Origin of the sequence: Pseudobacteriovorax antillogorgiicola, assembly GCF_900177345.1 — a bacterium.
In the GTDB taxonomy this organism is placed as follows: domain Bacteria; phylum Bdellovibrionota_B; class Oligoflexia; order Oligoflexales; family Oligoflexaceae; genus Pseudobacteriovorax; species Pseudobacteriovorax antillogorgiicola.
The window spans coordinates 57,672-173,014 of the sequence record NZ_FWZT01000002.1 but is presented as its reverse complement, the minus strand read 5'-3'; the positions used below and the strand labels follow the sequence as shown (position 1 = coordinate 173,014).

At 46.0% G+C, this 115,343-nt stretch carries 99 protein-coding genes and 1 pseudogene (2 of these 100 cut by a window edge); 47 read left to right on the top strand and 53 right to left on the bottom strand.

Translation table 11 applies throughout. The annotated features are described in order from the left end of the window. On the bottom strand, positions 1 to 317 hold the 5' end (the start) of the coding sequence (locus B9N89_RS03130) for a bile acid:sodium symporter family protein (protein ID WP_132315464.1). It extends 553 nt beyond the left edge of the window; 317 of the gene's 870 nt are visible here — the first part of the coding sequence; its start codon is at positions 315 to 317; its stop codon lies off the left edge, out of view. A 343-nt stretch (positions 318 to 660) separates the two neighbouring features. Here B9N89_RS03130 and B9N89_RS03125 point away from each other — a divergent pair, with 343 nt between their 5' ends. From B9N89_RS03125 to B9N89_RS03115, 3 genes are all read left to right on the top strand, one after another. Next, positions 661 to 4,173: an amino acid adenylation domain-containing protein gene (locus tag B9N89_RS03125; protein WP_132315466.1), complete on the top strand. Its 3,513-nt coding sequence runs from the start codon at positions 661 to 663 to the stop codon at positions 4,171 to 4,173. A gap of 243 nt (positions 4,174 to 4,416) precedes the next feature. Beyond that, complete coding sequence (locus B9N89_RS03120; protein WP_132315468.1) at positions 4,417 to 5,958, top strand: anthrax toxin-like adenylyl cyclase domain-containing protein; 1,542 nt, start codon at positions 4,417 to 4,419, stop codon at positions 5,956 to 5,958. A gap of 17 nt (positions 5,959 to 5,975) precedes the next feature. Further along, a complete protein-coding gene (locus tag B9N89_RS03115) occupies positions 5,976 to 11,102 on the top strand; it encodes a fascin domain-containing protein (protein ID WP_132315470.1) in 5,127 nt (1,708 codons plus the stop codon). Positions 11,103 to 11,214: 112 nt separating this feature from the next. Here the strand turns inward: B9N89_RS03115 and B9N89_RS32570 are convergent. The 3 genes and pseudogenes from B9N89_RS32570 to B9N89_RS03105 form a co-directional block, all read right to left on the bottom strand. After that, positions 11,215 to 11,367: pseudogene (locus B9N89_RS32570) on the bottom strand (IS6 family transposase); the annotation flags it as partial. An 87-nt stretch (positions 11,368 to 11,454) separates the two neighbouring features. Further along, positions 11,455 to 11,724, bottom strand: coding sequence for a helix-turn-helix domain-containing protein (locus tag B9N89_RS03110; RefSeq protein ID WP_132315472.1), 270 nt, complete (start codon positions 11,722 to 11,724; stop codon positions 11,455 to 11,457). A 3-nt stretch (positions 11,725 to 11,727) separates the two neighbouring features. Beyond that, the gene (locus tag B9N89_RS03105; RefSeq protein WP_143478101.1) at positions 11,728 to 12,294 is read right to left on the bottom strand and encodes a HipA domain-containing protein; all 567 of its coding nucleotides are present in this window, start codon (positions 12,292 to 12,294) and stop codon (positions 11,728 to 11,730) included. Positions 12,295 to 12,338: 44 nt separating this feature from the next. Between B9N89_RS03105 and B9N89_RS31805 the strand changes: the two genes are divergently transcribed. The 4 genes from B9N89_RS31805 to B9N89_RS03085 all read left to right on the top strand — a co-directional run bounded on the left by B9N89_RS31805 (position 12,339) and on the right by B9N89_RS03085 (position 16,303). After that, a complete protein-coding gene (locus B9N89_RS31805) occupies positions 12,339 to 12,632 on the top strand; it encodes a hypothetical protein (RefSeq protein ID WP_132315476.1) in 294 nt (97 codons plus the stop codon). A gap of 104 nt (positions 12,633 to 12,736) precedes the next feature. Beyond that, on the top strand, positions 12,737 to 13,567 hold the full coding sequence (locus tag B9N89_RS03095) for a hypothetical protein (RefSeq protein ID WP_143478100.1): 831 nt from the start codon (positions 12,737 to 12,739) through the stop codon (positions 13,565 to 13,567). After that, a complete protein-coding gene (locus B9N89_RS03090; RefSeq protein ID WP_132315480.1) occupies positions 13,564 to 15,489 on the top strand; it encodes an AAA family ATPase in 1,926 nt (641 codons plus the stop codon). Before B9N89_RS03095 ends, B9N89_RS03090 begins: the two co-directional genes overlap by 4 nt. Then, positions 15,476 to 16,303, top strand: a complete 828-nt coding sequence (locus B9N89_RS03085) for a mechanosensitive ion channel family protein (RefSeq protein ID WP_132315482.1) — start codon at positions 15,476 to 15,478, stop codon at positions 16,301 to 16,303. The genes B9N89_RS03090 and B9N89_RS03085 overlap by 14 nt, the downstream gene beginning before the upstream one ends. A 32-nt stretch (positions 16,304 to 16,335) precedes the next feature. Here B9N89_RS03085 and B9N89_RS31200 read toward each other — a convergent pair whose 3' ends face one another. From B9N89_RS31200 to B9N89_RS03065, 5 genes are all read right to left on the bottom strand, one after another. After that, the gene (locus B9N89_RS31200; RefSeq protein ID WP_159455102.1) at positions 16,336 to 16,500 is read right to left on the bottom strand and encodes a hypothetical protein; all 165 of its coding nucleotides are present in this window, start codon (positions 16,498 to 16,500) and stop codon (positions 16,336 to 16,338) included. Continuing rightward, positions 16,493 to 17,632 carry a hypothetical protein gene (locus B9N89_RS03080; RefSeq protein WP_132315486.1) on the bottom strand — a complete coding sequence of 380 codons (1,140 nt, stop codon included), beginning with the start codon at positions 17,630 to 17,632 and terminating at the stop codon, positions 16,493 to 16,495. Before B9N89_RS03080 ends, B9N89_RS31200 begins: the two co-directional genes overlap by 8 nt. Before the next feature lie 255 nt (positions 17,633 to 17,887). Beyond that, positions 17,888 to 19,903, bottom strand: a complete 2,016-nt coding sequence (locus B9N89_RS03075) for a PP2C family protein-serine/threonine phosphatase (protein WP_132315488.1) — start codon at positions 19,901 to 19,903, stop codon at positions 17,888 to 17,890. Positions 19,904 to 19,968: 65 nt separating this feature from the next. Then, the gene (locus tag B9N89_RS03070; protein ID WP_132315490.1) at positions 19,969 to 22,734 is read right to left on the bottom strand and encodes a 7TM diverse intracellular signaling domain-containing protein; all 2,766 of its coding nucleotides are present in this window, start codon (positions 22,732 to 22,734) and stop codon (positions 19,969 to 19,971) included. Positions 22,735 to 22,869: 135 nt separating this feature from the next. Further along, positions 22,870 to 23,436 carry a gamma carbonic anhydrase family protein gene (locus B9N89_RS03065; RefSeq protein ID WP_200820655.1) on the bottom strand — a complete coding sequence of 189 codons (567 nt, stop codon included), beginning with the start codon at positions 23,434 to 23,436 and terminating at the stop codon, positions 22,870 to 22,872. Between the two features lie 250 nt (positions 23,437 to 23,686). Between B9N89_RS03065 and B9N89_RS03060 the strand changes: the two genes are divergently transcribed. The 3 genes from B9N89_RS03060 (at position 23,687) to B9N89_RS03050 (ending at position 27,996) form a co-directional block, all read left to right on the top strand. Next, positions 23,687 to 24,148: a tellurite resistance TerB family protein gene (locus B9N89_RS03060; protein WP_159455101.1), complete on the top strand. Its 462-nt coding sequence runs from the start codon at positions 23,687 to 23,689 to the stop codon at positions 24,146 to 24,148. 121 nt (positions 24,149 to 24,269) lie between these two features. Next, positions 24,270 to 25,049 (top strand): lysophospholipid acyltransferase family protein, encoded by a 780-nt coding sequence (locus tag B9N89_RS03055; protein WP_132315494.1) that lies wholly within the window; start codon positions 24,270 to 24,272, stop codon positions 25,047 to 25,049. A gap of 325 nt (positions 25,050 to 25,374) precedes the next feature. After that, on the top strand, positions 25,375 to 27,996 hold the full coding sequence (locus B9N89_RS03050; protein WP_132315496.1) for a 7TM diverse intracellular signaling domain-containing protein: 2,622 nt from the start codon (positions 25,375 to 25,377) through the stop codon (positions 27,994 to 27,996). Here the strand turns inward: B9N89_RS03050 and B9N89_RS03045 are convergent. Further along, complete coding sequence (locus B9N89_RS03045) at positions 27,976 to 28,476, bottom strand: thermonuclease family protein (RefSeq protein WP_132315498.1); 501 nt, start codon at positions 28,474 to 28,476, stop codon at positions 27,976 to 27,978. The two genes, B9N89_RS03050 and B9N89_RS03045, sit on opposite strands and share 21 nt — an antisense overlap. Before the next feature lie 264 nt (positions 28,477 to 28,740). Here B9N89_RS03045 and B9N89_RS03040 point away from each other — a divergent pair, with 264 nt between their 5' ends. The 5 genes from B9N89_RS03040 to B9N89_RS03020 all read left to right on the top strand — a co-directional run bounded on the left by B9N89_RS03040 (position 28,741) and on the right by B9N89_RS03020 (position 31,925). Then, positions 28,741 to 29,079, top strand: coding sequence for a hypothetical protein (locus tag B9N89_RS03040; RefSeq protein ID WP_132315500.1), 339 nt, complete (start codon positions 28,741 to 28,743; stop codon positions 29,077 to 29,079). Between the two features lie 152 nt (positions 29,080 to 29,231). After that, entirely contained in the window at positions 29,232 to 30,023 is a 792-nt protein-coding gene (locus B9N89_RS03035) for a hypothetical protein (RefSeq protein ID WP_132315502.1), read from the top strand. Next, the gene (locus B9N89_RS03030) at positions 29,975 to 30,262 is read left to right on the top strand and encodes a hypothetical protein (RefSeq protein WP_132315504.1); all 288 of its coding nucleotides are present in this window, start codon (positions 29,975 to 29,977) and stop codon (positions 30,260 to 30,262) included. The genes B9N89_RS03035 and B9N89_RS03030 overlap by 49 nt, the downstream gene beginning before the upstream one ends. A gap of 75 nt (positions 30,263 to 30,337) precedes the next feature. Next, positions 30,338 to 30,625, top strand: coding sequence for a hypothetical protein (locus B9N89_RS03025; protein ID WP_132315506.1), 288 nt, complete (start codon positions 30,338 to 30,340; stop codon positions 30,623 to 30,625). A gap of 13 nt (positions 30,626 to 30,638) precedes the next feature. Continuing rightward, positions 30,639 to 31,925, top strand: coding sequence for a class I SAM-dependent RNA methyltransferase (locus B9N89_RS03020; protein WP_132315508.1), 1,287 nt, complete (start codon positions 30,639 to 30,641; stop codon positions 31,923 to 31,925). Positions 31,926 to 31,933: 8 nt separating this feature from the next. Here the strand turns inward: B9N89_RS03020 and argH are convergent, their stop codons facing one another. From argH to B9N89_RS03005, 3 genes are read right to left on the bottom strand one after another with little or no spacing between them, the layout of a single operon-like run. Then, positions 31,934 to 33,313: an argininosuccinate lyase gene (gene argH / locus B9N89_RS03015; protein ID WP_132315510.1), complete on the bottom strand. Its 1,380-nt coding sequence runs from the start codon at positions 33,311 to 33,313 to the stop codon at positions 31,934 to 31,936. Positions 33,314 to 33,338: 25 nt separating this feature from the next. Beyond that, complete coding sequence (locus tag B9N89_RS03010) at positions 33,339 to 34,538, bottom strand: argininosuccinate synthase (RefSeq protein WP_132315512.1); 1,200 nt, start codon at positions 34,536 to 34,538, stop codon at positions 33,339 to 33,341. Between the two features lie 8 nt (positions 34,539 to 34,546). Then, on the bottom strand, positions 34,547 to 34,966 hold the full coding sequence (locus B9N89_RS03005; RefSeq protein WP_132315514.1) for an arginine repressor: 420 nt from the start codon (positions 34,964 to 34,966) through the stop codon (positions 34,547 to 34,549). A 170-nt stretch (positions 34,967 to 35,136) separates the two neighbouring features. On the opposite strand from B9N89_RS03005, the gene B9N89_RS03000 reads away from it, so the two are divergent. After that, positions 35,137 to 35,871 (top strand): DUF445 domain-containing protein, encoded by a 735-nt coding sequence (locus B9N89_RS03000; RefSeq protein ID WP_200820654.1) that lies wholly within the window; start codon positions 35,137 to 35,139, stop codon positions 35,869 to 35,871. A gap of 22 nt (positions 35,872 to 35,893) precedes the next feature. Here the strand turns inward: B9N89_RS03000 and B9N89_RS02995 are convergent, their stop codons facing one another. The 4 genes from B9N89_RS02995 to B9N89_RS02980 form a co-directional block, all read right to left on the bottom strand. Beyond that, positions 35,894 to 37,012 (bottom strand): chemotaxis protein CheX, encoded by a 1,119-nt coding sequence (locus B9N89_RS02995; protein WP_132315516.1) that lies wholly within the window; start codon positions 37,010 to 37,012, stop codon positions 35,894 to 35,896. A gap of 163 nt (positions 37,013 to 37,175) precedes the next feature. Further along, positions 37,176 to 38,057: a hypothetical protein gene (locus B9N89_RS02990; RefSeq protein WP_132315518.1), complete on the bottom strand. Its 882-nt coding sequence runs from the start codon at positions 38,055 to 38,057 to the stop codon at positions 37,176 to 37,178. Between the two features lie 125 nt (positions 38,058 to 38,182). Next, the gene (locus B9N89_RS02985; RefSeq protein WP_132315520.1) at positions 38,183 to 38,785 is read right to left on the bottom strand and encodes a hypothetical protein; all 603 of its coding nucleotides are present in this window, start codon (positions 38,783 to 38,785) and stop codon (positions 38,183 to 38,185) included. 66 nt (positions 38,786 to 38,851) lie between these two features. Further along, positions 38,852 to 39,169: a hypothetical protein gene (locus B9N89_RS02980; RefSeq protein ID WP_132315522.1), complete on the bottom strand. Its 318-nt coding sequence runs from the start codon at positions 39,167 to 39,169 to the stop codon at positions 38,852 to 38,854. 141 nt (positions 39,170 to 39,310) lie between these two features. On the opposite strand from B9N89_RS02980, the gene cysS reads away from it, so the two are divergent. Beyond that, a complete protein-coding gene (cysS, locus tag B9N89_RS02975; protein WP_200820653.1) occupies positions 39,311 to 40,768 on the top strand; it encodes a cysteine--tRNA ligase in 1,458 nt (485 codons plus the stop codon). A gap of 1 nt (position 40,769) precedes the next feature. Continuing rightward, positions 40,770 to 42,020 (top strand): imidazolonepropionase, encoded by a 1,251-nt coding sequence (gene hutI, locus B9N89_RS02970; RefSeq protein ID WP_132315524.1) that lies wholly within the window; start codon positions 40,770 to 40,772, stop codon positions 42,018 to 42,020. Between the two features lie 117 nt (positions 42,021 to 42,137). On the opposite strand, the gene greA is transcribed toward hutI, so the two are convergent. The 5 genes from greA to tyrS form a co-directional block, all read right to left on the bottom strand. After that, complete coding sequence (gene greA, locus B9N89_RS02965; protein ID WP_132315526.1) at positions 42,138 to 42,611, bottom strand: transcription elongation factor GreA; 474 nt, start codon at positions 42,609 to 42,611, stop codon at positions 42,138 to 42,140. 8 nt (positions 42,612 to 42,619) lie between these two features. Then, positions 42,620 to 43,876: a hypothetical protein gene (locus B9N89_RS02960; protein ID WP_132315528.1), complete on the bottom strand. Its 1,257-nt coding sequence runs from the start codon at positions 43,874 to 43,876 to the stop codon at positions 42,620 to 42,622. 12 nt (positions 43,877 to 43,888) lie between these two features. After that, the gene (locus B9N89_RS02955) at positions 43,889 to 44,887 is read right to left on the bottom strand and encodes a M48 family metalloprotease (protein WP_132315530.1); all 999 of its coding nucleotides are present in this window, start codon (positions 44,885 to 44,887) and stop codon (positions 43,889 to 43,891) included. A 239-nt stretch (positions 44,888 to 45,126) separates the two neighbouring features. Then, on the bottom strand, positions 45,127 to 45,642 hold the full coding sequence (locus tag B9N89_RS02950) for an SH3 domain-containing protein (protein WP_132315532.1): 516 nt from the start codon (positions 45,640 to 45,642) through the stop codon (positions 45,127 to 45,129). Between the two features lie 108 nt (positions 45,643 to 45,750). Beyond that, complete coding sequence (gene tyrS / locus B9N89_RS02945; RefSeq protein WP_132315534.1) at positions 45,751 to 46,980, bottom strand: tyrosine--tRNA ligase; 1,230 nt, start codon at positions 46,978 to 46,980, stop codon at positions 45,751 to 45,753. 92 nt (positions 46,981 to 47,072) lie between these two features. Between tyrS and B9N89_RS02940 the strand changes: the two genes are divergently transcribed. Further along, positions 47,073 to 47,681, top strand: coding sequence for a bifunctional adenosylcobinamide kinase/adenosylcobinamide-phosphate guanylyltransferase (locus B9N89_RS02940; protein ID WP_132315536.1), 609 nt, complete (start codon positions 47,073 to 47,075; stop codon positions 47,679 to 47,681). On the opposite strand, the gene B9N89_RS02935 is transcribed toward B9N89_RS02940, so the two are convergent. The 3 genes from B9N89_RS02935 to mutL form a co-directional block, all read right to left on the bottom strand. Next, positions 47,674 to 49,020: a PASTA domain-containing protein gene (locus tag B9N89_RS02935; RefSeq protein ID WP_159455100.1), complete on the bottom strand. Its 1,347-nt coding sequence runs from the start codon at positions 49,018 to 49,020 to the stop codon at positions 47,674 to 47,676. The genes B9N89_RS02940 and B9N89_RS02935 overlap by 8 nt on opposite strands. 190 nt (positions 49,021 to 49,210) lie before the next feature. Beyond that, entirely contained in the window at positions 49,211 to 50,110 is a 900-nt protein-coding gene (gene miaA / locus B9N89_RS02930; protein ID WP_159455099.1) for a tRNA (adenosine(37)-N6)-dimethylallyltransferase MiaA, read from the bottom strand. Continuing rightward, positions 50,107 to 52,140 (bottom strand): DNA mismatch repair endonuclease MutL, encoded by a 2,034-nt coding sequence (gene mutL, locus B9N89_RS02925; protein ID WP_132315542.1) that lies wholly within the window; start codon positions 52,138 to 52,140, stop codon positions 50,107 to 50,109. The genes miaA and mutL overlap by 4 nt, the downstream gene beginning before the upstream one ends. Positions 52,141 to 52,169: 29 nt before the next feature. Between mutL and yihA the strand changes: the two genes are divergently transcribed. Beyond that, on the top strand, positions 52,170 to 52,766 hold the full coding sequence (yihA, locus tag B9N89_RS02920; protein WP_132315544.1) for a ribosome biogenesis GTP-binding protein YihA/YsxC: 597 nt from the start codon (positions 52,170 to 52,172) through the stop codon (positions 52,764 to 52,766). A 1-nt stretch (position 52,767) separates the two neighbouring features. Here yihA and B9N89_RS02915 read toward each other — a convergent pair whose 3' ends face one another. Continuing rightward, positions 52,768 to 53,019: a hypothetical protein gene (locus B9N89_RS02915; protein WP_132315546.1), complete on the bottom strand. Its 252-nt coding sequence runs from the start codon at positions 53,017 to 53,019 to the stop codon at positions 52,768 to 52,770. A 163-nt stretch (positions 53,020 to 53,182) separates the two neighbouring features. Between B9N89_RS02915 and lpdA the strand changes: the two genes are divergently transcribed. From lpdA to hemC, 5 genes are all read left to right on the top strand, one after another. Next, positions 53,183 to 54,574: a dihydrolipoyl dehydrogenase gene (gene lpdA / locus B9N89_RS02910; RefSeq protein ID WP_132315548.1), complete on the top strand. Its 1,392-nt coding sequence runs from the start codon at positions 53,183 to 53,185 to the stop codon at positions 54,572 to 54,574. A gap of 60 nt (positions 54,575 to 54,634) precedes the next feature. Then, entirely contained in the window at positions 54,635 to 55,951 is a 1,317-nt protein-coding gene (locus tag B9N89_RS02905) for a dihydrolipoamide acetyltransferase family protein (protein ID WP_132315550.1), read from the top strand. 98 nt (positions 55,952 to 56,049) lie between these two features. Next, positions 56,050 to 56,835: a cytochrome c biogenesis protein CcsA gene (gene ccsA / locus B9N89_RS02900; RefSeq protein ID WP_132315552.1), complete on the top strand. Its 786-nt coding sequence runs from the start codon at positions 56,050 to 56,052 to the stop codon at positions 56,833 to 56,835. Between the two features lie 11 nt (positions 56,836 to 56,846). Continuing rightward, positions 56,847 to 58,172, top strand: coding sequence for a glutamyl-tRNA reductase (gene hemA / locus B9N89_RS02895; protein WP_132315554.1), 1,326 nt, complete (start codon positions 56,847 to 56,849; stop codon positions 58,170 to 58,172). Then, positions 58,169 to 59,158 (top strand): hydroxymethylbilane synthase, encoded by a 990-nt coding sequence (hemC, locus tag B9N89_RS02890; RefSeq protein WP_132315556.1) that lies wholly within the window; start codon positions 58,169 to 58,171, stop codon positions 59,156 to 59,158. Before hemA ends, hemC begins: the two co-directional genes overlap by 4 nt. A gap of 10 nt (positions 59,159 to 59,168) precedes the next feature. Here the strand turns inward: hemC and B9N89_RS02885 are convergent, their stop codons facing one another. Next, positions 59,169 to 60,254, bottom strand: a complete 1,086-nt coding sequence (locus B9N89_RS02885; protein WP_132315558.1) for a hypothetical protein — start codon at positions 60,252 to 60,254, stop codon at positions 59,169 to 59,171. 323 nt (positions 60,255 to 60,577) lie between these two features. Between B9N89_RS02885 and rlmN the strand changes: the two genes are divergently transcribed. Together rlmN and B9N89_RS02875 are read left to right on the top strand one after the other, a co-directional pair. Further along, positions 60,578 to 61,657 (top strand): dual-specificity RNA methyltransferase RlmN, encoded by a 1,080-nt coding sequence (rlmN, locus tag B9N89_RS02880; RefSeq protein WP_132315560.1) that lies wholly within the window; start codon positions 60,578 to 60,580, stop codon positions 61,655 to 61,657. Next, positions 61,654 to 62,940: a hypothetical protein gene (locus B9N89_RS02875; protein WP_132315562.1), complete on the top strand. Its 1,287-nt coding sequence runs from the start codon at positions 61,654 to 61,656 to the stop codon at positions 62,938 to 62,940. Before rlmN ends, B9N89_RS02875 begins: the two co-directional genes overlap by 4 nt. 41 nt (positions 62,941 to 62,981) lie before the next feature. On the opposite strand, the gene B9N89_RS02870 is transcribed toward B9N89_RS02875, so the two are convergent. The 3 genes from B9N89_RS02870 to B9N89_RS02860 all read right to left on the bottom strand — a co-directional run bounded on the left by B9N89_RS02870 (position 62,982) and on the right by B9N89_RS02860 (position 66,336). Next, positions 62,982 to 64,541, bottom strand: coding sequence for a cation:proton antiporter (locus B9N89_RS02870; protein WP_132315564.1), 1,560 nt, complete (start codon positions 64,539 to 64,541; stop codon positions 62,982 to 62,984). Positions 64,542 to 64,570: 29 nt separating this feature from the next. Further along, positions 64,571 to 65,053, bottom strand: a complete 483-nt coding sequence (locus B9N89_RS02865) for a hypothetical protein (protein ID WP_132315566.1) — start codon at positions 65,051 to 65,053, stop codon at positions 64,571 to 64,573. Between the two features lie 467 nt (positions 65,054 to 65,520). Then, positions 65,521 to 66,336, bottom strand: coding sequence for a hypothetical protein (locus tag B9N89_RS02860; protein WP_132315568.1), 816 nt, complete (start codon positions 66,334 to 66,336; stop codon positions 65,521 to 65,523). A 426-nt stretch (positions 66,337 to 66,762) separates the two neighbouring features. Between B9N89_RS02860 and B9N89_RS02855 the strand changes: the two genes are divergently transcribed. Both B9N89_RS02855 and B9N89_RS02850 read left to right on the top strand, forming a co-directional pair. Then, positions 66,763 to 67,962: a hypothetical protein gene (locus tag B9N89_RS02855; RefSeq protein ID WP_132315570.1), complete on the top strand. Its 1,200-nt coding sequence runs from the start codon at positions 66,763 to 66,765 to the stop codon at positions 67,960 to 67,962. A gap of 517 nt (positions 67,963 to 68,479) precedes the next feature. Next, positions 68,480 to 69,439 (top strand): hypothetical protein, encoded by a 960-nt coding sequence (locus tag B9N89_RS02850; protein WP_132315572.1) that lies wholly within the window; start codon positions 68,480 to 68,482, stop codon positions 69,437 to 69,439. Between the two features lie 80 nt (positions 69,440 to 69,519). Here the strand turns inward: B9N89_RS02850 and B9N89_RS02845 are convergent, their stop codons facing one another. The 7 genes from B9N89_RS02845 to B9N89_RS02820 all read right to left on the bottom strand — a co-directional run bounded on the left by B9N89_RS02845 (position 69,520) and on the right by B9N89_RS02820 (position 77,184). Beyond that, the gene (locus tag B9N89_RS02845) at positions 69,520 to 71,421 is read right to left on the bottom strand and encodes a collagenase (protein WP_268808657.1); all 1,902 of its coding nucleotides are present in this window, start codon (positions 71,419 to 71,421) and stop codon (positions 69,520 to 69,522) included. Positions 71,422 to 71,861: 440 nt separating this feature from the next. After that, a complete protein-coding gene (locus B9N89_RS02840; protein ID WP_132315575.1) occupies positions 71,862 to 72,515 on the bottom strand; it encodes a hypothetical protein in 654 nt (217 codons plus the stop codon). 402 nt (positions 72,516 to 72,917) lie between these two features. Further along, complete coding sequence (locus B9N89_RS02835) at positions 72,918 to 74,003, bottom strand: hypothetical protein (RefSeq protein ID WP_132315577.1); 1,086 nt, start codon at positions 74,001 to 74,003, stop codon at positions 72,918 to 72,920. Between the two features lie 192 nt (positions 74,004 to 74,195). Continuing rightward, a complete protein-coding gene (locus B9N89_RS02830) occupies positions 74,196 to 75,164 on the bottom strand; it encodes a hypothetical protein (RefSeq protein ID WP_132315579.1) in 969 nt (322 codons plus the stop codon). Between the two features lie 165 nt (positions 75,165 to 75,329). Then, positions 75,330 to 75,569 (bottom strand): hypothetical protein, encoded by a 240-nt coding sequence (locus B9N89_RS31195; protein ID WP_132315581.1) that lies wholly within the window; start codon positions 75,567 to 75,569, stop codon positions 75,330 to 75,332. 123 nt (positions 75,570 to 75,692) lie between these two features. Continuing rightward, positions 75,693 to 76,241, bottom strand: coding sequence for a hypothetical protein (locus tag B9N89_RS02825; protein WP_132315583.1), 549 nt, complete (start codon positions 76,239 to 76,241; stop codon positions 75,693 to 75,695). A 40-nt stretch (positions 76,242 to 76,281) separates the two neighbouring features. Continuing rightward, complete coding sequence (locus tag B9N89_RS02820; RefSeq protein WP_132315585.1) at positions 76,282 to 77,184, bottom strand: hypothetical protein; 903 nt, start codon at positions 77,182 to 77,184, stop codon at positions 76,282 to 76,284. Positions 77,185 to 78,027: 843 nt separating this feature from the next. Between B9N89_RS02820 and B9N89_RS02815 the strand changes: the two genes are divergently transcribed. The 3 genes from B9N89_RS02815 (at position 78,028) to B9N89_RS02805 (ending at position 81,573) form a co-directional block, all read left to right on the top strand. After that, positions 78,028 to 78,462 carry a hypothetical protein gene (locus tag B9N89_RS02815; protein ID WP_132315587.1) on the top strand — a complete coding sequence of 145 codons (435 nt, stop codon included), beginning with the start codon at positions 78,028 to 78,030 and terminating at the stop codon, positions 78,460 to 78,462. A gap of 1,032 nt (positions 78,463 to 79,494) precedes the next feature. Further along, entirely contained in the window at positions 79,495 to 80,322 is an 828-nt protein-coding gene (locus B9N89_RS02810) for a hypothetical protein (RefSeq protein WP_132315589.1), read from the top strand. Between the two features lie 309 nt (positions 80,323 to 80,631). Then, complete coding sequence (locus B9N89_RS02805; protein WP_132315591.1) at positions 80,632 to 81,573, top strand: hypothetical protein; 942 nt, start codon at positions 80,632 to 80,634, stop codon at positions 81,571 to 81,573. Between the two features lie 44 nt (positions 81,574 to 81,617). On the opposite strand, the gene B9N89_RS02800 is transcribed toward B9N89_RS02805, so the two are convergent. Next, the gene (locus B9N89_RS02800; RefSeq protein ID WP_200820652.1) at positions 81,618 to 83,537 is read right to left on the bottom strand and encodes a putative Na+/H+ antiporter; all 1,920 of its coding nucleotides are present in this window, start codon (positions 83,535 to 83,537) and stop codon (positions 81,618 to 81,620) included. A 646-nt stretch (positions 83,538 to 84,183) separates the two neighbouring features. Between B9N89_RS02800 and B9N89_RS02795 the strand changes: the two genes are divergently transcribed. Together B9N89_RS02795 and B9N89_RS31190 are read left to right on the top strand one after the other, a co-directional pair. Next, positions 84,184 to 84,783 (top strand): hypothetical protein, encoded by a 600-nt coding sequence (locus tag B9N89_RS02795; protein WP_132315593.1) that lies wholly within the window; start codon positions 84,184 to 84,186, stop codon positions 84,781 to 84,783. A 176-nt stretch (positions 84,784 to 84,959) separates the two neighbouring features. Then, positions 84,960 to 85,097 (top strand): hypothetical protein, encoded by a 138-nt coding sequence (locus B9N89_RS31190; RefSeq protein ID WP_159455097.1) that lies wholly within the window; start codon positions 84,960 to 84,962, stop codon positions 85,095 to 85,097. Here B9N89_RS31190 and B9N89_RS02790 read toward each other — a convergent pair whose 3' ends face one another. After that, on the bottom strand, positions 85,098 to 85,982 hold the full coding sequence (locus B9N89_RS02790) for a LysR family transcriptional regulator (RefSeq protein WP_132315595.1): 885 nt from the start codon (positions 85,980 to 85,982) through the stop codon (positions 85,098 to 85,100). It abuts the gene before it with no gap. 179 nt (positions 85,983 to 86,161) lie between these two features. Here B9N89_RS02790 and B9N89_RS02785 point away from each other — a divergent pair, with 179 nt between their 5' ends. Both B9N89_RS02785 and B9N89_RS02780 read left to right on the top strand, forming a co-directional pair. Continuing rightward, the gene (locus tag B9N89_RS02785) at positions 86,162 to 87,055 is read left to right on the top strand and encodes a pirin family protein (RefSeq protein ID WP_132315764.1); all 894 of its coding nucleotides are present in this window, start codon (positions 86,162 to 86,164) and stop codon (positions 87,053 to 87,055) included. Between the two features lies 1 nt (position 87,056). Then, on the top strand, positions 87,057 to 87,989 hold the full coding sequence (locus B9N89_RS02780) for a glutathione S-transferase family protein (RefSeq protein ID WP_132315597.1): 933 nt from the start codon (positions 87,057 to 87,059) through the stop codon (positions 87,987 to 87,989). A 22-nt stretch (positions 87,990 to 88,011) separates the two neighbouring features. Here the strand turns inward: B9N89_RS02780 and B9N89_RS02775 are convergent, their stop codons facing one another. Genes B9N89_RS02775 through tmk form a run of 4 tightly spaced genes read right to left on the bottom strand, consistent with a single transcriptional unit; the run spans position 88,012 to position 91,620 of the window. Continuing rightward, on the bottom strand, positions 88,012 to 88,629 hold the full coding sequence (locus B9N89_RS02775) for a thymidine kinase (protein WP_132315599.1): 618 nt from the start codon (positions 88,627 to 88,629) through the stop codon (positions 88,012 to 88,014). A gap of 15 nt (positions 88,630 to 88,644) precedes the next feature. Then, a complete protein-coding gene (locus tag B9N89_RS02770) occupies positions 88,645 to 89,868 on the bottom strand; it encodes a PSP1 domain-containing protein (RefSeq protein WP_132315601.1) in 1,224 nt (407 codons plus the stop codon). A gap of 16 nt (positions 89,869 to 89,884) precedes the next feature. Next, on the bottom strand, positions 89,885 to 90,895 hold the full coding sequence (locus B9N89_RS02765; protein WP_159455096.1) for an AAA family ATPase: 1,011 nt from the start codon (positions 90,893 to 90,895) through the stop codon (positions 89,885 to 89,887). Then, positions 90,892 to 91,620, bottom strand: a complete 729-nt coding sequence (gene tmk / locus B9N89_RS02760) for a dTMP kinase (protein ID WP_165931687.1) — start codon at positions 91,618 to 91,620, stop codon at positions 90,892 to 90,894. Before tmk ends, B9N89_RS02765 begins: the two co-directional genes overlap by 4 nt. 206 nt (positions 91,621 to 91,826) lie before the next feature. On the opposite strand from tmk, the gene B9N89_RS02755 reads away from it, so the two are divergent. Beyond that, complete coding sequence (locus B9N89_RS02755) at positions 91,827 to 93,620, top strand: serine/threonine-protein kinase (RefSeq protein WP_132315607.1); 1,794 nt, start codon at positions 91,827 to 91,829, stop codon at positions 93,618 to 93,620. Here the strand turns inward: B9N89_RS02755 and B9N89_RS02750 are convergent. After that, the gene (locus B9N89_RS02750) at positions 93,617 to 94,057 is read right to left on the bottom strand and encodes a hypothetical protein (RefSeq protein ID WP_132315609.1); all 441 of its coding nucleotides are present in this window, start codon (positions 94,055 to 94,057) and stop codon (positions 93,617 to 93,619) included. The two genes, B9N89_RS02755 and B9N89_RS02750, sit on opposite strands and share 4 nt — an antisense overlap. A 98-nt stretch (positions 94,058 to 94,155) precedes the next feature. Continuing rightward, entirely contained in the window at positions 94,156 to 94,788 is a 633-nt protein-coding gene (locus B9N89_RS02745; RefSeq protein WP_132315611.1) for a hypothetical protein, read from the bottom strand. Between the two features lie 162 nt (positions 94,789 to 94,950). Here B9N89_RS02745 and B9N89_RS02740 point away from each other — a divergent pair, with 162 nt between their 5' ends. Next, the gene (locus B9N89_RS02740) at positions 94,951 to 96,276 is read left to right on the top strand and encodes an MFS transporter (protein ID WP_159455094.1); all 1,326 of its coding nucleotides are present in this window, start codon (positions 94,951 to 94,953) and stop codon (positions 96,274 to 96,276) included. Here the strand turns inward: B9N89_RS02740 and B9N89_RS02735 are convergent. From B9N89_RS02735 to B9N89_RS02710, 6 genes are all read right to left on the bottom strand, one after another. After that, positions 96,273 to 96,638, bottom strand: coding sequence for a response regulator (locus B9N89_RS02735; RefSeq protein WP_132315615.1), 366 nt, complete (start codon positions 96,636 to 96,638; stop codon positions 96,273 to 96,275). The two genes, B9N89_RS02740 and B9N89_RS02735, sit on opposite strands and share 4 nt — an antisense overlap. A gap of 9 nt (positions 96,639 to 96,647) precedes the next feature. After that, a complete protein-coding gene (locus B9N89_RS02730) occupies positions 96,648 to 96,818 on the bottom strand; it encodes a hypothetical protein (RefSeq protein ID WP_159455093.1) in 171 nt (56 codons plus the stop codon). 54 nt (positions 96,819 to 96,872) lie between these two features. Beyond that, positions 96,873 to 97,172: a hypothetical protein gene (locus B9N89_RS02725; RefSeq protein WP_132315617.1), complete on the bottom strand. Its 300-nt coding sequence runs from the start codon at positions 97,170 to 97,172 to the stop codon at positions 96,873 to 96,875. 25 nt (positions 97,173 to 97,197) lie between these two features. Continuing rightward, positions 97,198 to 98,214 (bottom strand): glycosyltransferase family 9 protein, encoded by a 1,017-nt coding sequence (locus B9N89_RS02720; RefSeq protein WP_132315619.1) that lies wholly within the window; start codon positions 98,212 to 98,214, stop codon positions 97,198 to 97,200. Positions 98,215 to 98,284: 70 nt separating this feature from the next. Next, the gene (locus tag B9N89_RS02715) at positions 98,285 to 99,130 is read right to left on the bottom strand and encodes a hypothetical protein (protein WP_132315621.1); all 846 of its coding nucleotides are present in this window, start codon (positions 99,128 to 99,130) and stop codon (positions 98,285 to 98,287) included. 11 nt (positions 99,131 to 99,141) lie between these two features. Beyond that, entirely contained in the window at positions 99,142 to 99,621 is a 480-nt protein-coding gene (locus B9N89_RS02710) for a sigma factor-like helix-turn-helix DNA-binding protein (RefSeq protein WP_132315623.1), read from the bottom strand. A 175-nt stretch (positions 99,622 to 99,796) separates the two neighbouring features. Here B9N89_RS02710 and kdsB point away from each other — a divergent pair, with 175 nt between their 5' ends. Genes kdsB through B9N89_RS02680 form a run of 6 tightly spaced genes read left to right on the top strand, consistent with a single transcriptional unit; the run spans position 99,797 to position 107,931 of the window. Then, positions 99,797 to 100,528 carry a 3-deoxy-manno-octulosonate cytidylyltransferase gene (kdsB, locus tag B9N89_RS02705; RefSeq protein ID WP_132315625.1) on the top strand — a complete coding sequence of 244 codons (732 nt, stop codon included), beginning with the start codon at positions 99,797 to 99,799 and terminating at the stop codon, positions 100,526 to 100,528. Beyond that, the gene (locus tag B9N89_RS02700; protein ID WP_132315627.1) at positions 100,515 to 103,550 is read left to right on the top strand and encodes a hypothetical protein; all 3,036 of its coding nucleotides are present in this window, start codon (positions 100,515 to 100,517) and stop codon (positions 103,548 to 103,550) included. The genes kdsB and B9N89_RS02700 overlap by 14 nt, the downstream gene beginning before the upstream one ends. A gap of 21 nt (positions 103,551 to 103,571) precedes the next feature. Next, positions 103,572 to 104,681 (top strand): chorismate synthase, encoded by a 1,110-nt coding sequence (gene aroC / locus B9N89_RS02695; protein WP_132315629.1) that lies wholly within the window; start codon positions 103,572 to 103,574, stop codon positions 104,679 to 104,681. A gap of 17 nt (positions 104,682 to 104,698) precedes the next feature. Then, positions 104,699 to 106,882, top strand: coding sequence for an amino acid permease (locus B9N89_RS02690; RefSeq protein ID WP_132315631.1), 2,184 nt, complete (start codon positions 104,699 to 104,701; stop codon positions 106,880 to 106,882). Positions 106,883 to 106,891: 9 nt separating this feature from the next. Next, positions 106,892 to 107,068, top strand: coding sequence for a CPXCG motif-containing cysteine-rich protein (locus B9N89_RS32365; protein ID WP_132315633.1), 177 nt, complete (start codon positions 106,892 to 106,894; stop codon positions 107,066 to 107,068). A 20-nt stretch (positions 107,069 to 107,088) separates the two neighbouring features. Next, positions 107,089 to 107,931 carry a Rossmann-fold NAD(P)-binding domain-containing protein gene (locus tag B9N89_RS02680; RefSeq protein WP_132315635.1) on the top strand — a complete coding sequence of 281 codons (843 nt, stop codon included), beginning with the start codon at positions 107,089 to 107,091 and terminating at the stop codon, positions 107,929 to 107,931. Here the strand turns inward: B9N89_RS02680 and ribD are convergent. Beyond that, complete coding sequence (gene ribD, locus B9N89_RS02675) at positions 107,902 to 109,200, bottom strand: bifunctional diaminohydroxyphosphoribosylaminopyrimidine deaminase/5-amino-6-(5-phosphoribosylamino)uracil reductase RibD (RefSeq protein ID WP_132315637.1); 1,299 nt, start codon at positions 109,198 to 109,200, stop codon at positions 107,902 to 107,904. The genes B9N89_RS02680 and ribD overlap by 30 nt on opposite strands. A 45-nt stretch (positions 109,201 to 109,245) precedes the next feature. Between ribD and B9N89_RS02670 the strand changes: the two genes are divergently transcribed. The 3 genes from B9N89_RS02670 to B9N89_RS02660 all read left to right on the top strand — a co-directional run bounded on the left by B9N89_RS02670 (position 109,246) and on the right by B9N89_RS02660 (position 114,025). Then, positions 109,246 to 109,944, top strand: a complete 699-nt coding sequence (locus tag B9N89_RS02670; protein ID WP_132315639.1) for a hypothetical protein — start codon at positions 109,246 to 109,248, stop codon at positions 109,942 to 109,944. A 124-nt stretch (positions 109,945 to 110,068) separates the two neighbouring features. Then, a complete protein-coding gene (locus tag B9N89_RS02665) occupies positions 110,069 to 111,532 on the top strand; it encodes a Do family serine endopeptidase (RefSeq protein ID WP_132315641.1) in 1,464 nt (487 codons plus the stop codon). Between the two features lie 117 nt (positions 111,533 to 111,649). Beyond that, positions 111,650 to 114,025, top strand: coding sequence for a tetratricopeptide repeat protein (locus tag B9N89_RS02660; protein WP_132315643.1), 2,376 nt, complete (start codon positions 111,650 to 111,652; stop codon positions 114,023 to 114,025). Here the strand turns inward: B9N89_RS02660 and B9N89_RS02655 are convergent. Then, on the bottom strand, positions 114,020 to 115,343 hold the 3' portion of the coding sequence (locus B9N89_RS02655) for an amino acid permease (RefSeq protein ID WP_132315645.1). 836 nt of this gene lie beyond the right edge of the window; the window shows 1,324 of its 2,160 coding nt (coding positions 837–2,160); the start codon falls outside the window, past its right edge — the gene reads right to left on this strand; it ends in the stop codon at positions 114,020 to 114,022. The genes B9N89_RS02660 and B9N89_RS02655 overlap by 6 nt on opposite strands.

Sequence of the window (115,343 nt, the reverse complement as noted above, 5' to 3'; positions counted from 1 at the left end):
ACGACTGCAGTTAGGGTGATTGATAGAGCCACATTGCCTTTTGCCAAATAGCAAAATAGGTTGGATGTCACACCTCCAGGGCAAAGGCATAAAATAAGTAGCCCAGCAGAAAGAAGTGGCGACATTCCCAAGGATACTGCTGTCACGATACCCAGAGCTGGCAACATCAACATCTGGCAGGAGAGACCAACCAAGATACCCTTGGGATTCGTTCCCACCCTTTTGAAATCTGTCACTGCTAGGGATAAGCCCATACCTAACATCACAACAAATAAGGCTACCGGCAAGACAACCTTGGTGAGCATGCTTCCTTCCATCGAGTCCCCTTTGTCTTGTTCGTTTGGGTTTCATTGACGGCCAATGACTGATAATTGAGTTCAAAAAAACGTAACTTAAATCTTAGGGAGAGTTTATCATCGATTCTAAACTTATTCGACAAGAGCTCAAAAACTCTCATTCTCACCACTAACATTATTGGCATAGGCAAAGTTCCCTGACACTGCTTGTTCGCCTCTGGTGTGCACAAACTACAAAACTAGTCATTTACTATTCGACCCAATGATAGTCCTGTAGTTCTCTTGCCTCAGGATAATCCCTACATGGCTTCATAAGCCCTGCTCTCCACCAGAAAAGTAATTTGACTACAAGTGAGGAAACTGGATGCAAGAGACCATATCCCAAAAGACAACTATCTGTAATCTCATGGAACATCAAGCTAGTCGGACACCAGAGCTCATTGCAATTATTGATGGCGAGCTGGAAATATCTTACCACCAGCTACTGCAACGATCCCGTAGCATCGCGAATGAAATCAGAGATCAAGGCATCGAGCCGGGATCACTGGTTGGATTATGCATGAATCGCGGGTGGGAGATGGCAGCCGCAATGATTGGCATATTGCAAGCTGGATCTGCCTATGTCCCACTTGACCCGAAGTACCCCCGAGAACGAGTTCGTTTTATGCTCGAACACTCCAAGGCATCGGCAGTGATCGTTGATCGGAAAGTCTCATCTGATCTCTGCCAGGGTGTCCCTTGCATCATTTATACAACCGATATCAAGCAACTCGATCCGGTAACACAATTACCGCCAACTCAAACCGATGATCTTGCATATGTAATCTACACCTCAGGATCTACCGGGCATCCTAAAGGTGTAGCCGTAGAGCATCGAAGCCTTGTCGCCTTAAGTCAAGCGATGTCTGAGACATTATCAAGCTATGAACTTGGGGGTGTACTAGCCTCAACCTCCATTTGCTTCGATCCTTCGGTTATGGAAATTCTAGGAACTCTCTCGTTAGGTGGAACCGTCGTTATTGTTGAAAACATACTCGACTTACTTGAATACCCGGGAAAACATCAAATAAAGACATGTGTCGCGGTCCCATCTGCTGTTCAGGCTGTACTTCAATCTAACCATTCTTTACCTTCTATAGCCTGCTATGTACTAGGTGGAGAAGCCTTGAAACCGTCCCTTGTGAAGCAACTTCAGAGCCTTAGCGATCACGTTCGGATCATCAATGTCTACGGCCCCACAGAAGACACTGTATTTTCTACTGTTAAAGAAATTAAGTCTCACAAAGACGAAATAACCATCGGTACCTCTGTTGCAAATAGCTGCGCCTATATCCTTGATAAATCTCTTGAGCCGGTGGCAAAAGGTCAAGAAGGCGAGCTATACCTTGCTGGGGATAAGCTTGCCCGAGGTTATTTATATGATGACTCAAAAACTAGAGAGCGATTCATCGAGGTCAATGTCAACGAGACGTTCAAACACAGTCGTCTCTATAGAAGCGGCGACTTATGCCGCTGGAACAGCAACGATGAATTGGTTTTCTTAGGCAGAATCGACCAACAAGTCAAAGTACGGGGTTTTAGGATCGAGATAGAAGAAGTAGAATCGTGCCTTGAATCCATAGAGGGTGTCGCACGAGCTGCGGTCACAATTGCAGAAAACCCAGGAGGACAAAGCTCACTGACTGCCTATATTGTACCGAAACATGAGGCTCTCGGCTTGGATGAGATACGGAATTATCTAAAAGAACGCTTGCCTCACTATATGGTGCCACATCGCATATCAGCTGTGCAAAGTATTCCTGTTATGCCTAACGGTAAACTAGACAGAAATGGTATAGCTGAAATGGAATCTGGTAAAGATAATGATCCGCAAATCTTGGAAGTGATTCCTTCTTCCGCGCCTGTAAATAGTGATGCAATGATGAGACTTGTTAGAAATAATCTGGAATCACTTATTGGGGCTCAACGAAACAGATTTTCACCCGATCACACCTTTGATGACCTAGGGTTGGACTCGCTCACTCGCCTAGAATTCTTGAATCGAATTTCGCACAGTATAGGAAGAGTGGTTTCACTATCAGAGATTTCAGCACACAACACACCTTCTACATTTAGCAACTTTCTTTCCAATACTGTTCAAAGTACAGATGAAGGCGATCCACGCTTTTCAAAGCCTATACTTGAAACATTGACCTCATTTCAAATCCAGGTTCAAGCTAGCTATCCTACATTTCAAATCGCAAAATCAAACTCCTGGTCCGCTTCGGACAAGGCTAAACTTATATGCGAATATCAAGACATGATGAAACGCCATGGTGAAGGTTCTTATAGCAGAGTATTAAAAACGGGTAGTGGTACCAAGGGTGTGGTGGTTGATAAACAAACAGGTAAGGAACAGGAATCCATCATATGGTCGACCAACTTATATCTAGGTTTGAATCGTGATCCTGAAATCATTGCCAGTGCTTGTTCGGCCATTGATACTTATGGTTCTGGCATGGGAACTTCGGCAGCTGCTTCAGGAGTCACTGACATCCACCTTGAGTTTGAAACCGCTTTTGCAGAGCTTGTTGGTAAAGAAAGTGCATGCCTATTCCCCACCGGCTATACAGCCAATGTTGGGGTTGTAGCTGGACTTCTCGGTGAAAATGATGTGGTTGTGATCGATCAACTTAGCCATGCCTCCATCGTAGATGGAGCAAGGCTCTGTGGAGCAGAGGTTCGTACATTCAAGCATAACAGTGCCCAAGACCTAGCTTCTGTCTTAAAGGCGGTGGTTTCTCCCTATCGCACTGTTTTAGTCGTCATAGAAGGCGTCTATAGCATGGGTGAAGGAGCAGCTCCAGTCGCAGAAATCGTTCAGACAGCGAAACAGCACGGAGCCCTTGTTCTTGTCGACGAGGCTCACTCATTTGGTTTCTATGGAGACAAAGGTGCGGGTATCTGCGCAGCTCAGGGCATCAGCCACGAAGCCGATTTTATCATGACAACCCTAAGCAAGGCCATGGGTAGTCTAGGGGGAGTGGTCGCCTGTAGCAGAGAACACGCTGAACTATTGAAAGCATCCGCTAGAGCCTATATTTTCCAAGCATCCGTAAGTCCTGCAGATATTGCTGCAGCCTTAGCTGCCCTTCGCAGGTTAAGCCATGACGCGGACCTCCGACAACGACTATGGGACACGACCCGATATATGCGCCGGCGATTCCAAGATGCAGGCTATGACTTAGGCACTGGCGATGGCCCCATCGTCACTCCACATTTTAAGGATAAGGATAAGCTCTTTACAATCGTTGATGAGTTGTTCAAACAAGGAATTCAGACCTCTGCAGTGACTTATCCAATTGTTGAAAGTGGCAGAGGCCGTCTGCGATTCATCTGTTCCGCAGCTCACACCCGTGAGGACGTAGACAAAACATTAGAAGCTCTTATAGAAGCAGAGAAGCTGGCCGATCTTAAAATGTATGAGACAGACAATAGAGTTAAATTTCTTTCAGATCACCCCACTGTCTTGCAGAAGTTTAGACTGTGGCTCCCTAGATTCGCTGAACACGTCATTGCTCTCAATACAGAACACCAAAAAGGACTAGATCTTGATTTACGGTTCATAATCCCAGATTGTGAACCAATTGGTCTCTGCTTTCGTCAAGGTACCTATTCTCTGGAAGTTAATGGAGATGCCACCATTCCCTGCTGTGCTATATCCTTCGACCATATTCGCTACCTTGAAACTCTTTACACTCATGATATAAGCGAATTTCTTTTCGGCATTAGCAAAGGAAACTGCTTACTTAAGGGACAGACTGAGGCCTTTGTATGGCTGGTCGGAAGACTTGCTGAGTTTCGCAAAAATTCGCATAACTCGCAAAGTAGCGAATAATAGCCAGGGGCTGTTGAGGTTTGAAACCGATGTCAACAGCCCCTTGATCAGCATTTCACTGCTCCTTTCGTTCGATGTCATCCATACGACTCAACCCAGATTCATCGGCAAACTTTACCCTCTTCTACTCTTAAACCATCCCACGAAACTTCGATGAACAACCTGTACCCTCCATCGGCATACTAGCCTTATGGAGCAAAGACTATATTAGGCACCCGATTCATTCTCCAGGAGTCCCAACCAATGGTTTCTTATGGCTCAACAGCAAGGCATAAAGCTGGTATCGACGACGTTAACCATACTCGCATCAAACAGGTTGCTGATAACTTTCATTCTGTGATCATGATCCGCTGCGTAAGCCCCGACAACGCGAGTTTGAACCACGCAAACTACGAAACCAAGGGATTTCATATAAAAGCCAAATCCTGTAATTTCGGCCCTATGAGAGAGTTCATCTGTAGCGACCCTCTATTGAGTAAGCAAGCTTTTAAGGCAGATGGCTGGAAGAAGCAAAAGAAGTACCTCAAGCTTGCCAAAGATGATGGAGCGGAAGAGATCGGCCTCACGCTACAGTGGCGCCGCATCAAAGAGTTAAGAGACGATCTTCACGTCATCAGCGAAGATAAGATATCACCCATTCCTAAACAGCTCAAAAAATCCGCAAACAACCCCAACCGACACACCATAGCTTGTAAGGCAACTTTCAAACTGAGCCCTGGAAAACCCCAACTTGACCCCAAGGTTCGAGACATCAAAGACTATGTATATTTCCTTAGTACTGATGCTAAAGATCCAGAAGCGCTAGATGCCCTATACAAGGTGTACTACGTACCAAATTTTCTTCTACCCAATCATGCTGAGCGACTGATGGTACTAGCCAACCCAACAGTTATGCGTGACTACAAAACTCAGCAGTCCATTGTGGGTTTAGAAGATGACAGCACTCTTTTAGGCCGTGATTTTCAAGAAAGCACGGACTACCTAAGAGCCGTGATCGCTGACTACGACCTATTTGGAGTGTGGACAAACTTTGAGGACGACTATGAAAGTCATTATCTTCACAGCCTTAGGTTTGATCAGTATCTCCTTCGTTTCCGTCGCTGTGTTCCGGGGCGAGATGCTATCTATAACCTAAGAAATATCGATAGCTTTGTAAAATTTGAAGATACCGAGATGGGAAATCTCTCTGCCAATCTCACGAAAATTATTCGAGCTATCAATGGCAGTGACAAAGTAGATGGTCGCAGTAATCAAAACTACACAGATCAAACTGATGCCAATGCAGATCATCGTCGCCGCAAGTTCCTCCATCATAGTGACGAAACCGGTCGCCCGTGCCTCGATGCCGTGGACCTACCCATATATATCGTTGTCCCAGATAAATATAGCGACCTTGCGAACTATCACACCGAAGTATTTATTGATAAGATCGACGAATTCGTCGATTTTGCAGCTAGATTTTGTAGCCGAGACGATTTTCTTGTTGAGTTTAATCCTGGCTGGGAAGGCGACTTAAAGACAAAACTTGCAGCCAAGGATATCACATTCTCTAACTTTCTACCCATCCCTGGAGCGGTTAACAATAGCGAAACTTTTGGTCGTGACAATCGCCTAGGTGTGGATCGCATCCGACGTATCGTGAGCAATGACTACGTCGGACACCGACTCCCGGATAGTCGAACCCAAATCGCTCAACCTTTATACACTCAAAACAATAACTACTACGGACCGAATAAAACACCTAGGTTAGCGGAGCTAAGAAAAGGAACCCTGCAACCAGACTAGAAATGGGGAGACAATTGATGGGAAATACTGCAAAGAAGCTTGGTATTGCTATTCGTGATAGCTTCTTAGAAAAATTCAATGATGGCGAGATCTGCATCGATACATCATTTTCATCTGGCATTCTGGATGAATTTTTGAAGACGAACTATTTTCAAGAAGGCGAGGTGCTAAAGATCGCCCAGGGAACTATTACTACGAACGGCGAGCAGGAAGTCACTATTGAAGGTCTCTCAGACTTTATGAACATTCCTCGTTTACCAATAAAATCGACCATAGTTTTTTGGGATAATGGTAGTATGTCTGTGAAAACAGAATATACTCTGATTCAGAGTGGTCAAGCTACTGACTATTGGCAGTTTAAGAAATCGTTTCCGATGATGCCCCGCCACCCCTCATCCGACTCTCCGTTTCAAGGAAAAGGTAGCTACCCTTATGCCGATGAATTTCAATATCGTGAGGCAAAGGTAGTGGTTAGCAGTCATGAAACATTCGATGAAGACTACCAAAGAGATCTTGTGGTTGGGATCAATTTTCTGGCTCGTGTTAATCTCTATAGTTCCCTCGGTGTGATTCAACATCTGCTGGATCAATCCCGAGAAACCATAGTACACGGAGTGATTATCAGGCCAAGCCTCCAAACCAATCTATTTGCTGAAAGTATGCCAGCTAAAAAAACTTCCGCTCACAACGAACGAGCATTCCCCTGGGATTATGCTGCCACACTTCCAGGGGTTCACCTTGAAGCAAGCATAGGTCATGATATAGAATTGAAGGGCTTTCGACTCGGCGAAACAAAATTAAAAATTTACTGTCCATTGGATGACTGGAATGCATACGACTCGATATATAAACCTCAAAAAGCTATCACGGGTACCTTGGAGCTACCTGATGCAGATATCAAAGTTGAAGGTATAGCAAGCCAGGTAGGGGACGATGCACTTACTGTCTACACACGATTCGAAGGTCTTTCCATCAAGAATCTTTCCTCATTAGTCAGCCCTCATTCAGGAACCAACCTCAATGAGCACCTTCCAAGCCCAATTCAAAGTGCCATAAAGGAGTTGGGAGAGCTAGAGATACTCGACCTAGGCTTCACACTTCGCGCCTATACCAACAGCGATAACAAGAAAGCAGGTCTGTCTCTTACGTATACAACGGTCAAAGTCGGGTTTCGAAATTTAAACTGGAATATATGGGACGATCATATTGTAGTCGATAATCTATCGTTCCGATTTGAATTGATAGGTGGTATCCGGTCTTCGATCAAAGCTTCATTCACATCTGGAACAATTTTTTCTGATATTCCAATTACCATTACCGGAACGAAATGGGGAAGCCAGTATCTGCTCGATGTAAGTCTCGACGATCAGGTTAGACTTCCATTCAGGGATTTTTTAAAAAAGTTTGCTCCCGATCTACCAGCTCCCTGCGACCTAACCATCAATCAACTTAGCATCGAGATTTGTGTTGGCTCCTACATCTCTATCAGCGGCAGCCTTGCAAACGAACCGGACCCTTGGTCTGTAGATCTAGGGCCCACAAGTGTCGAAGTAGAGAATATATCATTTGAACTGAACCGCCTGACGGCAAGAACACCAAGCAGCTCACAACGAATGCAAGGGTTTATCACTGGCACCATTGCAGTAGATGGATTTACAATGCAAGTGAACTATCAGCTTCCAAACAATCTTAGTATGAATGCCTACATTCCCAGGATTCAGCTTTCCCACTTGCAGAAACAACTATCTGGAGGCAAGGGTTCATCGCCTATTGATTTTGAACTTATCAATACTCGACTGATCGCAAAGGCCGAGCAGACTGGATTTCTTTTCAAGGCCATGAGCACAGTTTCTGGCCTTGGCATGCTTGCCTTTCAAGTTGGTAAAACCAACGATGGTTGGGGCGCAGCATCAGGTATCTACCTCCCTGATCCCAGACTTTCAAAAATCAAGGGCCTCGAATTCCTTTCTCCTATCGATAAGATGATTCATCTGAAAGATCTTACTTTGGTCCTATCATCAATGGATCATGCACAGTTCCAATTTCCCACAGGATCTGAATTTGGAGGGCAACACGCGCTCAATTCCTCTGGCCTTCAACTACCCCAGGTATCTTCAGGAGTCATGCAAGGTCTTAACGCCTATGGTTTGTGGGTGCTTAATCCAAAGGATAAGATTCACAAACTCTTAAAAGATACCTTTAAGCTTGATGATGGTCTGCCTGTCACCATCCAGATCAGTTCACCCAAAGGTCGTCCACCTTCGATTCACCTATTCTCCTCTGTAACAGGAGAATTTGAAAAAGCACCATTCGGATTGCAAGTGGGGATTCGAATGCAGTCTGGAGCAAAGCTCGAATATTATGTCACTGGCCGTGGTGAGATTAGTGTCTCGAAGCAGAAGATGCTGATGGATCTCGGAGTGAGCGTCACTTTATCCGGCTTTGCAATGTCGGGATCTCTACAAGGTACAATCGATCTTCATGGCCTAAAGATCAGCGACTTGGCGGTTATGGGTTCCATAAACTGGGCTGGAATCCCCGGTTTTGGTTTTGCTGGTCGGATCAATACTAAGGCATTTCAAAGCTCTGTGGTAATGCTGCTAGATTCGGCCAACATGGGGATGGTATTGGCTGGCTCCATCAGCGAGCTCACGGCCTACAAAGTTGTCACAAGTATTGCAGGGGTAGAAGACATTGGAAAGGATTTTGCGCACATCCTTAAAAATATCGAGATTCGTGGTACCAAAGAGTTCACCATGCCTAAGGCTATCTCCCTATCCTTGGACAATAAAGACCTTAAAGCCATTTCCTCTGCCTTCAGTGAATCAGGAGGACTTACTCTGCCAAATGGAGAGTTGGAGATTCTTTTGGTCTGTAACAAGAAGGGGAAAAAGTGGTTTCTAACCAATCGTCGGGATAGCCTTAAGACGTTTCAAATTGATTTGCTTGGCAACAAACTTCGAGTTGTCGAAGCTCCTCAAATTTATATCTGTACTTCTTACTCTCGCATTGGATCAAATGAGTTTCAGCCTGGTTTTCTTCTATCTGCTTGTGTTCGCATCATGAGCTTTGAAGCTTATGCAAGTATCGATATCAGCCCTAATAAAGGCATAGCAATCGATGCCTATATCAACAAGGCAATTGTCATTGGAAGCAAAGAATTCTTCCTACTCAGCGATATTAAGGGAAAAACAGGACCCTACCTATCGGTAAGCACCTACACACAGCCCAAACATCCCGTCAAAGAATACCGGCCACCGCATCTGTTCTTGAACGGTCGCCTGAAGGTGATGGGCTTGCAAGTAGATTGCTACGCGGAAATCAGCAGTAAAGCTTTAAAAATCGACGCTAACCTGAAGCTTACGAACACAATTAAGTCTTCCGTCGCCAAAGGAAAAGTTGAGTTTGACATTTTAGTTCAGGCGAACGTTGGTGATATTGAAGAATTCTTTGCCAAGTTCGCGATCGCCTATAAGGTCAGTATTGATCTCTATCTCTCAGGAGTGAAAGCTCTTGAATTTGACACAGCTATCGCAGGAGCTATTGAGCTGGGTCTAAAGAATGGTAAGCCGTACGCCCACCTTGCTGCAGCATTGAAAATGTGTGGCGATTCCTACAAGGTGGGAGTTACCTTGCAGCCAGGTAAGGATAATCTCAATGATGCTGGTAAATTTCTAGCTCGTGAGGTTTCTCATTTCTTCGAAAGCATCTACGAAGATGTGGAACGTTTTGTTGAAGACGTAGGCAAGGGAGTTTTGAAGGGCTTTGAAGAAACTGAAAAACTGGGCAAAGTTTTGGTAGATCACTTCGATCAGTCCGCAAAAGATGTGGCTCATGCTTTCGACAGTTTGGGACACGATGTAGAAGATATTGCTAAAGCACTGGATAAGCAGCTTAATCAGTCGGCGAAAGAGATCGGTGCTGTTCTTACCGACATTGGTAAACCAGCGAAGGATATTGCTAATGGACTAGAAGCTGTGGGTCATGGATTTGAGGCCGTCGGCAAAACTCTAGCTGATGTTGGTCATGCCCCAGAAGATATTGCTCAAGCACTTTCTCATATTGACGTCGATCCGAATCAGATCGCCAAAACTCTATCTAAAATCAATATCAAACCACTCGATATTTCTAATGCAATATCTGGACTTGATATTAGCAGCAATGACGTCGATAAAGCTCTCAAGACTGTAAGTATCGATACACACGCCATAGAGAAATCAGTATCGAATGCTGTCGATGATGTTACAGAGTTCTTCGATGATGTCGGTAAGGCTGTTACTGGAATTTTCTCAAGCAAAAAGAAAAAGAAGAAGAAAAAGCACAAGAGAAAACCTAGTGCGGATGAAATTTGTAAAAATCTAAGTAAGGTTACAGATAACTATTCGTTTATGTATCAGAAGATTCAAAAAGCGGGTCATTCCTCAGAATCAGCCTTAGGTGCTATTGCAAAAACTAAGGGTCCGACTCGGACCTTGCTCGCTTTCATGGAAAAGAAGCTCGGCAACGACGACAATGTCTTCAGGCTTCTCACCAAGAATGGTTGGACGGATGTTAAAGTTGCTAGAGAGATGAACAAAGCTCGCTATGATATCGTAAGAATCACGATCATGCTCAAAATGAATGGCTATGGCCCCACGCGCACCCGGGAGGTCTTCTCGAAGGCTCGCATATCTGTGAAGGCCTACCAAGAGACGGTTAAAGAGTGTAATGCTCGCGTTGTTTCAAATCTTGCACTCTACACTGCTCACAAACGGTTCGTACGAGCTGAAGATGGAGGTGGCAAGGGCCTCAAAGGCGACGCGAAACAAGCAAAAAGTCACGAGAGGCTAATCATGCTACTACTAAACCCAGCACCCAAAGCCCCAAAAGATATTCGGCACGGATCTAAAGTCGCACTTATGACTCAGAAACATTACTATCTACGGGCAGACAAAAATGGAAATCTCGATGCGACCCCAACTAAGGCCGGACGTTGGGAAACTTTCACCTTAACGAATCACACAGCCCAAGATCGCCCTATCAAAAAAGGAGACGTCATTTCATTTAAAAGTGCTCACAAGAAATTTGTTGTAGCAGAGAAAAAGAGTCTGATGAAAGCTGATCGCGATAAGATTGGCGCTTGGGAGAAATTTACGGCATTGTAGCAACAATCCGATTGAGCTGAGAGGATGCTGGAGACAAACGTGGGCTTAGGCAGCGACTCCGAAGATTTCTTCGATAAATCTAACTTGCTCCATATGAGAGCCGTGGGGCAACGATTGTTGTGGGAGCCATCGGAAGTCCTCTTTCTGCCATGATATCAGTCAAATCGCGATAGGTCAGGGCATACCTTAAACACCATCTGACACACAAACGGATGGTTTCAGATCTGAACTGTTTGTATTTGAAGAGGCTTGCCTTGGATGTCATGTCAGATTTACTTTTCACATTGAATAAGCGACGAACTACAATAACATCAACGAGTAATTCTTGCACCAAAGCCGAAAATTTAGATGTCTACTCCGCCTTCTTCCGAACAACAACTTCAAAATCAAATTTTTCCAAAATCCGATTAAGAGATTCGATGGAGTAACCACCTTTATCCTGCTCTATTCTCCTAAGAACACTAACACTAATCCCACAAAACGCGGCAAACTCATCTTGAGATTTGGAAAGTATACGCCGCAAATCCTTCAGAACCACGGGAATGCGGTCTCCAGCTTCTAACCTCTGGTACAAGTCAGTTCGTAGTTGCTTCCTCTTGTCCAGGTTTTTCAATTTGGGCATAGCTTAGATCCCTTCAATTTCAGACAGATCAGAAAGAACAGCGTCTCGGTCATGTTTCCCCTTTTCAACGAAAAGCTGAGGAATCCCAAAGGTTCCGAAATCCGCGTGAAGCTTGGATAGTCCGTTCTCAAGCTCTTTGCAGGATTCCTTGATAACTCGAAGGTCTAGTTCAAATTCGTCGACCAACCATAGTACAGAGTCTTTTGAATGTTTGTTTTTCGGACTCCATCGCGTTAACTCAACAATGTGATCCCCTTTAAAAAACATCATAGGAGCTACATCGTAAATGGGAGATAGACGTACAGAGTCGTCGTCCTTAATAAATGAGGTATTGTGACCATGATTATCGGGGTTACTAAAAAACCTGTTCACGTAGATTCTCTTTAAGTACTCAAGAATATCAGCCTGTGGCTCGCTAGAATGCGCCTGAATCAGCGCAAAATTTTCTTCATGGGTTAAAGCAGTACCGTGAATGTTAATGTTGTGAGCCGAGTAAAAGCTCTCCATCCCGAAGTACTTCACTCCTGCTTTGTCCGGCATGCTAATCCGATCAAATCTAGGGATAAACAAGACATTCTTCTCTATCTCAAGAGGTCCGAAAGTCTTAAGAGGTAGTGTGGATAAGACAAGAATTACTCGTTGATGTTATTGTGGTTCGTCGCTTATTCAATGTGAAAAGTAAATCTGACATGACATCCAAGGCAAGCCTCTTCAAATACAAACAGTTCAGATCTGAAATTTCCTTTTGTGTGTCAGATGGTATTTTAAGGTATGCCCTGACTTATCGCGATTTGACTGACATCATGGCAGAAAGAGGTCTTCCGATGGCTCACACAACAATCGTTGCCCACGGCTCTCATATGGAGCAAGTTAGATTTATCGAAGAAATCTTCGGAGTCGCTGCCTAAGCCCACGTTTGTCTCAAGCATCCTCTCAGCTCAATCGGATTGTTGCACCAATGCCACAGCAACTGCTATCTAAACTAAAGCTGAATTTTCATACAAGCGAGGTTATGTTGCTGATTAGATTTTTTATTGCTTTCTGGATGTTGCATACAATTTGCTATGGCCTCACATCCGAACAAACTCCAGAAACAGCTAGTTCCGGCCCCCAAGCGAGCGAAACCAACGAACTGCAAGCCAGCTCCTTAGAACGCATCGAGTCGAAAATTGAAGCTGAAGATCAACGCCAAAAAGAGATAGAGTCAAAGGAAGCATTGGCACGTCAGCAAGTTCGTGATACCGTCACACAGGCCGATAGATCGCTCGCTGAAGCGCAACTAGCACTTGAAGCCTATCGCCTCAACCTCTCGAAAGTTACCGACTCTCACCTTCGCCAGCTGCAATCTATTATTGCCAAGTACAGGAGCACGCGTCAGGAACTTGAGCAATTCTCCAACAGCCTCAATGAAAGCCAGCTCTCGGAAGAGGAGGCCTATAAGCTCTATCAAAAGATCCGCGAACTCTGGGTAGAAATCATCGACGACGGCTTTGAAATCTATCGTCTAGCCTATCATCAAGAGATTCCTGCCTTAGTGTCTCCAGCACCAGAAAACCTCATCAATCAAGCATCAGCCGATAGAAGGCAGCAATATCAAGCGACTTGGGAGCAGGCTCGGCAGGAGTACGAAAGTTTGTCACAGAGCCGGGTTGATGTTTTTCGCTTAAAGAGCCAGGAATATTTCAGCCTCCTGGGCCAAATTTCTGCAGCTCGCGCACGCTCTATGGAGCTTTTGGGCTGGAAAGACCTTTATCTGAAAGAGGGGGAAAATTATCTCGACGACATCGTCCGCGAGGTACTCGCTATCCCCGTTAAATTCTCGGTATTGCTTACAAACGGGTGATAGAGTTCCAATCCTACCTGTCTAATGGCCTTGCCGGGGCATGGGATCTTCTGAATAATCTCTGCCTGCTACTATTCCTATTTACCATTCCTTGGCTTGCCCGCAAGACGACCCAATGGATCATCCGTCAGCTCGACTTCTATCGGGCTAAGGTTTTGAAGTTCCGTTTTCGAAAAGACCAGATGAATTATCGCTGGGCGCTCCGCATCCAGAGGGCAACGCCCTATATTCCCCTTCTGCTCTACATTGTGGTTCTGGAGTTTGTAGCCGTCTATATTGAAGGTACTTTTTATGGTGAGTTACGATTCCTGCTACCGCTGCTACGCTACTACCTAGTTTATAAGGTTTTCCGGCTTGCTATCGAGGATACCATCTCCTTATTACAGGGTGTGGTTTCCATCAACCCAACTGAAGTCCGACGCCTCGTAGATTTTACCAGTAAGCTCGTCGGTCGCTTTTACCTCATTTCCTTCTCTACAATGGCCCTCACTGTAGCCACTGTTGATAAGGGTCTTATCTATAATCTCACAAGTATCGTTTTGCAGGGTTTGGGTCTTATCGTTTGGGCACTAGCAATTCACCGCTGGAAGGGGGTTCTATCACCGGCTGTGAAGTCTCTTTTTCCAGGAAAAATCGGGCAGTTCCTGGAGCAACAGTGCCTCGGACGCTTCTCCGTTTTTTACTGCCTACCAACGTTTATTCTGGTTTTTGTCAAGATATTAATCGGCGCTTTTTGGGATATCATGGAAGAATGGGAAGTTACAAAAATCTTCTTTGCCAAGATCTACCGACGGCGAGTCGAGGCACTGGACTCCAAAACCAGCTCAACAGCCAGTGAACCACCACCTGATACTTACAGCAAACTATTTTCATTGGACTTCCATATAGAGGCCGCACAAACCGTAGACGCCAATGCCAAACAGCTGGAACAAGTCAAAGACGAAATTCGTAAGTGGCTACAGGAGGATGAGGGGGACCAATCTCTAGTCATATATGGCGAAAAAGGAATTGGCAAAACGAGTTTCATGAAGCGTTTAAGCCAAGACTTTCAAGAACTAGACCACTACTTCTTGGATACTCCCGCAAAAACTCTAGACTTGGAGTCTTTGAACTCATTTATAAGTGATTCTCTCGGGCTAAATTCGACGGAATCCTTGGAAAGAAAGATCATGAATTTCAATCACGGTCTTGAGAAGAAAGTTATTATCTTCTTGGACAACGCTCACAACCTATTCCTTGGAGAAGTGGGAGGTTTTGTAGCATTAAAGGCATTGATTGATCTTGTGAACCTAGACAGTAAGAACATTTTTTGGTGCGTTAGCTTCAATGAATTCTCCTGGTCCTACCTCAAAGGCGTACTCGGCAACGCTGAATACTTTAGAACAGAAGTCTACCTTAATGGCTGGTCGGACCTTTCAATTAGAAAGCTGATCATGAGTCGCCACAGTCTTTCAAAATATAAACTATCGTTCGATCGCTTAGTACTAGCTCTGCGCAATACGACGACACAAACAGGGGCCATAGAATACGCTGAAGAGCAATTCTTTCGCCTACTTTGGGAACAATCCCGTGGCAATCCACGGGTTGCTCTGCACTTGTGGGTAAGAAGCCTAACATTGCTCCGAAAAGATAATTTAAAAGTCAATCTTCCCGAACGGATTAAAACTGATCGATTAAAAACAATGGATGACAACGTCTGGTTTATTCTTGCCGCTGTAACGAACCATGAAAATGCTTCCCGCGGGGAAATAGCCGATGCCACCAATTTGAATTTAGGCACTGTAAACCATGCCATAAAGCTTGTTCTGGAAGAACGATTCCTCCATCGTGATCACCAAAGACGCTATAGGCTAGGCCTAACATTTCAACATGATCTCATCAAAAGCTTAAAAGAGAAGAATTTTATCTATGGACTCAACTGAAGTTTCACAAATTAGTGCCCTGACAAGTATCCTCAATTTCGAACGCATCGTTGCCGTTCTGTTGGCCTTCACAGCAGTTATCTTCGTCGCACGTTCGATCCAAAGGCTAAGCCAGAATCTGCAGAAACGATATCCTTCGCGGCGGATCTTCTACTTACAGGTCGCAACGATTGTCAATTTTGGCCTCTATATTGGTGGTGGTACGCTAATTGTCTACTCGATTCTTCAGCCACCGCGGGAGGTGTTGCTAGCCGTAGCCGGTAGCGCCGCGGTCGCCATTGGTATTTCATTGAAAGACTTGGTAGCCTCTATAGTTGCAGGCGTCATCCTCCTTTTCGACCGTCCCTTTCAGGTTGGTGATCGGGTTAGCTTTGCTGGTGTTTATGGAGAAATAGTTGGCATTGGACTTCGTGCTGTCAAGCTTAATACTTTGGACGACAATCTGATTACCATTCCAAATGCACGATTCCTTACCGATGTGGTCTCTAGCGGCAACTCTGGGGCTCTTGATATGATGGTTGTCTTTGATTTTCATGTTGCCATCGATGCTGACCTCAGCCTGGCCAAGCGTCTCATTCATGAGGTGGTCGCGACAAGTCGCTTCGCCTTCCGTAAAAAAACGATCAACGTCGACCTTTCCGAGGTTGTTATCGCCGAGCGAATTGCTGTTCGACTACGGGCAAAAGCCTATGTCTTAGATTGCCGCTTCGAAAAAGCCTTCGAAACTGATGTAGTGGAACGAGTTCTGGTGCTACTCAACAAACATAAGATCAAGCGCCCTGTTCGCGATAGCACCCTTGCTGCTGCTACTTAGAAGGTAGCCCATCGGTGAGCTACCTATTAATTCTAATCCGAACAAACACCTAGGTTTCCTACATTGCTTGGCGTCGCCTCGTAGACAATGTCTGAATTACTACCATCGGTGGGCTCACACATGGGCTTCCCTGATGTTCCAAAGCTACTCCATGCCTCACGCACCGCTGTAGGGCCTTTGAAGTAGGCCTCAGCCACAGCTGATTGTTCCAACGTCGCTGGAATCACTACATGTTTCGTCGCCATCACTACAGACTGAACTCCTTTCTTCCAACGTACCTGGGGTTTCATTCGTCCATAGCTGCTTTGATTGCCAACCAGTCGTACTATTGCCGTCTATTGTGTAGACGGAATAAGTGTGATCCTGATCCGCAGTACCGTCGTAATCGGGACCCGAAATATAGACAAATCCACGCCCTTCTGTAATTTCACTAAAGTCAAGATCTGAACTCATAGTCCCTTTGACTCTGATTCGAGAATGACCACGGAAAGTGTTATCATCGCCATTGGCTTGATCGTTAAGATCGCTGAAGAGTAAGACTCCTGCGCCTGTATCGATTGTCATGGTCATCATCTGGCCTAAACCACCTTCGTTAGGCTGATAGGTTGTAAAGCCAAAAACACCATTGTCCGTGAAAAATTTTAGCGTGTACTCCAAGCTAATAGCATCGGATTTAAAATATAGGGAATACTGCCAGCCTGAATCTTCTGCCAGCGAGGTTGTGATAACACTATCCATGGGCACTGACGTTATCGACCCGCCATCCGGCTGTCCTTGAGGCCAACAGGTATTAGACAAGGTCATCGTGCCATTATCTGAGGTGATGTGCTCCGTGCCGGCTGTTGTGTAGTCGTCTACTGTAATACTGTAGTTTTCTTCCATGGAACAAAGAATCGATTTGATTTGGGTCAAAGTCCCAGGAATGGTATCTGAGCTTTCGATGACATTACTATTGACCTTACAATAAAACAGATGTGAGGTGTAGTCGTCGCCATCGTTTTTCACAGCGTTTGTAGTAGAGTCCCAAGGTTCACCGTACTCACTACAAAGGGAATCATTTGTACTCTGAGATGTTGCAGAGTCTTGTATCAGAGATCCTGTCGTGACATTGATTGTTCCGACTTGGGCGGATTGCAATGCCCCTTGAGAAGTACTAATGAAGGTCGCCGGTGCCGCAGCTGTCAACTGAGCCGCTGCCGCCGTGGCTTCTGGATTGAGACTTGTAGTCGCGTCATCAGTTGAATCTGAGTCTTCCTCACCGCAGGCCCCAAGCCAAGCTATACCTACAAGTAATAAACTTGTTGCGAGGTTTCTATGAATCGTTTTCATGTAGTAAGTGCTCCTTTCCTCAAGTTCATCTCCGAAGGTTCGGATTGAATTTCCATAAACCTGATTCGTATCAAGCAACTTACTGTTTTGATAACAGCAAACACCAACGCCAAAACAGTCGGGCTGACAGGATGACTCTCCCAATTAAATCTAGCTCTGTTCAGGACTTGTAGAGCCTCAGCTACAAGATGATATTCGACTTACTAGAGGTAACAATTCAGTCTTTGACAGGCACTTGCCTAACCGAGCTTGACATTAGGCGGATCTTCCTAGCGCCAAAACCGTGCAATCGTCCTCAATATCGCGATCTTGCCAGATTTCTTTCGTCATCGACTGAATCCTGTCGATAGCCTGTCGCGGATTGTCAGCTTGTCGTAAGGATTTGATGATTTTTCGCATTTTCAATACCTGACCTTGCATACCAGGGTTTTCTAGAAGTCCATCTGAAAAGAGTACGACGTAGTCACCACTTTCGAGAGTAAACGGCTGAGCTTCGATGGAGATATTTTGGTCCAAACCTAATATTGGCCCACCCTTTAATACAATCTTTGGCCCTAGCCTACGACTCACTTTAATCAGTGGTTGATGACCCAGATTGATATAGCAACCGTCCCCTGTATTCATGTTCCAAGAGACCAAGGCCATTGTCATAAGTTTCCTGACTTTATGTCCCGTTGGAATAATAGCTTCGTTTATAGTACGCACCATATGAATGGACCCTTCTTCGACCCCCATCTGATGTTCTCGAATGAAATGAATGCTACTTCTAGCAGCTCCGATGGCAGTTCCAGTAATCAAGGCCGAAGCGATTCCGTGCCCTGTAACATCACCAACCAAGGCATAAATATTACCCGTCCCAGGGTCATAATGATAATCAAACCAATCCCCCCCTGTTTGCTCAGCAGACTGATAGTAACTCGCTACGGCTAGGTCAGGAATACTTTGTTCCCCTGGCATAAAAGCTTTCTGAACTTGCTTGGCTTCTTCTAGGTTCCTTTCGTGTCGAAAAGCTCGCTGATAGTTCCTGGCAAGGATGATACTCTGGCCAACAAAAAAGATAGCAATTGAATAGTGAGCGAGCATGGGGGACTTAATGGAAAACTGAAGTACCACGATATCAAAGAACACCGATGCCCATAGGAAAAAAAGCAGTACAGAAAAAATGCGCGCTGTTATCCTATCTTTATTCATTGATCGAGATCGATTGAGAAGGAGTGCGAAGAAGCTCGCTATGGAAATGATGTAAAAAATCTGAAAGAGTGGCAGTATCCTAGATAGCATATCGTAGTTAGGAATGAAAATCGTACTTAGGAATAATCCCAACGCGAGAATCTGCCAAAATTTTATGGCCTTGGTTCGCCCCATAATGCCAGGCATCAGACACTCAAGATATCGCTGCAGGCAGAATACACCGACAGTAGTGGTTGCGTACTCGATTCGAAAGTTCAATAACGAATACCAATGCGTTCCCCATACACCAATAAAGTCTTCAATAATTCTCTCAGTAGTGTATTGCCGCATGCACATTGAAGCACAGATCATAGCAAAATATAAATTGGCACGTTCAGACCGCAAGTAGAAGTATAGAATCGTATGATAGAAAGCCAAAACTAAAAGAAACCCAACATTGATATGGATTATAAAGCGCTTATATGTGAGTTGCTGAAACAAATTTTCATATAGGTCAATAACAGGTGGAATCATGATGCCACCGCCATGATAGGAAAAGCAGGAAACAGGGATCAGAAACCATGATTCGTCGGGCAAGTCTAGAGCACCTGAGATAGGAAAGACTCTCTCCATCCACCAAGGAATTTCATCTGCAAGATTTTCAGCCGGAAACCCTGAACGCGCTAAAAGCCGCCCTGACTGCCAATCAATGACTTCAAAAGCGGAGTTAATTCCCATAGCTTCACCCCAAGCCAAGGGCTGCGACCAATCCCGAGGCCAAAGTACCTTAAGCAGATAGGTACCATAACGAGCGTTATTTACTTCGGGATTGCCGTGATTGTTCCAAAAAACACCTGTTGCAGCGATATCTGCCTGATTCCAAAGATCCTCCCAAGAGTGAGATTTTGGATCGCGAATTAGCTGCGATGGTATAAACTTCCATGTCCCAGAAAGCTTGACTTCACCTTGCGAAGGATCCCAAGAGCGAAGATCAAGTATCCCATCTGATACCTTGTAGATACTATCAGCCTCTTTGCTATCAGCAATGACAGTATCACTGATAAGGAAAAAAATACTAAATGTAAACGACAAGAGAATCATAGGTACCTGTAATAAAGCTTAGCACCTCCACTTCGGAAGATTCATCACTTAATATCAGGCATGTTTTACCCAACTAGAGTTCTTATAGGTTCAAAGGAGGAAGATTCGAACAGCTCATGTGTCAGGATCACAGAAAAGCGTAGTGCGAGAAATCGCTCACCTTGGAACTCTGTTAACTCACTAAATTCAGTTAGGATTTGACATCCAGCTTCTTCAAGGTAGCGCTTGACTGCCGCCATACCAACCCCACGACCTGAAATTTCATTCACTTCATGGGACGTTGAAAGCCCTTGGCTGAAAAGCACATCGATCAGCTGATCGTGACTCCAGGGCTCATCGCCATGATCTACCAGACGGTTGATTCGATCAATGGCAAGACCTTGACCGTCATCGTAGACATCTAAGAAACACTGCCCTCTTTCGATTCGGGCACCAATTGTGATTTTACCCTGAACGCTTTTACCCTTAGCACGGCGAATTGCTTCGGATTCGATACCGTGATCCATGGCATTACGAAGAAGATGAACCATAATATCTTGGATGAGTAGGGTGCAACGTGGCGTCACTCGAATTTCCATTCCCGATAGGGCGATTTCGGGCGTCGGCTTTTCCAAATCCTTAGCCAAACGGGGAATATCTTGAACAGCTTCATTGATAACTTTCTGCAGGGGAACATAGTACATGCTTGAGAACGTTTGATAGATCCGATTCAAGCCCTCATTCGGTTCGGGCATTTTCACCATGATTGATTGCAAGGTCTGAATCAACTCTCGGACAGCCCTATCAGAAATTGTAGTCTGTGACCGCACTTGACTCCAACCAAGTTTATCCTCAGCAATGTCCTCGTAGGTGCGCAAGTAATTTCTCAATTGCTTGAGATCGTCGATTATTTTTTTCTGAGACCAAGGGGCCTTTTTGTTCCTTAGCTTGCCATAGTAGCTTTCCATAGCATGAGTCTTCTCAATGATTAGCGAAAGACCTATTTGCCTAGATAGTCCCTTCAATGTGTGAATATTGATAAACATAATATCACCATGAGACTCTTGGTAGTCATCGCTAGCGGTTGCAAGTCTCATATTTTCTTCAATATATTGCAGGGCTTTGTTGAGAAACTTGAAGAAAACATCCATTTGGCATTGGATCAATTCAGAGATAAATTTGAGTTCCTTCAGATTTTGATTGGCCTCCATCTGGAGCTTTCTCAGTTCAGTCACATCACGAAACGACAGGACGATATCCCTAATGTTGCTTTCGTTATCAAGTTCGTAGTTCCAATCAAGGTCCAATAACACAGGCTTCTGCCCTTGTCGTTGGAGAACAACTTCATGAGGGAGATGACTGACATTGACATCAAAGCAGTAGCTAGCTTCGCCAACAGAAGCTTTGAGTGAACTCTCTATGCGCGCTTTTTCATCATCACCTAAGTTGAGACGATCGAGAAAATAGGCCACAAATGATTCTCCCGGTCTTGGTTTAACACAAAAGATCGCTTCCACCTCCTTTGAAAACTCATCGCCCATTTTTAACCCCTTCCCTATGCTGATCACTCCCTGGGGGATATTGTCGAGAAGGGACCTCAGTTTCTTCGTTTTTGACGCGACCTCTTGCTCTAGATTGTTGTTGATATCTTTAATTTCTTCAAATAACGCATTTTTCTGATCTTGCAGTTTCTTGATGCGCCGAGCCAGAGCAAGTGATAGCAACACAACTTCGAAGGCTGAACCAATTTGCATGCCATGCTCAACGAGAAAGACATCTGCAACAAGTCCAAACTTGCTGAGAGAGAGAAACATGCCACCGACAAGATATATAGTGAAAGCTAAGAAGAAATATCTTGCCTCAACGTGCTTCTTCACAAGACACATGGAAACAAAAAAACAGCTAACTGATGCAATAAGACCAAAACTAGCTGCACTCCGAATCACCCAGAGATAAGGACCAATCAGACTTATAGGAATCAGGACTGCCGAGACACTGGCATAGAAAAGGCATAGCTTATCGAAAAATGGATAGCGACCTTTGAAGCCAAGAAACTCCCGGGTAAACAGACACATAAACAGCATAGAGCAGCTGATAGAGAATGGAATGGCTCGTTCGTGAAGTAGCGGGCTAAAAGGCCAAAGGTATTGATAGTCAAAACCTGTGAGGCTAATCTGAAACACCAGAAATGCTGAAACGTAGAGGACATAGTACACGTAGCCAATATCTCGAACCACCAGGTATACAAAGGCGTTGTAGACAATCATCACAAGGAGCACACCAAAGTAGAGAAAGTGCAAAGAATTGATGATGGAATCCTGCTGCCAGAAGTAGAGAGGCTCATAGAGGCTTACGCCCACCTTCATGGTGCTGTGGGAGCGTACCCGAATTAGGACATCCCATTGTGAGTTGGGATCAAATGTGTGGGGTATGACAAAGTTTCTATGATCGATTGGCCGATCAAAGAATGATGTAGCATCCCCCGTTTGGACTCTATGGTGAAGTTTGCCATCTTGAAGAAAGAAAATCTCTATAATATCGAGCATGGGGTAGTCGATAGTCAGGTAAAAATTACGAGCTTCTTTAATCCGATAATCAACCTTCCCCCAAAACCAATAAGTGGAATCTCGGAAACCAAATGCGGGAATTTGGCTTTTCACTGGAGTAAAAGCAGATGGCATTTCCAGAATATCGTCGAGGGTTAGGTTGTGATCGGGATCTGGATAATAGGAGAACTGTGAGCTAAAGTTTTCATATTGAAAATCTTGCTCAATGACGAGAGGCTTTTTCCCATAGGCTGCTGGGGGTGACAGCAATATGTAGCCTAAGCAAAAGAACCAAGCTAGCGGCATGAAAACTCCGATAATCCTGAGCTATCTATCGGACACAAATAGCAAAAATTGAAGCTATCGTGATCCGATTCAACAGAGCTGTTCTCAGGTAAGCTAGCAGGCTTGAGGTTTCCGGCTTGCAAGATTCTGCAGCAACTAGGTTAAATCCAATGCAGACTTAAGGGTTTTATCCATATCCTGAAGTAAGTTGATTCCGTCCCAGGCGCGGTGCTGCCCTTTATTATAAGCTAGCCCGTTTTTATAGTATAGAACAGCGTTTAGCTTGTTTTTTTGCTTACTATTCGTTGTTTTAACAACCTTGCCTGGGGTTCCCATCACGATTGAGTTATCGGGAATCACCGTTCCTTCTTTTAAGAAGGTATGCCCAGCAATGATACAATTATCACCAATCACGCAGCCATCCATGATTGTCGAGTTAATCCCCACGAGGGTGTAATCACCAATGGTGCAGCCATGAAGTGTGCAGTGGTGTGTGATGGAGCAATACTTTCCAACGTGGGTACCTGTCTTAGTTCCGATATGAATCATGACAAAGTCTTGTATATTGGTCATCTTCCCGATAGTAATGGACTTCATTTCTGAACGCATTACCGCATATGGCCAAATAGTCACACCCTCCTCCGCCGTCACTTTTCCGAATAGACGCACTGTCTCGTCTACATAAGCACATGATTCGACGTCTACACCTGGCCCAAAAATCACAGTAAATCCTCCTCTCTTGGAATTTCAGCTGAGCTTACCACTTCACCACTTTGAAGCCACAAAAGACTCCACTTGGACAAAATTCACCCTGATCGGACCTTTTCGTTCTGCCAGCTGATTGATACAGTCAAATGCAGTTGGTGCAAATTGCCTCGGACAAGCAGGTATTCCAACAACGCATGCCATATTAGCACTTACGTGTTTTTTGGCTCTAACTCGACAAGACGAACCGATGTTACGGGAGCTTATAATGATCAAGAAACTTCGCGATTTACTCCACGATTTGCTCAATGAGAACGATGAATTTCCCCAGGAAGATGAGAAGCGCCTGGCGATCTATGGAATCCTCTACGAGGCCGCACGTTCGGATTACAATGTCGCCCCTGAGGAAGAGGCAAAAATTAAGGAAGTCATGCTCCGCTACTTTTCTCTAAATGAAGATGATTATACGCGGATTCAGAAGGAAGCTGAGCAACTCCATCTGAACAGCCCTGGAATGTTTAAGATCACTCGGGAAGTTAGGAATCACCTTGATCGCGATGAACGGCTCAATTTACTCGATGAGCTTTGGGAGATTGCTTTTGCAGACGGTGTGATTGACCCCCAGGAAACATCCATTCTACGACGCTTGGCAGACTTACTCGGCTTGGAACACGGTGAGTTTATTGCCAGCAAGCTTCGTGTTGCCAAGAAGCACCAGACACCAGATTAGACTAAACCACGGTTTTTCAAGAGCTTATATCTCATAAGCCTGGTATTGCTCTCCATGCCTGTAAAGATTATATTAAGACTTCGCGAAGGAAGTCTTTAGCGGCACTTTGGGGGGAGGCACTATGAAACTGATAAAAGCTGCATTATTTTGGATACCAGTTTGGACATTTACTATCTTCATATTTTTGAGGGTTTTGGGCGTATCGCTCGTTAGTTTTTTGAGAAGAGACCCTCTCCTTAGTCATCACTGTCATAACCTAGCAGGTCAATGGGGTCGGGGTATCCTAAAAATGACTCCTGGCTGGACTTATAGGATACGAGGACAGCAGCACCTGCCCCCTAGCAACAAGCCTCTGGTGGTGGTCGCCAATCATCAGAGCAGCGTCGACATCTGCGCCCTTTACCTCCTTGGCATTCAGTTTCGCTGGCTTTCGAAGGCCGAGATTTTTAAGATCCCGTTTGTTGGATCGGGAATGAAGCTTGCTGGCTACGTGCCCATAAAAAGGGGAGACAAGATCAGCCACGAACAAGCATTTGAAAGCAGTCGCCAATGGTTGCGGCAAGGTGTTTCTATGGTCTACTTCCCTGAAGGATCACGAAGCACCGATGGCCAGCTCAAACCCTTTAAGCCAGGAGCATTTCGTCTATCTGAGCTAGAAAAGGTCGATGTACTTCCCGTCATCATCCGCGGAACCAAGTCAATGATGGCCAAGAACTCTCTTGTGCCTCATCCATCCCACGTTGATCTTGAGGTATTGCCCCCAACGGCTCGTCGAGACCATGAATCCGTCGAAGACTTCATGGATCGAGTTCGCAGCTCCATGCTCGACACCTTGAGCCAACCACTTCCAGAAAGGGTGATTCTATCGTCTCAGAAGGCTCTCACTCAGCCGACCTATTAAGGGGAGTAACCTATGAGACGAGACTTGGTTAAAAAATGCGAGGAGATGTAGAGATCGTAAAGTGACGGAAATATTTTGGGCGTAGAGAAGTATCATAATAGGTTCTGCTCCTCTCAGTTAGTCCTTCAGGCTTAAAGATTCTTGAATTCAGCTTACCTGTAGAGTTTCAATGATAAGCTCAGAAAAAAGGCAGGACTCGTAAGAACTCCTACCCATTAAACTAATAAAGAAAATAAGCCGTATTTCCTGATCTACCAAGCTCGCCTGCTCAATCATTGCCATTCATGACCGAAAACCAATTAAGAATTCTTGAAAGGAATTTTTGATGTTTTTGGTACGGTTTTTCCTATTGTTGCTCGTGATGGCTCTACCCGCGGAGTCCCAAGGCTTTGAGCAGACCTGGGTGCTCCATCGTAGCGATTTGGAAACACCAGCCACAGCAACTGCCGAAACACTATGGGAGCCGGTGACTGCAAACGCTCCTCCATTTGGCTTCAACAAAACGGTATGGTTAAAAAATACTTTGGGAACCTTGGACTCTCCCACCTATTTGTATTATCCCAATGGTGTCGAAGATATTCAGATCTACATCGGTGACGACCTTATCTACAGCTACGGTTCATTTGACTCAAGCTGGGATCATGTCGCCACCCAAACACTTCATATTGTCCCGCTCAGTGCGGAGCATCAGGGCAAGGAAATCTTTATTCGCCTCCACTATGGTGTATCTTATCTGATGAAAGGGTTTGTGCCTCAACTTAGTTCAGACATTGATTCCATCATACAAAGCGTCGGTCAAAGAGCGATTGTCACAAGCTTTGTAATTGGGATATTCTTTCTTCTTGGACTTCTCTCTGCCATGGTTGTCGCGATTAAACGCCAAATCGACATCAGCTTCTACTATGCATGTATGTCTCTAGCAGCTGTGGTGTGGATGTTCGTCAATCAAGACTCAACAATAAAATTCTTTATTGAGGTGGATCCCTTCCTTGCCACACGGATTGATGCCGTTTCTCTGTTGCTAGGTTGCTCAGGATTTTTCGGCTTCTTAAACGAAGTCGCCAGCAGTCATAAGAAGCTTATGGCTCTCTCGTCACGAATCGCCCGCTGGCTTTTTTTTGGGTCAGCTGCACTTCTCTTTTTGCCCATCCTAAGCCCGTGGTACTTAATCCCAGCACTTCACATCTTTGCGATTTTTGGATTCTCTAGTTTTGCGCTCTACCTTTACTCAGCAGCTAGATCGATACGCAATAATCGTGAATCTCAGCTGATTGTGGCTGCGATACTGGCGATCATCATTGGTAGCGTTCATGATATTCTGCGCTATACCGCATGGTTCCCGAGCCCCATCGAATCCATGATTCCTATAGGTATAGCTATAGCAACCATCTTCATGGGCTCGATAGTTTACTTCCGTTTGCGTGCAGAGCAGGTTTCCTACATCGATCAGATCAAAGATTTGAATACCAATCTTGAGGGGAAGGTCGAAGAAAAAACCAGAGATATTCGCTCGATCTTAAAAAACCTCCCCCAAGGTGTGTTTCAGATCACGGCAGACAGCAGCTTGACGATTGGCGAAGACTATTCTAAGTCCTTGGAATTGATTCTTGATGAAACTGAAATCATCGGCAAAGACCCTATCGACTTAATCTTTAATCAGTCAGACCTATCCAGTGATGTGAAGTCATTGATTGCTACCACACTCCTATGCGCCCTAGAGGAAGACGAAATCGCCTGGGAGGCTAATTCTCACCTGTTACCCCATGTGATGGGTCTCAACGATCGCGTAATCGAAGTGGATTGGCAGCACGTTGCTAATGCCGATAGTACGGTTGAGAAAATATTGGTGTCGTTAAAGGATGTAACTCAACTTCGAAATCTAGAAGAGGAGGCCCGGCAGCAAACTGAACTTGCGAATATGATCACCGAAATCATGGATCAGGATGTTGATAAAATTTCCTTTTTTGTAGAGTTTTCAATTGATCTCATCAGAGAGGCTTTCGATCAGTTTAACGATGGAAATTACAAAATAGTCTTCCGTAACCTTCATACAATCAAAGGCAATGCCAGGACATATGGATTCACTGGTGTCGTTGACAGCTCACATCAGGCGGAATCAGAATTAGCTCGGCTCATTCAGGGGGAAGATAGCAGAATCGATGCCTGCCGGCACGAAATGAAGGAGACCCAACTTTCCTTAGAAGCCTATGAGCAAGCTTTGAAGAAGCTGAATTTGGGTCAGGAGAACATGGTACGGGTTGATAAACAGTCTTTGATTCACCTCTGCCAAGAGGCAAGCCAATGTGAGAGTTTCGATGATTTTAGAACTTTGACTCAAAAAATATTATTCCTCGTTGAAAAGAACCTGGCCCAGGTGATCGAACCTGATATCAAGTCACTGAAGTTTATGTCTGAAAAGCTAGGTAAACCAACTCCCCATGTGGTGATCGAAAATGACCAATACGTTATCGATAAAGCACACAGGCGGCTCTTGACAAAAACCTTCAATCACATCCTCGCTAATGCAGTTGCCCATGGAATCGAATCCCCGGAGGAGCGGCGACAGTCTGGTAAGGCTGAAGTAGGAACGATCCGCATTCATATTATAGATACAGGAGAAGGGCTTTGTATCTCTGTTCGGGATGATGGTCGCGGCCTTGCGATCGGAAGTCTGCGCGAGAAGGCCTTGGAACAAGGATTTATTAACGCTGAAGAAACCGGTAAGCTACAAAAAATTGCTGACTTTATCTTCGACTCGGGGGTGTCCACGGCACAAACTCTTGACCAGATCGCTGGCCGCGGAGTGGGGCTTGATGCTGTTCGCAGTTTTGTGGAAAGCTATGGTGGATGCTTAGAGATAGAGCTTTTGTCTGAAAAAGACGCAGCATTTATGCCTTTTCAATTCAAAATGATCGTCCCCCAATCGTCAACGACGAGCGCTGCTTGAGGACCGCATTGCTAGCTTCTTGCACCAATTAACCTTGCTCTTCTTGCCACCATCATAGGGCACAGCAAGGCCGTTCTTGAGCAGCAAATCTCCCAGGTCCTTACCATCGAAATCAACTTTCGCCACAACCCTGAAATACTTGCCACGTTTGACCTCACTAAGCTTGATGGTACTTGCCTGCCTCATCTGAGCACGGACAAATCGCTTGGCCCAACGAGCGAGCTCTTTCTCACAACGTTGCTTCGATTTTAGCTCTGGGGTATCCACTCCACTCAACCGGATAGGTATCTTGTCGCCAAGAAGGGGATGAACTCCGTCAATTTGAAAGGTGATAGTGTCACCATCATAATTCGATAGGTAGCGGACACAGCGAAACTCGTTCGCTTGGTGCTGACATGCTTGAGAGCGAGGCACGGAAGCATTAGCAACACCTTGGAGCGAAGATAAAACTATCGATGCATATATGAACAGAATTCGCATACTCTTTCTATCCTTGAAACAAGTTCATTCTTGCACAGCTAACCAATTGATTATCACACAAATTCTAATTTTTAGTTCTATTTTCATGCGCACTTCATTTTGGTTCGCTATATTAGAAAAAACAAAACATTCAGTTTAGATATACTAAGCAGTAAGTGAGATTTAAGGCCATTGATACGTATTTAGCAGAAAATATTTCCCATTTTCCAAGTAAATTTAAGAAAATCATTAAAGCATGCTTGACATTAATATGAGATCTCGCTAATGAATTGGCTAGCCAGTCAGCTTCAAGAAGGCGTAATATATGCAGGAGTTCAGCATGAAAAAAGCCTTTCCTTGGCACGAGAAAATAGTCAATCCCGTGATGACGCGACCCTTCGCTACAATCGAACCTCAGCTGAGTCGCTCCCCGTGAATACCAGCTCACGCCCTCCAAGCAGCGGCGCAGCTGTCTTAAAACCTCGACTGACTGCTAGCAGCGAGGTTGCACGGGATGAAAACGACGAGATCATCGTAGAAATCGTCGGAATTCACAACTGGGGAAGCTCATACTATCAGGTGAATGCAGGTACCTACATCGTGGATATTCCCGCTTTTCAATAAGCTAGTATCCTAAGGAGCTATCTGTGAAGTGAGGTCCTTTTTTAAGGACCTCATTTTTTTCCTCCCCAGCGACCACGCCTAGAGCGGGTCTCCAAGTTGTGGCATAATAAAAGGAAATGATCTCCTTAGTTCATAGCCACAGGTGTACCCTCTTGTTTAAGATCTATCTCAGCCGTAGGCTTCATGAAACCGATGACGATAGCAGTCGCGATGAAGGGGTAAGATCTAGGAACCGCCGCCTATTCGAACGCTTTGATGTCAGTGACCAGCATATTCTAGCCTTGAATGACGAAGATATCCTGCGAGTTAAGGATATTTCAGCTAAGGGGTTTTCCTGTGAGATATCCCAACGAGCCTACGACAAGTTCGTACTCGCAGATGTCTATGAGGCTCAGCTTCGCTACCTCGGTGATCAATACGAGGTTGTTTTTAAAGTCGCTTGGAAAGCCAATGATGACCAAGTCGGCTTTGAGCTGCTAAAGCCTAGCAAAGAGACTAAGGTTTTTTTTAAGCGCTTGCTTTTACCAATGGAAATTGCAGGTTCTCTGCATAAAGTCGAAGCAAGCTTTATGGACGAACAAAATGACTCGAAAACGTGGTACCATGGAGACATCGGCACAGACCTTATTCTTTGGCGGGATGACAAAGGCGTGCTAGAAGCCTGGCAACTTGTTACCAATGAACAGTTTGTGGAGTGGAATGCTAAAGGCGGTTTAAGGACGGGCTCAACACAAACCCGTGAGGACTCCGAAGGAGGCCTTCTAGAGCCAGCCGCCGAACTGATGATCCCTGACGAAAGCCCCAGCCTTAGTCGCCTTCGCTTGGCCACCGACATCATGATGGCTCTTTCTTCTGAAGACAGCAAAGAGATCCTGCCGACTTTGACGGAGAAGCCATGGGACTACGGATCCGAGAGCACCAAAGACGACGACGACAAGAAGTAGAACGTAGCAAAAGAGAGCTTGTGGCTACCGAGGCCAAGCGCTATCAGGAGCTGGCTTGGAGCCGTGATCATGCTGACGAGGAATTTCTAGAAAAACTCAAGAATATTCGCCAGCTGCTAAAGAGCAATGACTCAGCCCTTCACCTAGCTGATTCTATTGAAAAAAAGATCCCGAAAGACACCTACCCTAGGACTCTCCATAAGAACCTGCTAGCCAGTGTCATTATGGAACTATTGTAATCAGGCTCCCAATACAATATATAACCTTTGGATCTGGGTAAGCTCGCATTTGCCTTCTGGATTGAGGAGCCTGCAATGTCAAGAGATAGAGAGAAGCCGTTCGAGTTCTTTTTTTCATCCCTTCTTAAGAATTCTGAGGTTTCTTTCCAAGATCTCTCTAAGGGCAAGGAATTCCTCGGCTCCCTTGCAGCATGGGCCGGCAAAGGCAAAGATGAAGTGGTGCAGCTCATCTGCCGCGAGATAGGCTTTACCACTGCCAACCTTCTCCAGGAGCCTCTCGCCAAGATGCTCGAAGGCAAGAAAATCCAATTCACTATAGAACTTGTCCCTAAGGACGAAGACGTATCCAAAAAGTCTGAATAAAGTAGTCGAGATCATGATCAAGTCAAAATTAAAGCCCGTTATCGAAGGGACTATTGAAGCTGTAGCCTTTGGTGGCCGCGGAATTTTAAAACATGATGGCAAAGTTTTCTTTGTCGAAGGCGGGCTACCAGGGGACCGTGTTCGAGTGCAGGTCACCAAGGAAAAAAAGACCTTTGGCGAAGGTTATGTTACAACTCTTCTTGAACCAAGTGAGATTCGAACGCCTTCACCATGCATCTACTCGGACCAGTGTGGAGGTTGCCAATGGCTGGAAGCACCGAAGGCCCATCAGGACAATTGGAAGCAAGAGTTCATCACCTCTGCTCTGAAGAGAATCGCCAAGGTCGACCATTCATTGGAAACTTTTTTTTCGTCTCCTGATGCACTCCACTACCGCAATCGCGTTTCTTTAAAGGGCATCTATACCAAGAGCTATCTTAAAGTCGGTTACTACCGGCAGCGCTCTCATGAACTAATTGCTATCAAAACTTGCAAGATAGCCGAAAACCCCATCAATCAGTGCTTGGAGCAAGTGAATCGTCTTGACCTCCCACCTACTGAAAAAGATTATAGTTTTGACCTGGATCTTCAGGTTCTATTCGATGGGCGAATCATGGCATTCTTGAAGATGGAATCATCCTCACCGAAAAAAGTTCAGGCAAACATTCTTAGAGCTCTTGAAAAAATCCCTAGCCTATCGACGATCTCATCGCGGCTGACTGAATCTCCCCAGCTTCACCTCTACGATGAGCAATTCGGCCTTCAATACTTCACCTACCAAGGGCAGTTTCAGCAGGTTAACCGCAAGGCGAATCACATTCTACGTGAAACGATCGCCACTTATGTTGCCGAGTTAAAGCCCCGCCTGATTGTGGATCTATTCTGTGGCAGCGGCAATCTTAGCCTCCACCTGGCTCATGATGGCTGTGAGGTCATAGGGATTGAATCAAACCCTCGGTCGATAGTGACCGCAAAACACAACGTCAGGCATAATAAGCTGACTAATCTAGACTACTTGTGTCTGAGTTCAGAGGACTTCCTCAAAGACTATGCGTCGCGATCCGCAAAACCAGATCTGGTAATGATTGATCCCCCACGCCGTGGTCTGGAAGAATCTATTTCCGATTTAGTCGCCATGGAAGCAAAGGCTATCTTATATGTGAGTTGCGACCCCAATACCCTTGCGCGGGATATCGGGGTCCTACAGAGTCATGGCTATGAAATACAGAAAGGGATCGGTTTTGATTTCTTTCCCAACACTTACCATGTGGAAAGCCTTGTTGTGCTCAAAAAGCCTTAAACACTGGCTCACATCATTTTCTTCGCTAAATCAAGGGCCTCACGAACCCTCTCTGGCGAAGTACCTCCCCAAGACTTTTTCGCGGCAAGAGACTGCTGCAGGCTTATGGCCGCATAGACGTCGTCCCTAATTTGAGCAGAATGAGTTTGTAGCTCTTCAAGAGATAACTCTTCGATGGCCACTCCCTTCCGCAAGGCATACAAGACAATCTCACCCACCACATGATGAGCCTCACGAAAAGCAAGCCCTTGAGCCACTAGGTAGTCAGCTAGATCGGTAGCATTCAAGTATCCTGTTTTACAGGCGTCGAGCATCACCTCTGGCTTTACTTTGAGCGTTCCAATTACTGTGGTCATCACTTTAAGAGATATAGAAGCTGTTTCCACCGCATCAAACAGCCCTTCCTTATCCTCTTGCAGATCCTTGTTATAGCAAGAAGGTAGGCCCTTAAGCACTGATAGGATGCTTGTCAGATGGCCGAACACGCGTCCTGATTTACCACGAATCAACTCTAAGGCATCTGGGTTCTTCTTCTGAGGCATCAAAGACGATCCTGTTGCCACCAGATCACTCATCTCAACGTAGCTGTACTCAGAAGAGCAATAGATGATCAGATCTTCAGCTAGGCGAGAAAGGTGAACCATCGTCAAGGCAATAGCACTGATTGTCTCCACCACAAAGTCACGATCACTGGTAGCGTCTAAGCTATTGCTTGTGACACCATCAAAACCTAGGCTCTTGGCCAGCTTAATCCGATCAAGATCATAGTTGTTTCCAGCCAGGGCCCCTGAGCCCAAGGGAAGAACGTTGACTCGCTTCCGCGTGTCCTGAAGCCTGCCCCAGTCTCTCTTCAACATCTCATTGTAGGACAAAAGATAATGAGGCCAGGCAACAGGCTGAGCTTTCTGTAGGTGGGTAAAGCCAGGCAGAATAGCGTCAAAATTTTCTTCAGCTTTCTGTAATAGAGTTTCTTGAAGGCACTTTATATCGGCACAAAGCTGGTCGATGGCATCACGAGTATAAAGCCTAAAATCCGTGGCCACCTGATCATTGCGACTACGGCCGGTGTGAAGCCTCTTTGCTGCATCGCCGATCATTGCGCTTAAAGAATCCTCTACGTAGCCATGAACATCTTCGTAACCTTCGTTGACAGCCTGATCAAGGTCTTCCGGGTTTGCCTCTAGCCGATCTTTCAGATCCTCTAGCCCCATAGTGATTTTATCAAAATCCTCTTGGCTCAGAACACCTGCATCAAACAAAGCCTGTCCATACGCCTGGCTGCCCTGGATATCGTAAAAAACTAGCTTCCTATCAAAGGGGAAAGAAGCGTTGAATCTCACAAACACTTGATCCGGCCCTTCCTCAAAACGACCGCCCCACATACTCATAGCAATACCTCGGTGTTTCGCGTCTTCATATCTGGTCTTGTTGCATTCTCAAACGCAACGCATTGAGCTTAATAAACCCTTCTGCATCCGCTTGATTGTAGACATTATCCTCTTCGAATGTTGCCAGTGCCTCGGAGTAGAGTGATTGAGGTGATCGTCGCCCAAGGGTGGTGACCTGACCTTTGAATAGTTTTAGTTTCACCTCACCTGAAACTGGTTCTTGAATGTCGTTTACCATATTTTGAATGACTTTAAATTCAGGAGAGAACCAAAAGCCGTTATAGATCAACTCAGCGATCTTGGTCCCCAGAGAATCTCTCAACTTCATCACTTCACGATCCAAGGTGATCGTCTCTAGAGCAAGGTGAGCCTGGTGGAGAATCGTCATACCCGGAGTTTCATAGACGCCTCTTGACTTCATACCAACGAAGCGATTTTCAACGATATCTACACGACCAATCCCATGCAGCCCACCTATTTGGTTGAGCGTCTGTAGCATATCCACTGGCGGAAGCTCTTTACCGTTGATCTGAGTTGGTTCCCCTGATTTAAAAGTGATGATCACTTCTTCGGGTTGATCCGGAGTCTTTTCGATCCCTCGGGTCATTAGAAAAATATCTTCCGGAGGTGCGGCCCATGGGTCTTCGAGAATTCCTCCTTCATAGGAAATATGCATCATGTTGCCATCAGTAGAATAGGGCTTGCTATGGGTGGCTGTAACAGGAATATCATGCTCAGCCGCATAGTTTAAAAGATCAGTTCTCGATTTAAATGGCCACGACCGCCACGGAGCAATCACTTTCACATCTGGCTTTAATGCATAGTAACCAAGCTCGAAACGGACCTGGTCGTTGCCCTTACCAGTAGCACCATGGGATACAGCGTCGGCACCAACCTGTTTCGCAATTTCGATCTGTTTTTTTGCTATTACAGGCCTTGCCACAGAGGTACCTAGAAGGTAGTGCCCCTCATAGACAGCCGAAGCCTTTAGAGCAGTCCAGACATAATCTTTGACAAACTCATGACGCAAGTCTTCGATAAAGATCTGCGAGCAGCCTGTTTTAAGAGCTTTTTCTTCGAGCCCTTCAAGCTCGGCACCTTGCCCCACATCAGCTGTAAATGCGATCACTTCGCAGTCATAAGTTTCTTTCAACCAACGGGCCATGACCGAGGTATCAAGACCGCCTGAGTAAGCTAGCACAACTTTTTTGATGTCATCTTTCATGATGAACCTCATTCAAAAAGGGTAAATATTTTCTTCAGCACCTTCGCTTGCTCTTGGCGGTTAGCGACAGCGCAGAATATAGTATCATCTCCAGCGATCGTCCCTAGAAGTCCTGACAGGTTTGCCCGATCAATAATTACAGCAGCGCGATTTGCATTACCTGGTCCCGTTCTGAGAACGATCATGTTATCGCCAGCTGTCACAGCATCCAAGCGATCGACCTTGCTCGACTCTCCAGGTGCGATACTTGGAGTCTTATAAGCACCATCGACTTTCACAACACCGAGCTTCTTCAAATCCCTTGAAATACTCGACTGCGTGGTCTCGTAGCCATGGGCCAGCAAGTGCTCCTTCAGCTCCATCTGATTGCTGATCCGCTCCTTTCGGATTAGGTCTGCCAATACACTTAACCGATCACGTTCTGACATAGACTCCTCAATATGCTAAATTTATGCATATTAACTATCAACATACGCATAATGTCATTTTTATGCATTGCAGGCAAGCGCTAATTCTGCCTTGCGAAAATTTTCAGTTAGCCTATAGATAGGCCTCCCGATAAAATTGGTAAAAAGTCTTATCGACATAGGAAGAAAAGATGGACCACAGCACAAACAAGAAGGGCATTAGCAAAAGCGTAATCACAAATGGCGTCGCCGTTGCGGTGATCATCCTGGGCTACCTATCTCCTTACGGGCGGGACCAGATCTTGAGCATTGGATTTTACGCGCTCTCGGGTGCTGTTACCAACTGGCTTGCCATTCATATGCTTTTTGAGCGAGTCCCTGGCCTCTATGGTTCTGGGATTATCCCCAATAAATTTGAAGAGTTTAAGGTTGGAATTCGGCGGTTGATGATGGAGCAGTTTTTCACGAGAGAAAATATTGAGCGATTCTTCAAGGAGCAAACGGAAGGTCACTCCTTCGATCTGAAGCCCCTCCTTGAAACCATCGATTATGAAGTCTTGTTTGATAAACTCAAAGCCGGAGTTCTAGAGTCTCCATTTGGAGCCATGATCAACATGTTTGGCGGACCAGAAGCCCTGGATCAGCTCAAGGAACCCATGATAACCAAAATCAAACAAGCCATTCACGAGCTTGGTGACGATGAAACTATTCAAGCCAAAATTGCCAGCGCCATATCGGAAAGCTTGCACCTAGACCAACTACTTGCCAAAGTAGAACTAATCGTTCAAGCCCGACTTGAAGAACTAACACCAGAAATGGTTAAGGAAATCATTCAGACAATGATTCGAGAGCACCTGGGCTGGCTGGTGGTTTGGGGTGGTTTTTTCGGAGGATTGATGGGCTTGGCGGCAAGCTTTATTGTTTAGGCTGCTGACTCTTGACGGTTGTTTAGGCTGCTGACTCTTGACGGTAAATCGTCACAGACAAACCATCGATGGAAACCTGGATGCCAAAGCCCTCATCATCCAGGTGAACCCAGTGACCTTGCATTTCAAACTCGCGAATTCCGCGGTTGTAAAGAGTCTCCAGCTCTAGCTGGAATACAATTTCTTGGTTAAATGTCACTTCAAGGCGTCCGTTGTCAAGATAGCGAATGGAGCTAAGCCCCTGGGCATCTTGCTTGTCATCAGACCGTTCTACCATGTCCGAGGTCATCCCTTCACTGGTAGCTTGGTTCGCTGGTTCGCTGGCCTGCTCGCGGTCTATGGCTAACGAAGTACGATTGTCAGACGGAAGATTGGAATAGTCTTTATCAACGACGTGCTCTTCTTCGAAATCTTCGTCGATCGGTTGCTCAAAGTCTCCTACATCAGACATCAAAGCTTCCTCGGTTTCTCTAAAATCCTCTTCCATGCTTAAAATGGGGTCTTCTTCCACCGATGTTGGCTCCTCGACTTGTGTGGGAGGAGTCGACTCCGCTTGTGGAGCTTCTTCAGCCTGATCTTCAATGGAATAGCTTTTTAAACTAATAATACCCGTACCTGGATCCAAACCAGCTCGGGTCGCTGCATCCACTGTGAAGTCGATATCATCATCAATATCGCACGCCATAAGAAAGCAGATGGTATCACCTGTATCAGTAGTAAACCACACTCGTTCGGAAGGCTTACGACCAGAATAAGAATCGAAGATAGCTTCTGTAGACTCAGAGATCGAAGGTGGATTAAGCTTTAGTACAATACCGTAGGGGAGTAGCTTATTTTTGATCCGTCCCATAATGAGATTGGAAAGCTCTCCAATCCAGTCATTGATAAAGGCTTCAGGGTTTTCCTCGTCGCCTTTTAGTCCTGGGCACGAATTTCTCAAAAACTGTTCATCACAGCCCAAGATCACTGAACCCTGCATCTTTTCACTGTGAAATCCAAGGATACTTATCAGCAGCGTTTCGGACCAATGGGTAACATCCTCATCTGCAATCGCCTGAACAGGACTGTGATTCAGTGCATTGCTCACAGCATCTGTAATAATTTTTCGAATGGGTTCCCGGTGAGAGGATTGCAAATTCACCACCGCCTCCAATGTATATGCCTGAGCAAGGCATCGGTAGATGATTCATTTGTCTTAGCAAACCCGTTGCGATCTCACCTAAGCGCAAGTAATTATGAATATTTTTTTGAAAACAAAAAGAGCCGCTCCTTGAGAGCGGCTCGTAAAATCTATTGGAAATTGCCTAAAACTGGTCAACAGCCTCAGAACTGGTGTTCGGAATATTAGCCATAGTCGTGCTGGTCTGATCGAGAAGAAGTTCTTGAAGCTGAAAGCCTATGAGCGACTTGGGAACCCAAAACAGTGCAGCTAGCTCGGAAACTACATTACGTCTTGAATCAAGCTTTGATAGCTCCATTAGAAGCATCGGCTTAGGAATTAAAAGATTGGCAGTGAAAATAGTTTCTTCAAAGGCCACCAATCCAGATCTGGCTCCCAGTTCAGGAAAGCGGCTGCGCTCACCTTCGAAAACAATCCGCGCCAGATCTTTAACCATAGACATTCGGGTCTGAGGCTTCAGATCACCCTTCTTGAACTGAATACAGTAGCGACCGGCCTTGACCCTTAGGATACGACTGAGCTTATCGAGCATCTCTACGGGCTGTGTGGAAACAAAGGCAAAGGCGTGCATGACTTCCGGCAAATAGAGAGGAGGAGTTGTAAAATCACATTCGTTTTGTATGGTTTCAACAAATCTTAGCACACTCTCCCGGCAAGCTTTGATTTCATCAGCGCTGGAGGCCTCGATTTTAGAGAAGATCGTCTTGAACGATCGCGACTCTAGATATTCGAAGTAGGCTTCCTCTAGGTTGACAGCGCCACTAGAAACGTCGTGGATCAGTCCGATCTCAACGCCTAGGGTATCTGCTAACTTCGCCAAGGCAAAAACGGAGCGAACATTTTTTTCACCCCGCTTCCAGTGACTACAGTCTGAAGGGTTAAAGTTCAGGATAGCTCCGACCTCTTGGTCACGAACTTTCCCACCTTTCTGATGCATCATCACTTTTTGGCAAAATTTAAAAAGCTGCACCGAATTAGGAAACTTAGCTGCACCCGAGCGTTTCATAATTTCCTCCGACGCCCCATATGACGCTGGTGAAAAGGATAAATTCATATTGAAAAGGCTTATAACAACTATACATACCACATATTGGGACTGTCAAGGATACCTGGTTAAAATCCCTGTAGTCCTTACCCCGCCCAGCCGCTAGGCTTCTTCTCCACTTTTTTCGGAGGAAAAAACATGGACTCTCCCAAAGTCATACCCATTGCCAGGCGGAAAAACAGGAAGTAGATACCAAACAAGCCATAGACAATGGCGGCTGCCGATACCAAACTAACCCCCTCCACAAGGCGCAAGGGAAACCACTGGTCCCAGTGGCCAGCGCTTAAGTGTTGGCGGTCAAATATGATTCCTAAGAATAGTACACCAACGGTGATCGAAAAAAGTATAAAGAGAATGTCTAATAAATGGGACTGAAAGAAAAGCCTAAAACCTCTACCCTTTTGAATGTTAGCAGCTTGCTCGATATAGCGGGGAGTGGGTATTGGTGCCTGCTCAGAAGGTTTTAGAGGCATAGTATAGCTCGGTCTTTGCGAGTTTGAGACTGTGGCTTTTGCCACTCTCATATGCCTCTTCGTTTCTTCTTCAAAGATTGGATTGTTGGCTTTGACTGATTTGATGTTTCCAATCCCAATGCCTTTGGATAGCACCTTTAGGCTCTGCGGATTGATCTCTGCCTTCAAACGTAGAAGCTCTAATTTGAGCTCGTCGTTCCATTCTAGGCCGCTCAAGCGGATTCCTCGTCAATGTTATCGATGTGTATTTGAATTGTAGCGGACGGGTGCGGCTTTGTCACACTAAACCGGACTCACCTTGCTAGGCGCTGATGAGTCTGAGCTTTGGCTGCGTTCGTACAAAGCCAATGCATCATGAGTCTTTTCTTGCCCAGAAGCAGATTCCTGTGCCTCAGACTTCGCTTTGTTATCGAGCAAACTATTGAGGGTATCGATTGCGAGATTGAAGTCCTGATCGGAGAGGTTGAGCATCCGATCGCGGAGGTCTAAGAAGCGCCGAGACTTTGAACACAGGCTGCGGGAGTCCTTACTGTCTTTCTGTTTGGCATCAAAGTAATATTGAAGCTGGTGCACATCGAATTTTCGATTGCCATCGGCCATCTGTTTTCCCTCCTGCCATGTCTATCGACCGGCTTTCGGGATTCTTAAGTTCTGTCTGTTAAAATATGGACAGCTCCAATCTGCATAGGGTATAAAACTGTGCATTTTTAACTGACTTGCGTACCAATATGGGAGAATAACGTGCAGGACATAAAGGTTACCAACACACTCACAGGAAAGAAAGAGCCACTCAAGACTGTCGAGGAAGGACATGTCAAAATCTACGCCTGCGGAGTAACCGTTTATGACCATTGCCATATCGGACACGCAATGCAAGCTATCTACTTCGATATGATCCGCAACTACCTCCAGTTCGCCGGATACCGCGTCACCTATGTACGTAACTATACGGACGTCGACGACAAGATTATTAAGAAGGCCCGGGAGCTGGGTATTCCTCCTCTGGAGCTGTCTGAGTCGATTATCGATTCGTCCTCAAAAGATATGGCAGCTATTGGAGTTCTGCCTGCCGACTTTGAACCCAAAGTATCCGACTGCATCGATGACATTGTTGCGATGATCGAAACTCTCATTGAAAAAGGCTTTGCCTACGCCACGAGTGAGGGGGACGTTTACTACCGAGTCCACAAGAAAGGCGACTACGGCAAGCTTTCCAATCGCAAGGTCGACGATATGCGCAGCAACACCCGTGACCTCGTTCAAGGAGACAAAGAAGACAGCCTAGACTTTGCTTTATGGAAGCACGATGAAACGGAAGGGGCCTCATGGCCAAGCCCGTGGGGTCTAGGACGCCCAGGTTGGCATATTGAATGCAGCGCTATGTCCAAAAAATTTCTCGGCGACACCTTTGATATTCATGGTGGTGGCCGTGACTTGGTGTTTCCCCACCATGAAAACGAGATCGCTCAATCTGAGGCAGCCAACGGCTCCTCCTATTGCCACCATTGGATGCACTCAGGCTTACTAACCATCGATAAGCAAAAAATGTCGAAGAGCCTTGGGAATCATATCTTGATCGGAGACTTTGTGAAGCGCTATCCTGGAGAAGTTTTGCGCCTTGCTTACCTGCAAAACCATTACACCTCCAACGTTGACTTCACTGAATCGGTTTTTAACAATTGCTTGAAACGGTTGCTTTACTATTACGAAACACTAGAAGAGCTAGATCTTCTAGGTAAAAAAGTTGCAGACAAAGGTGATTACTTGGAAGGTCATAACCCTACCGGCCTCATTAATGATTTCCACAAAGAGATGAGTAATGACTTTTCCTCCGTCTGCGCACTTCGCGACTTGCACCAGGCTATCAAAAAGGCCAGAGAGTTAAAAAACGCGAAAAAATCTCCTGCCAAGGCCTTTACCGCGAAGGTTTACGCCGACGTTTTCAGAACTCTTTTTGGAGTTTTCGGCCTCCTGAAAGAGCAACCTCAGGAATTCATCGAAGGCCTGAAAGCCAAAATTTTGCCTCAACTAAACTTAAGTGAGGATGAAATTACCCAAGCGATTGCGCGTCGCAAGGAAGCACGGGCAAACAAAGACTTTAGTCTATCGGATCAGATTCGTGATGAGATGCTAGCCAAAGGTATCGAGTTCATGGATACTCCTGAGGGCACCAAATGGACGATCAAATTAGGGGATTAAGATGTCCCAGCTTTTAGTAACTCATATCGGCGAGCTTGTCAGCTTAGCACCTCTAGCGAAAGAGCAACGTTGCACCCAAATTGTCGAACAGGATCTGGGTGTTCTAAGCAACGCCTGGCTTGCTATTGAAGATGGCAAAGTCCTCAAGCTCGGCTCTGGTCCTATTCCTGAAGAACTTCAGGGTTACCCCAAGCTCAACGCTGGTGGCGGCCTTGTGCTTCCCGGCCTGGTTGATTGTCACACCCACCCTATTTTTGGCGGCGATCGCAGTCATGAATTTGCAGCTCGATTATCGGGGAAAACCTATCAAGACATTGCTGCAGAAGGTGGTGGAATTCAATCTACGATTAGGCATAGCCGAACAGCAAGCGACACTGAGCTGGATGAAGGCTGCCGGAGAAACCTCAAGAGATTCCTTGAACACGGTGTAACCACTGTTGAATGCAAATCAGGTTATGGCCAATCCCCGCAGGAGGAGATCCGTATGCTTCGCATCTTAAAGAAGCTGGCGGAAGAGGGCCCTCAAACGTTAAGCATCACCTATCTCGGTCTCCATGCCAAAGCCTATGACTATCAGGACAAGACCCATTTCATCGAAGAAATGACGGCGGCCCTAAAAACCATTCAAGCCGACAACCTTGCCGAATGGGTCGACGCATTTGTTGAGCGGGGTTATTTTGAAGTTGAAGACTGTGAACGCTTTTTTTCTGAAGCCCAGCGCCTGGGATTCAAAATACGGATTCACGCTGATGAGTTCGCCGACAGTCGAGCTGCCGGCGCTGCAGCTCAATGGCAGGCTTACAGTGCGGACCACCTGGAAGAAGCATCTGTCGAAGGTATAAAAGCTATGGCTGATTCAGGGGTGGTTGCAGTACTGCTTCCAGGTACATCAATCTACAGCAAGATCAAGTTCGCCCAGGCACAAGGATTTCTTGACCAAAACTGTGCAGTGGCCCTAGCCACTGACTTCAATCCGGGCTCCTGCCAGATCGATAATCTGCCACTGATAGCAAGCCTTGGTGCTCTTCATTGCGGTTTGAGCTGTGCCCAAGCAATTGCTGCCGTTAGCTTTGTTGCCGCTAAATCCTTAGGCCTATCCGAATGCAAAGGCGCACTTGCACCTGGCTACGACGGAGACTTTATCATTCACCCCTTGCAGAGCAAGGAGCAATGGATCGCAGATTTCGGCCGCCACAAGCCAAGCCATGTATTTCTTAATGGAGCCCCGGCCATAAGCGAAAATCCATCCTAATGTCGTTTAGGATGGATTTTCGCTTCAAAGCTTCATACTTATGAGACTGCCCGAATCGTTCAAGTTCCTTTTTATGCCTTGATCTCTTGACCAGTCTTGTCGTTGTGAGCTTTCTATTTAATATGAAATTTTAGTGATAGTATATTCCACGACGCCCTTGGGCACTTTAACCTCAACAACATCATCGAGGGACTTACCCATAAGAGCTTTCGCAATAGGTGAACCAGTTGATATCTTATTCTCTGATATATCAGCCTCTAGATCACCTACGATACGATAGGTTTTCTCTGCACCCTCTTCATCTTCAACGGATACGAAAGCACCGAACATCACTTTCTCTGGACTATCTGTAGAAAAGTCGATCACATTCGCTCGTGCAATGTGGTCATCTAAGATAGTGATGCGGCCTTCGATAAAACTCTGTTTCTCACGGGCTGCATGATACTCGGCATTTTCCTTAAGATCGCCATGAGCTCGCGCTTCGGCTATCTCTTCTATAACCTTCGGTCGCTGGACACTCTTTAGGTTTTCTAGCTCGGCCTTCAGTTGTGCATACCCCTGTGGAGTAAAGGGGATTGTTTCTGTTGTCATTTCTACCTCTAAAAACTATGGGTCGCAGAAAACGCTAATGTAATAGATTCAGCTTCTACATCTTGAATCGCAGATCCTGTGATCTTCTGAGCCTTACCTTCTCCGACCTGGTAAACACTACCAATGGAGACCTGGCTGTTTGGCTGTACCCAAGCGAAGAAAAGCGACGTGCCAACATAATCAATATGATCAGCTTGTCCTGACTGTCCTTCAACGACTTCAGGGCGGGCATCATTGTTCGTAAACAAACCAACCCTGACTGGTACAGAGGGAGTTATATAATATTCTGCGCCTGTTGCAAAGTTCGTAACAGCTTCTCGGTCAAAACGTCCGGAACCTTGCTTCGCTGCACCCACATAAGTGGCATCGAAGGTGACAAGCAACCGCGCTGACGCAAACCAGGCTGAACCAAGACGGAGTTCAATTGGCATCGTTTTCAAGGGTTCCGTTTCAGGCTCGTTTGAGAAATACTCAAGTGGTATGGGCAGAATTTCATTAGTACCAAGAATATCATCGAAGTTCTTAGTCTGATCAATGCCTTCATCATAGCTTTCTGAGATAATACTTGTGTATTTAAGGCTAGCCCCCAGAGAGAACTGTCCTAGAGCCATCTGTCCCCCAAGTGTGTAACCTATAGCGTTCACCTGCAAATGAGTCCTAACATTTTGAGCCAGAAAACGACCGTCGGTATAGGCGACATGCTGGTACTCTTGAATCAACTCATCGATATCAATGCCATTCATCGCAAAACCTATAGATACCCCTGGAAGAATTCTCCGAGCGGCAGCCAGCCCCACACCCATCGTACCTGCACGTACGTTTGAAGTTCGATGAAATCGGAGAAGTCCGAGAGATTCATTAGTTATAAAGTCATTTTGATTTTTGAGCTCGGAGTCTAGATTGTAAACTCCAAAAGCTACAACTACATCATCGAGTAGGTCATCAACTTTGAGTAAACTCCCAAAAAAAGGAGCTGTGGTACCAGAACTTTTCTCTGTGAAGTCCTCTTGCCCTATAGTAGATCGGTAAACGACGCGCCTTTGGTAAAAAGCATTGGCAGAACCAGAAATATCATTGGATATCGCAAATGCGATACCTGCTGGGTTGTATAGCACTCCAGAAGCATCATCAGCTACAGCTGTAAATGCTCCACCGAGACCCATCGCTCGTTCGCCAATCAAGAGATTATTGTAGTGGAAGATATCGGCACTTGCTAACTGACTGAAAACCAATCCGATTCCAAAGACTATTCCACGTTGAATCACTTTATAATCTCCTTAGCCTTGCTTGGCATTAGCTGCTGGTGGAAGGCGTTTTTTCATGGCTTTGAATCGCTTCCTCCCTTTTGCGCCAACGATCTCTTTAGCATCTATTTTTTGCAGATGAGACATGATATTAGCTATACGTTGCGGAACACTGGGATGTGTTTTATCCAGAATAGAGTCTTTTTTAGAGGACTTCTTGCTTGGCTTGCCATCGAAACAATCCTCCTTACTAAAGCCTTTCTTGATGTGTATACGACATAGAAAGTCGGTCAGCGCATAGGGATAGTATCCCCCATCAATCGCATAGCGAGCGCCTTCAACGTCAGCTTCAAACTCCAGGTCAGCTCCTAAGCCTTTCTCTAGGATGATGGACATCCCTGCTTTTGCAGCTTTAAGGGCATTGAGGCCAGCGATATTACCCCCTATATACTTTGCGAGCAAGGCTCCAGCAGCAGACTCTTCAGCATCAGGTCTCTTCCGAACAGTCACCTCTTCGGGAAGGTTTTTCTGAGGACCACTTTTCTTGCCATCCATTTCATCCTCACTCATGCTAGCCAGTTTGTTGAGCATATGCTCTTTGCCAACATGAGCAATTTCATGAGCGATCACTGCTGCCAACTCCGCTTCCGAGCTTGCATTGCGAACAGCTCCTACAGTTAGCAAGATGTATCCACCCGGACAGGCATAAGCGTTGATATCTTCTGTATTAAGGATATCAAACATGAACCGTCGCTCTGCAAACTGACTACGACTTGCTACGTAGTTGCCAACTTCATTTACATAACGAACTAATTTTTGGTCGTTATAGACTCCGTAGAATCTTAACAAGCGTCCCGCCATGTTGCGACCAATCTCCATTTCTTTCTTCGCCCGGATGATGAGGCGCTTTTCTTCCTCGGAGTAGCCATCGTCCTGATCGTTCACCTCAGGACTGGTTGCACAAGAACCTATGAATGCCAGCGATAGGCAAAGAGCGATGTTTGCCACATGGAGAATCAATGACCGAGTCATGAACCATTCCTTCTTTTGAAAGGCACAATGCAGAATCACTTCGACGTTAGATATTGGGTTTCACTTTATTAAGGCCACCGTTCAATGTAGGCCAAGATAGACTCTTTGATTATACAATGAATTAAGAGGAGATCATAGGCAGGCTGGCTTACGGCAAATTAATGGCGGAGACACAAAGGGAGTTTGTAGAATTTTTGCAATTAGTAAAACTTGATGATGCTATATTGTTGCAGAAACGATCACTCCATCTTTTGCGAGATTTCTCTCTCAATGGCACTTTCTAGTTTCATAATGCGCTTCTCTGGAACAAGTCGATCCTCCATCCGAAACACAAGACGGAAGTCTGGCTTCATGTTCCCAGCATAGGCAACTTGTTCACTCGCATCCAAACCGCGGACACCCATGACTGCAGATCGAGATCGGATGCTGGATGTATTCCCCTGATCACGATTATCCTGTGCTGCTTTGCGGATCACACTGCGAAGCTTCGACGCCTTTCCAGACTGTCGCTTGACACTCATGACCGATACGAAACCCTCTTTATCGGCACCCACTTTAACTTTCCAGTACATACCCTTGCGGCCCAGACTCTCCACCGTATCGCCCTTTTTAATGGTCGTGACCACCGATGCACTTTTCTTAGGCTCGGCATAGATCTTCGCTTCCGACTTTTTTACCTTCAAAGTGGATGCAAAGCTGGTCGTCGAGCCCACGAGCCATACGACAACAATTGCTAGGCTAAGAAGATGTTTCATCAGCACTTCTCCTTGGGAATCCAACAAACAAGGGCCCGCTCTTTCTCGTGTAGATCACAATAGGAACAGACCCTTTTCTTTTCGGAACGTCACCCGAAGAACTTAGACTTATTGAACTTTTATATTAAAGTAATGTTTTTTACCTTTTTTCAGAAGAACTCCGTCGGGTTTCACGAATTGATCTTTGCGAATCGTTCCCTTGGGATCCGTTAATTTCTCTCCGTCGACACTGATACCACCCTGCTGAACAAGCCGCCGCACCTCTGCCTTGCTTGGGAAAATCTTACTCAGCATCAGGAAGTCTAGGAGACCCATTTCATCACTTACGTCGCTCTCAGAAATGATCACTTCAGGCGCATCCGGCTGCCCAGCCCCTTCCTCAAATAGCTTCTGAGCCATCGCCTTTGCTTTTTCTGCCTCATCAACTCCATGGATCAACTTCGTTGCCTCGAAAGCCAAGGTTACCTTCGCCTCATTGATCTTTTGGCCTTCAAGAGCTGCGAGCCCCTTAACCTGCTCGACAGGAAGGTCGCTGAAATACATCAAACACTTTTCTACCATATCGTCTTCGATGTTGCGGAAATACTGAAACAGATCGTACGGCGAAGTTTTATCAGCATCGATCCACACAGCGCCACTCTCTGTTTTACCCATTTTTTTGCCTTGGCTATTGACTAAGAGTGGTACTGTGAGGCAATAGGCTTGGCGCTGTGACTTCCGGCGAACAAGGTCCATACCGCCGAGCATATTGCTCCATTGGTCATCTCCCCCAAGCTGAACGCTACAATCAAACTCTTTGTTGAGATGATAGAAATCGTAGCTCTGGAGAATCATGTAGTTGAACTCTAAAAATGAGAGTCCTTTTTCAAGCCTTTGCTTAAAGCACTCAGCGGTCAGCATGCGATTGACTGAAAATTGACTGCCAATCTCTCTTAGGAACGGCAGGTATTCAAGAGGTCTAAGCCAATCCGCATTGTTTAATATAAGTCCTTTTTTAGGGTCGTTCAGATCTAAAAAACGCCCCAGCTGCACTTTAAAGTTCTTGATGCGCTCGTCAATCTCTTCAGCACTGGTCATCTTTCTCATTTCTGTTTTGCCGGTGGGGTCACCAACTAAGGCTGTGCCTCCTCCTACCAAGGCAATCACTCGATGACCAGCTTGCTGCCAACGACGCAAGGCAAGTACAGGTAGAAGATGCCCAACATGAAGACTATCGGCGGTTGGGTCGAAGCCAACATAGGCGGTGCGTGGTTCTTCGGCTAGATGAGAGACCAGTTCTTCCTCATGGGTTACCTGCGCTAGCATCCCACGCTCTTTCATGACTTCAACAAAACCCATATCTACGATATCCTTTTACTTAGGTTCACCCACAAAATCACAGAGTATCTAGATACCAAGCTAGGTCTCAATGAACAAGAGGCAGGTTTCAAATGCTCCAAGTCCCGCGACCTTCTGGAAAAAATCTTCCCGACTTGCAGGTTTTGGAAAGCCCTATCTTGATTATTGGCGCTGCCTTCACGGGGAAATCGGAACTAGCAAACCGTGCTCTCGACACTGACAAAATAGCCTTGGTTATTGGCACTGGTTCACTTGAAGACAATCATTTTCAGAAAAGAATTCAGGATCTTAAGGATCAGAGACCACCACATTGGGAACACGTCGAGCCCAAGCAGGATGCTCTCGACCACTTGGAGTCAGCGCAGCACGGATACGATCAAATACTTTTTGACTCGGTCAACCAATGGATTGCCGAGCTGACCTTATCCCGGGCAGGAAAGCTGTCTGCCGAGCAGTTGGAGGACAGTCTCCTTCATGAAGGGCGCCAGTTATGCAAGGTGGTAAGGGGCTTTGGCCCACGGAAACGCTTGGTACTCGTCACAAGCGAAGTGGGAGCAGGAATCACTCCTCCGTCAGCACCAGCGAGGGCTTTTCGCCAAGCCACTAGTAGAATCAATTGCTATCTGGCTGAAGAGTGTCGCTCTGTGGTGATGGTGTCTGCAGGGCTGCCCCTCGTTCTTAAAGGGCAGGGCTTTAATTAAGGCTCGCAGGCGGGTTCTCACCTGGAGGACCTTCACTTGGTGGCGGCTCCTCACTTGGAGGATCTTCACTTGGTGGCGGCTCCTCAGGCGGTAGCACCTCATCAGCCGGGGGCCCCGAATCAGAGCCGGGATCAGCTGATTTCAAATCGTCAAATAGAGTATCCTGAGGCCAATCGAGAATGATTTGAACTTCAGAGCCGAAAGGCTTCGACGAACCTGCTGATGGCTTTTGCGCTCTGACTCTAGCACTAGGATCACCACCTGTAAGATCTTGAGAAATAGTGGTTTCAAACCCAAGGGTTTCCAAGAAACTCCCCGCTTGGTCAGCACTCATTCCAACGACGCCAGGAACCAGAATTTGACTGTTCTCAGCAGCACATTTTTCAAGCTTGGTAAAGTCGACAAATGCCTGACGCGAGGTTTCCCCTGGCAATCCGTAGCGAATAGTATCCCGAAAAAGAAATACTTGAGAGACTTTGGTTGTCTGCTCCATGAAAAATTGCCGACTGTAGCGAATTTTGTCATCGCGGAAGATGCGAACGCTGTTGCTAACATGCATCCCATCCAGTTCGGGATAATCCCACTCGCTCTGTAATTCAATGCGATGAAGGGGACCAACAACTTGCCCTTCGTACAGGCCTTCTGCTATGGATATCACCAGGGAGAAGTTAATTGGCTTGCCACTCTTGAGACCGCGAATGAAGTCCAGGCTCACCGAGAGGTGATCGTTGACACGGTCCTCAGCTGGATCCTGAACTTCGGAATCCACCTTCCAAACAATTCGGGACTTCGAATAGGTAATGCCGTCCTTTTCTTCCACTTCGGAAGTACCTTGGCCACGCATACCCAATTCAAAAAGAATGAGGTGGGCGCTCAGATCGATTGCCGATTCAAGATCGGGATTTAGCCGCTTGGCATCATTCGAGCTGATAAAAGCCAACAAGGAGCCCTCTAAAATCTTAGGTAGGTAGTCGAGCCCCTTCGTCGGTGCAATATCAAGCTGGGTAAGCTCGGTACACTCACTGCCGACATTGAAGTAAATCCCTTCCTGGTAGCTATGCTCTCGTTCTGCAACTGCTAAGAGACTATCTCGCAAAGAGCGAAACTCCCGCCTGAAAATCAGTCGCCAGTTCTGCTCAAGGCGCTCAATGAGCTTGTCCCCTGGGGTATTGCGAAGGTTATCTAGATTATAAAGATAGAACTCAAGATCGCGAGGCTGCATGGTGGCATCGAGGGAGCTACTTCCCTGACTTGCAGCCTCCTGATCAAGGTTGGCCTGCTTCTCTTTTTTACCAACTTTGACGACAATATCCTTACAGCCCAAGAGCAAAAAACTCATGAGAATCAGGCGAAGAATGCTTTTGCCGTTGCAACCCATAGCGGTCCTAAAAAATAAATTCCGTCCTGATGGGTATCGGGGGATTTCTGGAAAAACCTAAGGTCCCCACTGATTTATACATATTTATAGTAGCTTAGCCCTTGAAATTCCGATTCATCACAGAACTGTGACGTGGCCTAATCCAGGTTGTTTAGTCCTTAGGCATCGTTTCCCTTAAAGTCTCCAATAGTTCTTCTTGCTTACCTTTTTGGTAAGCGAAGTCAAAATCGACTTTTTTAAACCATGTTTCCTGCCTTTTTGCGTATTGGCGGGTTGCAATGGTAATTTTTTCTTGGAGTTTTGCGAGGTCTTCCCCACTTCTAAGATACTCCACCACCTGTCGGTAGCCGATGCTCAGCATCGGCTTTGAATCAGGTTGAACTCCAGTAGCAAGAAGCTCTTTAACCTCTTCGATAAATCCTTCTTGAAGCATAAGCTTAGCTCTTTGAGCGATTCGCTTATGGAGCCCCGCTCGATCCAAAACCATCCTGATTTTGAAAGCATCATCACTTGCATCGGAACACTTTTCAAGATCGCTCATGGGGTGGCCAAGTAATCGCGAGAGCTCTACGGCTCGCTGAAGGCGAAAGCGATCGTTGATGTGAAGTTCTGAGGCTCGCACGGGGTCCCTTGATTTAAGCTCAGCCATCAGATCGTCAGCAGAAAGCCTGCTAAGCTCCTCACGTAATCTTTCATCCTTAGGCAAGTTATGAAACCCTTGGCCCCAAAGTGATCGAAGGTAGAGCCCCGTTCCTCCAACAACAATGGGGATGCTCCTACGGCTTCGAATATCCTCAATAGCACCCCGAGCCCGACGAGCATACTGAGCCGCATCGAAATCATCACCAGCATCTGCAATATCAAACAGATGATGGGGCACGAGATCAAACTCTGCCTGGCTTGGCTTGGCAGCCCCAATGTCAAAGCCACGGTAAATTTGCACCGAATCGCAATTCACAATTTCGCCGTTTAAGGCTTGTGCTAGCTGAAGGGCCAAGCCACTCTTACCGCTAGCCGTAGGCCCCGCGACCACGATATACTTCCAACTCACCGCTCGAACCACCCTTCAATTTGAGATTTCTTAAAGATTTTGACAACCGGGCGTCCATGGGGGCAGTTCTGGTAAAAGTCTACATCGTGGGCTTCATTTAACAAATACTCTAACTCTGCTTCTGGCAGTTCTTCCCCAGCTCGCACCGCAGCGTGACAAGCCATGGTGGATAAGACATCATGAGCTAATTCAGAGACTTCATCAGCAGAACCTTGGAGTTGAGGCGAATCTGCAAGTTGACTTAAAACAGCCTCCCAATCTGCCTTTTTAAGAAGGCTTGGTACAGCCCCAAGCTCCACTTCTGAACTTGACATCACACTCATTCTAAAACCAAGTTTCTCGATGGGCTCCTGAGCTTCCTTTAGCTTTTCCACTAAGCTGGGGCTCAGGCTAATAACCTCTGGCATCAGCAATGGCTGCACCTGCTTTAGAATCGAGTGATCTCTTTTTAGCCGTTCGTAGAGAATCCGCTCATGAAAGGCGTGTTGATCAAGAACTACGAGACGATCGGCCCACTCAAAGAATAAGTAGCACTTGCCAAAGGCCCCCAAAAATTTCATGTCAGCCCAGGGCAGCAAGTCTTGTTTCGCTTCCGCCTCACGCTTTGGTGATTCTTTGGGGTCTAAGGCCATCTCCCATGGAAGGCCTGAAGGCTTGGGCTCAGCCTGACCTTCAAACGAGACAACTTTGGTTTTCAGGCTTGGTGGCGTGTAAGGCTGCCGAGACCCGCTGCTTTCCGTTACTGTACTGAGGGGCTTTGTTGGGCCACGATCCGGCTTAAAGCTCAAGTCAAAATCAGTTTCAATGGCAGAACTTTTTTTACCAAAGCTTGCTGATCGAGGTAGGGGGTCGATTCCTCTTGCACCTTGCCGACCACTATTAGAAGCGGGGGCGGAGGGAGCTGCAAACGTTGAACTCTTATCCTGCCTTTTGGCCTCTACTGACGGAGATGAAGATGACCGTGGCATAGCCTGCGACGATTGATCATCATCGAACGATGGGCTAGCCCAATCACCTGCCCGCAAACGATCACGGATGCTCACAGCAATCAAACTTTGAACTTCCTGCCCATATTGAAACCGTACTTCGGCCTTATTAGGATGAACATTGACATCCACCAAACTTGGATCCATGGTCAAATGAAGGACACATACAGGAAAGCGCCCTTTGAGAAGGTGGCTATGGTAGCCACGAAGGATGCTGAATCGAATGTTACGGTCTTTCACGTATCGCCCATTGACAAACATAAAAATATGCTTGCCAGTTGATCGCTCGAAGCCCGGTGGTGATATCAAGGCTTCAACCTGGCCGTATTTATCTTGATGATGAAGGTAGCAAAATTTTATGTTCTTTTGTTGGCCCAAGACATCTTCACTTCGCTGCCGCAAAGCCGCTTCCCCAACGAGATCATCAATTTTGCTTGCGCTCGCTGGACTGACCCTCAAATGTTCTTTGCCATTATGTTTCAATACAAAACCTACATGAGGTAGACTCAAGGCCAGAGATTGCATCAATTCATGACACTGAGCGAATTCCGCACTACCAGACTTCAAAAAGGCCTTTCGGGCTGGAACGTTGTAGAATATGTCCTTGATCGCAATTTGAGTGCCGACATCACCATTCCAGTCTTGGTCGTCTGCGGCACCATCCTCAAAGCCGATCTTACTGCCTATCTGGCACTCAGCCGTGCGCGTAAGCATCGTAAAACGACTCACAGCTGAAATGGAGGCAAGAGCTTCTCCTCTGAACCCCATCGTCCCAACTTGAAATAGATCGTCTAAGTTATGAATTTTTGAAGTACAATGCCGCTTGATCGCCATGATGGCATCGACCCTATTCATTCCAGCACCGTTGTCTCGGACGCTGATTAAACCCTTGCCACCATCGAGCAATTCTACTTCAACTTGACTAGCCCCGGCATCTACGGCATTTTCAACTAGCTCCTTGACGACACTGGCGGGTCTTTCGACCACTTCTCCCGCTGCGATCTTGTTAATCAGCTCATCATCGAGTAAATGTACTTTTGACATTGTCACCCTTCACACCTTTGGAACAAAACATGGACACCAGATATATCACTAGCGCTGCAAAACCTGAACAGCTACCCGATTTCGATCTTCCTGAACTAGCGTTTATCGGCCGCTCCAACACTGGAAAATCATCTCTTCTCAACGCCTTGCTGGGTCGTAGGAGCTTGGCTCGCCACGGTAGAACCCCAGGGCAAACCCAAATGATCAACTTCTTTTCCGTCAACGATAAAGTCGTTTTGGCTGACTTACCTGGCTATGGGTATAACGTCGCCCGCCGCGATGTAGCCAAGCATTGGCAACCAATGGTCGACACCTACGTCCGTCGCCCTAACATCACAGCATTCTTATGCCTCCACGACTGCCGACGTAATTTTCAAGAACTGGACGAGCGGTTGATGTTCATGTTGGGGCGACAGTTACCCATCATTTTGGTGCTCACCAAAACGGATAAGGCGACTCGCAATGAAATTCGTAAGCAAAAAGAAAAGTTGAAGAAAAGAATGGACGAACTCGGAATCGACTATCAGGTGATTATCGAAACGTCAGCGACCAAGAACCAGGGTATAGCAGAATTGAAAGCCCTTGTGCTTGACCCCCATCTACAGGTGGAAGACGAAAACAGCTGACTCAGTCAGGAATCTGAGCTTGGCGCTTCATCACTCTCTCACAGATAAACCAAAGTTCTGATTTTTCATCGAGGTGATTCATCAAAGTGCCAAGCCGATGGCTCAGCAAGCCAACAAGGTCCCTCGGATCGATGTTGTCATCTTGCAGGTGCTTTAAGATCACAGCGTCGATTTCTTCTGCGATCTCGACCATCTTTTCTGCCATACGATCTTGCGCCGTTTTTTTAGGCGTTAGATTTATGACCTTTCCCATAGTAAGCTCCAATCAACGGTTATTATTACTATATCGGAATGTAGTGCCCGCCCCCATTAATTATACCAAATAATTACTTTAAATATCTTCAATTATTGGTATATCTTCTAACCTCTAACAGCCTTTTTTGCCGCTGTTTCGATAGTTTTTGGGAGATGAACGTATGTCAAAGGTTTATGATTTAGTTGTCATTGGTGCAGGACCAGGCGGCGAAGTCGGAGCGATCCGTGCCGCACAATTAGGCTTATCAGTGGCGTTGATTGAAAAGCGCGCCCATCTTGGTGGCACCTGCCTCAATGTTGGCTGCATCCCAACGAAAGCTCTTCTCGCTTCTGCAAAAACTTGGACAAAGCTTCAACAAGCCCCCGAACTAGGCTTCACCACCGGAGATATCTCCTACAACTGGGCTAAGATCATGGAGCGCAAAGATAAGATCGTGGACCAGCAACGAAAAGGTCTTCGCTTCCTAATGAAGAAAAATAAAATCGACGTGATCGAAGGCCACGCTCGCCTCAGCGGAAAAACCTCAATTGCTGTCACTGGTAACGACGGTAAGGTGACGAACGTCAACACGAAGAATATTCTTTTGGCAACTGGCTCTCGGGTGAAAGAGCTACCATTTGCCAAGTCAAACGGCAAAAACATTATGACGTCTGATACCATTCTTTCCATCGACCATGTTCCTAAGTCCATGGCCGTAGTAGGTGGCGGCGTTGTCGGCACTGAGTTTGCGTCACTGTTTGCACGGATGGGCAGCGATGTTACAATCATCGAACTGTTCCCTCAGATCCTTCCCACAGAAGATGGTGAAGTGGTCAAGGAAATGGTACGAAATCTCAAAAAGCAAAAAATTAAGATCGACACAGCTACCAAACTAAGTAAGCTTGATGACAAAGGCAAAAAGGTTAAGGTCTCGTGCGAAGGCAAAGACGATCGTGAGTTTGATAAAGTTCTTCTCTCCATCGGCCGTGAGCCTGTTACCGATGATCTCGGCCTTGATAAGGTTGGACTGAAGGCAGAAAAAGGTGGATTCATCAAGGTCGACGAGCACTATAAAACTGCCGTTCCCAATATCTATGCCATCGGCGATATCATCGCGACTCCAGCGCTGGCTCACACGGCATCTGCCGAAGCTCACCATGCAGTCGAGGTCATTGCTGGGCATAAGCCACAGGTCATCAACTATGAGGCTAACCCCAACGCGATCTACACCTACCCAGAAGTTGCAAGCATTGGCCACACAGAAGAAGCTTGTAAGGAAAAGGGCCTTGATTATAAAGTTGCAAAATTCCCATTTGCGCCCATGGCAAAAGCAAAAATTGAAGATGCAGGCGTTGGCTTCGTAAAAATAATCTTCGAACCAAAATATCGCGAGATTTTAGGGGTACATATCATCGGCGCAACGGCCACAGAAATGATCGCGGAATTTGCTCTCGGCAAGATTCTAGAGACAACCGTCGATGAAATCGGCATGACGATCCATCCACACCCCACCATTTCAGAAACGATCATGGAAGCTGCTCATGCAGCAACCGGCGGCGCCATTCACATGTAAAACAACAAAGGGTCGATTATCGACCCTTTCCTATTCGGGCAGACTTATCGGAGGGCAGATATGGCAACAACGGAGGTACTCCTTCCCTTGATGGGCGAGGGAGTCAACGAAGCTACAGTATCCAGTTGGTTGGTGCAGGTGGGCGATCGGGTGCAAAAAGATGCTCCCCTCCTTGAGGTTTCGACTGATAAGGTCGATACCGAGATTCCTGCTCCAGCAGACGGCTTTCTTATTCAAGCATCTGTCAAAGAGGGCGATACGGTCGAAGTCAACCAGGTGCTAGGTATTATTGCTGATGATAGAGATGAATCAGTTAGGCAAAGCACTGGGGGACAACAAGCTCAAGCCGTGACAAGTTCTCCAACCCCTAGCAATGTCACAGCTTCGAGTAATCCAGCGGCGGCGACCTCTGCCGACCAAAGCAATATCAAAAGCTCACCATTGGTGCGAAAAATCGCTCAAGAGCAAGGTATTGACCTGGCTCAAGTGGTCGGTACGGGCCTCCACGGCCGAATTACAAAGAAAGATGTCCTAGCCCATCAAGAGCAGCAATCGGCTCCTGCCGCAGTGCCTACTCAAAAAAGCAGCACTCCCGTACCAGCGGCAGTCCCTGCTGACACTGCTATGGCTCACCCCGGCCTCAGCACTAGCACTGATGATCAGGGTCGAGAATACCTAGAAGGCGTAGAGGTGCAGCGCCAGCCCATGTCTCGGATGAGATGTCTAATCGCCGATCATATGGTCGAATCAGTACGCACATCCCCTCATGTAACGACCGTTTTCGAAATGGACATGCATAAAGTCGTTCGTATGAGAGAGGCTTATAAGGATCGATTTTTTAAGGAAGAAGGCTTCAAACTTACCTACACTCCATTCCTGATTCATGCTGCAGTTGAAGCAGTGAAGAAGTTTCCCATCGTGAACAGCTCACTGGATGGCTACGACCTCCTTCTTAAGAAAGACATCAACATTGGCTGTGCTGTGGCTCTCGATGGCGGCTTGATCGTTCCTGTGATTAAAAAGGCCGGGGAACTTAGCTTACTCGGGATTGCCAGACGGCTCAACGATTTGGTAGTTAGGGCACGGTCGAAAAAGTTAAAGCCAGACGAAGTTCAGGGAGGCACGTTCTCAATCACCAACCCAGGGGGCTACGGTAGCTTAACTTCGAATCCTATCATCAACCAGCCTCAGGTAGCCATTCTAGGGGTCGGAACCATTGTCAAACGCCCCGTAGTTGTCGATGATATGATCGCCATCCGGCCTCAGATGATGGCAAGTTTGACTTTCGATCATCGAGTCATCGATGGCGAGGTCGGCGCCAAATATTTGGCAGCTATGAAAGAGGCACTTGAAAACTATGACACCCCTCCTCTGTGATGGAGGGGCGACTTTTTCCCACAAAGATGCTATACAATAGTACTGACAGACGTTTGCCAAAGCCGTTAAGGTCCCTACTGTGAATCACGAGGCCTGTCATGAATCCAAGCCATTTTTCGATTGTTACATCACTCGTCTCATTTGCCATTGCTTCTGGCTGCTACCTACATGCCTTCTCAACGGAAAAGCATAAGAAGCTGCTTAATAAGATCGCTTATAGTCTGTTTATATTCGCCACATTTCTTATGACCCATGTTTCCATCATGTCTATCGAGCAAGGTATACACAACGTGGCAAGTGGCTTTCTATTGATCACGATCGTAGCATGGATCACACTGCTGGCTCAGATGCTGTTCCGGATTCAAACAGCAGGCACATTTATAGCTCCTATTATTACCCTAATTACACTCATTCATTTGCTCACAGCATCCCCCCATAGTGCACCTCAACAGGGGCCTCAGGGTTTGCTAGCATTCCACATTTATACTAGCGTCACAGGCCAAGCCTTTGCCATTCTAGCGATGGCAATTGCAATATTATTTATCGTTCAACAGCGAGCCATGAAGAAGAAGCAGCTTCATCGCCTACTTGGCTCAACATTGAGTATCAGTACATTAGAGAAGGCCCTTTTATTTTGCCTCTGGGCAGGGTTTATCTTTCTCACCACTGGCCTCGTGCTCGGTGCTGTTTGGACCCAATTTTACTCGGGAAGTGAAACAGAAATTACAAGTAAGGTTGTCTGGGCGCTTTTGGTGTGGACCTGGTACCTTTTAACCCTACTGGCAAAGAACGTTTTTAAGATTGCAGCCAAGAAAGTTGCTTTGATGACCTTTGTTGGCTTCGGCATTATGGCTCTCGGTTTTTTTGGACTCCTAACGAATTAGGAACAGCAACATTGAGTGATAAACTTCCGGTGCTGTTTTGTGTCGGCACCAATCATGAGTCAGCGGGCTTAGATTTTCGTGAAACGCTGTACCTAGAGCGAGACGAGATCGATGCGTCCTTGCCCAAAGTCATGGAAGTGCATGGCATCCGCGAGGTGATGGTGCTATCCACCTGCAACCGCCTCGAAGTCTACGGAGTTCTCGATCGTAGCGAGGTTGATTCTAAGCATTTGATCGACCTGTTTGTAGATCTGCAGCGATTTAGCCCAAATCCAAAAAAAGAGCTGGAAATAGAGATCAAAAATCACTGCTACCAATTTTTGAACATGGATGCGGCCCAGCATGCTTTTTCAGTCGCTTCAGGCCTTGACTCCTTAGTGCTTGGGGAAACCCAGATTACTGGCCAATTCAAAGATGCTACAAACGCTGCTCAGGCCAAGGGAACATTGGGTCCTATTTTGAAGAGGTTGACTCAGGAGTCTTTTTCTTCCTCTAAAAAAGTACGTAGCAAGACCGACATTTCTAAGCGCCCCGTATCGATCAGCCACGCTGCGATCGACTTGGCCAATCGAGTCTATGGTCATATTAAGGACTATCATGTGCTAATCATTGGCGCTGGGGAGATGGCTGAAGTCGCCGCTAAATATGCGATTAAATACAAGCCCAAGTCGCTGTCCGTGGTAAATCGCACCTTAAAAAATGCGGAGCGGCTGGTCAACGAGCTAGGCTTTGGCAATGCCTATGGTTGGGAGGACCTCCATGAAATCCTACCCACCTGTGACATCGTCATCAGCTCAACGGCAGCTCATGACTTTATTTTGACTAAAGAGCATGTAGAGCGTTCCCAGCAAATTAGAGACGGCAGATCTACCTTTATGGTTGATATAGCACTTCCTCGGGATTTAGACCCCAAATGCAGCGACTTAGATGATGTTTACCTCTTCGATATCGACGACCTCAAGCAAGTGGTGGGAGAAAACTTCGAAGAACGGCGCAAGGCTGCCGAAAAAGGTAAGACTATTATCCAAGAGAATGCTGAAAACTTCTTGGTATGGATGGGTAGCCAGAAACTAAAGCCAGCCCTCGCTGGCTTTAGAAACTACATGGACACTCTTTTCGAACAGGAAAAAAACAAGTCCCTAAGCAAGGGGCCTTTGCAATCATTGAGCGATGAGCAGCGACAATCGATCGACATGCTTCTAAAATCAATTGCTAACAAAATGTCAGGCGATGCAAGCCGGAATGTGCGCCACCCTCCTGAAGGTGTCTATGCAGAAGACTTGGCCGAATCACTTCTCACACTCTTTCCTCTATCAAAGGATAAAGATAAGTCATGACTGAACTCATTAAGATAGCCACTCGTGGGAGTAAGCTTGCTCTTTGGCAAGCGAACTTTGTATCGTCCCTGCTCCAAGATTTAGGGCTCAAAACCGAACTAAAGATCATCAAAACTCACGGAGATAGGGTCCAGGATCGATTTCTTCACGAAATGGGAGGCAAAGGGGTCTTTGTCAAGGAACTTGAACAGGCGATGCTAGACGGAGAAGTCGATATAGCCGTTCATAGCCTAAAAGACCTTCCGGCTGTAACTCCAGCTCCTTTTGCGTTGCCAGCCATCTTAAAGCGCCACAACCCCTGTGATGCCATTGTTTTTAAGCCAGAGAGCTTCTCCAGGTTCGATATCAAAGACCAGGTATTAAGCAAGGACCACTTTCAGGATATGGGTCCTGTGACCATTGCCACCTCCAGCTTAAGACGACAATCTCTGTTCCGCGGCACAAGCCCAGATATCAAACTCGAAGCGGTGCGTGGCAATGTGGATACGCGCCTTCGCAAGCTGATGGAGGGAGACTGGGACGCATTGATACTCGCCGCTGCATCCTTGGAACGCCTTAATATTGTTGACGTTCACCACTGCTTCATCGACCCAGAATGGTATGTGCCCTGTGCCGCTCAGGGAGCTTTGGCCATAGAGTGTCGCGAGGATCACCCTTTGATTAACCAAATAGGCAAGCTCAAGGACCCAATCACTCACCGATGTGCGACTTTGGAGCGTAAAATCCTAGAGCGACTGGGTGGAGACTGCACCATGCCGTTCGGTGCTCACATTTCATCGATGATGAATGCTACTGTGGTACGATCCTTGGTGCTGGATTACAAGGGCAATGAAGCCCGGTCCTATCAGACTTATGATAAAAATATTCTCGATCTAAATGGTGAGATGATTGTTGACGAAGCCGTTGCTGGGCTTACTAAAATGGGCCTTGAACCGATACTCAAGGCCATTGAAGTCGAAGTGCCCGACTTGGGCACCCTCACTTAAGCCTTAGATTTCAATTAGCAATTTCGTACTGGTCATCGTTAGGGTTCTCAGTCTGAGAACTCTCGCCTGAAATCTGCTTCAATAGGCGCCCATGGTTGGCTCGAACCACATCCGTACCCACCGAAGCTCCGGTAAAGGTTTCTAGATTGTCATCACTCGGACCCTGCTCTATGGACCAAAAGTAGGTAAGAAAGCAGGCTCGGTGCTGAGCATCCTGCGCCGAGAAATCTATCAATCCACCAGCAGTAAAATCCAGCTTACGCTCAATCGTCAACACCAACTGATCAAAAGGAATATTTTGATCCAGAGGAAAGGTACGTGAGACTTGCCAGCAGCGGTAGTTTTCGATAGCCGTACCAGCTTGGATCAAATCTTCCGCAATTTCAAAAGCTCGCCGCCCAACCCATTCGCCATTCAAAAAGCGCTTACCGATGACAGAGCTGGTAAGATCCGTTAGAGCAAGGCGATCGATGGCTACATCGTAGTTTTTCAAAAGTTCATCCGCAACTGCGATGGCAAGCTGAGTCCCGAGGCTGTGGCCCAGAAACCGAAGTTCTTGATTCATATCCAAGCGCGTGCCAAATGCAGCCATCCACTCATCAGCAATGCGAGCCGACAACGACTCTGGTTCGTCGAGATAGTTAAGCTTGCCTTCCGCATCGAGCCAGGTGATATTTCGATTGCTACAGGTAGCCGACCAGATACGGCACTCCGCTCTTAGAAAGTTTTGATCGTCAGCGTACTGAATCCAGTTGTAGTAAACTACATTCCAGCCTGCCCTGCGCCACATGTTAACCGCATTTTCTGGTAGCAAAACGTGATTGAAATTAACGGTTTCACCACGATCTCGATTGTTCAAGCGCCAGCCATGAAAATAAACCAAGGTTGGTCTGCTAGGATCGAAGAACTCTGTCACAGCATTGGCAGTTGCCTTGTAAAAAACATTGTTTTCAAGAGCGATCCGAAAGCCAGATTGATCGGTAGCATAGGATGCTCGGAGGGCTTGAGGACTGATGTCTACAGGATGTTCAGCAAACTCCTCACTTAAGCTATATTGACTCATAAGGACAGCGAAAAAAAGAACGAATAAACGCATAGTATTGACTCCTTTGATTATAGGATCCCTCGCCAATGAAAGTTGGGCGTCATTGCACGAATTTTTGCCACTTAGCTATTTGACCCGGTAAGATCAAGCAGGATTTTTCCTCTATACGCTAATTATACGGTGGTTTACAAGAGTATTACTATGGGATTTGGGAACGTTTTAATATTGCAAGAATGTTTCTTTAAAATCGTTCTAAGATTCGAGAATTAAAGATTAAACAGAGCGTTTACGAGCCGACTGGAATATGTCTTTGACATTTCACCAGAGAACGTTATAACTAGTGTTCCGATAACCATGTCAAATTAGGCAGGAACATGGAAAAACAGCACTTTTTATCTCTGACCCGACAAGACTATCAAGACCTCATGGTAAGCTGGGGTCAACCCAAGTTTAGAGCCGGGCAGATCGCGGACTGGATCTACAAAAAAAATGTCCGATCACCAGAAGAGATGAGCAATCTTTCTAAAGGCTTGCGAGATGAGCTGTTTTTAAAGCTAGACTGGTCCTTGCCTGAAGTGATTAGTAAGATCTCCTCCGACGACGGTAGCACCAAACTTTTGCTTCGCAATCAGCAAGGCCGATCCATTGAGACAGTCATCCTTCGCTACGAAGGCCGTACAAGTCTCTGTGTTTCAAGCCAAGTGGGATGTAAACTCGCCTGCGACTTTTGCCAAACCGGTAAACTCGGATTCGTTGCTCACTTGCAAAAGTACGAGATTCTCGCCCAACTCTATCTCGCGAACCTCTTCCTCAAAGACGAAGAAAAGAAGATTTCTCACGTCGTATTTATGGGCATGGGGGAGCCCCTCGACAACTACGATAACGCCGTTGGTGCTGCCAACATGATGATTGCTGAAAGCGAATTCAACTTAGCAGCGCGTCATGTCACAATATCAACCTCTGGGATCGTCCCACGCATCAAGCAGATGGCGCACGAAACCAAAGCGTCCCTTGCGCTGTCCCTTCATGCATCCAGGGACGACTTGCGCACCAGCATCATGCCTATCAATCGCAAGTATAACCTAAGCAAGTTAAAAGAAGCTCTTCTATACTACCAAAAAGAGACCAACCGTAAAATTACAATGGAATATATTCTGATCAATCAGAAAAACTGTGGTCAGCGGGAAGCCAAGGAGCTTGTTAAATTTATTCACGGCCTCCGGGCAAAGGTCAACCTCATCCCGTTTAACTCTCATCCAGGGTTGCCCTATCAGCGACCAACAGGCGATGAGATCCGAAATTTTCAACAATACCTCAGCGACCGATCCATACCAGCGCCGGTCCGCTACTCAAAAGGTCTAGACGTCTCCGCTGCCTGCGGTCAGCTGGCTGCTAAGCACCGAGATGAGTTAGACCAAGCTCCCGATCGCCGTCGCCTGGTTGAGGGATCATGAACCAAAGTCTTGGCTCAGCTGCGATTTTGAAGTCGTGGCTACCGCTTGCCTCCACCTGGTTTATGATGGCAGCCGAAGGTCCCTATATTGCAGCGATCATTGCTCGCATGGAACAGCCCGATTATAACCTGGCTGCATTCGGGGTTACATTCGCCATTGGCCTTCTCATGGAAGCTCCAGTCATCATGATGATGGCAGCATCAGCACGCTTAGTAAAAGGCAAAGATAGCTATCACCAACTGAGACGTTTCAATATCGCGGTTAGTTCCTGCTGCACCTTACTAATGATGCTGATGTTGATACCACCAGCTTTCAAGTTTTGGACTACGAGCCTCCTTGGTCTAAATGAAGACGTGCGAGCCCTAGTACTCCCCGCCATGGTTTGCATGCTCGCCTGGCCTGGGATGATCGGTTACCGACGATTCTACCAAGGTATTTTGATTTCCAATAAGAACAATAAGCGAGTAGCCGTAGGAACAATCATCCGACTCGCTGCTATGAGTGCGACTGCCTTCGCCGGTTTCCAAGGCGAAATCCTACCAGGTGCAGCGGTTGGTACATTGGCTCTAAGCGCTGGCGTCACCGCTGAAGGTCTCTTTGTTCGGCTTGCCGCTAGGCAAAGGGTTAACAACCTCTTGAGGATCGCTGACGATGATCTAGATTCACTTGCGATGCCCGCCATTATTCGCTTCTATTACCCCCTAGCCCTTACTGCTATGATTGGACTCACCGTTCAACCTCTTGTCACCTTCGCCATGGGTAAGGCCGCCTTTCCTTTAGAGTCACTGGCTGTGATTCCAGTTGTAAACAGTTTAGTATTCTTTTTCAGGGCGATTCCTCTTTCTTTCCAAGAAGTGATTATCACGTTACTGGGTGAAGATGAAGAGAATCGCAAGATTCTCAAGTTTTTTGCTTACGGAATCTCTGCTTCGTTGACGGTATTGCTTGTAATCCTCGCTTTTACTCCCTTATCAACACTATGGTTCGAAGGCGTTTCGGGGCTAAGACCTGAGCTTGCGTCTTTCGCAAAACTCCCACTTATGATTTCGATCTTAACTCCTGCCACTTCACTGCTTCTTTGTTGGCAACGATCTATTTTGATTCATCGTAAAATTACTAGCCCAGTAACTTGGGCATCAGCAATCGAACTCAGCAGTATCGCTCTTGCACTCTGCCTGGGCATCTTCCTAAGTAGCTACCCTGGGGCGGTAATCGCAAGTGCTAGTCTCGTTCTGGGGCGTATCGCTTCTACAAGCTACCTCAGGATTGCCCATCAAGTTTAGCAAACGAAGCCAGCACCGGACTATCCGCCGAATCTCTAGGGTCAATGATCATTGAGATGATGAATCTCTTCATCAATTTCAGCAATCAGCTTTTCAGCGATTTCTTGTTCGAGACTTCCATGAGACGCAGCACTCAGTATGTTTTCCTTTCGAACCTCTAGTAGTTGTTTCTTTATAAGGCGAGCTTCCTCTTCTTCTGCTTGCTTTCGAAGCGATTCAGTCTTATCTTTCCATTTCTCGATCTTCTGACCTTCGTAGGCGAGTTCCTGAGAAAACTGGTTGTAGACTTCATCAGAGATAGCACCGAGCTTAAACTGCTTTTCTAGATGATATCTGGCAGACTGAAGAGAACTCAACTTTCCTTTGATAACGTCGATCACCTGCAGCTGCTTCTTCTCTTTTACCAGGCCATACTTTCCTAGTACTGATTTCATCGTTGTTGATTGGATGAGGATCGTTAGCAAGGAGGCACCAAATATGCAGTGAACGGCCAAGTCTCTAAAACCAAACTCCTGAGGAATACTTAAAGCTAGAACCATAGCAATACCACCACGAACGCCACCCCAGGCTATAACTGGTACATACCCCTTGGGCATACCTGGTAGCCAGATATCAATTTGCCAGACGAAAAAGAATCGAGCGATCAACATCGCGACCCAAGTAATCAGAATTGCTCCTAAGTCATTGGGAAGCTGTTGTATCTCCAGGTCTAAGCCAATAAGAAGAAAGATTATAGAATTAGCTGCGAATGCTGCGTAGTCAAGAAACGCTAGAACAGCCAACTTGGACGATGCACTTAGGTTTCTTTCAGCTCCCATATTACCAACGACCATTCCACAAGTAAGACATGACAAAACACCTGAGGAATGAATCTCCTCCGCGATCAAGAAACTTCCGAATGCAGCAATTGAAATGAAAGATATGAGAACCAAGTTATCTTTAGATTCGTTCATCAGTTCTGAAATGACAAAGCCAATTCCTCCACCTAATAAAATCGAACCTCCTATTTCCAACAAGACGAACTTTACTAGCCAAGGCACTGATAGGGATGCGTGATGATCAAAGCCTAAAAGAATAAATACGATAGTTCCTAAAACGACGGCAAGTCCGTCGTTTAGCAGACTTTCCCCTTCCATAAGAACAGCCAACTTATGAGGAGCCTGAGTTGCTCGCAACAGTGAGATAACACCAACGGGGTCTGTTGCTGAAACAATTGTACTAATCAAAAGAGCTGTACCGATCGATATATGAATCCCAAACACAGCACAGCCATAGAATATAAGTGCTGTACAAAGAGCAATACCAATAAGAAGCCCTGTACCGGCCAGATTCAAAATCCACTTGAGATTGGCAAAAAAGGGCTTAAATTTCAGATGGAATGCTGCCTCGAAGATTAGGATCGGTAGTAGAACATCAAAAAGAAGCTCATGAGATAGATGAATACCGACATCAAATTCTGGAAAAAATTTATATTTAACGATTGATAGCGCGGCACCTACTATCACGAGTGCTACGGTGTATGATAAATTATATTTTTGGCTTACAACTGCTACAGTAACTGCGACAGCTAATATAATGAGTAACGCTAGCGTCGGCGTCATAAGATCTTTCTCCTATTTGTCGTTCGGATCTAAAATATTTCTAGAAATGCACCTTCAGATTGAGTAAGACAAGCATTCCAGCCGAGGAGAGATACTTGCTTGACGGCCTGGAACATAAAAACGCCCGCTAGAATTAGCGTTACAAGCTTCAAATCAGGACTACCATTGATAATCGACCGGACCATTAGTAGAAGAGTATGAGCCATCCAGATAGATATCCCCCCAACAATTAGCATCATCACAGATTTAGTCTTCGCTCCAAAACTCGCCTGTGCCTTCACTGCTACAGTTTCATTCTCTTCTCTAAGACATCCTTGAAACACGAGCCTAAAAATCCCAATATCAGATATTTGCTCAGAAAGCCGAAAATTCCTTCCCGAAAGGCTGCCTCGCAAAGCCCCACCAGCATTAACTTGTGAAATATGATGGGAGATCTGCTTCAATGACAAATCGGACAAAAAAGAATATTTCTTCGATGGGATCACTTTACTAAAAAAAGATGCTGGGTTCATTGGGTCACTCCTAATGATAGTTCAGCCTCAATAAAAGCAAGGGTTGTTCCACTCTTGATTGAATTTGCAAAATTCTTTTTGGTAAATTTTGAGAACCGTAAGGGCCTATGTTTGCATCAAGCCTATCTAGAGCGCGATCTAAATCGGGCTAGGGACAGCTAGCAGCGATTGAAAACAGGGATCTTACAATATCCTCATAGAGCAAATAGAACACGTCTCTGGGAGGTTTTGCTATTTGATTGTAGCGGTATATGTCCTGAGTGTAGTTATAGCAGGCAAATTTCTTCCTTGTATAAGGTCGAGATCCGTCTATCCCACTGCTTCAACTTATAATAATATTCCAAGTCTAATCTTCAGACTTCTAATCTATAAAACTTTGAACTAAATGATGATGAATACAATAAAGAAAAGCTCCAGATCAACTGGAGCTTTTGGGGAGGGAACATTGCGGATACTGAGGATATTGACTAGAGCTTTACACCAAAGCCTATCGTGGTATTACTAAAATCTACAGAGGTATCTAAGTCTAGATTAGTTTCTGCGATTCGCCCCTCGACGACTTGAATCACGCGTCCTTGCTCGTCGATTTCGCTTTTCACCTCTCTTGTTTTGCCAAACAAGAATTTTTTGATGACTTTATTCTCTATCTCCAGGAAGAATCTCGGGCTTATCTTAATCTTAACACCTATACCGAGGGCATACTCCAGCCCTTCTTCAATTTCAAAAATACTCGAAGATACCAAGCCAGTTTTTTTAACCTGGGCTACTTCCATGATTCCATAAGGATAAATCCGCTTGGCCATCTTCTTGAATGTGTATGATAGCCCACCAGATAGTTCATAATCTGTAAACTGGTTCGTTAGTTCTGAACTCGTTAAGCTTGTCTTTAATACGCTAGCTCCCACAAAGGCTGTCCAATGGTGGGCAAACTCGATATTCAATCGACCACCAAGGCCAATTTTTGATTGTTGATTGAATGCAAACGGATTCTCGCCAATCTCCTCTGTAGCTGGCTCACCACCTTCTTCTTCAACAAACTTTTCAGCCGACTTATTTTCAAAGATGATTCTTAATAGGCTGAGTTCGTATTCACTTCCATGATGACCATGATGACCATGATGACCATGATGACCATGATGACCATGATGACCATGATGACTCTGATGTTGACTATGCTTCTTATGCTTCCCATGTCTTTTGTGCTTCTCTCGAATGAAGGCTTGAGCATCGATTAAGCCTCCTAATAAAAATAAGATGCAACTTATCACTAGCATTGGTTTCATCTGAATCGCCCTTTGATTTAAACTCAGGTTGCAGGTGTATAGTGAGCAAGATGAATGCCACGAATAACCTAGCGAATCAGGACTCACATTTTCGAAAGAATCTTATTTACTTAGTTAATCCCACAGATCGAAGAGTCGCTTCAAGAATGGTTTGCACCTTATGATGAATTTTAACGTAGACTGCAACAGAAGATGAAGATTACAGAGCTTCTTGTGTGTTGCGATACACACATGTCATATGGTGACTTATCAGTATTGTTAGAAGAAAGGTAATGAGCTGGATTCGCACGAAATTTCGGATAAGACACTTCACTAGTGACTGATGTCGCGAGATAATTTTCCTTTAGGTAATAGATGAAGGCGGTGCTCATATATCTGATGAAAGTACCGAGTAGTATGAAAGACTTCTAAAATTTTGGAAATCCTATGACCCGAACTATTTCGGAAAACTGGAACCTGAATCTCATTAACGATACAAAAATGCAGATTCGATCTGAATTGGAAAAAATTTCAGAAGACCACGGCTGTCAGCTAAGACAAGACTATATTGACCAAAGAATCTCTGAGTTGGAAGAAAGTCAAACTGCAGGGGACTACCTAAAAATATTCGTTTACTTGATGTCCTCCCTTGTGTTGCACGAAAGATACGACCACCTCCCACCAACCCGGATAAATCAAACAATCAAGTACTTAAATAACCTTCTTAGAGCATCTGGAGTGAAGCCAGGTAACTCGATCAAAGCCCTTTTACTAGCAGAAATAGAAATCGTAAGAAGTCAGATATATCGACGAATGGGCCAGCACTGGCATGCTGCCTGGCATCAGCAACTTGCTATGAACGTCGCTGGAAAAAACTCTCCAGGTGGTGAGGGCTATCAAGTATATTCAATGGCGAACCGTGCGTTTCGCTTGGGTTACGGCTGGATCGCATTGCGAGACTTTCAAATTGCTGAAAATATGGGAATCACTGGCCACCTTAAAATGCAATGTTTTATGAACCAAATTCGGGTTCTGCGACTCATGGGACGGATAGGTGAATCAGAAAAACTTTCCACTAAAGTATCTGAGGAAGAAGATACTTCCGATGGATTTGAAATTGAATTGGAATGGGAGAGAATCTGTAGGGAATTGACCAGCTCTGGCAATGCCAATGAAATGCTCGCTAGCATCCGAAAAGGAAAAAACCACGATCAACCGATCTACCAACTAGAGTGCTGCCTGTGGATCATGGCCCATCAAAGCAAGAAGCTTCTGGATCGGATGCCAAAACTAAGCCAGCTTAAACGAAAAAAAAGCATGAGATTAGGTAAACTTGATACCTTGTATAAAAGTGTGATTGTTCTACAATCTTGCTATGATTATGAACTACCCTTAAATAAGAGAATTGAGGATCTTGGAGATACTTTGGCAAATAGCCAACTTCTTTTCAACATAGACAAGCAACTACTACTTTGGGCAGGAGCCTGCCGCTGGCTCTTACGAAGCAAATCGTATGCACTTGCTCAACTCGCCTTCGCAGAATATCAATCATCGTGTATGAGACTAGTTGGAGGAGAGTACCGGGACGTTCTCGGAGTCTTGTCAGACATTGCTGACAGCACTTTCGAAGGCAAAAGCAAAACCTAATTTTTCTTGGACTACAGATTGCAGCGATTTTGCTACTAGTGCTTAGTCACATTGAATCCTCGGCGTTGTTGTCTTCGTCTCTCAATCGTCGCTGTACGGGAGTACTATCTCCTCAATCATTCCTCGACGCCTAGCCGAGAATCCAATGTGACTAAGCACTAGTATCTGTCTAGCCTTTAGCGCAATCTACATCTGACTTCACCAACTCAATTATTTCATTTGTTACTATTACTTACAGAAGTCTTGAAATTTCCAACCTCCCTATTTTTCCTAGAAACTCTTCGATACATATAAATCTCCTTTAATAACTAGATGTTACCCCATAAAGCAGCGTAAACTCTTATTTTTATTGAAAGTTCTTGGCCAAACCAAGCCCCACTCGCACCTTGACCCTTATAGTGTATCGCCCAAAAATCATGTGGCAATTCGAAGAGATCTCCCCTGGAGCCTATATTGCTTGGCTTAATATAAATGAGTTTGAGATATTAACATGTCCTACAAATGGGGAGGAGACGCATTGAAGACACTAGCACTGAAATCTTTTGGTTTGGGAATTATAGTATTTTCCATTCAAATAGGCTGTATGGATAAAAATTTGGGCGTTTCGAGCGACCCTTCCAAAAGTTATAGTGATATTGATCGTCCTAGTGAAGAATCAGAGGGAATTCCAGGATACTTTGCACAATGTCAGTATGTTTCATTGCCTACTCAACAATCTGCAGCAGCTACAGTTCACTGTAAAGTAGATCATAAGCAGTTAACTGCCGAGGAGATTCGCAGCAAGAAGTATAAATGGATTGTGGACACCGATGACTCTTTGATAGTCAAATCAGAAGAACTTCCACTAAGCGACTCGTTTCAGCAAAAGATTTCATTCCAGGGCGACAACCCCGAGACCATCTTGGATTTGCTCGATGGAACTCAATTGTCAGTCTACGGCTCTAATGGAGACTTGCTGGTTTCTCCTGTGGCTCTAAATCGTGCTGCGTCTAATAGCCCTCGGGTTCTGGGACAGAATGCTCAAACATTTTCCTTGATTGATGTACCATTGACAATCGAGTCGAGGGCTACCAAAGAGTGCGCATCTTTAGGTGACGACGATTTAGCTGGGATTCTACTACCCGTTGCCTGTCAGGCAGCTGTCATCGACCGCTTTCAATTTAATAAAATCGAAGGGCTCAATAAGAAGCTCAACCTTGTCTATGTTGATTCAAACGCTTGTCAGGTTCAAACTGAAGTAACTGTATCTGATACAACCTTCCTGGCTTTACAGGAGGCTGACTGCCAAGCTGCAGGTGCAAATAGTGAGCTATCAATCGAGTCGTCAGGAGAGGTTGGTTCTTGGCTAATAAAGTCTCGCGATGGTCTTTGTTTGACAGCTATCGAAATTAATGGCAACAATTTGTTAAGTTTCGAACTTTGCAACAACACGATATCCCAAGCTTTTAGTATCACGGCAATGAGTGGTACTGAGTAACTGATCTTCCCTATATTAGGCACTAGCCATATGGCTAGTGCCTAATATAGCCACCGATATCCAAGACAAGTCTGAACCCTCTAGTGGGATACTTGGTCTTGCTTACTAAGGAGAATATCAATCCACTCAAAAAATTCATCGTCAAAGGATTCCGTAAAGCTTCGAATAATCTCTCCATAAGGGGTATAATGGGGAACTGGCTCGATATCTTTACTACTTTGACCACAGGTCCAGACCCAAAATCCCTTGCCACGTTCACTATCATCGTACCGCCATAACCAATTATTTTCGATAGCTACTGTCTTTTGACGCCAACCCCAATTGAAAGGACAAATTTCGTCTGATACCGGATATTTTGGCGAGCGTAGCGTAGGAAGAAGGTCTATTTCAATACTCTCTCTATGACGCTCGAACATAAATCTGGTTGCCAAGTACCCCCAATGATAGATTCTGTCAGTATCACCATTTGAATACGTTGTTTGAAATAAGTCCCCCAGTGAATACGTCTTATCAGAGGCTAGTTCCAAGGCCTCAGGGTTTTGATTACCTTTTGAGAGATACTCTGCCAAGCCTTCGGTCCACCATACAACGTTCGCAGGCTGATCACTAAAACTACCCCATAGATTATACCGAGCATCCAAATAGTGAATGTACTCATGCTCTAGATTCCAAATTGCAAAGTCTGGCAGCCAGGTGGCTTGATAGGCGATAAAGCGGGCCTGATTACTCCTATCAAAAGGATCTCCTTCTAAATACATCCCGCCGTTGTCCGTATTGATATTAAAGAGGAGAGCGCCGTAGAGTCGATAATCTTTCGGAGATTTAAAAACCACAACCTCCAGATCATTATTATAGTCATTCTGTACAGGGTTAGGGCTTTTAAACCGGGCGTCAAACACTAGCTTCTCTTTCTCCAATTGCGTACATGTTTGCTTCATATTTTTCAGATCTAAGGGCGGTTGGAACCGAACTTTGACCGAATCGCTACATTTAAAGCTCTCAGAAAGAATCTCCGATTCCAGATCAAAGTCACAAACATCTCCATAGTCTGCACAATTCTGTGAATCGTACTGACGAACCATATTTTGTGCATTGAGCCAACCTAGAGACCCTTGTCCGCCAAAACTATAGCTAGTAAGTACTTCTTTAAGTGCTGGTCGAACGATATTCGCAATAACGCCATGAAACTTTAGAAGTCGACCAAGCTCATTTACCGCGTCTGCCCAATGATACTCTCGGCTCCTACCAACCAACCATACCCCTTCATGAAGAACAAAGTCTCTAAGATTGAAAATGATTGCTGGGTCTTTAAGGAGCAAACGTTCGAATTTCGACTCCTCAAAGTTCACTGAGTAGAAGTACTGTGTTAGTAGCTGAGTAACTCCCCTTTCTTCATAGGGAACAACACCCTTATCACTATGATCTACTGTTCGAGCATAGCCTAGCAAAGCTTCACTAATTCTAGGCATGAATTGCAGACGATCCGTCTGGGAACTATTTAATAGGACTAAAATCTCATAACGTAGCATGAAGTTTCGCGATGATTCACCAGTAAACTTGATGAAATGGCTTCCTTTAAAGTACCCATCAAATAATTGTAGCAACTCTGACATGTAATCATCTGTAAACTTTCTTTGACTCCCTGCGGATGATTCGGACCAATGAGCAGCTCTCAAATAGGACACTAGCTTTTCTACCTCCACTGCTCCTGACTCGTCGGTACCATCAAAGCTTATGAGATATTGGTTGATAGCTTCAACAATCGTTTGAAGTTTTTTATCGGTGAAATGTCCCGAACCAACTAAGCTGGCGTCATACAATCCGTAGATACAGGATTTGAGATCACCCTTTACTACTTTATCGACCAAACTGTCTCCATGTAGGTCGAGTAGTTCCTTTGGATCTGAACAAGGTATGGGCTTAGTTGATATGGAGTAAGTGGTAGCCTCAGATAGAACTACCCGGTTAGGCTTATTTTTCATCAAGAAATATCTGTAGGTACTCCTTTCCGCTCTTGATCGATCATCTACTTGGTACGGGGATAACTGTCGAATTGGATTTATTGCTTTTGGAGGCAGGGTATCGATTGAAGAATTAGAATTCAAAGCAGGTAACTCACCTGGAAAAGCTGTCAGTAAACTGACTGCCGCCATAATAACTATTCTCATTTTTATAATCCTAGTGGTATTGAGGGTTCGAATAGCTAATAACACAGGAAATAAGACAAAACATATTGAACAAAGCTATATTTAGGTTGACTTAACTAAACCCAATGATTCTTAGAGGCGGTCGGGGGAGGAGGGAGAAAGACACATGACCTGAACCCCCATCAGGCCATGCTATCCGAGCGGATGAGCATAGGAATTTCTTAGAGCTAGATTATCTAACTGAGCTTGTCACCAACATCAGCCAAGCTAGAAGCTCATAGATCGTCTAAAAAGCCGTTTCTCTCCTGATAAATCACATCGACTTGATCTCCATACATTGATTGTGCTTTCATCCTGGCCATGCTTTCATCTGCCTCGTCGGGGCTTACAAACCAGCAATACCCATAGAAGAATACTTCCGTCAGATAGCATAGATTGGAATCATTGTCATTTGCGTCAGATGTGATAAAGGTTTCAGTGCTCCCAACGCTCCGAAGGGACATACTGTAGCTTTTCCGTGGTGTCTTAAGAAATACCCGATAGTCAACTATCTGCTGATCCTCATTCACTAGTTTAGTGAAGCTTCGATCATCTGAATAAAAACTTACTTCAATGGAGGTTCCAGCTGCAATGGGTATATCTGGCGACTCCATATCGCGGTGGTTCACATTCATACGCCCTGAAATCAATCGATATGATCGACCGTTCGCAATTGCAACAGAGTTTCTATGGGAGATAAACACCGTCGACTGGCTGTTGTTTTTAAAAACGAAGTGATTGGGCTTTGCTGTTTCGGACACGTCTATAAATCTAGGAACTTTGTACGGTTGAAACAAGCTATCGTGTACACCTACGACTTTCCATTTGTAAGTGAGACACCCCTGTAGTGATAGTGCGCTTATGATTAGAACGATCCATCGGCTTAACATAATTTCTCCTTGCTGTGATTAACCTTCTCTCTCTAAAAGCAAATTTAAGACCATATAATGCGATGTAGCATTTAACTCATAAGCAGCTGCTTTTCGTAGGATGAAGTCGCTGACTCTGTAGTCTTTAGAAGTGATCTATGAGTGGATCAGATATAGAATATTTTCAATTTTGAGCGTATTTCGCTCAAATTTATAGAATTAGTAGAGTATCATTGTATAGATTCGTAATATGTCCATCGCAGCATAGAGAAAATGATCCATGTCGATACATGTCTCGAAATCTACTATGAAATTCGATGATTTGATTCGTTCAATCAAGTTTATCGTTAAAATAACAAGATATCAGCCTGCTCTGCAAAGAGTAGGCTGATATACCAACACCAAATACACTGAGGGATTGCCTTACGGCATCAATAGGTTTCTTGAGTAGACGAGTATAGGTTGCGAGATTAGACTACTATCCTTGTTCTCACTGGCAGTATAAAAGTCTCTTCCATCTCGACTATATGATATAGCTTCACCATTAAACTCAAAAGCTAGGTTGATAATTATAGGATTCCTTGATAAGGCCAATGCTACTGGTTCTCCATTCTGGATCGTATAAAGAAAAGCTTGAGTCTCATCTCTTATAATAATCTCATTACGCAGAGGCGATATATCGGCTGCTGAAGGCACCCTTGTCCAATTACCACTAGCTATAGCCTGTCTCAGAGGAACACTATCAGATGCCAAAATATCAGATCCTAAAGCAACGTATAGCTCAGGTGCTCCCTTTCTAAAAAGATAGACATCGCCATTTGATGGGTCCACAAATAGCGACTCAAAGTCATAGACTTCGCCGCTGTTGTAATTCAGTGTAATCCTTCTTACATTACGACTACTTACTACTTGGCCTAGATTCGCTGTGTTAATCAATGGTTCTTCAATAATGTAGATAAATACTTGACCTGGATTTTTTCCTCCATCACCTATGTCGCCTAGATATATAAAAGGCTTCTGTAGCTGAACCGAGTAGTAGGTGTCAATATCTTCCCAATCTAGGTTGGAAATAGTATCCGAGTTTAAAGTAGCCAGTAGCTCTCCCTTTAGATTCAAAGCAAAAAGGCTTGTTGAAGGGCCAGAGTCATTATGAACCCAAACCATTCCGTCCGAGAAGTAGCTACTTGTCATTCCTGACAGCTCATCGATGCTTGGATCAACGAGAAAACAGCTGTTGCCTGCGCTTTGATTATCGTCATCGTCCCTAATTGTTCGCAATGTCCCATCCTTCAAAATGCAAGATGCTTCAAGAAAATCAAGTGGCCATCCTGCAGCATCAATGCTAACAGGCGGCATGGTTGTAGGCTGGCTTTGAGGATTACGCACCTCGGGAGCCCCTTCAACCCTTTGGGGTTCGCCTGTTCTTTTTGATGTGTCTTTGTTTGTAAAACTGGCGTTGGAACACGCATTGAGTAAACTTATACAAACAAAAAATATTTTCTCTTTCATCAAACACCTCGACTAGGTTGATATATATCTGCTTGTTTGCCCTCGACATCACTCTTCTCAATATTGTCTCTAGTGCTTAGTCACATTGAATTCTCGGCGTTGTTGTCTTCGTCTCTCAATCGTCGCTGTACGGGAGTACTATCTCCTCAATCATTCCTCGACGCCTAGCCGAGAATTCAATGTGACTAAGCACTAGTTTATGATTACTTGACCGAACTCATCCTGACCGCTCGCAAAATTGAGGATGGCGAGATCACATGATTCTACGAATGCAACCTGAGGAGCCTTAAAAAGAAGTCTTGTGCCTAATGATACGTTGGGCACGACGACTTCAAACGTTACACTGGAGGACTGACCGATATCTCGAAAGCCAGCATCCACACACCCGATCTTTTCATTTTTCACGTTTTCGTCATTGGCATTGACTTGCAAATAGCCATACACAAAGAATGTTTGACAATCCGAACATGTTTGATCTGATAGCTCACCTTCAATGCTCCAATCAAATGAAACCTGAAGTACATCGTCTTGACTCGCGATGCTGATTTTTGAACTATCCCTATTAGATCCAGAGATCAAAAAGTTAGAAAATACAACTCCTGCTCGCCGATATACAAGGTCGGCACCTATTGGGATACAGCCGCCGTCAAACATTAAAGAATCGCTACAAGGCAAGAGTGGCTGTTCTTGGATATCTCCAATTCTCACCTTGAATGGAGCACTTGAAGGATCTAAGTCTTCAATGTCAGATAAAATGATAAATCCATCTTTGAGATCCTCAACTTGTAAATTTGTAAACCAGAGGCGAACTTCTGAGAGTGACTTATTGATATTATCTTGAAAATCCACCCCATTCACTACCTCACCATATTGGTCAATCACCAACCACTCCAAATGATTGGGAACTGAAGATACCTGCCCAGATTCTCCTTCAATGCTACACGACGAGAGCTTACCTTCACTGGTCTTCAGACGCCACTCACAGCGAAGGTAAGCACCCGCTACAGGTTGTGGAATAGATGCTTCTTCACTTTCAGTTTCTAACTCAACTGGTTTTTGATTAGTCTGATTTTCCTCAAAATTTCCATCTGATATAACAGCGGTTGAACAACTCAGCACCATGAGATAGATAGCCATAAAGATTGCGTGATCTACTTTCATATGATCCCTTTCTCTTGAGATATTTAGGTCCTGGAGACTAATACGCCTAAGAACAGATTTCTAAATCTCCAGGAGTATTGTCAAATACTCTATTCTCTCTGATCATTTCCTCTAGTAGAAAGATAAATCACTATGCAATTCCACTTCAATGGGTCCTAGTACTTTTCACTTAAGCCTTTCTATCCTAGTTGGTGCATCTTTCACCGTAAAAACCGCTTCTATATTACTATTCATTGACCCCATCGATTCAATGATAGCCAACAGAGCAGCGATCATACATGCTCCTGCAATCCCAACAACAGCCATGACTCGTTTGTTCGCCAATCGATTTTGTTCCATTAGGTTTCTTTCAAACATCGTAAATGGCGATGGCTCTACACTCTGTCTTCTCTTTGTTCTTTCCATCATTTATATCCTTTTCAAAGGCTCCTACTTGAGACACGTCTCAAGTAGGAGCGAAACCAATGGAGTGCCCATCATGGCGCTGCATCCCGCTCTAAGGCAGGGGAGTCCATTCTCATACTCCTTCTAAGCTAATCTCGCAGGTAGTGGCGATCTGAATTCAAATGCCATCAATCTACAGACTCGAAACAAGAATGATCTAACTGTTGTAAAGTACATCTCCATCTTCGTGTAGTGAGATGCGATGTGCCCTATGATTTGAGACTCATTTTTCTCCATGTCAGGAGAGAAACCACAACTGGATAGGCTGTGAAGGCTATTCAATACCTCTTCCTCCTCCTGACTGAGGGTAATCTTTGCCTTCTTCGCGTAGCTGACCACTGACTCATGCCGAGACCTAAACTTTTTCAATGACTTCTTGCCATTTTTTTCTTTGATAATCTTCGCCTTGACAATACTCTCTGCAGAGATATTTAATAACAAAAGACTCGATAGAATAACATCTGCTGTGTAGACTCCAAGAAAACCATTTTCTTTCTCGAGAACATGACTATAGGTATCAACGGACTCCTGCATGGAGTCAAATAGCCTCTCTGCTGCAGCATTCAGTGCTAGGCTCCTAGCGATCCATTTTCGCTCCAAACCATGATCATTCTTTCGATCAATATTTGACATCTTATCGTTTCCTTTCTTTTGGTTTCCATCGATCTAAAGCTTATAGTGCCTGCCTAAAGGCATTAATGGCATTGACAGCATTGCCAGTATTTGTATCGATAATCTCTTCCTGGAGGTCTAGGCAACCAAGCGGCTGATATGGCGTCAAATCAAGAGTCTGATTGTTGCTGACTTGATCAGCTGAAAAGGTTCTACCATTGATTACAAGCGAGTTTAGATTGCCAGTAGCGTTATTCGGTGAAATCGTTAGTTGCCCTGTTTGTGCAATACTCTGGCTGCAAGCTGCTACAGAGACGAAGCTAATCTGCCTCGTTTGAACACCCTGATTGACATTTGACGTTACTGTGAACCTAAAAACATTCTCAATATGAAACGCCTGACTTCCGTTCAAGCTGCATCGCAAGATAGACGCTCCTGTATTTTTGCTTTGATTGAACCCGTAAAGTCTGCGACATCCGGAGAACGCTGAATTCGAAGATTCTGCAGTTGGCGATAGCCAAAATCCAGAATTTAGAAGAGGAACGGGAGTATTAACTCCTTGATTATTCCCATTTGTTGATGGGCAATAGGGAAGCATTCCCGAAGTGGTTCTCATACAAGGGGGGCTATTCGCCGCTTGAGCTTGGCTACCATTTGAATCGATACACGAGGACACCCAACTGTTGTTCAGCTGAACACACGATAGCTGAGCGGTCGAGACCACCACTGTATTTTGCTGGAGAGTATTGTTACATGATGGAACAATATCACCGGTGGTATCCTGGATACACTGTGGCATCGTGAAGCAAACCCGATTATTGATATCTGTAGATGAGCAGACCTGGTTTCCTATGGCTATAAAATCTGATTGACTATTATTGGGATTATTGTTCGTAGGACTTCCTTGATTGCAAGCACTTGTTTGCAAAAGTATTAAACTGGCTGTCATTATTAGATATCTCATTTTTCTCTCCAAACTTAGGAAACAGCATTTTTCCAGTGGTTTATGCTTATGCACTTTGATCAATCTAGTTCATTGATGACAAGTTGATGAAGATACATTTGCTAGATGAAATAGAGCAAGAGGAGGGCCATACCTGAATTTTCTCGGATTTCCAAAAATGTCTCTTATTTAGATCACAAGCTGTGATGAAGGCCAACGATCAATCCGGACACAGTAATTTTTGAGTTTTGACGCGATTGAGAGCTTTATCTAGATAAGACTCAACTTTGTATTTGTAAGACAATTAGTCATGTCATTCAGAAGAGTAGCGCAATGCCTTATGAGGTATATATCGCTGATTATATTTGGTAATTTGGGAATATAAAGTAAGCAAGGTTAGCAATCAGAATCTTGTAGTTGGTATTTTCCAAGTAGTCCTTTGGGATCTGGGAACTTTACCATCAGGCATAAATACATCTGCAGAATCTATTCCCATTTGGAGCATGATATTTGTATATAAACCTTCAGAGCTCTCAAATCAAGAACAACGCTTCCCTGAAGTCAGACTCACTCTCAAAATTCTTTCTTTAGATTTCGATAATTATAGTCACGATGTAAGATAGTAGGTGCCAATACTGCAATGTCGCATATCTTAGCAAGCTTTTCCCTAGCTCATTGCATACTTTAGTTTTGATACGACATCCATCTGATTTAGAGGTTATTAGTTCGTCTACATTCCCGAACATCGAGAATTATCTTTGAATGGGCCCTTATGTGGGGAATTTATGCCAGAATGCAATTCTCCATAGAGTTGGCAACCAAATTGCTTGATGCCTTGTAACGGCATAATATGGAGAAAGAGCTATGCATAAGTTAATCGTAGTAAACCTCACAGCACTTCTCTTGGGAAGTAGCTTGGTGGCTTGCTCGGATCAGGTTACTCAGAATAGACCTTCTACTGCAGAGGAATCAGGATCGGAATCGCAAGGTGAGTTGGAAAATAAAGAGGCTAATCGAATTGACAATTTACTCGACCGTGAGGGTAATAATCCCAATGAGTCTGCTGTCGATTCTGGAACAGAGAATTTCGAAACTCCTCCTCAAGTTCTTGCGAATACGCCAGAAGACATTTCGAAAGCTCTCGAAATGACCTTATTGACCATCGACGGCGTCATCGCCAAATCAAGTGGAGATCTTGTCGAATTTTTGCAAACCACCCGCGAAAGTGTTGAGCTTCTTAAAGAGGAATATGACCTTAACGTATCAGGTATGGGATCAACAGCTGATTCAGTGCCTTAGTACTCAGGATATCCAATTTGAAATTTTTAAAGGAGGAGGATGGAACCTCATCAAAGATCAGGGCTTTCATAGGGCCCTAAAAAACCTCTCAAAGCGTGCAAGAGCCTCTTTACACCTAGCTGTAAAGAGGCTCAAGTTTTTTAATTGAATTGCAAGAGGCTCACCATATTTGGAGACCTTTTTGCTTCAAAGATAACGGAAAAAAAATGCTATAAATCACTCCGAGGAGAAATTGATGATTCGAATGATGTTGATAAATCTGGCGATGCTATCGATGCTATTCATTGGTGGTTGCTCTGATGCACGTGCTTTCCTTAACAAAACATCAACTTCAAAGACTGAGAAACATCCAAGAAGTCTACAAACTAGCCGAAAACATAGTACCAAACCTCATAAGAGAAAAAATAAAAGGAAAAGAACAAGCCATAAGCGCAAATTCCATTCTGAAATTGGAAAGAAGAGAGATATATCTAAATCACACTAAAATTGGCCACGAGGAGCATAACATGACCTTTCTTATTGTTCTTTTGATCCACAGATATACGAAGAATCAAGGTAATTCCAAAGAAAGACCTATGTTACCCGAATACGTATATAATAGACTTCATTTTCAAAGTATTTTGGAGATGAAGCTCTTTTAGTAGTATCAAGAGTGGCAACATTGGTATCTGCTTCACGAGAAAGATCAGATGTTGCTACCCCCTTAACAGTCCTTTCAAGCTTTCACCAATCCTAGTTAATCATTAATTACCATACATTGCAGAACCATTGTAGAATTATGCTGCGGCATAATCCGTGTTACAGTCATTCCACACAGTTTTTCTTCTAGTTTCACCTAGATATTCTCTGGCATCTGAGAATCGAATCATAATCGTTCAATCACTGTTATTTCACTCGGCAATCTGTTAGCGAAAAGTGTAGTCATTACAAGCACCACGTGGAATTCAAGGTTGTCGTTCTCTGGCCCAGACCTTGCTTAATATTTGGGGAAGGGACACATAACATCATCGATAAGACATAAGGAATGGCACAATGCATAAGAACCTCTCAAATCTAACAAAGACAATCATTATCATGCTGGCTCAATTGCTGGTATTCTTCCAGTCTTACTCTCTATTCAGTCAGGCAAATATTGACCTTGGCGGTTTAGGCCTTTCTAGTTTAATCAGTAACCCTGAAAGCAGTGTGCTTATATTGCTCAACATCTCGCTCCTACTTTCCGCTACGGGTGGGCTTTTTTTGAAGAAGTCTTGGCTATACGGAGTCAATGCTGCCCTGTCCGTCTTGCTACTTTTAAGCAATTCTATCGAACTAGGCTCAGTTTTGCTAAGCTATCAATTCGCTTCCAGCTCAATACTACTCATGGTATCTTCATCCTTGGTTTACTGGTTGGCGAAGCCAAATAACTTTGAAGATGGCTGGGTTAGTACTCAAAAGAACTACGTTTTATTCCTCGCCGTATTGTTCACCTTTCAGGGTGTTGAGCTTCTCATGCAGACTTTTATGACATTTGCTGGTGGTTTCGAACTCGAACTCGGAAGCCTCATGAGTCTAGGGTCAATGGATGACTTGCTTATTTTCGGCTTGGTGGGGTCAATTTCTATTATCACAGGCTTCTATACTCTACTCAATGGCAAATCAGTAGCAAAGCGGTACCTAGCTCTTTGGTTGATCATTCACATGACTGCTAGTTTTAGCCTTGTGAGTGTCGAGTTGCTAGGTATTCTATGCTTGATATTACCTGCCGCGATTCTGGCAGTAGAGTCAGTTCGATACATTGTGCAACCTCGCCTAGAGAACCGAAGGTTGAACAACATATTGCTTGATTCTAGCTCCAGTGTGAGAGCTGTTCTCGACTAAAGCCTTATCCAGTACTTAGAGTTTCATATCTCTAGTATCCCTACTTTGAATGTACCCTCTTCGCCTCAGCCCGACTTAATCGGGACTGAGGCACCTCGATTCTTTTAATTAATTCCGATCATGTTATTCCCCAAGTCAGAAGCACAGCTAAAAGCTGAACCATTATCGCTCATTAAATATAGTAATTCGGATGGCAAATCTTACTCAAAAAGAACTCAACTTTCATACCCGGATATCCGTAAAGAAGTTTCGTCTTCATCAGTATTGACTAACTCACTTAAGTTACCCGATTAACGAGAGTTACAAACCATGACGATACGATTTCACCGCAATATACTGCTATTACTTACTTTCATTCTGTCTTGGCAATCCCATGGATGTCGAGACGCAGGCAGCAGCTTCAATCAGAGTACAAGGCCAAGTGAAGAGTCCGAAGGGGTTCCGGGTTATCTGATTCATTGCTCGGACAAGCTAGTCGAGAAAGATAGTTTTTTTGAAGGCGAAGCTCAATGTAAAGTTGCATCAACAGGTATACCAGACGAAATAGTTCGCTCAAAAGGCTACCAATGGAGAGGCACCATTTCAGATTCGACAATCGAAATCGTATCTCAGGAGCTTTCAGCGAGCTCGATCTTTCATCATAGTTTTGTTTTAAAGTCTAAAGATGAAGCTGCGATCAAAGAGGCTTTGAAAACGATGAAAATCGCTGTTTCAGAGCCAGTGACAGAGGTTGTGATCGCGACAGCAATTTTAGGCGATGTTTCAGATTCACAGGCCATTATCAAGCTACCGCAAGATGGGCTAGCTGTCCCTAGTGACCGCGTGCTAGCCATTCATTCAAAGTTGAATGACACCTGCCTTGGAGTAGACATTGGTGATGATCGCAAGGTCATCGCAGAACCGTGCACATCTTCAAGTCTTGCATTGGCATTTACCTTTAGGAAGTACTCAACGGTGAGCGAAGTCTATCATATTGAAGTCGATGGCAGCAGCTTCTGTTTGAGAGAGGAATTGGTTGACACGAATGGAATCATTAGCCCAACTCTCTCTGCAACAAGTTGCGTCGCAGCAGATCCCGATGAAGACTTCTCACTCGTTCGCCAGGGCGATGATATTTGGCTCATTAAAGATCGAAATGGCTTGTGTTTGGGAATTGACTCAGAAGATGACGGTAGATTTTCAATCAGGTTTGATACCTGCGGTGATAGTAGCTCTCAACAGTTCTATTTCACCGACACCTTAAATTTTTAAGAACCGGAGAGCCTGTGTCGCTCTCCGCTTAAAAATAGATCTCCTTAGGCTGATAATTGTTGCTCTGATGCGATTGTTTTCACTTTCATGCGGCCTCGCACTCGATTGATGAAGATAATTAGACCACCAAATCCTAGGAAGCTGAAAATTCCATAAAGTACAGGAGTTGTGCTCTCAAGGAGCATGAAGCAGAGACCCATTATAATGGTAGGGACCAATGCACCCGCCGCCAAGAACAGCGGATTTACAGCCCTATTTGGAAAGAACTTACCTAGAATAGACTGCCCCGCTGGGTTCGGAGCATTGGCAATCACAGTCAAACCACCACCACTAACGGCACCCGCAACAACAGCATATTTAAGCGCTGGTGAAAAGCCTTCAACCAAAGTCGAGAGATACGTAATGGCAGCGTTATCATTAAATGCAGTTAAGGCTGTCGCGATCAACATCAACGGAATTTCTGTTAGGCTTGAGAGAACTGGCGATATCCACCAGCCTTGGACGCCTCCATGATTCACCAATCCAGCCAAAAAGAAACCTACGAGCACAGCAGTCTTCAGCTCAAGTTTCGATTGATATTGAGCCGTAATTTGAGTGAAACCAAGAAAGAAGAGAAAACCTCCCAAAAACATGGCAGGATAGTGAGCGTTGACCACTGTCCAAACCATAAAAAGGACATGGACAAGAGTTATCCAAAAGGGAACCTTCGATAAATCCTCCTGCGATTCGCCTTGGCTCAATTGATCACGTTTTTCAGCCAGCCTAGCTAGCTCTCGCCTGAAGTATAGGTAGAAGAGAGTATTCGCAATAACGATTCCGACTGCTGCCTTCCAGCCGAAGTTCACGAGCATGAATGTCGTTGACCAATCCCATGGCTGAGCAACCATAAGAACCGGTGGAGCCGCGAAATTGCTAAGGGTTCCACCAACAGATACGTTAACAAATAGAAGGCCGAGTGTTGCATACTTAAACTTCGTGGATGGTTCTAGTTTGTAGAATTGCTTTACAAGAAGTAGGGCCGCGATTGTCATAGCAGCTGGTTCAGTAATAAACGAGCCTAACAAAGGAGCAACTGTAAGAATGACTCCCCACCAAGCTGCCGGGCTTCCCGCACCGATAAGCTGTGCCAGACGCTTCATGATGTTCTCTGAGAAGTTCAGAATTGGCTTAGTAGCAGCAATCGTCATGATTACAACCACAAACATGGGCTCTATATAGTTGACTGTATCGCTTACATAGTGAACCATCGTAGACCAGTCTTTAAAACCTGCGATGGCCCCCATAAGAACTAAGACCCAGATCCCGAAAATAGCTTCTACTTCGCCAAAAAAATGGAGAAACTGAGCTAGGATGGACTCACTATGCTCACCACTTTCTAAGCATCTCTGGGCATGTTCTTCTTCAATTTTATGAGACAGGCTCATAATCGAACCGGCCATAAATGTGTGAAATATTGCGCCTAGAAAGATTAGAAGAGCGACAACATTAAATGGATCTGCATCAATCCGAAAACCAAGTTTTTGAAATAGGCCCATGCCCTCGTCTTGGTAACTATTGAGCGGCTTGGGAAACGCTTCATGATGACCCTTAGTGTGATGGCTATCGGCTTCCGTTTCATGATTTTTTTCGTTAACATGCTCATTCAGAGCATCATTGCCTTGGGTTTTGTTGCTCTTTTGAGAAACACGAGTCTGCGTATTCTTAACAACAGTAGCAGCCTTACCATGTACCTCATTTTTTACTTTTTTCTTGTCATGGATTTTCTTTTCGACCCTCAAACGGTCTTCCTTAAGGTCGAAATTTTTGTTGGTTTCTTGCGCCTCTACAACGAGCTCTCCGTGAGCAAAATCGACAGTCGGAATTGGTGAATTTGCTTTAGCAGCTCCCATTAAGCAGGGAGTTAGTAGAAGCAGGCTTGAAACCATCAGTGTGATGGACACCATCGGTGATGAAAAAACTTTCAATCTGATCCCCTTTCAATTCTTGTAAGAGATTTAGCGAAATTGCAGTTCTCTTCATTGGCTTGCAACCCATGTTCCGTCACTAGAAAGCAGAAAATGGCGTAATTTAGTAGGTTTGTGACTCATCACCAAACACCGTTTGAGTTCATTCTATTTAGAACCCGATCTGAGATTGTTGGATGAGACTCATCAACAAGCAGGAATCAGTTAGTAAGTTAGTGTGAAAAAGTTAGAAGTGTTAGCTGAAGGTTGGACATAATTTCATGACAGCTGAAGACTCTTGAATTCATTGCCAGTTTAACGTTGAAGAAACTGCTCTAGGTTCAAAGGACCAACAAGGCCAAAGAGGATTTCCCCGTTCCTCATCTTCCCTATTAGGTATTTAATTTTAGGTGTTTATCGCTCACTTGCAAGATTGCCTATGCGACCTATAGCTGCAAGCTTCCAAACGAGACTTATACGTTTTAATTATAGGTATTTAGCCTAAGCCATCAACTAATGTGACCCTCATAATGAGAGTCTTAAGCCAGGTACTGGCTGAAATCTTTTTGGAAGTCCTAATAATCATAGGGCTAAAAACAGGTAAACCAGGCCTTCGTCTTGCATGATATGTGGCATGATATCAAAACCATCAAATTGGAGCCATCAAATGAAGTCGTCAATTTTTCAAGGAGCGTGCTGCGCGCTAGTCATCATGTCTTGCAGTGATAGTATAGAAGGTCAGAAGCTCCCCGCTAGTTCACCCACTGAAGGCGTTGAACGTCAGATAGCCGAAGAGCCAATCCAAGATAACATCGAACAAGGAGGTGGAGAGGTTACCGAGTCCGTTGGTGATGTTTCGAAGGTCGTCTTGAAAGATGAGGACGAAGCGATTATTCAGGAACGTTGTCAACCAGAAGACCCTACGAAAATATTCTCTGTGGAAGACAGTGGATTGGTGCAAGAATTGATTGTAGATTCAACATTTAGCTCTGTTGTTGTCAATGGTAGCCAGAACACTCTGAGCATCAACTTAAACTTCCCTCAAGCTCTACGTAGCTTTTGTGTCTGGGTCAATGGCAGTGAAAACATCATTAATGTCCAATCCAATCAAACGATCGATATGCTTTTTGTGGGAGTCAATGGTGGCGGTGATAACATAACTCTCGGAATCAAGCCAAGAGTCACCATCAACACTGTATTAAACTTTGTAAATGGCGACTCTATGATCAACCTCCAAGGCATCCCTGGCATCAGCGCGCTTGATTAACTGCTTCCGGCGCTGTTTTCGTAGGGAGACAGTTCGGGATGTCTCCCTAAGGTGCATTACAAAGCCTTTTCTGGCGTAAGCCCTGAACTTACTATGACTTAAAATGTAAGTATTAAACCTATAAACATTTGTTTAATTCTTACCGATAGGGCTTTTATCAAAGAGGAGACCTGTACATGAAATCAATAATCGGATTGAGCTTAATCGTTGCCTTCAGCCTTTCGTGCACCACTATCAGCAAAAAACCCAAGAAAAAGGGCAAGCTGAAATCTAGTAGTCACGTCGAGCGAATTCAAGAACTCTACGGTAAGTGATTACCTTATCGATCTTTCAGAAAACGCGTTCCAAAAATGATCTGCCACTTTCCCTACAGAGCCTTCGCGGCGTCGACAGAGAAATATGTCTACTGAGTCGTCTTGTTGCAAATGGGAAAGGTGAATCAATTCCCCTGCGTCAAGCAGGGGCTTGATATCATGTTCAGGCAACCGTCCCCAACCTAGTCCATTGCTGATAATCTCCAGTTTTGAAGGAGTATCGGTCACTCGCCAGATCAATGCTCCACGATGAACACCCTTTGAAACATCATCCTGGGGTAATGTGCTGCGCTGCACTATCTGAGGGTAGCCTAGTAGCTGGTCTACCGTTTGATCGGCCTTCGGTAAGGCAAGGAATGGATGTTGCCTTGCAATAACAAGCTGGAGCCTTACTTCATCTATCTTTTTCGATTCCAAGCTTTTATCATCTTGAAGATGCTCGAAGATAGCTAACTCCACTTGTCCCTCCTTGAGCATCCGCTCTCCACTCAGTATTTCTCGCTCAAGAATGATCTCTGTTTGAGGAAAGCGACTCATGAGATCTCGGATATGAGGATAAACATGAGTCAGGCCATAGATCCCCGAAACACTTATAGCAAGGCGAGTCTCGATTTGTGTTGAGATTTGCTGGCAAGCATTCAGGAACCGTTGATGCTGTTCAAGCAAGGGTCCACATGCTTTCAGAAACTGGCGACCCTGGGCAGTAAGCTGTGGGCGATATGCACTTCGATCGAGTAACGCAAAGCCCAATTGCTCCTCCAACTGCCCAATGGCATAGCGAACTGCTGACTTCGCTCGGTACAGTCGACGAGCAGACTGAGTGAAGCTTCCTTCCTCACTAAGTACTGAAAAACATTTGATTTGGTCGAGTGTAATGGCATTCATGTTTCAATATTAGCACATCTTGCACCTAATTTTGAGCTATAATTTATTCCATCTTTGGCGATACAGTAAGGGTGTACGGAGGTGCGCTCATGAAGCAAGACAGACGAACCTGGCTCTCGAAAATTGCTGCTGCTGTGGGACTCGTGGGAATCAGCCCCTACTTTCTAAGGAGATGGATGATGCCAAAGCCAGAAAAGCGAATTCACAAGATTATCGACCCAAAAGATAGGCATTGGGTGGGCAACGGCTTCTATGTGAGTACGATGTTCTCAGTTCATTCTGAGGACTATAGGTATCTCAGTCCGTTTATCATGCTCGATCACGCTGCCCCACGTTACTTCGCTCCAACGGAAGAAAAGCATGGGGTTGGTGAACACCCTCACCGAGGATTTGAAACTGTAACCTTTGCAATCAAAGGTGAGATCGATCACCGAGACTCCGGGGGTGGAGGCGGTACCATTGGAACAGGCGGCGTTCAGTGGATGACTGCGGGTGAAGGGGTTGTGCACGAAGAATTCCATTCTCGCCGTTTTGCAGAAAGTGGTGGTGAATTCGAGATGGTGCAGCTTTGGGTCAACTTACCCCAGCGCTATAAGATGACTAAACCAAGGTATCAATCCATCAACCGGGACCAGTTTCCGCATCTGAGCCATCAGGGGCAGGAGATCAAATTGATCGCTGGGACCTTTGCCGACAAACAAGGTCCTGCGCTAACCCATTCTCCTATCACTATGTTCGAAATCTTCGGAAAAAAACCAGGCAAACTAGAACTCGATTTCACCGAAAACTCCAATACAATCTTCATTCAGATTGCAGGTGAAGCCTCCATCGGCGAAAAATCAATCAAGCAAGGTCAGGCAGTTCTATTTCAAAGAACTGGTGCACGAGTGACCGTGAACATCGAAATTGGATCTCATATTTTAGTCCTCAATGGCGAGCCCATCGACGAGCCTATCGTAGCGTACGGACCTTTTGTGATGAACACCCGGGAAGAGATCGTACGGGCATTCCAAGATTTTCAGGCAGGTCAGATGGGACAACTCGTTCACGAGCAAGAAAGAAAGGAAACGTGACATGGGACGACTAGTTGACGGAAAATGGATCGAATCGAGTCTTATCACCAGCGATGAGGAAGGCTCTTTCAAACGCCAACCTAGAACATTTCTCGACACCATCGCAGCTGACCACTCTCGATTCCAAGTTGAAAGCGGTCGGTATCACCTCTACGTTTCGTACGCTTGTCCATGGGCCCACCGTACGTTAATTTTTCGTTCGCTCAAGGAACTTGAGAACCACATATCAGTGAGTGTCGTCCACCCTGATATGATGGAGCAAGGCTGGAGTTTTGCAAGCAACTTTCCTGGTGCTACAGGTGACGAATTGCATGGCTTCGATCAACTTTTCGAAGTCTATCAGAAAGCACAAAGGGACGTCTCAACATCGGTTACCGTACCAATTCTGTGGGACAAGAAGCTCGATACCATAGTCAATAACGAATCATCGCAGATCATTAGGATTTTCAATTCGGCGTTCAATGAACTTACAGGCAATTCCGTCGATTTCTATCCCGAAGCACTGCGATCCGAAATCGATAGCTGGAATGAAGAGATCTACGAGTGCGTGAACAATGGCGTCTATCGGAGCGGGTTTGCCCAAAGTCAATCCGCTCATGAACACGCAGTCAACGAGTTATTTAGAGCGCTCGACAAAATCGATCGCCACCTCAGTCGCCACTCCTACCTGGTAGGCAACCAACTTACTGAGGCTGACTTAAGATTGATCCCAACGCTCCTTCGCTTCGATGTCGTCTACGTCACTCATTTTAAAGCTAATCGTAAGCGGATCAAGGACTACACCCATATTTCGGAATACCTACGCCGATTATACAAGATCCCCGCAATCCATCAGACAACTCATTTCGATCATATAAAGCGGCACTATTACTACTCTCATGAATCAATCAACCCACAGAGAATCATCCCTGTAGGCCCTGATAGCATCTTTTAGGTTATTGCCTCGCAGAAAGGCCTTAGCTTGGATCGAGGTCTACAGGATCACGGAAGAGCGGGGTCGATAGGTGGTTTTCCGAGACTTGCTCATAATAGCAGTATGAGCAAGCTGGAAGATACTTTTCCTCAGCGCCTAGCTCAACTTGGGGGCCCGATTGAGTGGCTATTCCATTGACAAACTTAACGTTAAAGATAGCCTTGCGATTACAGAATGCGCAGGTTGTTTTGACTTCTTCAATGCTATCGGCCAACTCTAAAAGGCGCTGGCTACCTGGGAATAGCTCGGTTTTAAAATCTGTGCGAAGGCCATAGCAGATCACCGGAATATCCCAATGACGGGAAATTTCCCGAAGCTGATCGATGAAAGCTTTCGCCAGAAACTGTGCCTCATCGACAAGAATACAGTGGATTTCATCGAGGATATCTTCTGTGAGAACAGTATCTGTCTCTACCAAAACATCCGCATCCATGGTGAGGCCCGATCGAGACTTGATCACATCAACTCCGAACCGAGTGTCTAGCTTTGGCTTTAATAACAGCACATTTTTGTTCTGATGGCGGTAGTTGTGGGCCACCGCGAGCAAGTTCATCGTCTTAGCACTTCCTACTGTGCCATATCTAAAGTAAAGCTTGGCCATCACATCGTCCTACGATTAAGGTTTGTCAGAGTCTTTTTTAGGCTTTCCTGGGCGATCCTTCGGGCCCTTGTCTCGCCGCCCCTCACCACCAGGAGATGATGGGCGTTTTGAAGAGTTTCGGGGACCACGGCGCTTGCTTGACTCTCCTTTGCGTCCATCCCCCGATTGATTGCGACGAGGCTTACCATCACTGCTAGAGCTTGATGAGCCAGAGCCGGAGCCACTGCTTCGCCCGCGGCCTCGGGGACCGCGGCCTCGTTTCGGACGATTACCAGAGCGTTCACGATTATGTCCCTGACCTCGGGGCTTGCTACCGCTTTCCACCTGCTCTTCCTGCTCAAGTTTAGCAACCGCTGCGGCATCGCTATTATCAGAGCCAGGCATTAGATCGTCAAAGTCAATGTCATCACCCCAGTCATCGTCAACGCCCTCCTTGGCCTCCACAACCTCAAGGTCGTTGAGAGGCAAAGACTTTTGATCGCCGGTATCCAGCTCTACAAGGCAAACTTGGTTTAATATATCTCCCTTGAGAACATCACCATACCCGTCTTCAGGAGTCTTGACCCGCGTTCCCTTAGGCAAAAGTTTTTGTCTAAGCACTGAGTACGTTTCATCTTCATAAGTAAGGCAGCAAAGTAAACGGCCGCACCCACCTGAGACTTTGCTTGGGTTGAGCGCTAAGTTTTGATTCTTCGCCATTTTGATTGAAACTGGCACAAACTCACGAAGGAAGCTAGAACAGCAGAATTCGCGACCACAGATGCCAATTCCACCTGAAAGTTTCGCTTCATCACGGGCTCCAACTTGTTTCAACTCCACCCGAGTCTTTAAACCAGACGCCAGCTCTTTCACCAATTCACGGAAGTCAACACGCCCAGGGGCAGAGAAGTAGATGATTACCTTATTGCCGCCGAATTGGATCTCCACGTTGATCACGTGCATCTCAAGACCTAATTCTTTGATCTTTTCCTTGGAATATTTCTCAGCATGATCGGGATCGAGCCGACCAGCGGTATCCAGATCTTTTTTGGTGGCGATCCGTACAACAGGCTTTAAAGAATCTGGATCACGATCTGAAGCTGCTTCAAAAGCAACACGCTTCACTTCAGCCAAACTCAATCCCCGCTCGGTTTCAACAACGACGCGGTCACCCAGTTTGAGCAGCAGCTCTGCAGCGTTAAAGTCATATATTTTTCCAGCTCGTCTGAACTGGACTCCTACAATATTCATACCTGTCATAAAGGCCTCGACCAATTTATCTTGTCAGAGCAAAGGTTTCCGCAAGCATCTGCGGATTCAACGGCACACCAGTTCCGCTGAAGGACCGAATCGTCCGCAAGGTTTCTCGCCACCGCCTTAAGACAACGGGATCGAGAGAGGGCTGACTCTGCTTAAAATACGCGTCATCAGGCTTCGAACCTTGAAAGCTCCATCTGTAGTACTGATTTAATAATAGCTCAATTCGCTTGGCAAGGTCATTCACCGAAACCTGGTAATCCTTGGTCAGCTGCTTCGCAGCATCCATGGCAGTCTGGGTGCCACGGGAGAAGATCAAGTCTTTCATCAATCGTTCGATGACTTGCTCATCATCAAATTGCTGGCTTTGAATTCGCTCGATGACTTTCCCAGGAGCCATTCCGGATGTGCTTAGGAGTCGCTCTAGCTCACTGTCACTTAAATCGCAATTAATTTGCCCCCGGATCAATGCAATAGATTCCGCGACTGGGGGCGGGATAAGATACCACTGGATCACCCGCGACCGCACCGTATCCAATAGCTGCTTCGGACGACTTGTCGTAAAGATAATGAACGTGTTGTCATTGGGCTCTTCTAAAGTTTTGAGCATCCGATTGGCGGCCTGATGATTGAGTCGGTCAATATCTGGCATCACAACCACCCGCGGCTGACGTCGCCACTGCCCCTTCACTTGGATGGCAGCCGACTGAACAGCAAGATGATCCTGGAGCTGCTGCGCATGCTCAATCTTGAAGGTCTTTTCGGTGGTCAGCCACAACAGCTCTTGATGCTCTCCACGTTTTAAGTCCAGACAAGGGCCACACTGCCCACAGGCAGTTCCGTCTTCGCAGTAAAACAGGCTCGTCAAGGCCCTGACAAAAAGTCTTTTGCCAATACCCTCCCGTCCAACGAACAGTAGTACTTGCGGCAAACGCCCGCTGGTATAAAGGGATTGCAGCTTAAGCAAGGGGCTCTGGAAGCCTACAAGCTTATGCCAGTCAGCTGTGGAATCATGATTTTTCTGGTTCAAACGCTTGTCCCAAATCGCATGTTGATCTCTTTGATCGCCTGATCGATGACGGTATCAGGGTCCTGACTTGCATCGAGGACGACCACTCGCTTTGGAAAACGTCTAGCAACATCGAGAAAGCCGTTGCGGAGAGTCTCATGAAAATCTACGCTCGCCTCGTCATAACGATTACCTGACTCATCCGAAGAGGATCTTTGATTCACCCGATCAAGAGCCACTTTTACGTCACAATCAAGGATAAACGTCAGATCTGGATCGCTCTGCCCCACGGAAAGAGTGATCAGGGTCTCTAGCTCAGCTTGGGGTACACCTCCGCCAATACCTTGATATACACGAGTGGAGTCATGGAAGCGATCACAAAGCACCCAAGACCCTTGCTCCAGGTTTGGCCGGATGAGCTTCTCAAGGTGCTGACATCGTGCCGCACTCACCAGAAACAGCTCCGTCTTGATCGCCAAAGAATCATCAGGAGGAGGAGACATAAAGATCTGTCTTATCTGCTGAGCTACAGGAGTTCCACCAGGTTCGCGAGTCTGCACCAGGCCAAGACCTGCAGATTTGATACGGGACGAAAGACCCTTGGTAAAAACCGTTTTTCCAACACCTTCTCCACCCTCAACTGTGATAAACTTTCCGTGCTCTACCGCCAACGCAACCTCAGATGTGCAAATTTTGCCCAGCAAATGACCAGATTGGAGATTAACAACGCACTTGGCTAAGGTCAATTTCAAGTTCCCGGTGTACCACTGCATTTTCGACACTCAGCCAAGGCTGTAAAACTGGTGCTAGGAACACAAAAAAATTGAGTATATTTAAAAGTTTATACTAGCTCCACCCAGTAATCCCAGCGCCATACTACACTTTGATTTTTTTTGTCCGAAAACACCTATGACGCAAACTTTCAATTTTCATCTCTGAGCCAAGGACTAAGATGGCGAAGAACAGTTACGTTTTGGGAAAACGGATAGCCCGTGGCGGAATGGCTGAGATCTACATGGGCAAGGCCATCGGTGAGGCGGCCTTCCAACGGATCTGTGCCATCAAACGGATTCTGCCACACTACGCCCAAGACAAAGAGTTCGTTGAGATGTTTCGCGATGAAGCCCATATTTGCAAACGACTTCAGCACGCCAATATCGTTCAGGTTTACGACTTCACCGAGGTCGAAGGTTCCTACGCATTGATCATGGAGCATGTGGATGGCTGTGACCTTCGCACCTTGCTATCCGCTTGCGAAGCCGCCAAAACAAGACTGACCGTGCCTATGTCCCTCTATATTGCCGCCAACTCCGCACGCGCCCTGCACTATGCACACACCAAGTCAGACGAAATCACCAAAGAGCCCTTGGGTATTGTTCACCGCGACATTTCACCACAGAATATCCTTTTGTCGTACGAAGGCGAGGTTAAAATCACTGACTTCGGCATCGCATCTGCGGAAAACAAGATCACTGAGACCCGGCCAGGGGTGGTGAAGGGTAAATACTCGTATATGAGTCCCGAGCAAGTCGCGGCCAAGCCACTCGATGGTCGATCCGATATATTCAGTCTCGCGATTGTTCTTTGGGAATCACTGGCAATGAAGCGGCTGTTCGCAGGGCAGACAGAAGTAGAGAGTATTCGTAAGGTCCAAAACTGCGAAATATCCCACGACCTCAGAGAGCTAAACGGTGACGTTGACGAAGAGCTGTTCCAAATTGTTATGAAAGGCCTAGCGAAAGAGCGAAAGCTTCGCTATCAGTCTGCGGCTGCATTTGAAAAGGACCTTCTACGCTACCTTCACTCTCGATACTCAGACTTCACATCAAGTGAGCTGGGCAACTTTTTGAAGCGTATTTTGGCTAAAAAACGCGGCAAGACCCAAGATGATATCAAAGAAACCCTTTCACAAATGCAGTCGAGTCAGCAAGCTCCAGTCCACCAAGCGACATCCCTCCACACCAATGTTCGTGCCGATAACTTGATCGACCATGGTGGAACTGGGATTCATCGCAGTACGGTTCAACCAGTAAACGCCAACACCGGCTTCCAACAGCCCGCAGTCAAGTCGAAACCTCCTCGGTCGTTTGGCAACCAAAAGAACCAAGGTACCCAAAGGCGCGGAGCGATTCCCCATCCTGTGTATCGTCAATCAAATTTTAAGCGGCGCCGGGATGGGCGAATGATTCTTCTAAGTCTGGTCGCGATTATCGGTGTGGCGATATTTTTTCTAACCCAAAACAATCCTGGAGATCAAAAACTCCACCTTAAGATCAGCACCGAACCTGAGTCGATATTGATCGCAATCAATGGTAAGAAAATTCACAATGGCTATACGAAGACACCAGCGAAGATATCTCTCAAGCCAGGCAACTATCAGATAGAATTTAGCCGACCTGGCTATCAAAGGGAGGTCGTAAAGGTTCGGGGTAAATCTGGTGGCACAAGGAATCTACAGAAAGTATTTCTCAAACGGCAGGCACATTCTAATTTGGTGCCAGTCAAAATCATCGCACCTGAGCGGAAGCTTTTCATCAATATCGACAACGGCTTGTTCCGAGGTGCAACTCCAATGAGAGTCGAGCTTACCCCTGGTGCAAAGCATAGCATCACGTTTAACTCTGGAGACCGACAGAAGAAAGTTCTGAAGTGCACATTTAGAACAGTGAGGCCACCTAAGGGTAAGCAGCTGACCGTCTTGATACGCCCCTCTAAACAAGGTAAAGCGCGGTGCACCATTCGCTAGGACCTTCTTTTAAATATTGCCACTCCTGGTTTACCATCACAAAGCTCATCCGAGCCGATGGAAATCGACCCCTCATCTTCGACTTCCAGATCGAGAAACCGAATCATACGCCTATTCCCAGTACCAACGACTGCTTCATCGATCCTAAGGCCGTCTGAGTCGGCGATGTAGACCCCCTTAGATTGCAGCTGTTTTTTGCCATTCGCTAACTTATAGTATGCGGTCTGAGAAAAGTCATGGCGATTGAAGGTGATAGTCAGACTAATCTGCTGGTTCTTTATTTGCCGGTTGAGCTTGTTGCTTTGCTCGATATCTTCGCAGTAGAAACTGCTAAGCGACCAAGAACCTTGCAACTTATGGTAGGTGTCGTCGCTGTCGTCAATGGTCGTACAAGCCAGATAGAGCCCAGCCAGCAGTAATATCAGCAGGTTTTTCATATTATTTCCTTAAGGCGTGATCGCAATCGGACGTCTTCCCACCTTCATGCAAAAAGTGAACCTTGGGCTAAGATTTAATGCTAACTGCTGCGATAAGCTTACTGGACAGGACTAGGGAAAGGAATGATAGTTGCGCCTTCTTTAGGCTTTTGAGCCTTACGAACCTTAAGATCTCGTTTATTAGTCGGCTTGCTGACGATCGGCTCATCTCCTTGACGAACCATAAGAGTTGCCAAACCACCATCTTCGAGAAGTTTACCAGCAGCAATTCCTGCTTTGACAACATGAGCTACCCTGACGTCAAACCCTGGAGTGGTTGGCAACCTATCTAGGCCGGTGCTTTGATGGGCCCGGATGACGGTAAGAGTCGCCTCTTCTAAATTCCCTGCCAGGACGTACTGCTTGAACAAGAGGCAGTAAATATCGCAAAGCATGCGGCTCACGTTGGGTTGCCGCTCTACACTTTCCACTTCTTCTAGAATATAAGCAACTTGGTCGAGAACATTGGCAGATTGCTGATGGTTGCCCATCTTGTCCTCGAAATGAGCCCTGAGCATGGGTGCAAAAAGCCCACGAGGCACCAGAACCTGAACGTAATAGAAGCACGCATAAACACGATCAAAACCCCGGAAAAAGCGTAGCGGTGCTGACAGGAGCAGGCAAATAAGTAGCCCAAGTGACTCCAAAATTTCCATGATCGCATCAAAAAGTTGTCTAAGACGGTTTGTCATGAAGTGCGCGCCTCGTTCAGAGATTCAGTTCAAAGTTGTTTCTCTACCATGTTTCGCCCGAAGGAGCCAGATTTCGGCGCAATTATTTGCTCTGAAATTGTTCAAAAACCCTCATCCAGTGTATCCTTTACAAAGATCATCAACAGTTTCCATGAGATAAATATGTCAAACAATCAAAGTTTCTGGGCTCGGACATTAAAGACTCTAGGGCTCCATCGCAAAGATCTACGTGCTTGGGCATACTATGACATAGCAAACTCATCATTCGCCGTTATCATCATGGTTGCCATTCTGCCGGTGTATTTTGCAGATGTCGTAGCCAAAGAGCTTCCTGCCAACGAACGCACTGCCCTTTGGGCGTACATATCCAGCTTTGCATTGTTGGTTACTGCCTTGGCCTCGCCAATCCTGGGCACCATTTCCGACTGGATTCGCGGCAAGAAGAAGTTTCTTCTTTACCTCACTGTGAGTGGCGCACTGTCATCAGCAGCACTCGCATTTTCAGGTGAAGGCTTGATCTCTCTCACCGCAATTCTCTATATTCTTGCTAACATATCATTCGCTCTTGGCAATGTTTTTTACGAGGCAATGCTTGTGGATCTTTGTGACGAGGATGAGGTTCACGTCACATCGACTTCAGCGTATGCCTTAGGATATATAGCCAGCGCTGTGATCCTAGCCCTCAACTTGTCCTGGGTTATGTCACCTGCTACCTTTGGCTTTACCGATGCTGATGCTGCGATCAAGGCCTCGTTTGTGAGCGTTGGCATCTGGTGGATCGTGTTTAGCATTCCTCTATTCAAGCATGTAAAAGAACCTGAACCCAGAGTCAGAAGATCAAATGTCGGCGGCGGAGTTGTCAAAGAATCGCTGGTTCAGCTCTACCACACTTTGAGAGATAGCCGACAATTCCCCAACCTTTTCATCTTTCTCATTGGCTTTTGGTTTTACTCCGACGGGATTGGCACCATCATCAAGCTGGCGACTGTATACGGTAAGGAAGTGGGTATTTCAAACGATCACCTCATTGCAGCAGTACTCATGATCCAGGTTGTAGGGGTTCCTAGCTCATTTATCTTCGGTCCGCTGGCAATGAAAATCGGGCCCAAGAACGGGCTTTACATCACTCTTGTAATCTACACGGTGCTAACCATTGGCTCTTATTGGATGACCACAGCCCTTCACTTCTGGGTTTTAGCTATTGGTGTTGCTTTGGTGCAAGGAGCGTCGCAGGCTCTGAGCCGCTCCATTTATGCACTGATGGTTCCCAAACATCGTGCCTCTGAGTTCTTTGGCTTCTTCAGCGTGTCCAGCAAGTTCGCTGGTATTTTGGGTCCACTGATGTTCGGGGTTATTAGTCAACTCACAGGCGGCAGCCGAAACTCATTGATCTTCATCTGCCTGCTTTTTGTGGTCGGTATTTTCTGCCTGACTAAGGTCGATATTCAAAAAGCCCAGCAAGAGGCTTTGGCTGACAAAGGAGTCTAAAGCAAATTCCCAATTTGATCCGCTAGCTTATAGGGATTGATAGGTTTGAGAATTTGCGACGAAAAGCCAAGTTCTTGTACCGCCTCGTCATCGAACTTACTAGTCGCTGTAAGCGCTACAACGGGCGGATGATTGCCAGACTTTTTAAGTTCTGCCATCACTTCCAGTCCGCTCTTAACCGGCATATGGATATCAAGCAGAACTAGGTCGTATGTTGAAACTGCAATCTTCTGGAGCGCTTCGAGGCCGTCCGAGGCCTCGTCGACCAACGCCCCCAAGTCCTGCAAAATATACGATAGGACAAGGCGGTTATCGGGGAGATCTTCGACGATCAAAATCCGTTTATGTTGAAGCTCTTTCACGGATTTTTCTTATCCTTCAAATGGTTCAACTTCTTCGAGAAAATCGACGAACTTAAAGCCTGCTAAGTCCTCTGCCGCGATGATCATCATATCGCCATCAGTCGCATCATCGTCCTCTTTTGTGGCAAGGTAGGACCCCTGAGCTCCTTGATTTGGGTGGTAGTTAATGATTTGCCACATTTGCTTTTTTTCTCGATCAAATACTCGAAATGGAACCATGAGACTCTTGCCTTTCTACTTCTTATTTCTAAGCCTTTTTGGCTTTGATGAAATGGTCTTAGCCTTAACGTTGACCGTCTTTTTCTTTGCCAAAGACGGTAAGGCTATCTCGTATAACTGCTCAGCAATAATCTTGTCAAAGTTTGAACGTGTCGCTCCCCGTTCCAGAAGGTTGAGGAATGTTTCGAGAAGAGGGGCTTGCCGGTAAGAAATCCTCCGCCCTCCTACATCGATGACGACACCAAGTCTCGGTAAAAAGGGGAGTTTCCTCGTCCGGGTACGCGACGCTCGCTCGATCTTGAATATATTCACCATACCCTAGCCTTTCTATTTGACATGATTAGCTGATAGTACTGAAATTCCAAGACATCCTATCACCAAACTTCTGTCTTTCCTCCACTCTTTTTTCAATGACGGGCTTCATCTCGCCTAAGGTTTGCTGAACTGCCGCCACGGAGATTTGCTTCATTTCTGCTTTTTGAACTGCGCGATGCTGCATATTTAAAGGACACCAAGTCTTGGCGAGCGTTGGACCATGGAGTTGCAATGATGGGATTCGACACGAAACTGCCACATGAGATGGTCCATTAGAGTTTCCAATAAAGAGGTCACAGTTTGCCATAAACGCGGCCAACTCTCGAAAACTGGTTTTTGGCGCTAGTTGGGTTGCCTCTTGGCAAAGCCCCTGCACTTGTTCCACAAATTCCTTTTCACCTGGTCCCCATATCCAGATCACCTGAGCCTGCCAGTGGCGGACAAGCCAGTCTGCAAGTTCTGCCCAATGTGCAAAAGGCCACTGCCGTTCTTCTCGCCGGTGGGTTGGACTCAGAATGACCCTCATTGCCTGGAGCTTCGGAAATAGGTCACCCTTATTCTCTAAGTAAGGTCCTAAGTGAGCTTCACTCCAGGGCAAAATAAGAGATTCGTCTTGCGGTGAAAGCCCTAGATAGCGAAGGTAGGCGAACTTTTCTCGCACGATATAATCGGACTCAGGGTCTTGGGGGACCAACTCCGTGTACGCCACGCGCCGCCGTGAGGGAAAAGCCAAGCGCCGTTTTGCTCCGGACAAAAAGGCTAGCAAGGCACTCCTGGGATTATACATAAAATCAAGGACGAGATCGTAGCGTTTACCTCGCAAGGTTTGGATCAGCTGCCATTGCTCTCCCAGACTGTCTTTTTCGGAGTAACTAATGATGCGATTTATATAAGGGTTACCAGGCAAAATAAGCCCCCCCATCTTATGAACTAAAAAATCAATTTCAGCGTCAGGATAAGCTCGCTTTAGCTCCCGCGTGCAGGGGGTGGTAAGGATAATATCGCCTAATTGTCGCAGTTGAATAATGAGGATACGTTGCAAGGCTGAGTCCAGAATGATTGCTAAATGCTTGGCCCTATCATGGATAGGAAAAAACTACAATCAGGCTCTGCTAGATTCCTATGGAAGCCATCGCCACCTGGGCCAGCTGCTCAGCAGTTCGCGCGCCAACCACCATGCCTACAACTTCGTCGCTTACAGACCAGACGAGAATATTGAAGTATTCTGAGGTGTAGGTGCGATAGAGAAGGCCATCGTAGTTGCCAGGGGTTGAGCTAGGAAAGTCGTCCATCTCACCTTCAAACAGGTAGATGAACAAGTGTTCATCCTGTGCTTTGAATTGAGCAGCGATAATCTTTTGCACCTCGTAGTCGATCACCGTTCCGCCTTCTAGAAGCCACTCACTGCCTGGCGACTTGATCGATCGAACCCGAAATCCCAAATCAGGATAGCGCGAAAAGTAATCACGCAGTTCCTCAAGGCTGCTCGTTGGAAAGTCCAGGCGATCTTCCGGGTCTTCAATCATCACCACTGACTCATAGACCAAGCTATCTAAGGCTGAAAATGGTGGCTTGCGCTTAGGACCTAGGAAGTAATAACCTAGACCGACAACAAGGGCTACAAACGAGGCGATAAACGTGCCGCGCATGACTCCGCCCCAGACCTCTACCTTACCATATTCCTCGATATCACCAGCTTCATGGTTGGCTCGTTCAGCATCATCTTCGACGAGAACGTGCAGCTCATGGTTCAGATACTCGTCGACAAACAGCTTTTGCAAGCCGAGCTGCAATTGTCCTTTGGCGATCCCATAGTCTGCTTCCATGTGCTCCCACTGCCTCTGTTTCGCGATTCCCTCAAAGCGGCTGCGATCCTGAGGCGAGAGCTGGTCGTCTAGGAACTCTGGTAAGTAGGAGTAAAAAAATTCTTCGTCGCTAAGGTGGGCTGCCTGTGACATCTGTGAGTCCCCTATGAATCAAATCCGATCATCTGTTTGCGACCTTCGGCCAAATAGCGCCTTAGCTCAACGTCCTTTAATTCAAGTATCTGCGCTGTTTCTTCCGGGCTGAAGCCCAAAGCATCTACCAGAGTTAGCACGATACGGATATCGATGGTCAGGCTATGAAGGAAGTCTAGGACGAGTGAATCTGTTTCTTCAAACGTCTCATTCCAAGATTGAAAAATGTGCCAAGCCGCTTTCGCTAGTTCAAGGCGGATATCCTGACTGCTACTTGCCAGCAGGCGATCCAACTGCCCAATGAGACTTCGATAGGTCTCCATCACAAGCTTGGCAGCCCCAACCTCGCTGAGGGTCAAGGCATAGCCGAAACGATAAATAAGATCCGCTTCCTGGCACAGATTACCGACGAAGAAGGCGACTTGGCCTGGATCCTTCGTTGGACTCGTTTCAGCTTGCATCCGCTCCCCTTTGCACAGGATCTGTTTCAAATTATCTCATACAACCTATATACAACTATGGTAACAATGATTCTCATGCGGAAGCAAGAATCTGGGCTATTTTGTCGCACAAATTCCCATTCGGCCCTCGCCTCGACAAAGCAGTTTCTGCTAAGACATGAAGACCACATAAAGGTGATCGCTTTTTTGAAATAAGGACCAAACCATGACTAACTGGAACAACTGGCTGATCGTCGTCCCAGCTCGGCTGAAGTCGAGTCGCCTACCTGAAAAACCGTTGCAGGACCTAGGTGGCAAAGCGCTCATCGTTAGGGTATATCAGCGCCTTGCGCCCCTAGCCTCTCAGGGGGCAAAGATTGTCGTTGCCACAGACCATGACTCTGTGATGAGAGTTTGCCAAGCAGAAAGCATTCCCGCAGTCATGACGTCAGCAAGCCACGAAAGCGGTACCGATAGAGTCTTTGAAGTCGCAAAGGATCATTCAAGAGCCTTGGTGCTCAACGTTCAGGGTGACGAGCCTTTTGTTGACTTGAGTGATCTCGAACGCCTTGCTTCCGCGATGGAGCGCCAAGAGAGCCCTCAGATGGGCACCTTGATATACCGGAACCAGAACCTCGATGAATTTCATAACCCGAATATTGTAAAGGCGGTACGGAGCGACCAGCAGGTGGCACTTTATTTTTCGCGCTCGTCGATTCCCCACGATCGAGACGGCGGATTCGAAGGCTTCTGGCAGCACCAGGGAATCTATGCTTACAGCCAAGATACACTACGCCGATTTTGCGAGCTAGCTCCCCATCCATTAGAACAACAAGAGAAATTAGAACAACTACGAGCTTTAGGCCATGGGATTGCTATACTAGCTGTTGAAGCGAAACATGCTTCAATCGGCATCGATACTCCCGAAGACCTAGAGGAAGCCCGTGAACGTTTTTAGAAACTGTCTCCTGACTATCTTGACTCTACTTTTCTGTGCTTCAGAAGCCTTGGCCCTCCCCATCGGGTTTGGCCGCAACCAACGAGAGCTTGAGTATGACGAGCTAATCAGCCCCAATTTTGCCCTATACTTCGATCGAAGAACACCTCAAGAGGGACAGGCTGTGATGAACTCCTTGGAAACGGTTCGCCCCGTGATGGAGCGTTGGTTCGCCATTCGCCGAGAAAATATCTTGCCTGTGATCATGTCCGCAACCACTTCCAATGCTTCGTTTGCCAATTTCGTTACTGATGCCCTAGAACTACAGACCATGGGTCGCGGTGGTCGGGACTTAGCCTGGCACGAATTCACTCACAATATGATGTATCGGCACTTCGATAATATCTTTGGGCCCGTCGGCAACATTCTCCACTTGCCCTGGCTACCCGCCTGGTGGCTTGAAGGTCTTGCAGAAGCAACATCGAACTCCATTGGCTCGGATCAGATATTTTCCGTCGAGCGAACCGCAGCCCTGTCGGGGAGGTGGCCCAGCTATGCAAAGCTGCACAGCCTTTACAACGGCGACTTCAGCTATACGGGATACGCAATCTCTGGCGGTCTTGTCAGCTATATTTTAAGGACCTACAACGGCGATAAACTACCTCAGGTCTTAGGGGACTTTTTCGATTACACCATGCCCTGGTGGTGGCCCTGGACCTTCGTTCCCTTTAACGATTTTATGCCTTTCGATGGTGCTTTGGTAGATTTTACCGGAAAAACTGGTGAGCAACTGTATGAGGAATACAAACGGGCTGCTACTGCTCACTGGCGCAAGGCAAACCTTGGCAAAAGCCTTCGGGAAGGAATACGCGATGAGCAAGAGCGTCGTAAGAAAGGTCCCACGAAAGCCGGGAGTCAGTATCTTGTTTCATCCTCATCAGCCTTACAAGCAAGAGGAGACTCACTTTACAATGTCATATACTTTGACGATGACGATCGCATCTACGAAGTTGAGTTAAAATCCAAGGAAAACAGTGTCCGGTTTGATCGCGTCAAACACCGTTTAATGCCTGACGAAGCTTTAACGACCAGGATCACCTACGGACCCATCGATGTCTTTGTCCACCGTGAGACCGATAGTGAACGAGAGTCTATCAATACTATAAGTGTTGGTCGTGGGGAATCGGTTCGACCTCGCTTTAAACGGCAAGGCTACATCCGGCGCCTTTTCCTTAGCCAGAATAATGTCCTTTGGTTGGAAGCGAATCGCGAAGCCACCAGGCTTTGTCACATTCCACAGAGAGTTTTGTTTGGCAAAGCCAAAATTCAGTCGGACGATATCCGCTGTTCTTTCACAGTACGCTATCCAACGACAGTTTCGTTTATGGGGGAAAAGTTCAGCCAAGCAACTCCTCCTAAGCAGAGAGTCAGCGAGATCTGGCTTAGTGAAACCACGGAAACCATCTACGGAGATCGCTATCGAATTCTCAAATATGACCCTGAAACTCATCAGGCCAAGGCCATATCCCACCAGCTCCGAGGCAAACCTATATCGGCGGCATTTTACGGTAAAAAAACTCTCTTACTCCTGAGTGATCGAACAACTCAGTTTTTGAGAGAGATCACTCCAGGTGGCCGCTGCCTTCAGGAATACACCAACCCGAGTCACATGATTCACGCATTGGGGACCCCTTCACGACTTTATCTGGTCACTGTTGATCGCACCCAAAGATGGATCTATGGCACAGACTTAAGCCGATTCAAATCTCGCAGCTGCCAGATAGTGGATGAGCCGCGTTCACCGCTATTGTTTGCCATGCACTACCCTAAGGCTAGTTTTGATCAGGCACTGAAGGCCAATCACCCATGGCATACGTTTCCAACTAAATTCTATGGACCGATGGTGGCGCGGCTGAATAAAACCGACGCTCTCCACCAATACCCTAGCCGTGAGTTCCAGATACAAGAGGCTTCTTGGCGCGGACGACCTGTCTTTGCCTTCCCATGGATTGGAGCCGATGCCAAGGGCTATCAGTTCGGAATGGTGTCTGTGCCCCTCATGGACCACATGCAAAATGAAACACTCACCTTTACAGCTCTCTATGGCCTATATAGCAATTACCCGAACCTACAACTTGATTTGACAACAACTCGCTTCAAAACAACTCTCACAGCGAGCGTATTCCGTAGGCAAGCATGGAACGGCAGCGTAAGTTATACAGCTGAAAATGATGAAACCGTTAGCGAACTATTTTACTTTGATGAAAGGGGCGTCGAACTCACCGCCAGCCGCTACCTCTACGATCTCGGGCTCAGCCTTCAGTGGGGCATCACTGCCAAAGATCGACTGCCCTATATCGGCGATTCCGCAATATGGGATTTATTGGCCCACGGTTATGTGAACGAGATCTTCCTAACCTTCGGCCAAGCCTGGGCTTTGGGCAGCAATCGACTTAGCTATTCGGTGGCTAGCCGGGTCGCTCCAGAAGAAATCAACGATAACTTCAAGTATGACAAGCTTACCGTCGGCACTAGTTTCAATGTTCCTATTTCCCTATTTGGAATGTCGACCAACCAAAACTATGGTATCACCTATGGTCGCACCCGAGGGAAACGCCGCCCCTACCTCCGTGAAGTGTATCGGCCTTTACGAACTTTCGTCCCTGGCACGGGAGGTGGATTTAACGAGATCAATGTTGGTTTGCTTGGCCCAGGCTTTCTCACCTCGGCCACCTACGGTGACACCCAAGCCCGGTTTAAATGGGCGTGGTCGTTCCCGTTAATACGCCATTTAGAGACTCTTATTCATATTTTCTATCTAGAAAGACTCGACTTTACCGCCTTTTTCAACTACGGAAATGCCTGGGACCAACAGGAATCGCCAACAGTCGACGACTTTATCAAGGCTCATGGCTATAATCTCGACCTGCAGTCTGATATAAAAGGCGTGACTGTCAATGTCGGCGTTGGTGCAGGCCAAGTGTTTGAGCAAGATTGGGAGATGTACTTCTTGTTTGGCTTCGATGCCCTCATCAACCCGTAAAAAGAATTTGGAACGAAGATCATGGATAATACTTTCGGCTTGCTCTATCGCATCACAACCTTTGGCGAATCGCACGGCGGCGCAGTAGGCGTCGTGATCGATGGTTGTCCGGCAGGGCACCAGATTTCAATTGAGCGTGTACAACACTTTCTCAATCGCCGCCGCCCTGGGCAATCTCACCTCTCCACACCACGGGCCGAGCAGGACCAAGTGGAATGTCTATCTGGTTTGGTGAACAACATTTCGCTCGGAACTCCGATCACCCTCATTGTTCGTAATAAAGATGCCAAGCAAGATCACTACTCGGACCTTGCTCAGGTCTATCGCCCTTCCCACGCCGACTACACCACGGACGCCAAGTTTGGAGTCAAGGCCCCCAGTGGCGGAGGCCGTGCCAGCGCCCGAGAGACCATTGGCAGAGTCGCCGCTGCAGCCGTCGCTGAGCAAGTGCTAGAAACTTTAATTCCGGGATATCAAACAGTGGCCTTTGTTGAGTCCGTAAAAGACATCAAGGCCGACATCCAAAGCCCAGAATCCATTAGCCGTGAGCAGGTGGATCAAACTCCCTTGCGCTGTCCCGATGAATCAAGCCAACGCGCTATGGAAGCTTGCATTGTGGCAGCCAAGAAAAAGGGGGATAGTGTTGGTGGCACCATTTTCTGTGGCATCAAGAACTGCCTTCCTGGACTCGGCGCTCCGGTGTTCGATAAACTAGAGGCTGACTTGGCCAAAGCCATGATGAGCTTGCCAGCGAGCAAAGGCTTTGAAGTGGGCAGCGGTTTTTCAGCGACCCAACTATTTGGCTCCGAGCACAACGATGAATTTGAAAATCAAGGTGGTAAAATTCGCACTCGCAGCAACCGCTCAGGAGGCATCCAAGGCGGTATTAGCAACGGTGAGTTCATCTATCTTCGCGTTGCATTCAAGCCGGTCGCCACAATTTTCAAGGACCAAGCGTCCGTGGATCGTGAAGGTCAAGAGGTCGTCATGAAACCCAAGGCGGGCCGTCATGATCCTTGTGTTCTCCCTCGTGCTGTTCCTATGATCGAAGCGATGGCGACTCTTGTGATCATGGATCACTATCTTCGCCAGCTAGCATTCACCCATGGACGGGGTCCCCATAAAGTTTAACCACCTTCGAGGTCTTTGTGCCACAGTCAGTTGCCAAGAAGTTTGGAACCTTCAAAGGAGTTTACACGCCGAGCTTGCTCACCATTCTTGGCGTCATCATGTACCTGCGGATGGGCTGGGTGGTGGGGCATGCAGGCCTCCTGCAAAGTTTGATCATTGTCACCATCTCCTCTCTTATCACCTTCGTTACAGCCCTGTCCATCTCAGCAACAGCCACTAATATGAAGGTGGAAGGTGGTGGTGCGTACTACATGATATCCCGGTCTTTGGGGGTTGAGATCGGAGCTGCCGTTGGCATCCCCTTATTTCTAGCCCAAGCCTTAGGGATTTCCTTTTATGTGGTGGGATTTGCTGAGTCTGTTATATCTATTTTTCCCGATCTTTCTGTACCCATGGTCGCAGTTGCTTGCTTGATCGCCCTCACAGCGTTAGCCTACACCTCCGCTGACTTAGCTTTAAAAGTACAGTTTTTCGTCCTTGCAGCAATACTGTTATCGCTGGCCTCATTTTTTTGGGGAACCATGAATCCCCCTCCTCTGGAAGAGCAGGTCACTCAGCTTATTTCTCAGGAATCGTTCTGGACGGTGTTTGCTGTATTTTTTCCAGCTGTGACCGGCATCCTTTCCGGTGTAGCCATGTCTGGTGACCTGAAGGACCCAAGCCATTCCCTTCCCCTAGGCACAATCATGGCCGTACTCACCGGCTATGTGATCTATATGACGATCCCGATTTGCCTGTATTACGTTGTTCCAGAAAGCGTACTTAAAAGCGACTTGATGGTGATGGCTAAGATCTCGAAGGTTTCTCAGCTATTTTTTATTGGCATCTGGGGGGCGACCCTATCGTCTGCCTTAGGTGGCTTGCTCGGCGCTCCGAGAACCCTACAAGCCTTGGCTAAGGACTCCGTCGTCTTCAAGCAGCTATCTAAGACTTATGGTGTTGATGAAAACCCTCGTACTGCAACGTTAGTATCATTCATCATTGCACTACTGGGCATCCTCCTAGGCGACCTCAACGCCATTGCCCCTGTGCTATCCATGTTCTACCTCACGTCCTATGGACTTTTAAACTTTTCAGCAGGAATCGAAGGACTTATAGCTAGCCCCTCATGGCGACCTAAATTCAAGCCCCATTGGGCTTTGTCTATGCTCGGCGCTTTTCTGTGCAGTGCAACCATGTTTATGATCAACCCAGGTGCTACATTCCTCGCAGCAGCTTCAGTTTTTCTGGTCTATTACTACATGCAAACCCGGAACATGGTGGCCCGCTGGGAGGATATGCGACGTGGGATCCTTATGCTCTTAGCACGATATTCCATTTATAAGCTTGGTAAAACCAAGCCCAACGCCAAATCATGGCGACCTAACTTTCTTGTGTTGAGTGGTGCTCCGACAAACCGCTGGTATCTGATTGAATTCGCCCACCATATCACTAGTGGCAAAGGATTCCTGACCGTTGCCAGCGTCCTACAGAAAAACGAGTCAAACATCAAACGACGGCTCAGCTTTTCAGAATCGATCCAAGACTATTTAAAAAAGCGCCGGGTCTCGGCCTTGGTCGAAGTTTCCCTAGCTGATGATGTCAATGACGGGCTACACGCTCTCGTTCAAACCTACGGCATGGGCGCCCTCGCTCCCAACACGATCTTACTAGGGGAAACAGAGAAGGAAGAGAACTTCAGGAAATACGCAGAATTCATCCAATTTAGCTACTTCAACCAGAAGAACGTCGTCATGTTTCGAGAAGGGATAAACCCCATCAGGGAACGCCATCGAATGATTCATGTGTGGTGGGGACGTGAGCGACAAAATGCTGGCTTGATGCTGGCACTGGCCTATATGTTACAACTTAGCCCTGACTGGAAGGGTGCGGAGCTTTATCTCAATACCATCGTAAAATCTGAGGCCGAAAAAACTGCAGCCGAGAAAAGCTTGAAAAACATGCTTGCAAACGGCCGTCTGGATGTCAAACTTCGGATTATTGTTCAGGAGGATTGGAAAGAGAGCTTGTCCAGCACTATTACCAAAACCTCTCAAGATGCTGACCTCGTCTTCATTGGAATGCGTCCACCTGACGAGAAAGAGTCTTACGAAGATTACTGTAATTATTACCAAAGCATCTTGGTTCTCACCCAAGACCTACCTGCCACGGCCATCACGGTTGCAGCTCAAGATATTGATTTTGCTGGAATATTTGTATAGAGGTGGACGATGGAGGAAGTTTTTCAGTTTCAATGCCCATTTTGCGGGGAAATCAACGATTCGTTTTTTGACTTATCTCAGGGATCTAGCACTTACATTGAAGATTGTCAGATTTGCTGCCGACCGATTAATTTATACTTTTCGGTGCAGGAAGACGGCTCTTTTTCCGTCGATGCCCAAAGATGAGCAACTGATGGGGAGGCTCCATGATCCGGATCGCTCTGGTCACCGATGTTAGTCACGACTATGGTATTATCTGTGCTAAGGAGCTTGCCTATCGAGGCTACTCTGTTTACGTCGTATCAAACGCTCGTCGCGACACCCTTGTCCGCGGCATCCGTGCCCAGACCAAAAACCCTCATATTTATCAGATCGATGGTAGCTTAAAGAATATCGATCAGGCGAACACGATCGTCGAATTAGTAGATCTTAAGCTAGAAAAACTCGACTTACTGATCCACTCTAACGTTTTACCTTGCAAGGAATCCTTACTAGAGGAAAGCAACGAGTGTATTTTTGTGAACTACCACCTTGCACCTTTGCGATTGAACCTAGGTTTGCTACACCTCTTGCAAGAAGTCCCTCAAGCTAGAATTGTTCACCTTCATAGCAAAGAGCTTAACCGAGGCATGGTGGATATTGAAAACGCGCCCACCGGTCACGGATTGAGTGCTAGGCAGTGTTATCGAAATAGCCAGCTTTGGAGTTATCTGGCCATGCAAGCTCTGTCAGAGCAACTATCAGCAGGATCGGTAACCATTAATTCGGTCTATCCTGGCCCAATAGCAGACTATAATAGCGACTTCAAAACGAAGCTTTGGAACTGGCTATCGCCTCGCCCGTTCAGCCAGAGCTTGAATGTTGAGTTACCCCTTTGGATCGCTTCATCGCCTTTACTGTCTGGCGTTTCAGGCAGGATGTTCTTCCATCAAGATCCCGACCACCAAGCTTTCAGCTACCCGAATGAGCAGGCCCTCAAAAGGCTTGTCTGGCAAAGATCTCTGAGCTTAGTTTCCCACTCACCGATGGGATTGGTGCAGGGATTCTAGGCCTGGCTTCCATATGTCATTGGCTAAAGCTTGGCTAAGACTTTCCACCACGATGTCTTGCCCAAGAACAATCGATGCTAAGAGATAAAGATCTTGTTTTTCTGCCATAAGTCTACGCTGAGGTTCCTTTCCTGCAGTACCAAGACGATTTTCATGCCCCCCTAATATACTTGGTCTCTGAAAGGTGTGGAATACATCGATTAGGCCTTGACCGATTAAGCGATTTAAGAGACTTGGCCCACCCTCCACAAAGATGCTTTGCAGAGGCCGATCCTTTAAAGATTGATAGCAATCGTTAAGGCGTGCGACTAAATCAGCATCAATAGGCCCCTTCAGTTCGATACTATGAACCATATCCACATGACTCAACCAGGAACTCTTGTGTTCCGGGCCACAGTAGATGGTTGGCTCTCCAGCAAATGTTTTCCGAATCAGGTGTCTCTGAATTTCGGAATCAATCGATAAGATCCGACCCTTAGGGTCGATGATGATTTTTACAGGGGAGCGATTGATAGGACCTCGGCAGTCTCTGACGTTTAAACTGGGAATATCCGCAATTACAGTTCCACTTCCGACCATGATCGCGTCATACTTCTGCCTTAAAAAATGGGTGTACGCGCGTGATTCCTGACCACTGATCCACTGCGAGCCGCCTTGGTCATCAGCAAGGTGGCCATCGAACGTTTGCGCCCATTTACCTACCAACAAGGGGCGTCGATAGTGGCTACTGAATAGAAACGGTAGGTGCCAAGCCATAGCCTCCTTTGCCATAACCCCAACCTCGACTTTCACACCATGCTTTTCAAGATAGCGAATGCCGCGACCGTTAACCTTATGAAACGGATCGACCATAGCCATCACACAGCGCTTGATGCCTAGTTCCACCAAAAGCTGGGCACAGGGGGGTTGCTTGCCTGTGTGACAGCAAGGCTCTAATGTAACATATACGGTGCCGCCACGGGCTTCGCCTTCTTTAAGCCGAGATGCCGCCACACGCTCCCCATGACGACCACCAAACTCCTCCGTAGCTCCTTTCGCAAGCAGCTTTTGATCCTTCACAAACACGCAGCCCACGATCGGGTTGGGAGGCGCCTTACCAACAGCCTTCATTCCCTCTGCTAGCGCCATTGCCATCCAGTATAAGTCAGAGCCAGCGGTAAACCCTGACTGATAATCCATCGCAGTGCCGGGGACCCATCCCCCAAGACCGTATCCGTAGTGATCTAAAACCATGATGAAAACCCAAAAATTATCAGTAAAGTTCGTCACCTTGCTGCCGATAACAGCGTATCAACGACCACCAACTGACTTTATATGAAGTACATAAAAAAAGCTAAATTTGTCGGTATTCTTGCCATTATTCTAGTCGCTAGCACTGCCTCGGGGCGGGCTAGAGATTTTAAGCATATCACACCCACCCTAGCAATTCTGACATCATTTAGCCTCAGCACCTACAAAAGTGAGCTTGTCGCCAGCAATGACACTGGCACTGGCTTCAGTTACGGAATCGGTGGTTATGCAGGCGAGGACGGCACTCTTGGCTTCTTCCTGAAGATCGATTCTGCAAGTACGAGCTTTGCTCTTAACAGCAGCTCCAATGCCGTCACTTGGCAAGACACTTTGATTCGCTATCGGTGGTCTTACTTCTATCTTGGCCCCATCTTTTCGATGATGGATTACAAGGTCAATCAGGAAGGCACAGAGTTGCTCGACCTAAAATCATCTGGTATCGGGGGAAACCTTGGAATGATGGTTCCCCTTGGAAATACCGGCGCTATCTTTCTCGATCTTAGTTCTGTGACCATGTCTAGCACCGTAAATAAACTCGCAACCGAAGCCAATATTGGCTCCCGTACCGACTTTGACCTGGGTGCTTCCATTGATGTCACGCGCTCTTTGGTCGATTTCACCTTCGGCTATCGCCAACAGCAGTACACTGTGAGCACCGACTCCACGTACACTGAGACCTACTTAGCCACCTATCTAGGCCTGAACTTTTCCTTCAACTTCTGATATCATCCTATAATAACCTAGCTTTTTTACCTGTCGCCTGATGGCAAAGGTCTTAAATTAATTTCATAATACCTATGCCAACATCAGGACCGTGATTAACATCTGTTGAGAAGGACCGGAATCGATGATTACAACAAAACGCTTTTTGTCCCTTATGCTTACCTGGGTCTTTGTTTCCCTACCGGCCTATTCATACGAACTGCCAAGGGCAAAGGATATTTCAGGATCTCGTGATTTGGAATATCTGCAACGAATTTCAAATGGCGTCAGCGAACTGTCAGATCGAGCCGCAAAGGCCGTCGTTTTTATTTCAGTATCAAAAATCGTCAATCAAAGGCCATACGGAGCCATTGACCCCTTTGACTTCTTTTTTGGACCCCGCATGCCTTACCCGCAGCAGCGAAATCGAAAGCAACAATCGGGGCTTGGATCAGGCTTTATGGTCGATCTTGATAAGGGCTACATCATCACCAATAATCACGTGATTGAGGGTGCCGATGAAATCTCTCTTAAACTTTCAAATGGCGAAACCTATACTGGCAAAGTATTAGGCTCAGACAAGAATACAGATGTCGCTGTTGTTCAAATCAAAGACGAAGACTTCGATCGGAAAGGGCTAACCCAACTAACATTAGGTAACTCCGAAGACCTAAAAGTTGGTTCGCTTGTCCTAGCTCTAGGGGCTCCTTTTGGGCTTGAAACCAGTATTTCCTTCGGAGTTGTCTCGGCGACTGGTCGAGGAAATCTGAACATCACAAGCCTCGGAAACTTTATTCAAACCGATGCAGCCATCAATCCAGGCAATAGTGGTGGGCCGTTGATCGATATGAACGGTCAGGTCGTAGGCATGAATACTGCGATCTACTCTCGGTCTGGTGCTTCGGCTGGAATCGGCTTTGCTGTTCCTTCAAACCTTGTGGCGAAGATCGCGACACAGCTAATTACCGATGGTAAGGTAGCAAGGGGTTACTTGGGTGTACAACTATCCCAGGAAATCGATGATGACCTAGCGCAAGCTTTGGAACTACCTAAAGGTCAAAAAGGTGCGTTGATTGCCCGAGTGGAGCCTGGCACTCCGGCTGCAGACGCAGGTCTTAGGGATCAAGACGTCATTGTCAAAGTAAACAAAACTAGTATCCGATCCAGAGATGAGCTGACCAATACAGTTGGTTTGATGCCAGCGGGGACTAAGGTCAAGGTTCAATACTATCGCGATGGGAAGTTACGCTCCACTACAGTAACTCTGGGTGAGTTTCCAAGCAATCCTATGGCGAGTCGTCGGACACCATCGAAACAATCCGATGATACTTTCGTTGGCATGAACCTCGAAGTTCTCGATCTCAATCGGCACCGGAACTGGATCGACCAGTACGGTATCGAAAGCCGGTCCGGCATCATTATCACCGATGTGAGCCCTGACTCCAAAGCCGCTGCTGCAGGGCTTCAACCAGGAGATGTTCTGATCAAGGCCAATCGCCAACCACTTAAGAAACCGCAGGATTTCTTGAAAATTTATAAAAGTTCTAGCAAGATTTTGATTCAGCTGGAACGCCGTGGTGCATACCGCTTCGCCTCTCTCCGCAAATAGGTGTGAAGGGTTGGATGCCTGATTTGGCTTCCAATCCTAATATCTAAGCCTACCCCTCCGATAAGAGATGGAACCAGAAGCTCAAAAAAGATTGTTCCTTACATCCGGGATCTGACAATGATCCATCGCATCATTGCTATATTGATACTACTCAAGCCGATTGCTGCCTTGGGCGATCCTTATCAGTATCTAGTATTCAGTCCTGAAATCAAGTCTGGCTTTCCCTATCGCGTGACCTTTGCCCCACCTCCGCGCAGCTCTCAGAAAACTGAGAAAGCCTCAACGGAGATCGCTCTGAGTGCTATTCCCAGCCAAGAATTAACACTAACCCGCGGCGATCGCCTCCTAGTTGAAGTCCCCATATCGAATGCTACTGATCAGGTTCGCTGGGTCGTCAACGGTAAGGTTGTTTGCAGGCAAAGCAACTGTATCATACGAACAATCAATTGGAGCACAGGAACGCTACCACTCATTTTACAGGTCAGCAATCAACAAAGTTTTATCGAGTATCATACGAAGCTCAAAATTCTTCCAAGCTCCTTTAACGCTCCCAATAGCGATGTCCCTTTACCCCTGGAAACCAAAGTCCGCTCTCCAGACCGGCAGTCACAGGATGCAAGACTGGTAGGTTTCTCAGTGAAAGGAGTCGCGTACACTTCACAAGACATTCGCACAGTAGAAACGCGCCTTTCCCGACGATTCAATATTCCAAATGATCGATTGCTCCGTACTTCACCAGATGCCTATACAATTATCTACAGTCCTCGGCAATGGGAGCTACAGATGCTAGGTGCAAGCACTGTGAAAATTGGCTCTAGCGACCTCAATATCGATTCAGGGGTTTATCGTTTACGCGTTCCCCGAGGTCAGGTATCTCCAGTCTTCAATTTGAATGGGCTTAGCTTCCAAAGCTTTAGAGGAACTGATACGATCATTCATAATTTCAAAGATCGTACCCTGATTACAGTTCTGCAGGGCTACGGTGAAGTAAAGATCTCAGCAAACCATTTCACAACGATGAATGCATCTTTCCAAAACCTATTCAATCGGCAAAAATCTGAAGGCATACCTGCCGACCGCTTTATACTTCATGGAGGGCAAAGCATCAGTTTAGCAAACGGCAAGCTATCCATTGCCAGCATTCTTTCGCTTCGAACAATAAAAATTCTAAAACAAACAAACCCAGAATGGTTTGCAAATGATCAACCAAGCAAAGGCAAAAGTAGTCTAAGTGACAATGTCAGCTTTGAAGAGAATGTTGACATCCCAACCTTACTCAGGGGCAATGATCGGCTCAGATCTGAGGCATACTGGCGATTAGGAATCAATCAACGAGCTCAACTATATTGGCGACGATTGCTACGAGCCACTCCTCAGCAGCTCTATCCTCATCAACGATTGGTGGAAGCTCAGCTGAGCCGTGGAGATTGGACAAAAGCTACAGAAGCACTTGAGGAGTTCCAGGATCAGGGCCTTGAAAACGAAGTCATGAATTACTACCGAGCCGTGGCTCTGTTCTTCAGTAAACAAGGTTTTGCTGCAAAACAACAATTCAAAAGAACTCTCTGGACAGCCAAGAACCCGATTATCGTCAGTAGCTCAGAAGAGTTTTTAAGGTTTCTAGATAAGGATAAAAGCAGCCATTTTTCTGGTAAAGTACATTACCTCAACAATAATAACCCACTGCGTTTCAGCGATAGCCTAGACCTTCCTGAGGGATTGATCCACCGTGCTTCACAGGGTATAGAGCTTCACGGCGAGTTTAATTGGAATTTCACAGAGGACGAATTCTTTGCAGTTGCACTCGCTGGTAGTATAACAGCTGAGCAATGGCTTCAAGATGGACTAAGTGAGTTAGGATATCGCCATCTGATGCTGGGAGTCAATACAACTGTTGACCTGACAACCACAAGAATCCAAGTCACCCCGTATATCGCTCGTTCTGATATTGGTTCATATCCAGGCCTCGATCACTTTGGAATTCACCTCATAACCCAATTTCGCGACTGGAAGGGCCAAGCTAAGTTCATTTATGATCATAGCAAAAACCTAGACCCTGCTGCTAATGATGAAAGCTTTATCGACCCGATCACCAGGCTTTTTACAGAGTCTGAAGATCGAAGTCGCCAGCTACAAAAACTAAAAGGGCAATTCAGAGTGACTGATGCCCTTCTCTTGAGCGTGGGTGTCAATCTTATCGATTTCCGTGCAGACAGTAGTCAGGATGAAGATGGTCTTGGTTATGGAGTCGATCTCGACTATTTCGGGGCTATCAGCCTCAATTGGTCTTGGAGCGGGAAGCTTGGCTTTTATAGCGAGACCTTAGAAGCACGCTCAGACCAAACTATTTCCCTAGAAGGATCGCCCTACTATCGTTGGTCTCCTCTTTTACGACTTTCATCGCCTATCTACTGGCGTCAAGGAAACTCTAGCGAAGAAGCTCAAAGCTATTCTCAATTCGCGTTTGGTCTTGGTCTAGAAGCGAGTTTATAAACCCGAGGTTTGAATACGTAGCACAGAACAAGCAGCCTTTTCAGTGATCTTGTCCTGCTTTGAACCGAACATCGCCTCTAAGAAGGACTGCGAAGGAAGTGCCCCCATGATGAGGAGGTCATATTCAGCTGTTAAGGCTACAATATCGAATAGCTCATTCTGGCCCTGAATCACATGGCTTGATGAATCAGGGGCAAAAACGTTCGTTGCTTCTCTAAGAAATGAGTCTTCAGCCTTCACACGCTTCTGGGTAAATTCCTCGGGGACCCAGCGAACAAACACCAGCTCAGCATCGTTGGTTTCCGCTAGTTTTACGCAGGTTTTAATTATCAAAGGGTTGTGAGGTCCTTGGTCAACATAGACCATGATTTTACGAAAATATCGAATCCCGCGATCCTTAAAGGTGGCCACGTTACAGGCCAAATGCTCTTCAAGCCAACCCATCTGATTATGGATGGTGATATTACCCCGAGATCGTCCACCCCACTCCTTCACAAGCCAGTTGCAATGGAGTCGATTCGAAATCTCGTGAACTGTTTTGTAGATATCATGAGATACAACAGGTTCAAATTCCACCAAGAAATTCTTATCAATGGACATGGCCTGAAAGCGCCGCCTCAGCGACTTGATAAAGCTACCCTCAGTGCTGATATCATCGATCGACATCTGTTCGGGTATCTCTGTAAGATGAACCACTTCCACCTTGCCGCCTTCTGCAAGAGCAGCGCCTAGCTCCAATAAAACTTCCGGTGATCGTTCTTCACCAAAGAGCGAGACAACAACCGCAGCCTGGTCGAAGAAAAACAACTCATCTCGCTCGGGAACAATAGGATTGCGCTCTTCAATGAGATCTTGGCGGCGCCCCCTTATCCCAACAACACCCTTACGATTGGTTTGCTTGCGACCGTAGACGAGGTATACCGAACCGCCTACAAAAATCGCAGCACCGATCGAAATCCCAACAATGGGTCCCATAAGGAACAAGATTCCAGCACAGGTAATAATCCCGAAAATTTGCAACCAAGGGTAGAGAAAAGACTTGTAAGGGGGTGTATACCACTGAACCCGATTTTCCCGTAGAACTATAACAGTGATATTCTCGGCAATGTAGATACAGAGCATGAATGCGCTAGCAACTTTTACGACCTTGTCTACCGGGATCAACATAATTGCCAAACCGATTGAAAAACCTGAAAAGATGATGGCAAACGAAGGGGTCAAGAACCGAGGACTCAGATAGGCAAAGATACTCGGCATCAAATTTTCGCGGGCCATAGCAAACGGGAAGCGGGACGCGGCCATTACGCCTACATTCGCC

What these genes read in the sequence shown, in the direction of transcription:
- B9N89_RS03045 (WP_132315498.1), bottom strand. Translation starts at nt 28,476, where the DNA reads ATGCGAATTCTGTTCATATATGCATCGATAGTTTTATCTTCGCTCCAA.
- B9N89_RS02680 (WP_132315635.1), top strand. Translation starts at nt 107,089, where the DNA reads ATGATCCGGATCGCTCTGGTCACCGATGTTAGTCACGACTATGGTATT.
- yihA (WP_132315544.1), top strand. Translation starts at nt 52,170, where the DNA reads ATGGACACCAGATATATCACTAGCGCTGCAAAACCTGAACAGCTACCC.
- B9N89_RS02785 (WP_132315764.1), top strand. Translation starts at nt 86,162, where the DNA reads ATGCCAAAGCCAGAAAAGCGAATTCACAAGATTATCGACCCAAAAGAT.
- B9N89_RS03070 (WP_132315490.1), bottom strand. Translation starts at nt 22,734, where the DNA reads ATGCCGCTAGCTTGGTTCTTTTGCTTAGGCTACATATTGCTGTCACCC.
- B9N89_RS31195 (WP_132315581.1), bottom strand. Translation starts at nt 75,569, where the DNA reads ATGGAAAGAACAAAGAGAAGACAGAGTGTAGAGCCATCGCCATTTACG.
- B9N89_RS02715 (WP_132315621.1), bottom strand. Translation starts at nt 99,130, where the DNA reads ATGTCACAGGCAGCCCACCTTAGCGACGAAGAATTTTTTTACTCCTAC.
- B9N89_RS02990 (WP_132315518.1), bottom strand. Translation starts at nt 38,057, where the DNA reads ATGAAACGCTCGGGTGCAGCTAAGTTTCCTAATTCGGTGCAGCTTTTT.
- B9N89_RS02725 (WP_132315617.1), bottom strand. Translation starts at nt 97,172, where the DNA reads ATGGTGAATATATTCAAGATCGAGCGAGCGTCGCGTACCCGGACGAGG.
- B9N89_RS03025 (WP_132315506.1), top strand. Translation starts at nt 30,338, where the DNA reads ATGTCAAGAGATAGAGAGAAGCCGTTCGAGTTCTTTTTTTCATCCCTT.
- B9N89_RS03085 (WP_132315482.1), top strand. Translation starts at nt 15,476, where the DNA reads ATGGACTCAACTGAAGTTTCACAAATTAGTGCCCTGACAAGTATCCTC.
- B9N89_RS03095 (WP_143478100.1), top strand. Translation starts at nt 12,737, where the DNA reads ATGTTGCTGATTAGATTTTTTATTGCTTTCTGGATGTTGCATACAATT.
- B9N89_RS03060 (WP_159455101.1), top strand. Translation starts at nt 23,687, where the DNA reads ATGATCAAGAAACTTCGCGATTTACTCCACGATTTGCTCAATGAGAAC.
- B9N89_RS02750 (WP_132315609.1), bottom strand. Translation starts at nt 94,057, where the DNA reads ATGAAAAACCTGCTGATATTACTGCTGGCTGGGCTCTATCTGGCTTGT.
- B9N89_RS31190 (WP_159455097.1), top strand. Translation starts at nt 84,960, where the DNA reads ATGAAATCAATAATCGGATTGAGCTTAATCGTTGCCTTCAGCCTTTCG.
- B9N89_RS03050 (WP_132315496.1), top strand. Translation starts at nt 25,375, where the DNA reads ATGTTTTTGGTACGGTTTTTCCTATTGTTGCTCGTGATGGCTCTACCC.
- B9N89_RS02780 (WP_132315597.1), top strand. Translation starts at nt 87,057, where the DNA reads ATGGGACGACTAGTTGACGGAAAATGGATCGAATCGAGTCTTATCACC.
- B9N89_RS03120 (WP_132315468.1), top strand. Translation starts at nt 4,417, where the DNA reads ATGGTTTCTTATGGCTCAACAGCAAGGCATAAAGCTGGTATCGACGAC.
- B9N89_RS02825 (WP_132315583.1), bottom strand. Translation starts at nt 76,241, where the DNA reads ATGTCAAATATTGATCGAAAGAATGATCATGGTTTGGAGCGAAAATGG.
- B9N89_RS02770 (WP_132315601.1), bottom strand. Translation starts at nt 89,868, where the DNA reads ATGACAGGTATGAATATTGTAGGAGTCCAGTTCAGACGAGCTGGAAAA.
- B9N89_RS02840 (WP_132315575.1), bottom strand. Translation starts at nt 72,515, where the DNA reads ATGTTAAGCCGATGGATCGTTCTAATCATAAGCGCACTATCACTACAG.
- B9N89_RS02905 (WP_132315550.1), top strand. Translation starts at nt 54,635, where the DNA reads ATGGCAACAACGGAGGTACTCCTTCCCTTGATGGGCGAGGGAGTCAAC.
- B9N89_RS02845 (WP_268808657.1), bottom strand. Translation starts at nt 71,421, where the DNA reads ATGAAAAATAAGCCTAACCGGGTAGTTCTATCTGAGGCTACCACTTAC.
- B9N89_RS02860 (WP_132315568.1), bottom strand. Translation starts at nt 66,336, where the DNA reads ATGAAACCAATGCTAGTGATAAGTTGCATCTTATTTTTATTAGGAGGC.
- lpdA (WP_132315548.1), top strand. Translation starts at nt 53,183, where the DNA reads ATGTCAAAGGTTTATGATTTAGTTGTCATTGGTGCAGGACCAGGCGGC.
- B9N89_RS03010 (WP_132315512.1), bottom strand. Translation starts at nt 34,538, where the DNA reads ATGAAAGATGACATCAAAAAAGTTGTGCTAGCTTACTCAGGCGGTCTT.
- B9N89_RS02950 (WP_132315532.1), bottom strand. Translation starts at nt 45,642, where the DNA reads ATGAAACATCTTCTTAGCCTAGCAATTGTTGTCGTATGGCTCGTGGGC.
- mutL (WP_132315542.1), bottom strand. Translation starts at nt 52,140, where the DNA reads ATGTCAAAAGTACATTTACTCGATGATGAGCTGATTAACAAGATCGCA.
- B9N89_RS02810 (WP_132315589.1), top strand. Translation starts at nt 79,495, where the DNA reads ATGCATAAGAACCTCTCAAATCTAACAAAGACAATCATTATCATGCTG.
- B9N89_RS03030 (WP_132315504.1), top strand. Translation starts at nt 29,975, where the DNA reads ATGGGACTACGGATCCGAGAGCACCAAAGACGACGACGACAAGAAGTA.
- hemC (WP_132315556.1), top strand. Translation starts at nt 58,169, where the DNA reads ATGACTGAACTCATTAAGATAGCCACTCGTGGGAGTAAGCTTGCTCTT.
- B9N89_RS02660 (WP_132315643.1), top strand. Translation starts at nt 111,650, where the DNA reads ATGATCCATCGCATCATTGCTATATTGATACTACTCAAGCCGATTGCT.
- B9N89_RS03115 (WP_132315470.1), top strand. Translation starts at nt 5,976, where the DNA reads ATGGGAAATACTGCAAAGAAGCTTGGTATTGCTATTCGTGATAGCTTC.
- B9N89_RS02665 (WP_132315641.1), top strand. Translation starts at nt 110,069, where the DNA reads ATGATTACAACAAAACGCTTTTTGTCCCTTATGCTTACCTGGGTCTTT.
- B9N89_RS02855 (WP_132315570.1), top strand. Translation starts at nt 66,763, where the DNA reads ATGACCCGAACTATTTCGGAAAACTGGAACCTGAATCTCATTAACGAT.
- B9N89_RS03075 (WP_132315488.1), bottom strand. Translation starts at nt 19,903, where the DNA reads ATGATTCTCTTGTCGTTTACATTTAGTATTTTTTTCCTTATCAGTGAT.
- aroC (WP_132315629.1), top strand. Translation starts at nt 103,572, where the DNA reads ATGGATAATACTTTCGGCTTGCTCTATCGCATCACAACCTTTGGCGAA.
- B9N89_RS03110 (WP_132315472.1), bottom strand. Translation starts at nt 11,724, where the DNA reads ATGCCCAAATTGAAAAACCTGGACAAGAGGAAGCAACTACGAACTGAC.
- B9N89_RS02980 (WP_132315522.1), bottom strand. Translation starts at nt 39,169, where the DNA reads ATGGCCGATGGCAATCGAAAATTCGATGTGCACCAGCTTCAATATTAC.
- B9N89_RS03055 (WP_132315494.1), top strand. Translation starts at nt 24,270, where the DNA reads ATGAAACTGATAAAAGCTGCATTATTTTGGATACCAGTTTGGACATTT.
- ccsA (WP_132315552.1), top strand. Translation starts at nt 56,050, where the DNA reads ATGAATCCAAGCCATTTTTCGATTGTTACATCACTCGTCTCATTTGCC.
- argH (WP_132315510.1), bottom strand. Translation starts at nt 33,313, where the DNA reads ATGAGTATGTGGGGCGGTCGTTTTGAGGAAGGGCCGGATCAAGTGTTT.
- B9N89_RS03005 (WP_132315514.1), bottom strand. Translation starts at nt 34,966, where the DNA reads ATGTCAGAACGTGATCGGTTAAGTGTATTGGCAGACCTAATCCGAAAG.
- hutI (WP_132315524.1), top strand. Translation starts at nt 40,770, where the DNA reads ATGTCCCAGCTTTTAGTAACTCATATCGGCGAGCTTGTCAGCTTAGCA.
- B9N89_RS03080 (WP_132315486.1), bottom strand. Translation starts at nt 17,632, where the DNA reads ATGAAAACGATTCATAGAAACCTCGCAACAAGTTTATTACTTGTAGGT.
- B9N89_RS02830 (WP_132315579.1), bottom strand. Translation starts at nt 75,164, where the DNA reads ATGAAAGTAGATCACGCAATCTTTATGGCTATCTATCTCATGGTGCTG.
- B9N89_RS02795 (WP_132315593.1), top strand. Translation starts at nt 84,184, where the DNA reads ATGAAGTCGTCAATTTTTCAAGGAGCGTGCTGCGCGCTAGTCATCATG.
- B9N89_RS02730 (WP_159455093.1), bottom strand. Translation starts at nt 96,818, where the DNA reads ATGTGGCAAATCATTAACTACCACCCAAATCAAGGAGCTCAGGGGTCC.
- B9N89_RS02670 (WP_132315639.1), top strand. Translation starts at nt 109,246, where the DNA reads ATGAAGTACATAAAAAAAGCTAAATTTGTCGGTATTCTTGCCATTATT.
- kdsB (WP_132315625.1), top strand. Translation starts at nt 99,797, where the DNA reads ATGACTAACTGGAACAACTGGCTGATCGTCGTCCCAGCTCGGCTGAAG.
- B9N89_RS32365 (WP_132315633.1), top strand. Translation starts at nt 106,892, where the DNA reads ATGGAGGAAGTTTTTCAGTTTCAATGCCCATTTTGCGGGGAAATCAAC.
- B9N89_RS02915 (WP_132315546.1), bottom strand. Translation starts at nt 53,019, where the DNA reads ATGGGAAAGGTCATAAATCTAACGCCTAAAAAAACGGCGCAAGATCGT.
- greA (WP_132315526.1), bottom strand. Translation starts at nt 42,611, where the DNA reads ATGACAACAGAAACAATCCCCTTTACTCCACAGGGGTATGCACAACTG.
- B9N89_RS02790 (WP_132315595.1), bottom strand. Translation starts at nt 85,982, where the DNA reads ATGAATGCCATTACACTCGACCAAATCAAATGTTTTTCAGTACTTAGT.
- B9N89_RS03020 (WP_132315508.1), top strand. Translation starts at nt 30,639, where the DNA reads ATGATCAAGTCAAAATTAAAGCCCGTTATCGAAGGGACTATTGAAGCT.
- B9N89_RS03125 (WP_132315466.1), top strand. Translation starts at nt 661, where the DNA reads ATGCAAGAGACCATATCCCAAAAGACAACTATCTGTAATCTCATGGAA.
- B9N89_RS03040 (WP_132315500.1), top strand. Translation starts at nt 28,741, where the DNA reads ATGAATTGGCTAGCCAGTCAGCTTCAAGAAGGCGTAATATATGCAGGA.
- B9N89_RS02805 (WP_132315591.1), top strand. Translation starts at nt 80,632, where the DNA reads ATGACGATACGATTTCACCGCAATATACTGCTATTACTTACTTTCATT.
- B9N89_RS03000 (WP_200820654.1), top strand. Translation starts at nt 35,137, where the DNA reads ATGGACCACAGCACAAACAAGAAGGGCATTAGCAAAAGCGTAATCACA.
- B9N89_RS02940 (WP_132315536.1), top strand. Translation starts at nt 47,073, where the DNA reads ATGCTCCAAGTCCCGCGACCTTCTGGAAAAAATCTTCCCGACTTGCAG.
- B9N89_RS02820 (WP_132315585.1), bottom strand. Translation starts at nt 77,184, where the DNA reads ATGAGATATCTAATAATGACAGCCAGTTTAATACTTTTGCAAACAAGT.
- B9N89_RS02775 (WP_132315599.1), bottom strand. Translation starts at nt 88,629, where the DNA reads ATGGCCAAGCTTTACTTTAGATATGGCACAGTAGGAAGTGCTAAGACG.
- B9N89_RS02870 (WP_132315564.1), bottom strand. Translation starts at nt 64,541, where the DNA reads ATGACGCCGACGCTAGCGTTACTCATTATATTAGCTGTCGCAGTTACT.
- B9N89_RS02875 (WP_132315562.1), top strand. Translation starts at nt 61,654, where the DNA reads ATGAACCAAAGTCTTGGCTCAGCTGCGATTTTGAAGTCGTGGCTACCG.
- B9N89_RS02740 (WP_159455094.1), top strand. Translation starts at nt 94,951, where the DNA reads ATGTCAAACAATCAAAGTTTCTGGGCTCGGACATTAAAGACTCTAGGG.
- B9N89_RS02835 (WP_132315577.1), bottom strand. Translation starts at nt 74,003, where the DNA reads ATGAAAGAGAAAATATTTTTTGTTTGTATAAGTTTACTCAATGCGTGT.
- B9N89_RS02745 (WP_132315611.1), bottom strand. Translation starts at nt 94,788, where the DNA reads ATGACAAACCGTCTTAGACAACTTTTTGATGCGATCATGGAAATTTTG.
- B9N89_RS02935 (WP_159455100.1), bottom strand. Translation starts at nt 49,020, where the DNA reads ATGAGTTTTTTGCTCTTGGGCTGTAAGGATATTGTCGTCAAAGTTGGT.
- B9N89_RS02755 (WP_132315607.1), top strand. Translation starts at nt 91,827, where the DNA reads ATGGCGAAGAACAGTTACGTTTTGGGAAAACGGATAGCCCGTGGCGGA.
- B9N89_RS02865 (WP_132315566.1), bottom strand. Translation starts at nt 65,053, where the DNA reads ATGAACCCAGCATCTTTTTTTAGTAAAGTGATCCCATCGAAGAAATAT.
- B9N89_RS02955 (WP_132315530.1), bottom strand. Translation starts at nt 44,887, where the DNA reads ATGACTCGGTCATTGATTCTCCATGTGGCAAACATCGCTCTTTGCCTA.
- rlmN (WP_132315560.1), top strand. Translation starts at nt 60,578, where the DNA reads ATGGAAAAACAGCACTTTTTATCTCTGACCCGACAAGACTATCAAGAC.
- B9N89_RS02885 (WP_132315558.1), bottom strand. Translation starts at nt 60,254, where the DNA reads ATGCGTTTATTCGTTCTTTTTTTCGCTGTCCTTATGAGTCAATATAGC.
- tyrS (WP_132315534.1), bottom strand. Translation starts at nt 46,980, where the DNA reads ATGGGTTTTGTTGAAGTCATGAAAGAGCGTGGGATGCTAGCGCAGGTA.
- B9N89_RS02815 (WP_132315587.1), top strand. Translation starts at nt 78,028, where the DNA reads ATGCATAAGTTAATCGTAGTAAACCTCACAGCACTTCTCTTGGGAAGT.